Raw genomic sequence first — 83,200 nt, forward strand, 5'->3', positions numbered from 1 at the left:
GAGCCCGTTTAGGGGGAGAAAAAACCCTGGACCGGTTCCGCCAAGAAGTCTCCGTGGAGGCCCGCGGTGCCTGCCGTTCCCCCCCCCCCCCCCCCCCTTCGCCCCCCCCCCCCCCCCCCCCCGGCAGCGCTGGTGCTGCTGGGCGGCGGGCTGCCCGCGACCACGGCGGCCGAGGGCGGCGGGGAGCAGCCGGACCTGACCCTGTTCTACCGGCAGAAGGTCAGGTGGGCGGCGTGCAAGGACGTGGAACTGCCCAAGGACATGCAGTGTGCCAGGGTCACCGTCCCCCTCGACTACGCACGGCCGGCCGCGGGCACCCTCGATCTGGCGCTGGCCCGCTACCGGGCGACCGGGAGGTCGCGGGGCTCGGTGCTGCTGAACTTCGGCGGCCCGGGCGGCTCGGGTGTCAGCCAGCTCGGGCAGGACGGCAAGGAGTTCATGAGCCTGACCAACGGCTACGACGTGGTCGGCTTCGACCCGCGCGGGGTCGGCCGCTCCTCCCCCGTCAGCTGCGGCGAGGACACCGGCGGCCCCGCGGACGGCACGAGCGCCGACGAGCCCCCCGACGTCGCGCGCCCGCAGGCCCTGATGAAGGAGCTGAAGCAGCTCACGCTCCGGTGCACCAGGAACTCCGGGCCGGTGCTCTCCCACATAGGCACCGTGAACGCCTCCCGGGACCTGGACGTCATCCGCCAGGCGCTCGGCGACAAGAAGCTGAACTACCTGGGCTTCTCCTACGGCACCAGGCTCGGCGCGGTGTACGCGGCGCAGTTCCCCTACAACGTGGGCCGGGTGGCGCTGGACGGAGTGGACACGGTGACCGAGTCGCTGGCCGAGCAGGGGGTGGCCGGGGCCCGGGGGCAGCAGGCGGCGCTGGACGACTTCCTGGACTGGTGCGTCACCGACCGGGGGTGCCCGTTCGGGCAGGACCGGCGCAAGGCCGGTGAGGCGGTCGTGAAGCTGGTGCGCTCCCTCGACGAGGACCCGGTGCCCTCCGACTTCGGCGGCCCGTTCACCGGCCAGGACCTGGTGGACGCCATCGGGCAGGGGCTCTACGGCAAGGACCTGTGGCCGCTGATGGAGCGGGCACTGGTCTCGCTGATCGACGACGGAGACACCCGCGGGCTGCAGAACCTCGCCGCCGGCGGCTCCGCGCTGCCGCACGGACAAGGGCACGGATCCGGGCACGGGCACGGGGGCGGGCTCGTGGACAGCGCGGACATCCCCGTGGACAACCTCTCGGCCGCGCTGATGGCGGTCAACTGCGCCGACGACCCGGACCGGCCGGGCGCCCTGCGGCTCACCCGGGACGTCGCCCGGCTGAACCAGGAGTACCAGCAGGTGTCCCCGGTGTTCGGCCGGTTCCGGCTGACGCAGGTGCTGCTGTGCTACGGCCGGCCGCGCGGCACGGACTTCATCCGCAAGAAGGTGAAGGACGTGCCCTCCGCGCCGATGCTGCTGGTGGGCACCCGCGGTGACCCGGCGACGCCGTACAGCTGGACGGTCGAGACGGCGAAGCGGCTCGGTCCGTCGGCCGTGGTGCTGGACAACCGGGGCGACGGCCACACCGGGTACACGTCGTCCAGGTGCGTGCGCGGCAAGGTCGACGACTTCCTGCTCTACGGCACGCTGCCGCCCGACGGCAGCTCCTGTCCGGCGGACGGTGACGGCGGCTCCGTCACCGGCTCGCCGGGGTGAGGCCCGCTCAGGAGAGGGTGAGCTCCGGGTCGTACAGGTCGATCCAGTGGGCCAGGTCGAGGGTGCGTTCCAGACCACGCCGGTCGGCCTGGGTGCTCAGCTCGGTCCGGTGGGCCGCCCGGTCGGCCTTCTCCCGGTCGACGAGGTCGAACACCCGGTGGTCGGGCCGGGCGACCAGGTCCTTGACCTGCTCCTGGAGGGCGCGGCCGTACTCCGGGTCCTGGGTGGACGGGTAGGGGCTCTTGACCCGGTCGTACACGGACTGCGGGAGGACGTCCCGGGTGGCCTCCCGGAGGAGGGTCTTCTCGCGGCCGTCGAAGGACTTGAGGGCCCAGGGCGCGTTGTAGACGTACTCGACGAGCCGGTGGTCGCAGAACGGCACCCGGACCTCCAGGCCGACGGCCATGCTCGTCCGGTCCTTGCGGTCGAGCAGGATGCGCACGAAGCGGGTGAGGTGCAGGTAGCTCATGCGCCGCATCTGGAACTCGAAGTCGCTCTCGCCGTCCAGGCGTTCGACGCCGGTGACGGCGGAGTGGTGGGCGTCGGCGATGTAGTGCTCCAGGTCGAGGGACTTGGCGAGGTCCGCACGCAGGACGCCGGCGTCGTCGCCGAAGTGCCGGGCGAACTGGACGAGCCAGGGGAAGGTGTCGGCGGTGCGCGCCTTCTCGTCGAAGAACTGCAGGTAGCCGCCGAACACCTCGTCGGCGGACTCGCCGGACAGCGCGACGGTGGACTGGTCGCGGACGGCCCGGAACAGCAGCAGGAGCGAGGTGTCCATGTCGCCGAACCCGGCCGGCAGGTCGCGGGCCCGGATCACCCGCTCGCGGACCGCGGGGTCGGCGAGGCTGGCCACGTCGAGGACGATGTCCTGGTGGTCGGTGCGGGCCAGGCGGGCCACGTCGTGCACGAAGGGGGTGTCGGGGGTGGTGCGCAGTTCGTCGGCGACGAAGTTGTCGGTCCTGCCGACGAAGTCGACGGCGAAGCTGCGGACCTTCTCGCCCTGCACGGCGAGCTGTCGGGCGGCCAGCGCGGTCATGGCGGAGGAGTCGAGGCCGCCGGAGAGCAGGGTGCAGCGGGGCACGTCGGCGACCAGCTGGCGGCGCACGATGTCGTCGAGGAGTTCACGGACGGTGGCGACGGTGGTGGCACGGTCGTCGGTGTGCGGGCGGGTCTCCAGCCGCCAGTAGACGCGGGTGCGCAGTCCGTGGCGGTCCACGGTGACGACGGTGCCGGGTTCTACCTCGCGCATGCCCTCCCACACCGCGTGTCCGGGAGTCTTCACCATGGTGAACAGCTCGCGCAGGCCGTCCAGGCCGACCCGGGGGCGGACCAGCGGGTTGGCGAGGATCGCCTTGGGCTCGGAGCCGAACAGGACGCCGTCCGGGGTCGGGTACATGTAGAAGGGCTTGATGCCCATCCGGTCGCGGATCATCACGAGCTTGTCGTGGCGGCCGTCCCAGACGGCGAAGGCGTACATGCCGTTGAGCCGCTCGGCGATGGCGTCGCCCCACTCCACATAGCCGCGGAGCACGACCTCGGTGTCCGAGTCGGTGGTGAACTCGTGGCCGCGGGCGGCGAGTTCGCGGCGCAGCTCGGTGAAGTTGTAGGCCTCGCCCGAGTAGACCATCGCGACGGTGCCGGCCGGGGTGCGGACGGTCATCGGCTGACGGCCGCCGGGCAGGTCGATGATCGCGAGCCGGCGGTGCCCCAGGGCGGCGGGGCCCTCGCTCCAGGTGCCCCGGTCGTCGGGGCCGCGGCAGGCCATGGTCTCCGTCATTGCATCCAATGCGCGGTTCTCGGTGGTGAGGTCACGGTCGAAGGAGACCCAGCCGGTGATGCCACACATGCGCTACCTCCTGCTGCCGGTCAGCCGGGGAAATGCGCGCCACCTGCGGTTCCGCGGCGCAGGCAATTGCCCGAGCGAACCACTTGTATTCAGCACCTATATAGCGAGCGTGCGCCCGGGACCTCGGCCGGTCAACCTGGCCGTAACACGAACGGAGTACCTCACCCCCACTTTCGGACGCGCTTTGCCCGCGCGAGGCCCGCAAAGCCGCCTCACAGCGGGCCCCGAGTGCCGCGAACAGGCCAAGCGCAAAAAGTTTCCCAAACGGGTCGGCGCCGCGGCTTTCGCCGGGCGCCGGTCACCAGGTGCTGTCGGGAGCTCGCGCTACGCGGCCGGGGCCAGGAACCTGTCCAGCACCGCCGTCAGCTCGGCCGGCCGCTCCACCGGAAGCTCGTGGCCCGCGTCGATGATCCGGACCTCCGCGTCCGGGTAGGCCTTGGCCATCCGCAGCATCTGCCCCACCGGCAGCTGGATGTCGTGATAGCCGTGCACCATCAGGGTGGGCGCGGTGATCTCACCGGCCCGGTCGAGGACGTCGAAGGCCCGCATGGCGCCGTACAGCGTCATCACGACCTCGCGCGGGGTGCCGGCGGACGCGCGGACGTACTCCCGGATCTGTTCGCGCGGGTAACCGGGGGCGAAGGCGCGCTGGATGTTGGCGGCGACGAACAGCTTGAACGGCACGAGGGTCGAGGCCGCCATCAGCAGCCCGCGGCCGCGGCTGTACGTCATCCGCCCGATGGAGTTGACCAGGACCATCCGCTCGACCCGGTCGGGGTGGGCCAGGGCGAGGGTCTGGGAGATCATGCCGCCCATGGAGTGGCCGACGGGGACGAAACGGTCCACCTCCAGGTGGTCGAGGAGCGCGACCACGTCCTGGGCCAGCTCGGCGACCGTTTTCACCCCGGCCCCTGTGCTCTCGCCGTGGCCGCGCAGGTCGAGCCGGATCACCCGGCGGTCCGCGGCGAAGTGCGCCACCTGGTGGTCCCAGCGGTGCCGGTTCGCGGTCCAGCCGTGGATGAACACCAGCGGCGCGGCGCCACCGTCGCGGGGGCCCTCGTCGTCGTACGTCAGTGCCGCTCCGTCGACTTCGAGCTGCGGCATGCGGGCCTCCTGGGGCGTGATCCGGTTACTGCCGGGTACGGTAACCGGCCGTCCCGGCCGCCGTCACCGGCCGCCGGGACTCAACACGGTTACGGCGCGCCCCTGATCCGAAGGCGCCGGAGAATTACCCCAAATGCCGCAATGGCGAATCGGTCCTATGGTGCTGATATGGAGCACGCACTCAGTCCTTCGACCCTTGCCGAGCTGCGCCGCCCGCGCCCCTATCCGGCCGTGTCGGTGCTGACCCCGACGCACCGCCGTGAGCCCGACAACGCCCAGGACCCCGTCCGGCTGCGCAATGTCGTGGCCGAGGCGAAGAAGCAGCTGGAGGCGGATCCCGCGGTCACCAGGGACCGGCGCTCCGACGTGGTCGGCCAGCTCGAACAGGCGCTCGCCGAGGTCGACCTGACATACACCGAGGACGGCCTGGTGATCTTCGCGGCGCCGGGTGAGCACCAGGTGTGGTCGCTGGCCCGCAGCGTGCCCGAGCGCGTGGTGCTCTCGGACACCTTCCTGACCCGCAACCTGGTCTCGGCGCACGCCGCCGAGCGCCCGTTCTGGGTGCTGTCGATCTCGGCGGACCGCGTCACGCTGTGGAACGGCGGCACCGACCGCGTCACCGAGAGCAGGACCGGCGGGTTCCCGATGGACCGCCCGCAGCGGAACTTCGACGCCGAACGCCAGGAGCAGATCGGCGACACGCCCAGCACCTTCCGCGACGAGGGCACCAAGCACTTCCTGCGGGACGCGAACACCGCGATGGCGGCGCTGCTGCGCGACGAGCCGCGGCCGCTGTACGTCACCGGAGAGCAGGCCGCCCTCTCCCTGTGGGAGGAGCTCGGCAACGTCGCCAGACACAGCATCCCCGTGCGGCACGGCGGTCTCTCGCACGCCGGCCCCGAGGCCGTGTGGCAGGCGATCGCTCCGCTTCTTCAGGCGGAGAACCGCCGGAGCACCGCGTCGGTGACCCGGGAACTCGAGTCCGCGCGCGGTCACAAGACGTTCGCGGCCGGTGTCGACGAGCTCTGGCAGAGCGCCCGTGAGGGCCGGGTCCGGCTGCTCGCCGTCGAGGAGAACTACCGCGCCACGGTCCGCGACGACGGCGACCACCTGGTCCCGGCCGCCAGCGGTGACCTGGACGCCCGCGACGACATCGTGGACGAGATCGTCGAGCAGTGCCTGGAGACCGGCGCCGACGTCCGCTTCGTCCCGGACGGCACCCTGGGCGACGAGAACGGCATCGCCGGCGTGCTGCGCTACTGACGGGCCCCTCACCCGGCCGACGTAGGCTCTGGAGCGTGATCGTCGGCCGAGAGGGAGTGTGTGGGCGTGGCTGAGTTGCTGGGCGTCGCGGTGCTGGGTGCCGGACACATGGGAGCCGACCACATACGACGGCTGGACCAGGTGGTGAGCGGTGCGCGGGTGGCCGCGGTGGCCGACCCCGACCTCGACCGCGCCAAGGAAGCGGTGGCCGCCCTGGACGGCGTCACCGTGCACGCGGACCCGCTGGCCGCCCTGGCCGCGCCAGGCGTCGACGCCGTGCTGATCGCCTCTCCGGGCCCGGCGCACGAGGAACCGCTGCTCGCCTGCTTCGAGCGCGGGCTCCCGGTGCTGTGCGAGAAGCCCATGGTGCCGGACTCCACCGGTGCGCTGCGGGTGGTGGAGGCCGAGGCGGGGCTCGGGCGCAGGCTGGCGCAGATCGGGTTCATGCGCCGCTACGACGCCGAGTACGGGCGCCTGAAGTCGCTGCTGGACGGCGGCGGCCTGGGCCGGCCGCTGATGCTGCACTGCACCCACCGCAACGTGTCCTCGCCGCCCGGCTTCACCAGCGCCATGCTGATCAACAGCTCGGTGTCGCACGAGATCGACGCCGCCCGCTGGCTGCTCGGCCAGGAGCTGACCGCGGTGACCGTGCTGCGGCCGCGGCCCTCCGCGGGCGCCCCCGAGGGGCTGCTCGACCCGCAGCTGGTGCTCTTCGAGACCGACGGCGGCGCCGTCGTCGACGTCGAGGTCTTCGTGAACTGCGGCTTCGGCTACCAGGTGCGCTGCGAGGCCGTGTGCGAGCAGGGCAGCGCCCGGATCGGCGAGGACCACACCATGCTGGTCACCGCGGCCGGCGGCGCCCGCGAGGAGGTGGCCCAGGACTACCTGGTGCGGTTCGCCGACGCCTACGACCGCGAGGTGCAGGCCTGGGTGACCGCCACCCGGCAGGGCCGGGTCACCGGACCCAGCGCCTGGGACGGCTACGCCTCCTCCGTCGTCGCCGAGGCCGGGGTCCGGGCGCTGGAGAGCGGCGGCCGTACGGCCGTCGCTCTCGCCCCGCGCCCGGACCTGTACGCGGACGTCAGCCGCTGACGCTGGCGGCGCCCGTCTCCAGATGGCCGGTGAACCGGCGCGACCAGGTCGCGTCGGCGTCCACCGTGACCGTGAAGTCGTACCAGCCGCTCTGGTACGCGACGGCGTTGAAGTAGTCCTCGGTGGAGGCACCCGCCGCGACCGTGTACGTCCAGGGGCCGTCGGTGCGGTAGTTGTTCGAGGTGATGGTGAACTTGACGGACGCGGAGCCGGTGTTGGCCATCTTGAACCACACGGCGAGCTTGCCGGTGCCGGGCTCCACGGCGTAACGGGTGCTCACCTCGGCCGACTTGCCGGCCTTGGTGGCGTCGCCCTGGAAGCGGCGCAGGAAGCGGTTGGGGCCGACCATGGTGATGTCGTACTTGCCGGCGCCGTTCCCGGTGCCGATGTTGAAGTAGTCGGAGGCGGTGGAGCCGCCGTCCACCGTGTACTGCCAGGGCGTGGTGTCCCGGTAGGCGTTCGGGTGGAGGGAGAAGTGGGCCGGCCGGGTCGCCGGGGTGCCCTGGTTGGCCATGGTGAACCAGGCGCGGATCGTGCCGCCGGTCCCGAACTCCAGGTGGTCCAGGTAGCCGTTCGGCTGGTAGGGCAGCGCGCGGGCCGGGCGGCTGCCGGGCTCCTGGGCGGGCAGCGCGTTGCCGGTGGGCACCGGGTTGGGCAGCGGACCGCAGGTGGAGTAGCCGATGACGCCGGTCGCGGGCAGGGAGACGGCGCCGTGGACCGGGTTGGCGAAGTCGAAGACGCCGGTCAGGTCGCCGCTCACGGCGCGTCGCCAGGTGCTGATGTTGGGACAGTTCGCCGGTGTGCCGAGAGCCGCCGTCCAGGTCTCCAGGAAGCGCAGCACCGAGGTGTGCTCGAAGACCTCGGAGGAGACCCAGCCGCCGCGGGTCCAGGGCGAGATGACGATCATCGGGACCCGGAAGCCGAAGCCGTACGGCACGCCGTTCAGGAACTCGCCTGCCGTGCCGGCGGGCGGCGCCGGCGGCGGGACGTGGTCGAAGTAGCCGTCGTTCTCGTCGTAGTTGAGGAACAGGACGGTGGAGTCGAAGACGTCCGCGTCGGCGGCGAGGGCCTGGTAGACCAGGTTGACGAAGTGGGCGCCGTCGCCGGGCGGGGCGTAGGGGTGCTCGGAGAAGGCCTGGTTGGCGACCACCCAGGAGACCTGGGGGAGGGTGCCTGCGACGACGTCGGCCCTGATCGCGGCGGCGATGTCGTCGGGAGTGGAGCCGGTCACCGCGGGGACGGAGGACATGCCCCGGTCGTGGAGCGGGTTGCCGGCTCCGGCGTTCGCGAAGTTCTTGAAGTACGCGCAGCCGTTGTCCCCGTAGTTGTCCTGGGCGTTCTGGTAGACCTTCCAGGTCACACCGGCGCCCTGCAGGGCCTCGGCGTAGTTCTGCCAGGTCAGGCCCGACTCGTCGCCGCCGTCGTAGCTGGCGGAGTCTACCTTTCCGCTCCACAGGTAGGTGCGGTTGGGGCCGGTCGCGCTGAGGGTGGAGCAGAAGTAGGCGTCACAGATCGTGTAGTTGTCGGCGAGCGCGTAGTGGAAGGGGATGTCGGCGCGGTCCAGGTAGCCGAGGGACCGCACGTTGCCGACGCCCGCGACCCAGTTGTCGAGGCGGCCCTTGTTCCACGCGGAGTGCTGGGAGGACCAGGAGTGCGGGAGGTCACCGTTGCACTGGGCGAGGGTCTCGCCGTCCTTGCCGCCCGCGTCGGGGGTGGCGCTGAGCTTCCACGGGTACTGGCGGCCCGTACCGTTCGGCTGGTTGAAGACCGGATGGCCGCCGCTCAGGGTGATGCCGCTGCGGTCGGCGAAGCCGCGGACGCCCTTGAGGCGCCCGAAGTAGTGGTCGAAGCTGCGGTTCTCCTGCATGAGGATCACCACGTGCCCGACGTCCGAGATCGTGCCGGTCGCCGTGCTCTGTGCCGTGGCCGCGGTCCGCGGGCCGGCGGCGCCCACCGTCATGCCCGCCGCAACGGAAGCGCCCAGTCCCACGAAGCCTCTTCGGCTGATCGGTGTCATTCGCCCCGTCCTCGTCACCGGTGCGCCCGTGCGGCGCACCGCGCGCCAGGGTGCACGGGGCGGTCGGCAGGCTCCGGGCCGGATCGGTGAGGCGGGAGTGAACAGAAGTCAAAGTCCGGGTCGGTAGCGCCCCGTTCGCCTCACACGCCCCCGAAGAGCGTGCTCAGGCCCCGTTCCACCACGGCCTCGACGTCCTCCTGCCCCGGGGCCACCACCTCGTGGGTGCGCTGCAGGAACCGGAACAGCGCCTGGGTGTCGAACTGGAGCAGGGCGAGGCCGTGCGGCGAGTGGAACTCCACGGCCGTACGGCCCGGGCCGCAGGGCCAGATGTGGACGTCCCCGCGCCCGGCCGGGGCACTGAGCCCCTGGTCGAGGAGCGAGCGGGCGAAGGTCCAGGTGACCTCCTCGCCGCCGAGGGTGACCTCGGCCGGGAAGTCGACGAAGACGGCCAGCGGATCACCGGAGGTGTACCGGAGCGTGGCGGGCACCGGGACCTCCTCGTCCTCGGCGGTGATCAGCCGGGCGCGGGCGGCTTGCTCGAAAGAGATGTCCATGCCTGTAGGACTCCGGGAAGGCTCCTCGCATGACGCGAATTCCGGACAGAGTTGCCGCGGTTGGCCGAGACCGCGACACTGTGAACACAGAGGCGTCGAACAACCGCCCGAGCGCGACACGGAGAGCTCGCGGAGTCCGCCGAATCACGTAGTCCCACTACGACTCGTACCGCCACTCGCGTACACCTTTGACGGGCCTCGACCAGCCCATGAAGACTCTGGCATATGCCAGAAGCACCACCTCATCGTGTGTTGCCAAATCCCTTACGGGGCGTCGCAGGCTGTGCAACAGTCGTAACCGGTCCCCCCGTCCGCCTTGGCCGTTCAGTCCCCGCATCGGAGTGCTCATGCCGTCCCATGTCTCCGCGGACCGCCCCGCAGCGCAGCCGCCCGGGCGCGGCTCCGTCGAGGCGTTGATATCGCAGACGCGGCGGCTCAAGGGCGACGTGGACGCGGTGCGGCGGGACACCCGGAGTTCGGGTTCGGACTCCGAGGAGCGCTGGCAGCGGGCCCTGTACGACCTGGCACTCCATCAGCTCAACGACCTGGACGAGCACTTGGCCCAGTTGCGGGACGGGCCGGCGCCCCTGCCGGCCGGCGCGGAGACCGCACCCGCCGGCGGTGCCCCGCCCGCCGCGGGCTCGCTGCTCAGCCGGGTCGGCAGCGCGGAGTGGAACCTCCTGACGGACGAGGCGAGCTGGTCCGGCGAGCTCTTCCAGATCCTCGGCCGCGATCCGGCCGCGTCCGCGCTCACCCTCGACGAACTGCCCGCCCTGGTCCTGGACGAGGACCGGCCCCGGCTGACCGCGATGGTCACCGACTGCCTGGTCGACGCCAAACCGATCGACGGCGAGTTCCGCGTCCTGCGGCCCGACGGGAACGTGCGGACCGTCCACATGATGGGCGAACCGGTGCTCGACGGCGACGGCGCCACCGCCTCGATGTGGGCCGTGCTGCGCGACGTCAGCGAACTGCGGCTCAGCCAGCGGACGGTGCGCGAGACCCGCGACACGATGCAGCGGCACCGCCGCCGGGCCGAGACCGAACAGCGGCTCGCCGTCGCGTTCCAGGAGGCCGTGCTGCCGCCCGGACACGATGCCCTGCGGCTGCCGGGCCGGGGTCCCGGCACGCTCGACGTCGCCGCCCGCCACCTGCCCGCGGGGGCCGGAACCCTGCTGGGCGGCGACTGGTACGACGCGCTGGAGCTGTCCGACGGCGACACCCTGCTGAGCGTCGGCGACCTCACCGGCCACGGCGTCGCCGTCGCCTCGGGCATGACGATGCTGCTGGGCGCCGTACGCGGGATGGCGATGGCCGGCACCCGGCCGGGGCAGCTCATGTCCCTGCTGAACCAGTTGCTCGACGCCACCGTGCAACCGGCGCTGGGCAGCGCGGTCTGCTGCCGCTACCGGCCCGCCACCCGCACCCTGACCTGGGCGCAGGCAGGACACCCCGCCCCGCTGCTGTTCCGCGGCGGGACGGGGCGTGCGCTCAGCGCGCCGGACGGTGTGCTGCTCGGTGTCACCTCGGGAGCCGGTTACGGGCAGGCCGAAGTCACCCTGGAACCGGGCGACCTGCTCCTGCTGCACACCGACGGAGTGGTGCCCGGGCACAGCGGAGCGGACTCCCTGGACGTACTCCTCGGCCTGGCGCCCCGGTTCGGGGCGGCGCGCACCGCCCAGGACTGTGTCAGGGCCGTGGTCGAGGAGTTCGGCGAGGGCGGGCGCGCGGATGACGCCTGCGTGCTCGTCGCCAAGGTGAGTGAGTAGGCGGGCAGAGCGCAGCGCAGGGAGAGGCAGCGGGTGCCGTCCTGCTGCGATCAGCCGGCTCGTGTCGAGCGCACCGGCCCCTACGCCTGCGCGCTGTTGTGGTTCCCCTTGGTCCTGGCCCTGGGCAGGGCCAGCTTGATCTCCTCCCGCAGTTCCTGGATCCTCGGGTAGCTCGCGTACTCGGCGGTGAGCCGGTACATCTCGCGCAGCCGGTCCCAGGTGCGGTGGGAGGAGTTCGACCCCATCGACATCAGGGCCAGCCGGGCGTAACGGTCCGCCTGTTCGGGATCGTCCGCGATGAAGCAGGCGGAGGCCATGGACAGGAAGTCGAAGATCTTCGACCGCTGCCGGCCGTCCACCCGCAGGGCCAGTGCCTTCTCCGCGTAGTGCTGGGCGTGCACGGCCGCGGCCGGGTCGTGCTCGGCCAGTGTGCGGTAGGCGAGGGCCTGCATGCCGTACAGGTCCTCTTCCTTGAACATCTGCATCCAGCTCGGCGGCGGCACGTCGCCCCGGTCGGAGACGAACAGGTCCTCCGCCTGGCCGAGGGTGCGGCGCATCGCCTGGCCCTTGCCCATCGACGCCTGTGCCCAGGCCTCGATGGTGTGGAGCATCGCCCGGGTGCGCGGCAGCACCTCGTCGCCGGAGCCGGACTTGGCGAGCTTCATCAGGTCCAGTGCGTCGTCGGGCCGGCCGAGGTGCACCATCTGGCGAGCCGCTCTGGAGAGCGCCTCCCCGGCACGCGGCCGGTCGCCGCCCTCACGGGCCGCGTGGGCGGCGATGACGAAGTACTTCTGGGCCGTGGGCTCCAGGCCGACGTCGTGCGACATCCAGCCCGCGAGGACGGCGAGGTTGGCGGCGACGCCCCACAGGCGCCGCTGGAGGTGCTCGGGGTGGCGGTAGGCGAGCATGCCGCCCACCTCGTTGAGCTGTCCCACCACGGCCTTGCGCTGGAGGCCGCCGCCGCGGGCCGCGTCCCAGGCGCGGAACACCTCGACGGAGCGCTCCAGTTCCTCCATCTCCTCGGACCCGATGGGGGCGGCCTCGTAGCGGTCGAACCCGGCGGGGTCGGCGTGCAGAGGATCGTCGAGGACGGGGGCGTCGGCCTTGAGTGTGGGGTCGGTGTGCAGCCACTCGTACATGGCGCTGCTGAGTACGGATCCCGCGGTGAGCGCGGCACCCGCGCCCACCAAGCCGCGTCGGTTGAGCATGAGGTCCATTCCCGTGAATTCGGTGAGGACCGCGGCGGTTCGTTCGGGCGCCCACGGCATGCCGTCGGGATGTTCCACGTTCCCGTCGTCCGGCCGTTTTCCCGTACGCCCGTGCCGTACCAGACCGAGGTCCTCGATGGTCACGACACGGCCGAGACGCTCGGTGAACAGAGCCGCCAGCACCCGCGGCACCGGATCGCGCGGGATCTCGCCCGTGTCGATCCACCGCCGCACCCGGGAGGTGTCGGTCGCCAGCTGGGGGTGGCCCATGGCCGCCGCCTGCCGGTTGACCAGCCTCGCGAGTTCGCCCTTGGACCAGCCGGCCAGGCCGAACAGGTCCGAGAGGCGGGTGTTGGGTTCTCCGGTCACGTCAAGCCCCCAGGTTCTCGGCTGAGTTGACAGTAGCCCGGTGCCGGTTGCCGGGCGACTATTCGCCACGGTTCGCCAGGGTGCGCCAGATGGTGTGCCACTGGGCAACGGGTGTCAGGTAGGAACGCGCCACCCCGACCCGGTCGCCACTCGACGGGCACACTCCCCAGGGTGTGCCCGGGCGGCCGGGACGGGCTGGGCGCGAGAACCCCTCACAGGACTTCTCAGGCAGGCACCGCAGGCACACGAAGGGATCTGTATCTCCCATGTACGCAGCATCGTCCTCCGTGTCCGCTCCCCCCCGGTCGCTGCGCCCCCGCCCGGCGGGCGGCGGACCCTACCTCGACCCCGCGCGTCCGGGGGCCGCCGTACCGGTCGTGGGCCGGCCGCGGCGCCCGGCGGGTCCGGGCACCCAGCCCCTCAGCGGCAGACTCGACCTGTCCGGCCCCCAGGGCGCGCAACTGCGCACCGCGATCGCGTCGGTGCACCGGATCTGCCCGGAGTTCGCTCCGGTCCAGGTACTGCGCCGCACCGGCCGGTCGGTGATCCTCGTCGGCACGACGGGGCGCAGCACGGCCGTGGCGAAGTGCCTGCTGGACCACTCCCCCGCCTGGGCGGAGCGGACCCGCCACGAAATAGCCGCATACCGCTCGTTCGTCCGGCACCGGCCGCCGATCCGGGTGCCGAGGCTGATCGCGGCGGACCCGGACAACTGCACGCTGGTGATCGAGCGGATGCCCGGCCGGGTGGCGGCGGTCCAGCGCCACCCGGCGGAGGCCCCGCCCCGCGCGGACATCCGGGCCGCGCTGGGCGCGATCTGCCGGCTGAACGCGTGGCGGCCCCCGGCGGGCACCTTCGACGCCCCGGTGGACTACCCGGCCCGGATCGCCCGGTACCACGAGCTGGGTCTGCTCACCGACCGGGACATGGGCGACCTGCAGAAGCTGCTGCACGGCATCGCCGTCGCGGCGGGCCGCCAGGGGATGGGCCAGTTCTGCCACGGCGACGCCCTGCTCTCGAACATCCTGCTGTCCCCGGCCGGTCCAGTGCTGGTGGACTGGGAGCACGCGGGCTGGTACCTGCCGGGGTACGACCTGGCCACGCTCTGGTCGGTCCTCGGCGACGCCCCCGTGGCGCGCCGGCAGATCAGCCAGATCGCCCAGTCGGCGGGGCCGGCCTCCCGGGACGCCTTCCTGGTGAACCTGATGCTGGTCCTCACCCGGGAGATCCGGACCTACGAGACCGCCGTGCAGCGTTCGATGCACGACGCGACCCCGGCGGCACCGGGTACGGCCCACCCGGGCGCCGCGCCGACCGGCGAGGAACAGCGGCTGCTGCTCCGGCGGCTGCACGACGACTGCCAGCTGGCCCGACGGGCCGTGCGCGCGGCGGTCGGCACTCGCTGACGGGGACGAGGATCCGCGGTGCGCTCAGGGCAACTGCGCGCCGCGGATCCTCGCATGTCCGCGGGGGGTGTCACGGCCGTCCACTGGTGTACGCCACTGACGCCCCGCAGGCCTGCGGACCGCCACCACGAAACTCCCACGATCACCGCATGACATGGGAATTCGAGTCTCTCTGGGCATGATTGACGGATCGTCGGCAAGCCGGTACCACTGAGCCACGCTCAGCCCCGCACGCCCCGTCGCGCCCCATCGCCCCAGGAGGCTGCATTGCGAGGATCCGTCACCGAGCCCGCACCCCCGTGCAGCGGCAGACGCAGGCGCAGGACGGCCGGAGCCGTCGCCGCCGCGGCCCTGCTCCTGCCGCTGCTGGGCGCCGCACCCCCACCGGACACCGACGAGTCGTCCGCCGGACTGCTCCAGCAGGCGTTCGCGTCCGCCGCCGCCGAGTACCACGTGCCGCAGAGCGTGCTGCTCGCCGTCTCCTACCTCCAGTCCCGCTGGGACACCCACGGCGGAGCGCCCAGCGTGACCGGCGGCTACGGGCCGATGCACCTCACCGACGCGCACACGGCGCTCGCGACGGCCACCGAGCACTTCGCCGACGGCACCGAGGACGCCCGCGGCGACAGCGCCCGTCCCGCTCTCCACCCCAGCGTGCAGGTCCCGCCGGGCTCCGCGCTCCCGGCGCGTCTCAAGACCCTGACGAAGGCCGCCGGGCTGACCGGGCTCCCGGCCGAGCGGCTGCGCACCGACGCGGCGGCGAACGTGGCCGGCGGTGCCGCGCTGCTCGCCGCCGCCCAGCGGGACCTGCACCAGCCGCTCAGCGCCGATCCGGCGGACTGGTACGGCGCGATCGCCCGTTTCTCCGGCGCCGACGACACGGCGACCGCGGCGGCGTACGCCAACGACGTGTTCGACGTCCTCCACACGGGCGAACAGCGCACCACCGACGCGGGACAGGTCGTCGCCCTCGCCGCCCAGCCGGAACTGCGGGCCGACACCGCGCAGCTGGAGCTGACCGGGCTGCGCACGACGGCGGCGGACGACGGGACGGAGTGCCCGGCAACGGTGTCGTGCGAGTGGATCCCCGCGCCCTACGCGCAGTTCGGGGACAACGACTACGGCAACCACGACCTCGCCGACCGGCCGGCCTCGCAGAGCATCAAGTACATCGTCATCCACGACACCGAGGGCTCCTGGGACACCACGATCAAGCTGGTCCAGGACCCGACCTATGTGTCCTGGAACTACACCATCCGCTCCACCGACGGTCTGATCGCCCAGCACGTCAAGGCGAAGGACGTGGCCTGGCACGCGGGCAACTGGTACATCAACGCGAAGTCGATCGGCATCGAGCACGAGGGCTTCCTCGCCTCGCCGGACGCCTGGTACACGGAGGCGATGTACCGCTCCTCGGCCCGGCTGGTGAAGTACCTCTCCGAGCAGTACGGCATCCCGCTGGACCGGCAGCACATCCTCGGCCACGACACGGTGCCGGGCCCGACCACGTCGACGATCCCCGGGATGCACACCGATCCCGGCCCCTACTGGGACTGGCGGCACTACTTCGAACTGCTGGACCACCCCTTCAAGCACAAGGCGGGCAAGAAGCACCGGGTGGTGACGGGCGGTGTGGTCACGATCCTGCCGGACTACGCCACGAACCAGCCGGCGTACACCGGCTGCGTCACCAAGGGCCAGCCCTGTGCCGCGCACGGGTCCGGCGAGGTCCGGCTGTACTCCGACCACGACGTGAACTCGGCCCTGATCAAGGACATCGGCATGGGCACGACGCCGACGACCGACGTGAACGACCTCTCCTCGCGGGCCTCCACCGGCCAGCAGTACACGGTGGCGGACACCTGGGGGGACTGGACTGCGATCTGGTACCTCGGGCAGAAGGCCTGGTTCGAGAACCCGGCCGGCGCCCCGGCGGCGGTCGCCTCGACCGGCGTGGTGATCACGCCGAAGGCGGGCCGGACCGGCATCCCGGTGTACGGCCGCGCCTATCCGGAGGCGTCCGCGTACCCCTCCGGGGTACCGGCCCAGTCGGTCTCACCGCTGCCGTACACGATCCCGGCGGGTCAGAAGTACGTGGCCGGTGACGAGGTGCCCGGCGAGTACTACTACGCCGTCACCTTCAGCACGGACTCGCACAAGGTCGTGGTCGGCAAGGACCTGTACTACGAGATCCAGTACGGCCACCGGGTCGGGTTCGTCCGCGCGGCCGACGTCGACGTGGTGCCGGCCGCGAAGGCCGGACGGCACCACGGCCACGGGAGGTAGCCGGCCTCAGCCCTGCTGGAAAAGCTCCGCCGGGAGCGGCTTCAGCAGGGCGTACAGGTCGTCGGTGATCGGGCGGTCCCAGGCCGCGATGGTCACCAGGACGCCGTCGCTGCGGTCGAACTGGACGCAGGAGATCCGGCTCTCGGAGAGCTTGAGGCGGCGCACGATCAGCAGGTTGTCGCCCTGCAGGACCGGCATGTCCTCGGTGCCGACGACGGTGACGTCCTCGTCGTTCTCCAGGGCGAGGAGGAGCTGGCCGACCTCGAAGGGGATCTCGTCCTCCTCCACCTCGCGGGCCGGGGAGCCCTCGGGGAGGTTGCCGATGATCATCGCGGGGCCGCGGCCGCCGAAGAGGTCGTAGCGCAGGAAGACGCCCTGGCAGGTGCCGTCGGGCGCGGGCAGCAGCCCGGCACCGAGGTTGCCGGGCCAGTCACCCGGGTCCATGGCCAGAACGTCGAATTCGGGGCCGGCGGGCGTGGCGCTGCGGCGACGGAGGAACGACATGCGGTCCATGGTACGGGGCCGGGGTTGTGGGGCGGGGATCAGTTCCGGCTGCGGGTCGGCCGATGTCCTCCACCTGACAGGAGGCCGACGCCTTCGCCGTCACCGCGCCCTTTGCACAACCGTCCCTTCCCCCTCGGCCGGCACTCCCGCTCCGCCGCACTCTTGATCCGCCGCAGCGGTGATCAGCCACGACGGTGGTGCTCGGCGGTGCCGTCCCTGGCGGTGTTCACCGTGGTGATGGGCGGTGCTTCGGCAGGTGCGGCGCCGTCGTGGCTGGTCGCGCAGTTCCTCGCGCCCCTGGGTGTGCCGTCGCCAGCGCCCGTTACAAAGTCGCCGTCTCCGTCGCGGACAACTCGGTGCGCGCCGCTTCCGCCAAGCCGTCCGCCTCGCACTGCACGGCGGTGTCCAGACCCCTGCGCAGCAGTCCGGCGTCGCGGAGTTCCGTGCCCAGGCTCACCAGGGCGCAGGCCAGCTCGTAGGCCGCCGGGGAGCGCTCCAGGTGGGCCACCGACTCGCGCAGGTACGCCAGGCGGGCCTCGCCCGACGAGACGTCCGCCGCCGTCCGCAGGGCCTGGCCGATCGCGGAGGGGGCGCCGAAGCGGCGGGCGTGGGCCAGGGCGGCCAGGGCGGTGGTGAAGGCGCGTTCGGGGGCGTCGTGGGCCTCGGCGCGGGCCAGGTGGAGCTGCCAGGGGCACCAGGAGGGGTTGCGGATGCCGCGTGGCTCGAGGCGGCGCCCCGCCGCGGCGAGCTCGGCCGCCGCGTCCTTCGGGAGGCCGCGGGCGAGCAGCAGTTCGCCGTAGACCGTCTGGGCGTCGGGGAAGACCACGGCCGCCGGGAAGGGCTCCCGGAAGGCGTGGTCCTCGGCGAGGCGGGCGGCCTCGCCGGTGCGGCCGCGGGCCAGCAGGGTCTGGACGAGGATGCCGACGGCGTACCAGTGGGCCGGGGTGCCGGGTCCGACGCGCTCGGCGAGGCGCAGGCCGGAGCGGGCGTGCTCCTCGGCCTCGGCGAGGCGGCCGCGGCGGTAGCGGACGTAGCCGAGGAGGGTGTAGGCGAAGGAGAGGTGGGCGCCGCGCCAGCCCTGTTGTTCGAAGTCGGCGATCCCGGCGGCGAAGAGTTCCTCCGTGCGGTCGGGCCGGTCGGCGTACATGAAGGCCAGGGCGACGAGGACGGGCACCTCGAAGCCGCGGTCGGCCTCGGCCCAGCCGAGGCCGCCGGCCAGGGCGCGTTCGGCGTGGTGGAGGGCGACGTCGGCGGGTTCGCCGCGCTGGATGGCGTCCCAGGTGCGCAGCCCGATGACGTACCGCTCGGTGAGGTCGCGGCCGCGGAGGCGGTCGGCGAGCCGGGTCAGGCGCCGGGAGCGGGAGGGGTGGTCGGGTTCGTCGGCGCGGAAGGCGTCCCACATGAACTGTTCGGAGAGCATCCGAAGGCGTACGCGGGCGTCGCCGGTCACCTGGATCTCGCGGGCGAGGGTCTCCGAGGCCTCGGCGAGGTGGTCGCTGTGGGCGAGGACCTGGGAGAGGCGGTAGACGATGTGGTGGCGCAGGGCGGGCTCGGCGATGGGTTCCTGGAGGGCCGCGCGCAGGTGGTTGACGGTGGTGGCGGGCTCGGTGAGGAGGGAGGCGCTGCCCAGTTCGTGCAGGACCGCGGCGCGTTCCCTGGGCGGCGGGGGTTCGCGCAGGGCGCGGGCGAGGTAGGCGCGGGCCGTGTCGGGGGCGCCGGCCCGGAGGGTCTCGCCTGCGGCGGCGCGCAGCTGCCGGACGACCCAGGTGTCGCCTTCGGGGTGGGTCTCCAGGAGGTGGCGGGCGGCCGCGGTGGCGCCCTGGCCGTCGTCGGTCACGCACCAGGCGGCCTGGCCGTGCAGGGCGACCCGGGTGGCGGGCGGGATGGCCCGGTAGACGGCGGTGGCGATCAGGGGGTGGACGAACTCCAGGGTCTCGGCGCCGGTGAGGATCCGGGCGTCGCGCAGGGCGTCGGCGGCGTCCGCGGCCTCCTCGTGGCCGAGGCCGGCCACGGCGGCGGCGAGCGCGGGATGGATCTCGGTGCCGAGGACGGCGCAGGCCCAGGCGAACCGGACGGTGGAGGGGCCGAGGCGTTCGAGGCGGGCGATCAGCCCGCTGCCCTTGACGGCGGCGGCGAGGTCGCGCAGCAGGGGTGCGCCGGCCTCGGTGGGGTCCAGGCCCCGGTCGCAGACCTTCGCGGTCAGCTCGACGGCCTCGAAGGGGTTGCCGGCGGTGACGGCCCAGCACTCGTGGCAGAAGGCGTCGTCGGCGTGGTCGCCGAGGCTCTCGCGGACCAGGCCGGCGACGGCGTCGGCGCTGAGCGGTTCGAGGCCGTGCGGGCGGCCGCCTGCCCGGCCGGGCAGGCCGCGGAACGCGTCGGCGTGCTCGGGGAGTTCGTCGGGCCGGTACGCGACGACGACGAGCAGCGGGAGTTGCTCGGCGCGCGGTGCGAACGCGGCGAGCCAGCCGAGGGATTCGGGATCGGCCCAGTGGGCGTCGTCGAGCACGAGGACCATCGGCGCCTGGCGCACGGCGAGGTGGGTGAGCACCCAGTCGAGGCCGTCGCGCAGGCCCTGCTGGTCGGGCGGGGCGCCGTCGGTGGGGGCGCACAGGCCGAGGGCGGGACCGACGATGTCGTACCAACTGCCCAGCGAGGCGCGGAGTTCGGCCTCCGGTGCGCCGGCGAGGCGGGGTTGCAGGAGCTGGCGGGCGACGTGGAAGGCGACGCGCTGCTCCTGGTCGCCGCCGCGCGCGGAGAGCACGGTGCAGCCCTGGGCGGCGGCGCGGCGGCGCACCTCGGCGAGCAGGGTGGTCTTTCCGATGCCGGCCCGGCCGGCGAAGGCGAGCAGCGCGCCGCGCGGCCTCCCGCCCGGTGCCGCGCCGTCCGCGCGCAGGCCGGTGAGTTCGGCCAAAGCCTCGTCGACGGCCGCCAGTTCACTGTCGCGCTCGTAGAGCGTCCGCCGGTTCCGCAGGACCCGCTGTCCCATGACCACCCCCCGCCACGGTGGTACGCGAGCGCGGGGAGCGGCGCGCACCGTGGCTTGCAGGCAGCTCAGCGTACGCCCGACTTCGGTGATCCGCTCCCTACTGACGGTAACTGCGCGACGGGACTTGACATCACTCCTGCGGTGCCGGCGGGACGACCGCGATGGGCGCGGCCGCGTGCAGCAGCACGGCGTGGGTGACGGAGCCCATCATGCGGGCCGGGGCGAGCAGCCGCCGGCGGTGCCGGCCGACGACGACCAGGGCGGCGTCCTTCGAGGCGGACACCAGCAGGCCTGCCGCGTCGCCGGGCAGTGCGAGGACGTCGGCGCGCAGGTCTGGGCGGCCCTCGAGGTGCGGGGCGAGGAAGCCCTCGGCGAGGGTGCGGGTCTCCTGCTCGACCTCGTCCTGGCCGCCGGCCGGCGGGACGAGTTCCCCGGCCGCGAACCAGCTCTGCGCAGGCCACGGGTAGGCGGCGAGCACCTGGAGCCGGGCGCCGCGCCGGGCGGCCTCCGCGAGGGCGAAGGCGAGGGTGGCGTCGTCGGGGCTGTCCACGTCCAGGCCGACGACGACCCGCGGTCCGGGCTCTGCGGGCAGTTCCTCGTGCACCTCTCGCCCCGGCCGGGGGACGACCACCACCGGGCACGCGGCGTCGCGGGCGGCGGCCATGCCGCTGGAGCCGAGCAGCAGGCTCGCGAAGCCGCCGCGGCCCCGTGAGCCGAGCACCAACAGCTGTGCGTCGGCGCCCAGTTCGGGTAGCAGTGCACTCGGAGCGCCCTCCAGGGCGACGTACTCGACGGTCAGCCCGACGGCACCGGTGGACAGCCGGTCCCGGACCTCTTCGAGCACGGGGTCGCCGCCCTCGTCCGGTTCGCCGGCGACCAGGACGTCGGGCTGCCCCCAGGCGGCGTACTGACGGACGTGCACCACCCGCAGCGGTGCGTCCCGCTGGCGGGCCGCCTGTACGGCCCAGTCCAGGGCGCGCAGGCTGTCGTCCGACCCGTCCGCCGCGGCGATGACCGGCGCTGCGCTCATCGTTCCTCACCTCCGGATTACGACCTTCCCCGTCCGGGGCCAGCCTGTCGCAGGCGGCGGCCCCGGAAGGGCGCTGCTGGTCACGTGTCCGGAAATCCTTGCGGAACGCCCCCTGGTTCACCTCTCTGCCGCAGTGGCGGCACCGGGGGCGGGCGCTCAGGTCAGGTCGAACTCGCCCTCCCGGGCCCCCGACACGAAGGCACCCCACTCGGCGGGGGTGAAGATCAGGGAAGGGCTCTGGGGGCTGCCGCTGTTGCGCATCGCGATGAATCCCTCGACAAAGGCGATCTGGACATCCCCCAGGCCCCGGCTGCTGGACTGCCAATCGGCCCCGCTGAGGTCCAGCTCCGGCTTCTCCCAGCCCAGTGCCGGCTGCTGCTGGATGGTGCTCTCGGCCACGTCCGTGCTCCTCCCGAATTCGTCGTCCGCGGCCAGCCTAGCTTTCGCTTCCGGCACTCAACAGGCCACGTGAACGGGTCCTTTCAGTTGTCGGGTGCCGTGGCGCCGACGAGCCACATGGAGAAGAACTGGGAGCCGCCGCCGTAGGCGTGCCCGAGCACCTTCCGGGCACCGTCCACCTGGTGTTCTCCGGCCTGGCCGCGCACCTGGAGGGCGGCCTCGGCGAACCGGATCATCCCGGAGGCGCCGATCGGGTTGGTGGACAGGACGCCGCCCGACATGTTGACGGGGAGGTCACCGTCGAGTTCGGTGACCCCCGATTCGGTGAGTTTCCAGCCCTCGCCCTCGTCGGCGAAGCCGAGGTTCTCCAGCCACATGGGCTCGTACCAGGAGAACGGCACGTACATCTCGACGGCGTCGATGTCCCGGCGCGGGTCGGCGATCCCCGCCTGCCGGTAGACGTCGGCGGCGCAGTCCTTCCCGGCCTGCGGCGACACGGCGTCCTTGCCGGCGAACAGGGTCGGCTCGCTGCGCATGGCCCCGCCCAGCAGCCAGGCCGGCGGCTTCGTGGAACGGGCGGCTCCGGCTCGGTCGGTGAGGACCATGGCGCAGGCGCCGTCGGAGGAGGGGCAGGTCTCCGAGTAGCGGATGGGATCCCAGAGCATGGGGGACGCCTGGACCTTCTCCAGGGTGATGTCGTGCTCGTGGAGGTGGGCGTAGGGGTTCTTGAGCGCGTTGCGCCGGTCCTTGTAGGCGACCAGCGAGCCCACGGTGTCCGGGGCGCCGCTGCGCCGCATGTAGGCCCGCACGTGGGGTGCGAAGAATCCGCCCGCCCCCGCCAGCAGTGGTTGCTGGAAGGGGATCGGCAGGGACAGCCCCCACATGGCGTTGGACTCGGACTGCTTTTCGAAGGCGAGGGTCAGCACGGTGGAGTGGACCCGGGCGGCGACCAGGTTGGCCGCGACGAGTGCGGTCGACCCGCCCACCGAGCCCGCGGTGTGCACCCGCATCATGGGTTTGCCCACCGCTCCGAGCGCGTCCGCCAGGTAGAGCTCCGGCATCATCACGCCCTCGAAGAAGTCGGGCGCCTTGCCGATGACCACGGCGTCGATGTCGGCCCAGTCCAGTTCGGCGTCGTCGAGGGCACGTCGCGCGGCCTCGCGGACGAGCCCGGCGATGGACACGTCCCGGCGGGCCGCCACGTGCTTGGTCTGGCCGATCCCTGTGACGGCCACGGGCTCCTTGCTCATCGGGGATCCCCTTCGAGTACGGCGACCAGGTTCTGTTGCAGGCAGGGCCCGGAGGTGGCGTGGGCGAGGGCGCGGTCGGACTCGCCGCGGTGGATGCGGGCGGCGGCCTCGCCGACGCGGATCAGTCCGGCCGCCATGATCGGGTTGGCGGCGAGGGCCCCGCCGGACGGGTTGACGCGCACGTCGTCGCCGAGCCGCAGCGCCTTGCGCAGCACGATCTCCTGCGAGCTGAACGGTGCGTGCAGTTCGGCGGTGTCCACGGGCCGTTCGAAGGCGCCGGCCTTCTCGGCGGCGAGCCGCGCGGACGGCGAGTCGGTCAGGTCGCGGACGCCGAGGCCGTGCGCCTCGATGCGGTGGTCGATGCCCCGGATCCAGGCGGGCCGGTCGCACAGCTCCCGGGCCCGCTCCCCCGCCGCGAGGATGACCGCGGCGGCGCCGTCGCCGATGGGCGGGCAGTCGCCGGTGCGCAGCGGCCGTACGGTGTAGTCCCCCTGCGGAACCGAACCTCTCAGCTGTGCGTGGGGGTTGGCGGCCGCGTCCGCCCTGTTGCGGGCGCCGACGGCGGCCAGCGCGGGCTCGTCGGTCTCCCCCGCGTCGATGAGCGCCTGGGCCTGGAGGGCGGCGAGGGCGACGGAGTCCGGCCAGAGGGGGGCCAGGTAGTAGGGGTCGAGCTGGCGGGTCAGCACGTCGCGCACCGAGCCGGGTGAGGACTTGCCGTAGGAGTAGACGAGCGCGGTGTCCGCGTCCCCGGTGAACAGCTTGGTCCAGGCCTCGTACAGGGCCCAGGCGCCGTCCATCTCGACGTGCGACTCGGAGATGGGCGGCCAGGCGCCGACGCCGTCGAGGGCGAGGGTGAAGGAGAAGGCGCGGCCGGCCAGGTAGTCGCTGGAGCCGGAGCAGGTGAAGCCGATGTCGGCGGTCTTCAGGCCGGTCTGTCCGAGCACGTCGTGCAGGACCGGCATGAGCATCTCGACCTCGGAGAGGTCGTCGCTGGTGCGGCGGTGGTCGGTCTGCGCGAAGGCGACCAGTGCTATGTCACGCATCACAGCAGCTCCTTGTACGTCTCGTAGTCCGCGTCGGGCTCACCGGTGGGCCGGTAGTGGTCGGGGTAGCGGGCCCCCTCGGTCCACACGGGTTCGACCCTGAGCCCCATCCGCACCTGGTCGTAGGGGATCCCGCCGATCCGGCCGTGCAGGGCGAGGCCGGCGCCGTCGAGGGCGATGTGGGCGTAGACGTAGGGCACCTCGATGTCGAGGTTCTTCGCCTTGATGTTGACGATGCAGAAGGTGGTGACCGTGCCGCCGGGCCCCACCTCGACCTGTCCCGATGTGGCCACCCCACAGGTGGGGCACGCACCCCTCGGCGGGACGTACACCTTCCGGCAGGAGGGGCAGCGCTCGCCGAAGGTCCGCCGGGAGGAGAGCGCCTCGATGTAGGCGGACTGGGCACGGCCGGGCGAGTAGGTGTAGTCGAGGCGGGCGTGGGCGACGATCCCGTGCACCGGGTCCTCGAACTCGCCCGCATGGACGGTGACGAAGGTGTCCTCGCCGTCGTACGGCTCGAAGCAGGCGATGTCGGTGATGGCGCCGGAGCGCTCCTCGGCCCAGCGGATCCGGACCCGCATGCCGGTGTGCACGGTGTCCGGTCCGGGCGCGTCGAGGGCGTGCAGCAGGGCGGTGTCGGCGCCGTCGAGCCGGACCAGGACCCAGGCGAAGGGGGTGCCGAGGGGCTGGCCGCGGCGGGGTTCGTGGTTCCAGGCCCAGGTGGTGACCGTGCCGGTGGTGGCCACGGGCACGAGGTCGCGGATCTCCTCGGCGGTCACGGGGTCGTACTCGACGGGCGGCACGAGCGTGCGGCCGTCGCCGGTCCTCACCCCGAGTACGACGCGTTCACGCAGCCCGGTCAGAAACGCGCTCTGGACGGGGCCGAGGGACCGGGTGAAGGGGAACTCGACGACGAGGGGTGCTTTGAGGACTTCGGGCATGGGGGCTTGCCTCCTTGAGGTCGGTGCGGGTGTCGCCCCTTCTTTTGGGGGCGCGGGGAACTGCGCGACCAGCCACGTACGGCCCGCAGGGTCCGGCGCACCCCGGGTCTCACTCGCGCTGGTAGACAGGCGCCCGCTTCTCCGCGAACGCACGGGCACCTTCCTTCGCATCGGCCGTGTCGAAGACCGGCCACCCCCGCTTGAGTTCGGCGGCCAGCCCGTCCGCCTCCGTCATCTCGGCCGTCTCGTACACCGACGCCTTGACCGCCTCGACCGCCAGCGGCCCGCACGCGTTGATCTGCTCGGCGATCTCCAGCGCCTTGTCGAGCGCCGAGCCGTCCGGCACGACGTGCCCGACGAGCCCGATGTCCGCGGCCTCCCGGGCGCTGTACGGCCGCCCGGTGAGCAGCATCTCCAGCGCGTGCGTGCGCGGAATCTGCCGCTGGAGCCGTACCGTGGAACCGCCGATCGGGAACAGCCCCCGCCGGACCTCGAAGAGCCCGAACGTCGCGGACTCGGCCGCCACCCGGATGTCGGTCCCCTGAAGGATCTCCGTGCCGCCCGCGACGCAGTGGCCCTCGACCGCGGCGATCACCGGTTTGCGCGGGCGATGATGGCGGAGCATCGCCTTCCAGTGCAGGTCGGGGTCGGCCTTCAGCCGGTCGCGCAGGTGCTCGCCCGCCATGTCCTGCCCGGCCAGCGCCTTGAGGTCCATCCCGGCGCAGAAGGCACCCCCGGCCCCGGTGAGCACGACCGAGCGGACGCCGTCGTCCTCGTCGGCCTCGATCCAGCCGTCGTACAGGCCGACGAGCATGGAGATCGAGAGCGCGTTCTTCGCCTCGGGCCGGTTGAGCGTGAGCACGAGTGTGGCGCCCTCGCGCCGCACGGTGAGGTGTTCCGTCCCAGCCATGGACCCTCTCCCCTCCGGAGGGGATCGCCTCCCCTCCACCAGAACGAGAACAGGTTGCAGTAGCCGGGGAGGCACTTCAAGGGTTTTCTGACAGACAGTCAGATTTCTTCGCGCGAACCCTTCACACTTGCCGCGCCCTTTGCTCTGATGACCGGCGGACGGACGGGTGCGCCTTTCTTCGTCACGGTTGCCGGGGTCAGGAGGAGCGGTGGAGTACAACCTTGCCGATCTGTTCGAGTCGGTCGTCGACGTGGCCGCCGACCGCGAGGCGCTCGTGTACATCGACCACCCCGGTACGGGTGCGGAACGCCGGCTGACCTACGCGGAGCTGGACGCCGCCGCCAACCGCATCGGCCACCACCTCCTCGACAGCGGCATCAAGCCCGGCGAGCATCTCGGGCTGCACCTCTACAACGGGGTGGAGTACCTGCAGACGGTGCTCGGCTGCCTGAAGGCGCGAGTGGTGCCGGTCAACGTGAACTACCGTTACGTCGAGAAGGAGTTGGTCTACCTCTACCGGGACGCGGATCTCGTCGCGCTGGTCTTCGACGCGGAGTTCGACGACCGGGTGGCGGCGGCCCTGCCCCGGACGCCGGGGCTGCGGCATCTGGTGCGGGTGGGAGAGCCGGTGGACGCGGCGCTCAGGGCCCTCGCCTTCACGGAGGCGGAGGCCGGCGGGTCGCCCGGACGGGGGTTCCCCGCGCGCTCGGCGGACGACCAGTTCATCATCTACACCGGCGGCACGACCGGGATGCCCAAGGGAGTGATGTGGCGTCAGGAGGACCTGTTCTTCGCGGGGCTGGGCGGGGGCGCGCCGACCGGGGAGCCGGTGAAGCGGCCCGAGGAGCTGGCCGAACGGGTCGCGGCGGGCGGCAGCGGGATCACCTTCTTCCCCACTCCCCCGCTGATGCACGGCACGTCCACGCTCACCACCTTCATCGGGTTCAACTTCGGGCAGCGGGTGGTGATCCACCGCAAGTTCGTGCCCGAGGAGGTACTGCGGACCGTCGAGAGGGAGAAGGTCACCAGCATGTCGCTGGTCGGCGACGCGATGCTGCGCCCGCTGGTCGACGCCCTCAACGGGCCGCTGAAGGGAACCGACTGCTCCGCCCTGTTCAGCGTCTCCTCTTCCGGCGCGATCCTCTCCGAGACCGTGCGCCGGCAGTTCAGCGAACTCGTCCCGAACGCCATGCTGCTGAACAACTTCGGGTCCTCCGAGTCCGGTTTCAACGGCACCGCGACCGACGACTCCGGGGCCGGCAGCGGCTTCCGCGTCCGCGTCAACTCCCGCACCCTGGTGGTCGATCCGGCGACCCACGAACCGGTGGCGGTGGGCGAGATCGGACGGGTCGCGCAGACCGGGCACGTCCCGCTCGGCTACTACAACGACCCGGTGAAAACCGCCGAGACCTTCTTCGAGAAGGACGGCCGCAGGTGGGTGCTCCTCGGCGACATGGCGACGGTCGACGAGGAGGGTGTCGTCACCGTCCTGGGCCGGGGCTCGCAGTGCATCAACACGGGGGGCGAGAAGGTGTACCCGGAGGAGGTCGAACAGGCGCTGAAGTCGCACCCGGACGTGTACGACGCGCTCGTCGCCGGGGTGCCCGACGCCACCTGGGGCAATCACGTGGCGGCCGTGGTGCAGCTGCGCACGGGGGCCGAGCCGCCCTCCCTCACGGACATCCAGACGCACTGCCGCAGCCGGCTCGCCGGGTACAAGGTGCCCCGTCAGCTGGTGATCACCGAGACGATCCAGCGGTCGCCGAGCGGCAAGGCGGACTACCGGTGGGCGCGGGAGGTGGCGGTGGCCGCCGACCGGTAGCCCGGGCGGGGGCGCGACCGCCGCGGGGCGGTCCGCGCCGCCGGGGCGTGCCGGTCCGGGCGGCGGACCGGTTCCGCGACCGCCTCCTGACGGCCTTCGGGACACAGGACCCGGGGCCGCTCCTGCGTCCAGGAATCAGGCGTCCAGGAAGGCGACGGTACGGCGGACGAACCACTCGGGGTCGTCGAGCCAGGGGTAGTGGCCGGCGCCGGGCTGCACGGTGACCTCGGCGACCGGGAAGGCCTCGGCGGCGCGCCGGGCCAGGGCGGGGCTGGGGCCGCCGTCGAGTTCACCGGCGTACACCAGGACGGGGGCGGCGAGGGCGCGCAGGGCGGCCCGGGTGGCGTCCGGGGTGAAGGCGCCCTCGGCGAAGTAGCGGTCGCCCGCCTCGAAGTTGGTCTGCTTCTCGGTGGCCGCGACGTGGGCCCGGGCCGCATCGTCCCAGCGGCCGTGGAAGAACGGCATGAACACCTCGTCGAACTCCGCGGAGCCGGTCAGCCACGCCTCCAGCGCGGGGAACGCCTCCTCGAACCAGGGTTCCCCCGCCCGCAGCCGGGCCGCCGCCAGCCGGTCCTCAGGAGTGGCGCGCAGACCGAGGGCCGAGGGGTTGCCGGTGATCAGCGCGAGCCGCCGCACCCGCTGCGGATGCGCCGCCGCGTACAGGATCGCCAGGCTGGCGCCGGCCGAGTGCGCCAGTACGTCCATGTGGTCGAGCCCCAAGTGGGCGCGCAGCATCTCCACGTCGTCGACGAGCCGGTCGCAGCGGTACGACGCCGGGTCGGCGGGCACCGCGGAGTCGCCGGTCCCCCGCAGGTCGAGGAGGACAAGGCGGCGGTGGGCGGTCAGCCCGCCGAGGTCCCCGAGGTAGCCTGAGGCGCGCATGGGGCCGCCCGGCAGCACGACGAGCGGTTCGCCCTCCCCTCTGGCGTGGTAGGCGAGGCGGGTCCCGTCGGCTGCGGTGAAGGTGGGCATGGCGCCGATCTTCGGGGACGGCGGCGCGGTGCCGCAACGGGTTTCGGCGAACGCCCCCGGTGTCAGGCAGGCGGGGCCGCCGGCTTGCGCACCCGGAACGCGAACTGGCCGCAGAACGTGAGCTTGCGGAGGTTCACCAGGGCCGTCTCCCGCTCGGTCTTGCGGCCCCAGGCGTCGATCTCCGTGTTGAGCGGCGACTCCTTCCGCCAGAAGTGGCCGTACTCCTCCTTCCGTGAGCCGTGGTAGGTGCGCATGATCAGTGTCACGCCGTCGAGAGAGGGCCGGATCTCCTCCAGGGCGAGTCCGGCGTCCTCGACGAGCACCCGGAATCCGTACGGCGTGTAGTTCCACAGACTGAAGGAGTGGTAGGGCTCGAACTGGGAGGTACTGCCGATGAACAGGCCGCCCGGCCGCAGCACCCGGCTCACCTCCGCGAGCAGTTCCCTGGGCCTGGCCACGTGCTCGAAGACCTGGTGGGAGTAGACGAGCGGTACCGCGTCGGAGCGGAACGGCAGATTGACGCCGTCGAAGTACACCACGCTGTCGCGCCCGGCTGTGCGCTGGACGGCCTCCGGCGAATCGCGGATGTCGACTCCCACCCAGCGGACGCCGGAGTCGTGCTTGCGGAAGAGCTCGGCCGACGTGCCCCGGCCACAGCCGAGGTCGACCACCCGGTCCGGTGCCCGCGGCGAGCGCATCGCCTCGTCGAGGTAGTAGCGGGAGGTGACCTGACGGGCGTGGTCGTCAGGGATGCAGTCGTGCATGAGTTCCCACAGGGTCGACATGTGCCCACGCTAGTGAGGTGCCCTTCGTCAGGCCACGTCCGGGCGCGGGTTCGGGACCGCCGTCAGCCCTTGGGACGAACGGGACGGGGCGGACGGTGGCACGAGGCGGCCGATGCCGGACAGGTCGCGGGCGGCCACACTGTTGCGGTCGGCCACCGTACGGCCCAGTGCGTGGTACGGCCACAGTCCCCCGGCCTGCCGGCGGCTGCGCTCGTTCCACTCCAGGGCCTCGGCGGCGCGCGCCCGGAAGAAGTTGAGCGCGAAGCCGCCGCTGTGGATCCGCAGCAGGAAGAAACCGCCGGGGTATTCCTTGGCGGCACCGACCTCCTGAAGGGTCACCTGCGGGGCGTGGGGCACATGGGTGCGCTTGTTGCGGTGGGTGTGGCCCACATGGTGGAGGAACACCCCCGGGGCGGCGGCGTAGGCCCGGAGGATCGCGCGGGCCTGGCGGCGGCCGAGGCGCTGTGCCGGGCTCACCGGGAAGAGGGCCTCCCGCACGGTCAGCGGATGGTGGCCGAAGACCATGGTGGGCTGTTCCGGGTGGGTGCGCAGCCGGCGTCGGAGCCAGGAGAGCTGTTCGGCGCCGAGGCCGCCCGCGTCGCCGCCGTTGCCCTGCTTGTCGTAGGTGTCGAGGCCGATGATCCGCAGTCCGGCCACGTCGTGCTCGAACCAGCCGGGCCCGTCCGGTAGGCCGAACTCGCGCTGGAAGGCGTCGCCCTCGCCCGCGGCGCGGTCGTGGTTGCCCCGGACGACGAAGTAGTCCCGCCGGTGGGTGCCGAAGCCGTCGAGGATGTGCCTGGCCTCCGCCAGGTCGCGCGGTCCGCCGCCGGCGGAGATGTCGCCTGCGGCGAGCAGCAGCCGGGCGCCGCGGCGGCGGGCCTCGTCCACCACGGCGCGGCTCATGAGTTCGGGGTAGGGGGTCTGTCCCGTCCGTTGTGCCACTCCGCGCAGGAAGGGGACGCCGGCCACGAGTCCGGCGACGGTCTCGCCGATGTGCAGGTCGTTGCAGAGGGCGAGGGAGAGCAGGTGGCGGCCGGGCGGCGGCTGCGGGGTGGTGAAGGAGTAGGGGCCGCCGGGTGTGCCGAGGCCGTGGCGGGAGGTGCCGGCCGCGTTGCCGCGCACCAGGTGGAGCGCGGTGGGGGTGGCGGGCACGCCGTGGGAGCGGGCCTGGTAGTAGTACGTCTGTCCCGGTTCCAGGCCGGTGAGTTCGACGTGGTGGTGCGCGGTGGGCCGGTCCTCGCCCGCGGTGCGGTTGAGGCGGGCCGGGTGGGTGCCGTAGACGATCTCGCCCTCGGTGACGGCGGGCAGCATCCGGCCGGTGCCGTCGTCGGTGCCGGGCAGGGCGGTGTGCCAGGTGATGACGGCGCGGTCCTCGGTGAGGGTGACCAGCTCCAGGTGGAGGGCGGCGAGGGAGCGGGGGTGCCGTGGGCGGGGAGCGGTGGCGGAGCGGAGCAGGGCGGGTGCGAGGAGGAAGCCGGAGCGCAGCATCTCGCAGGGGCCGGGAATGCCCGCGAGTGCGCCGAGGGGGACGGGGAGGCAGCAGCGCATGTCTGCTGTGTGCGCACCCCCGGTGAACGGCGGACGTGGTGCCGGAAGCCGCGCAAGGTAGGGAACCAGACTTCTTGGGTCGGGCCGGGTGCGGCGTCCCTGGTCCTCAGGAGGCGTGGCCGAACCGGTCCCGCAGTTCCCGCTTCAGGATCTTTCCGCTGGCGTTGCGGGGCAGCGCGTCCACGAACAGGATCCGCTTGGGTGCCTTGAAGGCGGGCAGTTGCTCCTTCACGTGGGCGATCAGCCCGGCCTCGTCGATCTCGCCGCGCGGGACGACGACGGCGGTGACCGCCTCGATCCACCGCTCGTCGGGAAGTCCGATCACGGCGGCCTCGGCGACCGCCTCGTGGGTGTAGAGGGCGTCCTCGACCTGCCGTGAAGCGACCAGCACGCCACCGGAGTTGATGACGTCCTTCACGCGGTCGACGATCGTGTAGTAGCCGTCGGCGTCGCGCATCGCGAGGTCGCCGGAGTGGAACCAGCCGTCCCGGAACGCCGCTTCGGTCTCCTCGGGCTTGTCCCAGTAGCCCTCGCACAGCTGGGGTGAGCGGTAGACGATCTCACCGGGGGTGCCGTCGGGCACGTCCGCGCCGTCCTCGTCCACCACCCGGGCCTCGACGAACAGGACGGTGCGGCCGCAGGAGTCCAGCCGTCCCTTGTGCTCCTCGGGGGCGAGCACGGTGGCGAGCGGCCCGATCTCGCTCTGCCCGAAGCAGTTGAACAGGGCGAGTTCCGGCAGCCGTTCGCGCAGTCGCTCCAGGACGGGCACCGGCATGATCGACGCCCCGTAGTAGGCCTTGCGCAGTCCGCCGAGGTCGCGGGTGGCGAAGTCGGGCCGGTTGGTGAGTCCGATCCACACGGTGGGCGGCGCGAACAGGCTGTCCACGTCCCCTGCCTCGACGAGATCGAAGAGGGTGTCGCCGTCGGGCCCGTCGAGGATGACGTTGGTGGCGCCCACCGCGAGGTAGGGCAGCAGGAACACGTGCATCTGGGCGGAGTGGTAGAGCGGCAGCGCGTGTGCCGGCCGGTCCCCGGCGCTCAGGTCGAGGGCGGCGATCGCGCTCAGGTACTCGTGCACGAGCGCCCGGTGGGTCATCATCGCGCCCTTGGGCAACGCCGTGGTCCCCGAGGTGTACAGCAGCTGCACGAGGTCCTCGGTGCGCGGTTCGGGCCCCTCGTACGGCGCCGCGTCCGCGAGCCGGGCCAGCAGCGAGCGGTCGGCGTCCCGCAGCGGCAGCGCCGGTACGCCCTCGGGAAGGCGGCCGGCCAGATCCGGGTCGGCGAGCACCAGCGAGCTGCCCGACTGGCCGACGATGTAGGCGAGGTCGTCGCCGGTCAGGTTCTGGTTGACCGGGACGTGCACGAGGCCGGCGCGGGCGCAGGCGAGGAAGGCGATCAGGTAGGCGTCGGAGTTGTGTCCGTAGGTGCCGACCCGGTCACCGCGGTCGAGGCCCTGACCGAGCAGGACGCTCGCCGCGCGCGAGACCCCGTCGTCGAGTTCCTCGTACGTCCAGCGCCGTTCGCCGTACCGCACCGCCACCCGCGCGGGAGTGCGCCGGGCGCTGCGGCGCAGCACCCCGTCCACCGTGCTGCCCTGTCCCTGCGTCATGACTCATGATCCTCGGCCCGCGGCCGTGACAGGTCAAGCGACCGCGAAGGCGACGCCCAAAACCGGCGGGTCCGCTCGGCCGCCGCCGCTTTCCCGCCGGTCCCGGAGTGAAGTCGGCACGGGATGGAACCGCACGGGAGTGACAAAAGGAATCACAGTCGGTGCGTCATGCATCAAGAGGCAGCCATGCCATGAGCTTTCTGCTTCCACGTGCCCCTGTGCGCCCCTTTGGAGAAAGGATTCCGGAAACCCGGACATGATTGAACTGGGCAGGACTTGTCTCGGGCAGTCAGCCTCGAAGCAGGTTCGTTCATTTCGCATGTCGTACTGGGCAGGAGGTTTCCATGAACGGTGCCGTGTCCGAACAGAAACGAACGTGGACGACAGGTACTGCTCCCGGCATATTCCCACTCCTCGGCCACGGTATCGCCTTATACCGTCGCCCGCTGGCGTTTCTCAGTTCTTTGCCCGCGCACGGGGATCTGGTCGAGATACGGCTGGGCCCCCGGCGTGCCTGGATGGTGTGCCACCCGGAGCTGGCCCACGAGATGCTCATGGACCCGCACACCTTCGACAAGGGGGGCCCGCTGTACGACAGGCTGGGCCATCTGATGGGGGACGGACTGGTCACCTGCCGTCAGTCCGCGCACCGGGACAAACGCCGGCTGCTGCAGCCGGCGTTCCGCCCTTCCCACGCCGCCGCCTACACGGAACTCGTCGCCGAGGAGGCCGAGTCGGTGTGCGAGGGGTGGCAGGCGGGCGGGACGGTTCCCGTCACCGAGGCGATGACGACCCTCACGACCCGCGTGATCAGCCGGGTCCTGCTCTCCGACTCGCTGGACGACACGACCGCCGCCCAGGTGCGGGACTGTCTCGCCGACGTCGTCCGCGGCCTGTTCGTCCGCACGGTCGTTCCGGTCGATGCGCTGTTCCGGCTCCCGACCCCGGCCAACCGCCGCTACCGGCGGGCGCTCGCCCGCCTGCACGCGATCATCGACGCGGTGATCACGGAGCGCCGCCGGGGCGCCGCCCGCGACGACGTCCTGGGCACCCTGCTGGCGGCCCGCCACGGCGACGGCGAGATCCCCGCCCGCACCGACCAGGAGATCCACGACCACCTGATCACGCTGCTGCTCACCGGCGCCGAGACCTCGGCCCTGTCCCTGGCCGCGGCCTTCAGTCTGCTGGCCCGCCATCCCGAGGCCGAACAGCGCCTGCACGCCGAGCTCGACACCGTCCTGCCCGGCGGCCGCCGGCCCGGCCCGGACGATCTGCCGAACCTCGTCCAGACCCGGTGCGTGGTCTCCGAGACGCTGCGGCACTCCTCCCCCGGCTGGCTCTTCACCCGCGTCGCCACCCGGGAGACGGAACTCGCCGGCCGCCGGCTGCCCGCCGGAGCCACCGTGCTCTACAGCCCCTACCTGCTCCACCACGATCCGTCGTCGTTCCCGGACCCAGAGCGCTTCGACCCCGACCGCTGGCTGCCGGGCCGGCCCACCGCGGCACAGCGGCGCGCGATGATGCCGTTCTCCGCGGGCAACCGCAAATGCCTCGGCGACGAGTTCGCCATGGTGGAGGTCACCGTGGCGCTCGCGACCATCGCGGGCCGCGTGCGCCTGCGCCATCTGCCCGGGTACGCCCCCCGGGCACCGCGCCCCGCGATCACGCTGGGGCCGCGCTCGCTGGTCATGCTCCGCGAGACACGTCCGCACCGGCCGTCGGAGGCATCGTCGTCACGCCCTCCGCTCCCGCGCCGCGCGGTCTGCACCCGACAGGCTCCGGACTCCCGATCGGCAGGTGACCACGGTGTCGGCAACGCATGAGGAAGTCGCGGTGGGCGGACCGGAGGGACCGGTGGCGGCCAGCCTCAAGGACCTCATCGACACCCACCTGGACATGCCGTTCCCGTTCCGGTGCAACCCCCATGAACGGGAGGTCTCGGCCAGTGTGGACGTATGGCTGGGCACATGGGGGCTGACCGCCGATCCGGGAGTGGCCGCGATGATCGCCCTCACTCGCCCCGCCCGGCTCGCGTCCTTCACCAGCCCTGCCGTGGACCCCGGGATCCTACGCATCGTGGCCCACCAGATCGCCTACCAGTTCGTCTTCGACGACCGGGCGGAGGAGGTCGGCCGGCACTCCCCGGCCGACCTCGTGCCCATGCTGTGCGAGAGCGTCGCCGTTCTTCGGGACGGCCGTGCGCCCAGCACACCGCTCGGAGCGGCCCTGACCGACCTGTACCGGCAGGTACGGGAACGGTGCACACCCGATCAGGCGGCACGATGGGCCTCGCACAGCCGGGAATACGTGCACGGCCTGCTGTACGAAGCCGTGGCCCAGACAAACTCCGTGGCCCTGCGCACGGGAGACTGTGCCTCGATACGGTCACTGACCGCGGGTGTCGAGCCGTTCTACCCGCTGTACGAGGCCGCGGCATCCGCTGATCCGGCCCCCGCGGAGATCCACCACCCGGCCGTACGGCGGCTCAGCCGGCTCTCGGCCGACGCGGCCGTCTGGACGGCCGACCTGTTCTCCGCCGTGAAAGAGCAGCGCGCGGGCGAAATGATCAACCTCGCCCTGGCCTACCAGCGCGAGCACCACTGTTCCCTGCAGGCCGCCGTCGTCCTGGCCATCCGGCAGATCAACAGCACCATCCGCGAGTTCGAGCGGCTCCACGCGGAGATCGCACCGGAGCTGAGTCCCGCGGGCGCCGCATACGTGGAGGGCATGATCGGCTGGATCCGCGGCTGTTACGACTGGTCCCGAACCGTACCCCGGTACGCGGACGTGGCGTCGGTGCCCGCCGTGACACAGCTGTATTCGACACGCTCCCGCGAACGCACCTGAGGAAGGCGGCGGTCAGGGCCTCTTACCCAGAGAACGGACATTATCCCTTCTGCAGTTCATGATTCACCCGATAGTACTCAGTCCGGCCTGCCCCCACCGCAGCAAGGCGTACGCTCGGCTCTCCCCGGGCCGAACGAAAGAAAGCGGTACGGCATATGGCGATGGAGCCGCGGCAACCGATCACGGACCAAGAGACCCTGATCGAGCGCCGCCGGGAACTTCAGGCCCTCGATGCGGCGTTCCGGGAATTGCGGCGCACCACGGGCGGCGCGCCACGAGTACGGAGCAAAGGGCTGCTCGCCTTCTCCGGGGCGGCCGGACTCGGCAAGACCGCGCTCGTCACGGAAGCACGTGCCCGGTCCGTGGCACACAAGTTCACGGTGTTCTCGGGCAGGGGCAGCGAGACGGAACAGGGCTCGGCGTTCCGCGTGGTACGCCAGCTGATGCAGCCCTCGCTGGCGCGGATGGACGAGGCGGAACTCCGCGTCTTCCTGGGCAGCTGGTACGACACCGTCGCCGCCGTCCTCGGGCTCGAAGCGACCGGACCCGCCCCCGCGCCGGACCCGACCGGAGTCCGCGAGGGTCTCGACTGGGTCATGACGCGCCTCACGATGAAGAAGGCTCCCGTCGTCCTGATCCTGGACGACCTCCACTGGACCGACCCGGAGTCCCTGAGCTGGCTCACCTCCTTCGCACCACGGGTCGAGGATCTCCCCCTGCTGATCGTCGTCACCTACCGGCCCGACGAACTTCCCCCCGAGGCAGGCGAGTTCCGCACGCTCCTCGCAGACCACGGGAACCGCCCGCACAATCTGGCCCTGCTCACCCCGGAAGGCGTCGCGCAGATCGTCAGGCACGAGATCGGGGAGGCTGCCGGGGACCGGTTCTGCAAGGAGTGCTGGTCGGCCACCGGCGGCAGCCCCTTCGAGACGGTGGAACTGGCCATCGGACTCGGTGAGCGCGCTGTTGGCGGCGCCGACCACGACCTGCCCACGATGCGTGAGCTGGCCGCCGCGATCAAGGGCCCCGGGCTGATCGAACGCCTGGAACGGCTCGGCACCGCGACCGTGCGCTTCGCGCAGACCGCGGCCGTACTGGGTTCGCCGTTCGCGCCGGAGCTCGCCGCGGCCATCGCCGTGCTGGGTGACGAGGCCGCCGCCGAGGCGATCGAGAAGCTGCGTGCGGCGCGGATCCTGAAGGGCGGCCACGGTCACGAGGGTGAGCTCGAGTTCGTGCACCCGCTCATCGCCACGACGATCTACCGGTCCATCCGCACGGGCTTCCGGACCGGTCTGCACAACACCGCGGCGCAGGCCGTCCTCGCCGCGGGTTACGGACCCGTCAAGGCCGCCCGGCATCTGCTGGAAGTCCCCTGCGAGGAGCGCCCCGAGACCGTCACGTGTCTGCGCGAGGCCGCTCGCGCACACCTCCGTGCCGGAGCCACCGACGCGGCGCGGCGTCTGCTGACCCGCGCGCTGCAGGAACCGCCCCCGCCCGAGGACCGTGCCGCGGTCCTTCACGAACTCGCCTGCGCCACCTTCCTCATCGAACCCACGGCCACGGTGCGGCATCTGCGCCAGGCGCTGGCCCAGCCGCACGTCGACCCTGATCTGCGTGCCTCCATCGTCTACCGCCTCACCACGGCCATGGCCCACACCGACCAACTGGCCGAGGCCGTGAACGTGGCCGCCGAGGAGGCACGCAAGGCCACGAACCCACGCGTCAAACTCCGCATGCAGGCCGATCAGTTCGTCTGGAGCATGGTGCGCCCGGACGACCACGACTCGACCGCCCGCTCCCGGACGCTGGCGCGCCTGGCCGAGCAGCTGCCCGGCCGCAGTCTGGAGGAACGCTACATTTTGGGGCTGCGGGCCTGGGACGCCGCCCTGCGCGGCGAACCGAGGGAGACCTCCCTCGCGTACGCCGACAAGGCCCTGCACGGCGGCATGAGCTGGACCGACGAGAACCGGGGGTTCGAGGTACCCCTTTCCGTCGCCCTGGTGTACATGTACGGCGACCAGCCGCGGCGGGCCGAGGAACTATTCAGCAAGGGCATCGCCGAATGCGTGGCCAAGGGCTGGCACGGCTCCCACCTGGCGTTCGGTCAGACCATCGCGGGGTACGTCCACTACCGCCGCGGCAGTCTGGCCGAAGCCGAGGACGCCGTACGGGAGGGCCTGCGGATCGCCGACAAGGTGGACGGGGTGGTGGCCGCTCAGTGGTTCGGTGTGAGCATTCTCATCAAGACCCTGCTGGCCCGCGGGCGCATCGCCGAGGCGCGCGACTTCGCCGACGGACACCACTTCGGCGCGACCCCGGTCAACGCCGTCATCTACCCCGACCCCCGCACCGTCTACGCCGAACTCCTCCTCGCCGAGGGAAGGCACGCCGAGGCCGCACAGCTGCTGTCCGCCGTCGGGGAGTGGCTGGACGGGCGGGGCTGGCGGAACCCGGCCTGGTGCCCGTGGCAGCTGCGGCTCGCGACCGCGCTCGCCCCCACCGCGCCCGGGGAGGCGGTGGGTCATGCCGAGGAAGCGGTGCGCAGGGCTCGTGAGTTCGGTGCCGCCTCGGCTGTCGGGCAGGCCCTGCACACACTCGCCGAGGTGACCGGCGGGCCGTCGGCGGTCGACCTGTACGCGCAGGCCGTAGAGCAGCTGGAGCAGTCGCCGGCCGCCTACGAACTCGCCCGCGCCCAGATCGGCCACGGTGCCGCGCTGTCGCTGGCCGGCCGGCTGCAGGAGGCCGCCGAGCGGCTCTACCAGGGGCTGGAGGGAGCCGTCCACTGTGGCGCCGGGGCGCTCGCCGCCCGGGCCCGGGAGGAGCTGTCGGCGGCCGGGCTGCGGCCGTTGCCGTTGCGGTACGCGCAGGTGGAGACGCTCACCGCGGCGGAGCTGCAGACCGCCGAACTGACCGTCCAGGGGCACCCGGTGGGCGTGGTCGCCAAGGAACTGCACCTCACCGAGCAGGGTGTGCGGCAGCTGCTGTCCAGCGTCTACCGCAAGCTCGGCACCGATGCCGGCGGCCTCGCCGGGTTCCTGGAGACCCGGCACCGGGCACGCCCCTGACGCGCCGGCTCGCCGGGGCCCGGCCGCTCACACCGGCCTGCTGCGTCCTTCCCAGTACGGGTCCCGCAGCCGCCGCTTGTACAGCTTGCCGTTGGGGTCGCGGGGCATCTCGGTGATGAAGTCCACGGTCTTCGGGCACTTGTAGCCGGCGAGTTGTCCGGCGCAGTGGGCGAGCAGGTCGGCGGCGAGGTCCGGCCCTGGCTCGTGTCCGGGGGCGGGTTCGACGACGGCCTTGACCTCCTCGCCCCAGTCGTCGTGCGGGATGCCGAAGGCGGCGGCGTCGGCGACGGCGGGGTGGGAGAGCAGCGCGGACTCGATCTCGGCGGGGTAGATGTTGACCCCACCCGAGATGATCATGTCGATCTTGCGGTCGCGGAGGAACAGGTAGCCGTCCTCGTCCAGGTAGCCGAGGTCGCCGACGGTGAAGAAGTCGCCGATGCGGTTCTTCTCCGTCTTGGCCCGGTCCTTGTGGTAGGCGAAGCCGCCGGTGTTCATCTTCATGTAGACGGTGCCGAGTTCGCCGGGCGGCAGCCGGTTGCCGTCGTCGTCGAAGATCGCGAGCTCGCTGATGGGCCAGGCCTTGCCGACCGTGCCGGGCTTCTTCAGCCAGTCCTCGGCGGTGGCGAAGGCACCGCCGCCCTCGCTGGCCGCGTAGTACTCCTCGACGCTGGGTCCCCACCAGTCGAGCATGGCGCGCTTGACGTGGTCCGGGCAGGGGGCGGCGCCGTGGATGGCGTGCCGCATGGAGGAGACGTCATGGCGTGCGCGCACATCGTCGGGGAGGGCGAGCAGGCGGTGGAACTGGGTGGGGACCATATGGGTGTGGGTGCACTTGTGTGTGTCGATCAGGCGGAGCATCTCCTCGGGGGCCCACTTGTCCATGAGGACCAGGCGGTGGCCTATGTGGAGGGACGCTCCGGCGAACTGGAGGACGGCCGTGTGGTAGAGCGGCGAGCAGACCAGGTGGACGTCGTCGCCGAAGGGGCGGATGCCGAAGATGCCGAGGAAGCCGCCGAGGTAGGCCTCCTCGGGGAGTTTGCCGGGCAGCGGGCGGCGGATGCCGCGGGGGCGGCCCGTCGTACCCGAGGTGTAGTTCATGACCCAGCCGAGTTCGCGGTCCGCGGGCGCCGACTCGGGCTGCCCGTCGAGGAGCTCGGCGTACGGGCGGAAGCCCTCGATCTCGCCGACCGCGTACCGGTGGGTGGCCGGGAGGCCGGCCTCGTCGGCGGCGTGGCGGACCGGGCCGGCGAACCGTTCGTGGGCGATGAGCACCTTGGCGGCGGAGTCGGCGACGATCCAGCCGATCTCCGGGCCGACGAAGTGGTGGTTGACGGGGACGAGATAGAGGCCGGCCTGGGAGGCGGCGAGGTAGGCGGTGAAGAACTCGGGCCCGTTGGGCAGGACGACCGCGAAGGCGTCGCCGCGCTCCAGGCCGGCGGCCCGGAGTCCGTGGACGAGCTGGTTGACGGCCGCGTGCAGGCGGCCGGCGGTCCATTCCTCGCCGTCGGGTGCGACGAGCACCTTGCGGTCGGGATCACTCGTGGCCTGGGCCCAGAACCCGGCGGGGGGCGTGCTGGTCACGTGCCGCTCCTTCCGGCGATGCGGTTGATGCGGTCGACGGCCTGTTCGAAGCCCCGGGTGAGGTCGTCGAAGACGGCCTGGACGCTGCGTTCGCCGGTCATGCGGCCGACGATCTGGCCGACGGGGGTGCCGAGCAGGGGCTCGACCTCGTACTTCTGGATGCGGGTCAGGGCCTCGGCGACGAGCAGGCCCTGGAGGGGCATGGGGAGGGTGCCGGGGCCGTTCGCGTCGTCCCAGGCGTCGGTCCACTCGGTGCGCAGCTGGCGGGCCGGTTTGCCGGTCAGGGCGCGGGAGCGGACGGTGTCGCCGGAGCCGGCGGCGAGCAGTTTGCGGGTCACGGCGGGCGAGGAGAGGTCAGCTTCCGTGACGGTCAGCCACATGGAGCCCAGCCACACACCCTGAGCGCCGAGACTGAGCGCGGCGGCCACCTGGCGGCCGCTGCCGATGCCGCCGGCCGCCAGGACGGGCAGGGGTGCGACGGCGTCGACGACCTCCGGGGTGAGGACCATGGTGGCGATCTCGCCGGTGTGGCCGCCGGCCTCGTACCCCTGGGCGACGACGATGTCGATGCCCGCGTCCCGGTGCTTGACCGCGTGCCGGGCGCTGCCGGCGAGGGCGGCGACGAGGACGTCCCGGTCGTGGGCGCGGTCGACGACGTCGGCGGGCGGGGAGCCGAGGGCGTTGGCGAGCAGCCGGATGGGGTAGTCGAAGGCGACGTCGAGCTGGGTGCGGGCGACCTGTTCCATCCACCCGGTGATGCGCCAGCCGGACGCCTCCCCCTCGGCCAGCTCGGGCACGCCGTACTTGGCGAGGGTGTCCCGCACGAACTGCCGGTGCCCCTCCGGGATCATCGCCTCGACGTCGGCCTCGGTGACGCCCTCCACCTTCTTGGCGGGCATCACGACGTCGAGCCCGTACGGCTTCCCGTCGACGTGCGCCTCGATCCAGTCGAGGTCGCGTTTGAGGTCGTCGGGTGCGGTGTAGCGGACCGCGCCGAGCACTCCGACGCCGCCGGCCCGGCTGATGGCCGCGGCCACGGCGGGAAACGGCGTGAAGCCGAAGACGGCGTGCTCGACTCCCAGGGTCTTGCTCAGCTCCGTCTGCATGGGCGCAGGATGCCGCAGTCGTCCGGCCGACGGAAGACATTTTCTGATGCCTCGTCAGATTCTTTGACCGTGCTCCGGCCAGGGGTCAGTCGGCCCGCTGTTCCAGGACCGCCATCGCCGCGTTGTGCCCCGGCACCCCGCTCACCCCTCCCCCGCGCACCGCGCCCGCCCCGCACAGCAGGACGTTGGCGTGCCGGGTCTCCACGCCCCAGCGTCCGGTGCCGTCCTGGGCGTAGGGCCAGGAGAGGTCGCGGTGGAAGATGTTGCCGCCGGGCAGCCGCAGGTCGCGTTCGAGGTCGAGGGGGGTCTTCGCCTCGATGCAGGGGCGGCCGCCGGCGTCGAGGGCCAGGCAGTCGGCGATCGGCTCGGCGAGGTGGGCGTCGAGCTGGGCGAGGGTGGACTTGAGGAGTTCGTCGCGTACGGCGTCGTTGTCGGCGGCGAAGAGCCGGGCCGGGGTGTGCAGGCCGAAGAGGGTGAGCGTCTGGTAGCCGCGTTCGGCCAGGTCACGGCCGAGGATGGTGGGGTCGGTCAGGGAGTGGCAGTAGATCTCGGAGGGCGGGGCCGCGGGCAGCCGGCCGGCCGCCGCCTGGGCATGGGCGGTGGCCAGTTGCCCGTAGCCCTCGGCGATGTGGAAGGTCCCGGAGAACGCCTCGCGCGGGTCGACGGCGGTGTCGCGCAGCCTGGGCAGCCGCTTGAGGAGCATGTTCACCTTGAGCTGGGCGCCCTCGGCGGGCTCCGGGGCCGGGTCGCCGGTGAGGGCGGCGAGTTCCTGCGGGGAGGCGCCCACCAGCACGTGCCGGGCGGCCGCGACGCCCTCCCCGTCCGCGGTGCGGTAGGCGACCTCCGCGGTCCGGCCGTCCGTCTCGATCCGTACCGCCTCGTGCCCGGTGGCGAGCACCGCGCCCGCCGAGCGCGCGGCGGCGGCCAGTGCGTCGGTGAGGGCGCCCATGCCGCCGACCGGTACGTCCCAGGCACCGGTACCGCCGCCGATGACGTGGTAGAGGAAGCAGCGGTTCTGGCGCAGCGAGGCGTCGTGGGCGTCCGCGAAGGTACCGATCAGCGCGTCGGTGAGGACGACCCCGCGCACCAGGTCGTCCGTGAAGTTCTCCTCGATCGCGACCCCGATCGGCTCCTCGAACAGGGCCTGCCAGGCCGTCTCGTCGTCGATGCGGCGGCGGAGTTCCTCGCGCGTGGGCAGCGGTTCGGTGAGCGTCGGGAAGACGCGTTCGGCGACCCGGCCGGTCGTGCCGTAGAAGCGCTGCCAGGCCTGGTACTCCGCCTTGCCTCCGGTCAGCCGTTCGAAGGCCTCGCGGATCCGCCGCTCGCCGCCGCCGACCAGCAGGCCGGTCGGCCGCCCGTCGCGTTCCACGGGCGTGTACGAGGAGATGGTGCGGCCGCGGACGCGGAAGTTCAGGCCGAGGTCGCGGACGATCTTCCGCGGCAGGAGGCTGACCAGGTACGAGTAGCGGGACAGCCGCGCGTCGACGCCGGCGAAGGGGCGGGTGGAGACCGCGGCGCCGCCGGTGCGGCCGAGCCGCTCCAGGACCAGGACCGTGCGGCCGGCCCGGGCCAGGTAGGCCGCCGCGACGAGGCCGTTGTGGCCGCCGCCGACGATGATGGCGTCGTAGGTGCGGGAGGGTTCCGTGGCAGCGGGCATAGCTCTTCGTAACACACGATGATCTACGTAGGTAAGAGCCATGCCGGTTCGCTCCGCGGGGAGGGCCGGTTTTCACGTGCGGGCCGTGCGGGGCTGGTCGCGCAGTTCCTCCCCCAGCCTTCGGCCGGGGGTATCCTCAGCGCCCTTTCGGGGCGCGTTGTGGGGCGCGTCTCAGAGTCGGCCCCCGGACGCACGCTGTTGACGGCGGACCGCCACCCTCCGGTACAGCTCGACCGCCTCGGCCCCCCGCCCCAACTGCTCCAGGCAGTGCGCCTCGTCGTTGCGGCTGGCGAGGGTGTCCGGGTGGTCGGGGCCGAGGACCCGTTCCCGGGCGGCCGCCACCCTCCTGTACTCCGCCAGCGCGTCCGCCCAGCGTCCCAGCCACCCGAGGCTCACCCCCACCTCGCGGCGGCTCACCAGCGTGTCGGGGTGGTCCGGGCCGAGCACGCGTTCCCGGATCGCGCACACGTCGCGCGACTCCGCCAGGGCCTCCTCCCAGCGGCCCAGGCGACCGAGGTTGACGCCCAGGCCGTGGCGGGCGCGCAGCGTCTCGGGGTGGGCGGGGCCCTGGACGCGGGTGCGGTCGTCGATCAGCGCACGGTAGAGGGTGAGCGCCTCGGCGCTGCGGCCCAGACGGCCCAGGCTGATGCCGACCTCGTAGCGGGCGGCGAGGGTGTCGGGGTGGTCGGCGCCGAGGGCGCGGCCGCGGGCCTCGGCCACCTCGCGGTAGGTCTGCAGGGCCTCTTCCCAGCGGCCCAACTGACCCGACGCGTAGGCGACTTCGTACCGGGTGACCAGGGTGTCGGGGTGGAGCGGGCCGAGCACCCGGGCGCGGGCCGCGGCCACCTCGTGGGCCATGCGGTACGAGTCCTCCAGGCGGCCCAGCCTGCTGAGGTTGAAGGCGAGGTTGTGGCGGCAGCGCAGGGTGTCCGGATGGTCGGGGCCGGTCAGCCGCAGCCGGGTGGCGAGGACGGCCGTGTACACCTGGTGGGCGTCGAAATGGCGGCCCAACTGGCCGAGCACGTAGGCCGTTTCCTGGCGGGCGGCGAGGGTGTCGGGGTGGTCGGCGCCGAGGGCGCGCTCCCGGGCGGCGGCGACCTCGGTGTACTCGCGCAGCGCGTCGGCGGGACGGCCGGTGCGGCTGAGGGTGAAGGCCGTCTCGTAGCGGCTGGCGAGGGTGTCGGGGTGGTCGGGGCCGAGGAGACGGGTGCGTTCGGCGGCGACGGCGCGGTGCACGTCGCCCGCCTCGGCCCAGCGGCCGAGCCGTCCCAGGGTGAGCCCGGCGTTGTGCCGGCCGGCGAGGGCGGCGAGGATCTCCGGGGAGGGCGCGGGGACGGCCGGGAGCGGTTCCGTGACGCCGGTGGCCGGGTGGGTGGTCCACTCGCCGGTGAGGCCTGCTCCGGGGTCGGCCGGGGTGGTGCGCAGGGCGGCGCCGGTCGCCTTGTGGCCGGTGGTCATGCCACGGGTCCAGGACGGCAACCGGGGCTCGCGGGCGTTCGGTTGCGCGGTCCGGGGCCGGGGCCGCGCGGTGACGACGGTGGGGACGTAGGTGGGCGTCGTCCGCCCGGAGATGATCCGGCGGCCCAGTTCCCCGGCGTCGTACGGCCGTTGTTCGGGCCGCTTGGCCAGCAGGTCGAGGACGACCCGCTCGAACCAGCCGGGCAGCTCCGGGCGGTGGCTGCGCGGCGGGGCGGGCGGGGTGTCGCGGTGGCCGACGAGGATCGCCCAGGCGTCGTCGAGGTCGAACGGCGGTGCCCCGGTGGCGATCTCGTAGAGGACGCAGCCCAGCGAGTACAGGTCGCTGCGCTGGTCGACCTCGGTGCCGCCGATCTGCTCCGGGGACATGTAGTGCGGGGTGCCCATGGCGATGCCGGTGCCGGTGAGCCGGGAGGTGAAGCCGACGTCGTGGCCGAGGCGGGCGATGCCGAAGTCGCAGATCTTCACCGTGCCGTCGGTGAGCCGCATGATGTTGGCCGGCTTCAGGTCCCGGTGCACGATGCCCTGTTGATGGGTGTAGGCGAGGGCGGCGGCGGCCTGCTCGGCGATGTCGACGACGTCGCCGACCGGCAGCGGGTGGTGTTTGTCGTCCTCGAGGAGCTGGCTGAGGTTGCGGCCGTTCAGCAGCTCCATCACCAGGTAGAGGATGCCGTCGTACTCGCCGAAGTCGTGGACGACGGTGACCCCGCGGTGCGAGAGGGCGGCGGCGACTCTCGCCTCGCGCCGGAACCGCTCGCGCAGCACCCGGGTGAACGCCTGGTCGTGGTGCGGGCCCAGCGGTTTGAGGCACTTCACGGCGACCTGCCGGCCGAGTGACTCGTCGCGGGCTCGCCACACCTCGCCCATCCCGCCCCGCCCGATCAGGTCGAGCAGCCGGTACCGTCCCTGGACCAGCCTGCCGTCAGCCATCGCGCGCCGTCGCCCCCCGTCGCGGTCGTGACACCCCCCTGCCCGCCCAGTATGGCTGTCTATCGCCCGACTTTGTACGGTGCGGGGCGCGTGGCCGGGCCAAGCCTCGCCATGGCGCGCAGGATGTGTTTGGGCGGGAGTTGCCAGCGCAGACGTGCGGGAACGCAGCGCAACAGGGTGCCGGTGGCGCGCAGTCGGCGGGTGACGACGGCGGGTCGGGGGGCCGGTCTGCCGTACAGCTCGTGGGCGTACGGCGGCAGAGAGGCGTACGCGAGGCGGGCCACGCGCCGCCACAGTGCTGCGCGCGCCGGTATCAGGAGCGGATGCGTCGGGGGGCTGAGCAGGAAGTCGTCGACCGCGTGTGCGTCGGCGCCGGCGGCGAGCTGCGGTCGCACCTTCTCGAAGTAGGCGGTCATCTCCTCCTGGTCGCCCGGCACGGCGGCGGGGTCGAGGCCGACCAGGCGGCCGCTGACCCGGTGTTCGGCGATGTAGCGGTCGGCCTGTGCGTCGGTGAGCGGGAAGCCGGAGCGGCGGACGACGTGCAGATAGGAGTCGATCTCGGCGCAGTGCACCCACAACAGCAGGTCGGGTTCGTCCACGCCGTAGCGTTCGCCGGTGTCCGGGTCCGTCGCGCCCAGCATGCTGTGGATCTTCCGGATCCGCGCTCCGGCCCGCTCGGCGGTCTCGGTGGTGCCGTAGGTCGTCGTACCGACGAAGTTCGCGGTCCGCATCAGCCGGCCCCAGGCGTCGCGGCGGAAGTCGGAGTTCTCCATGACACCGCGCACCGCGCGGGGATGCAGGGCCTGGAGGTAGAGCGCCCGGATGCCGGCGACCCACATCATGGGGTCGCCGTGCATCTGCCAGGTCACGGAGCCGGGGGTGAAGAGCCCCGGGTCGCCGTCCGTACCGGCGGACGGGGCCGGCGCCGCTCGATGTCTCCGGAGCACGATGTCGACCTGCGTTTCTGCCAGGCGGTTCCAGCACCGGGTGGGACTGCCCGCCGGGGGGGGCCTGGGCATCGGCACGGATCCGCGGACCTGCCCGAACCGGCCCCACGGCGTCACCCGGAGTCCTTCCCCGAGTGCCCCTGGACCACTCTCAACACGGTCCGGAGTCTGCCGTACGGCCGTGCCGCCGGGCGCGGACGGGGGTCACCGGCTCAGTCGGCCGCCGCGACCGCGTCCCTGATGAGCCGGCGGGCGGCCGCGTCGGTGCGGGCGGCGTCATGGGTCACCAGGCGGTCCTGGCACAGACCGCGCAGTCCGGAGACGAGGAGCGTGGCCGCCGTCCGCGCCTCCTGAGGCGGGTGCCCCAGCCGGACGTAGGCCGCGGCGATGGGGCCGATCATGACCTCGACGGTCTCGGCCGCGACGGCGCCGTACTGCTGGGGATCGGTGGCGGCGAGGCTGAGCAGCTGCAGCAGCATGCGGACCGGCCCGGACTGCTCCCCGACCGTCATCGCGTCCCACAGGGTGTGAGCCGCCTTGCGCAGTCCCTCGCTGTCGCGAACGCCGTCGAACATGGCGTGGGCGTCGGGGCGGCTGGCGGCCAGCGCCTGGGCCAGCAGGTTCTCGCGGCTGCCGAAGTAGTACAGAAGCATGCGCTTGGTGGTGCCGATCGACTGGGCGAGCGGACTGAGTGACATCTGTGCGACGCCGTGGTGCTGGAGGCGGTGCACCACCTGTTTCAGCAGCTCGGCACGCTTCTCTGCATTGACGGGGCGCGACACCCTTTGACTGTACCGATCGGTACGCGTAAGGTCCAGCAGGGATAGATGTTCCGATCGGTACGTGAATCGAGTGGCGCCCTGACGATGCCTGGGCGCGGCACAGTCGGGAGAGGCGCCGTGAAACTGTTCGGACCGCGCATACCGCAGGCCCACCGGCACCGGGGAGACGCCCTCGGGACTGCCGGGCGTCCGGTGGCCCGCGTGCCCCGCGGCGGGCGAGCGGGGGTTCTGTGAAAGCCCGGATCGAGCGGCCCCGGGGCGTTTCCGGGGCCAGAGTCCTCGTCGAGACCCTCACGATCCCGGTGGCGCTCTTCCTGGGCCTGCTGTTCTGCTTCCCCCTCGCCTTTCACCAGCCTCAGCCCCACCATGCCAGGATCGCGGTCGCCCACCTCGCGGTGGAACGCAAGGTCGACACCGCGCTGCAGCGGGCGCATCGCGGCGGGTTCGACGTCACCGCCGTGGCGGACGCCCAGGAGGCCCGCCGGGCGGTGCTGGACCGGGACGCCGTGGCAGGCTTCGCCGCCGACGGCGGACACGCCGTGCTGTACGTGGCCAAGGCCAACGGCTCGGCCCTGGAGCAGGCGCTGGCCAAGGGCTTCACCCAGCTTGCGGCGCACAACCACCAGAAGCTCACCGTCACGGACGTGGCCCCCACGGTCGGCAAGGACGGGCCCGGCACGACCCTGGTCTACTTCGGGATCGCCTGGAACGTCCCCGGCTACATCCTCGCCACAACTCTGCTGCGGGCGGTGACCTTCACCCGGCGCCGGAAGCTGATCACGATCGCGGGCGCCGCCGGTCTCTTCAGCCTGGTGGGATTCCTCGTCGGCGTGGGACTGGACTTCTTCCCCGACGACCCCACGGCCCTGGCCATCGCCTTCCTGCTCACGACGGCCGTGGCCACGTTCTCCCTCGGCATGGCACCGTTCGTCAGGCACTTCTTCCCGCTCGCGGGTCTGGGCCTGTACGTGGTGCTGAGCGTTCCGTCCAGCGGCCTGGTCCCCGTCCAGCTGCTGCCGCGGTTCTTCCAGGGCCTGCACGCCGTCATGCCACTGGGCAATGCGGTCGACGCTTTGAGGGGCGTGATGTATTTCGACGGTGCGGGGGTGCTGAGGCCGGTCCTCGTGCTCTGCGCGTGGATCACCGCGGGGACGGCGCTGCTGGGCCTGGACGCGTGGCGGCAGCACCGCGCAGCCGCGGCGCTGGGAGCCGAGGACGGGCAGGAGGACGTTCCCGAGCCGCCGGTGGAGGACCCGTCCGTGGAGGCGCCCACCCCCACCGCACTGCCGGTCCGCCCGCACCACTTCGGCGAGCTGTTGCCGATGCTGGAGGGCACCGTCCGCGACACCGCACAGCAGCCCGTCCGCCATGCCGCGGTGACCGTCATGGACACCGGCGGCCGGCAGTTGGTGCGCACCACGACGAACGCGCAGGGCGAGTACGCCGTGACCGGCCTGCCCGAGGGGTACGTCAGCGTCGTCGCGTCGCACCCCGGACGAGACCCCCTGGTCCATCAGAAGCTGCTGCAGTCCGGTGTGGCGGTCCGGGCCGACTTCACCCTGAACGACGGGCACAGCCGGACACCGGTCGGCGCAGGCGCCGAACACTTCGGTCCCCGGCACGCGAGACACGGATCGTGAGACAGGGATCGCGGCCCGACTCGCCGACCACGGGGTCCCGCAACTCCTCGTCGGACGTAGTCCCGACCGCATGCCCGAACTGCCGGGCGCCCGGCGACGCGGTCCGGCCGCCTACGCCGACGCCGCGGGCATGCGCAGGGCGCTCGCGGGCGCCTCGGCCCTCGTCCTGGTCTCCGGACACCGTACGGGCCACCGCCTGGCGGCGGTGGTCACCGACGTGGTTCCCCGGCTCACCGGTTCGCCGGCGACCCCGGTCTCGGACGCAGCCTGGTGGCCGGCGCCTAACACCGCGCGTGGTACCGGTCAGTTCAGTCCCACGCGAGACTGAAGCGGTGCCCTGTGCGGTGAGGCGGTCGGTCCGGGTCGCGCGGACCGGGAGCGATGTCCCTCAGGGCGTACAGGCGGGCTGCAGCGCAAGACCAAGGATGACACCAAGGACGAGTCCGATCACTCCCAGGACGATCACTTTCGTCTGATCGCTCATCTGCGGCCGTTCATTCCCGGGCAGCCGACCCGGACAAGGAACTTTTCCATCTGGCCAGAGTGACACGGCACGGAATTGAAGCGCATCGCATGATCTGGTGATCGGTTCGGCCGTTCCCTACCCTGTGCGCCCCCGCACCGCTCCATCACCAGATTGCGTGACGCTCCCAGCTCTTTTCCGTCCCATAGTGATCCTGTCAGCGATCGCGAAAGCAAGGGGAAATGACCATGCCGAAGCTCGCACGTGGCGTCGCGATCGCGACTGCTTCTCTCACACTCGCCACAGGTGCTCTCTTCGCGGCCGGCGGTTCCGCGAGTGCGGCCGTTTTCCCCAAGGGGCACTGCGGCCTCTACGCCTACGACCGCCTCGACCGCTTCTACCCGTGGGCCTGGAACCGGCTCACGGAGCTCCGAAAGGTCGGCTGATCCGGCTGCGTCGGCGAGTTGCCCCCGGCCGTCGCCCGGTCCACGAAGAGTTCAGCGTCAGGAGTGTGTTGCACGATGAGCGCCAAGGACAGTATCCCGAGTTCCACGCCGGCCGAATCACGACCTTCCCCGTCCGGTCACCCGCACATCGCGGAGTGCGTCACTGCCGTCCCCCGCTCTCCCGAGGACGAGGCAGGCCGGACATGTGCAGAGGGACTGATGCCCTGGCTTTCGGCGTGGCTCGCAGTCGGCCGGCAGAATCACACGTCACCGAATGCGCGCCGCGCTTGAAAGGCGCAAGAACCTCGTTCTTGACCAGGCTCGGACCCCCATACGCCGCCCGGGCTGCGGCCTCCCTGGACTCCTGCATTTCTGCTGGTCCAGGCCGCACTCTGTGTCAGCCCTCTGAAGCGGTCAAGGAAGACATCGGCGCGGTCGGGCCACGGCGTTGACGTCGGCCCAGTGGACGGCGTGTCCGGGGTGGTCGTGCTCGCCGTGGGCGGCCATGATGCGGCGGCACGGGCGGTCCGGCCAGGGAACGTACCGGCGGTGCTCGGCCCCGGACCGGTGGGCTCTCCTTTTCGTCTGCCGCCGGGCAGTTCGAGGGGTGTCGCCGGACGGCCCTGTCCCGGCGACCCCCCGCTCAGGCGGTGAAACGATCGGGGTCGGCCGCCTTCCAGTCCGCGGCCCAGGACTCCGGCGGCTCGATCAGCAACTGCCCGGGAGCCAGCCATTCGTAGAGCTCCGCGTAGGAGCGGACCGTGACCGGATCCACGCGCCGGCGCAGCATGTCCGGGCGCAGCGCGGCCGGTCCGCTGACGCCCAGCGAGGCGATGATCCTCATGGAGCTGTGCACGGTGGCGGACTGGAAGCGCTGGACCCGGACCGACTTGTCGTCGACGTGCAACGCGCGGGCGCGGCGCGGGTCCTGTGTGGCGACTCCGGCGGGGCAGGTGTTGGTGTGGCAGCTCTGCGCCTGGATGCAGCCGATCGCGAACATCATGGCGCGAGCCGCATTGGTGAAGTCGGCGCCCTGCACCATGCGCTTGACGATGTCGGCTCCGGTCGCCACCTTCCCGCTGGCGCCGATCCTGATCCGGTCCCGCAGGCCGGCGCCGACCAGAGCGTTGTGGACCGTGATGAGGCCCTCGGTGAGGGGGCTGCCCAGATGGTCGGCGAACTCCAGCGGGGCGGCTCCGGTGCCGCCCTCCGCTCCGTCGACGATGATGAAATCGGGCGCGGTGCCCTCCTCGATCATGGCCTTGCACACCGCCAGGAACTCACGCCGGGAGCCCACACAGAGCTTGAAGCCGACCGGCTTGCCTCCGGAAAGCTCGCGCATCTCGGCGAGGAACCGGATCAGTTCCCGTGGAGTGCTGAAGACCTCGTGGTAAGGGGGCGAGATGACGGTCCGGCCTTCGGGGACTTCACGTACCCGGGCTATCTCGGCGGTGACCTTCTCCCCGGGCAGCACTCCTCCGATGCCGGGCTTGGCTCCCTGGGAGAGCTTCAGGGACACGCACTTCACGTTGTCGTGCGCGGCCTTGGCCGCGAACCGCGCCCGGTCGAAGCGGCCGTCCGCGGTGCGGCAGCCGAAGTATCCGGTGCCGATCTCCCACACCAGGTCGCCACCGTGACGCAGATGGTATTCCGACAGGCCGCCCTCACCGGTGTCGTGAGCGAATCCCCCGAGGGCGGCGCCCCGGTTCAGGGCGAGGACGGCATTGGCGGACAGCGAGCCGAAGCTCATCGCCGAGACGTTGAGCAATGCCATGTCGTAGGGCTTGGTGCAGTCCGGACCGCCGACGCGGACCCTCGGCTGCTCCGCCTGCACGGGGTGTGGCCTCATCGACGACTCGAAGTACTCGTAGCCCTCGGCGTAGACGTTCCGTTCGGTCCCGAACGCCTGCTCCGCCTCCAGGCCCTTGGCGCGCTGATAGACGAGACTGCGCACATCCCTGTCGTAGGGCCGGCCGTCGTAATTGCGCTCGATGAAATACTGCTGCAACTCCGGCCGGATCGACTCCAGCATGAAACGCACATGTCCCAGCACCGGATAATTGCGCAGCACCGAGTGGCGCTTTTGGAGGAGATCATGGGAACCCACGCCCGCCAATGCCGCGAAAAGCAGGGCGGCCGGCCACCACCAGGGGGACACGGACGTTGCGAAAGCTCCGAATGTGACTGCCACGACGCCGATGAATACGATTGCTGAAATTCTCATCACGGATGGAAGGTACAGCCGCCAACGTCCGCGTCACAATGGTGCATTGATGCGACATGCGGCACATTCGGCGGCGGGAAGTCCTGCCGGCCCGCTTGAGCGAATTCCCTGAAGCAGCCCAGAGCGAATGTCTCCGGCATTCGCCGGAGGAACGGTGCCGCACCGCGGGAATCCAGGGACCACGCCCGCCGCAGCAGGCGTCGTTCAGACCGGCCCGTCGGAGATGCCGCCGCGTTCGATCGCCAGCCGGGCCAGTTCGACTCGTGAGTTGATGCCGAGCTTGGTGAAGATGTGCTTCATATGCGTGTTGACGGTATGCACGGACACGTAGAGCCGGTCGGCGATGGCCCGGTTGGTCAGGCCCTCCACGACGAGCGGGACGAGCTTCCGCTCGGATTCGGTCAGGCTCTCCCATCCCGCTGCGCCGGTCGTGTGGTGCCGTGGGGCAGCTGTGCGCACGCCGAACTGTCTGAGGCGCCGCATGATCCGTTCGTGATCGCGCAGGGCTCCGCATGCCGCCGCCAGCTCACCCGCCTCTTCGAAATACGGGATCGCCGACGTGCTGTCGCCCGACGCGGCCACGCGGTCCCCGAGGTCCTCGCAGACCGCGGCCAGGGCCAGCCGCCTGCCGGTGCTCCGGTATCCGGTGACGGCGGACGCCAGTGCGGCCCGGTCGTGGTGGAGCAGGCCGTCCACGTGGGCACTGACGGTCCCGACGATCTGCTGGCCGCCGTCCTGTGCGGCCAGGGTGCGCAATGCGCCGGACACGGCCTGCGCGAGCGAGGGGTCCTCGCCGCGGAGCGCCATGCGCACGATCCCTGGCCAGTGGGAGGGCGGCACCGCAAGCAGGCGTGCCGGCTCGGCGTCCGTCAAGCTGCCGCCCATCGCCGCTGCCGCTGCGGTGTCCCGGCCCTCCGCCTCGGCCAGGCAGGCGCGTGCGAGCGACACCCACAGGCCGAACCGCTGGGTCCTCGTGCCGGATCCGGCCTCGGCGGCGCGGAGATGGTCCCTGGCTCTGGCGAGGTCACCGCGTCTGGTCTCCACCAGTGCCAGGACGGAGCGGGCCTGTGGATTCGGCTGGGTGATCTCGAGTTCGTCGGCCACCATCAGGCTGGCCTCCGCCTCCACGGCCGCGTCGTCCAGCGCCCCCTGCTCGAACAGCGCGCAGGCACGGCTCGCATGCCAGTGGGGAAGCGACCAGCCCAGGCCCAGCGTCTCCGCTTCGCGCTGCCCCTCCCGCAGCACCCGCTCGGTGTCCTCGAGCCGGTCGGTGGCGGTCAGCACCGTGGCCAGCCACAGCGCAGGAATCCGCGGAGGCCGCAGGTACAGTACGCCGGACTCCGTGCCGGCGGCGCGTGCCGTGGCCTCCTCGGCGAGCTCAAGGGCACGGGCCAGGCGCCCACGGTAGAAGAACGTCTGCGACTGGAACACCATGGCGCTGACGACGACGGCCGGGTCCTCGCTGCGGTAGGAGGCCTCGACCAGTCCGATGTCGGTCTGCTCGGCAGCGGTGACGTCCCCGAGGTACACGTGGCCCGTCGCCTTGGTCTTGAGCAGCCTGATGCGCAGGTCAGTCGGCAGCCCGGGAAGGACCAGAGCCTGCTGGAGGTGTGTCATCGCTGCGGCATCGTCTCCCGCGGCCTGGTGGATCTCGGCAGCCACCAGGCGCAGACGCGCCTCCTGCACCGGCTCCAGCCGGTCCGACAGGGTCGCGTCGACCAGGTCGAGCGCCTGGTGCACCCGGCGGGTCCGGCCGAGGTACTCCGCGGCGTCGGTCAGCAGGGCGATGCGCCGCCGGTCGTGCAGGGGCAGCAGTCCGCCGATCTGCTGAGCCAGGTCCGCAGCCGCGTCAGGGGCCGACGAGGACAGTTCCCGTACCGCGGTGGTCAATGTGGTCACGGCGTCGTCGTCGACCGGGCCGCCCGACAGGACGACGTGCCAGGCCACCTCGGCCGATCGTGCCCCCATGCCCCGCAGAACGTCGGCGGCCTCCCGGTGCAGAGCGGTCCGTACGGCCGGCGCCAGATGCTCGTGGACGGCCTGCCGCATGAGGTCGTGGCGGAACGCCAGTCGCGGCCCTTCGCCGGAGAGCAGACCGGCGTTCAGGGCCGCCTCGACGCCCGACAGCAGGCTGCCGACCTGCCTGCCGAGCAGGCGGGCAGCCGTACCGAGGTCGAACTCCCGGCCGAGGACGGAGCCGACCTGGAGGAGGCGCACGGCATCCTCCGGGAGCCGGTCCAGACGCGCGGCGACGCTCCGCCGGAAACCGACGGGGATGCCGTCGTGCAGCAGGCTCGCCACGCCCGCCTCCACTTTGACGGCGTCCGTGTCGACGAAGCCGCGCACCAGTTCGATCGCCAGGAACGGATTGCCCCCGACGCCGCGCAGGAGCCGGGCCAGACCGGGTGACGGTTTCGCCCCGAGGACGTCGGCCGCGATGTGCTGCAACTCCTGCTGCGGCAGGGGACCGAGGGTCAGCCACCGGGCTCCGAGGCGTTCGAGGTCCTCCCGCACCCTCGCAACGGTCGGCCGCTCGGTCTCCGACCGTACCGCCAGCACCCACAGGATCCGCGAAGCCGCGAGTCGCCGGGGCAGGGTGCGCAGCACCAGGAGCGTGGCCGGATCCGCCCACTGCGCATCGTCCACCAGCACGGCCACCGGGGCGCGCTGGGCACGCTCCTCGAGAGCGTCCGTGATGCTGTCCAGCAGCCACAGCCGCTGATCGTCGGTGGGCACGGCCGCTCGTTCGGAACCGTCGGAGAACTGCAGGGCGGGCTGCAGGGCGGCTCCGGCGGCGTACTGGTCGAGCTCGTCGGCCCGTACGGACACCACGTCGAACCCGGACCGCCGTGCCAGGTCGTCCAGCTCCGCCAGCAGCCGGCTCTTGCCGACGCCTGGTGCGCCTTCCACGACGACGCAGGCACCCCGCCCGCCGCGCACCGTGCCCAGGGCCTCACGGACAGCCGCCATCTCGCGGGCCCGTCCCCTCAGGCGCAGGCCGTTCACGGCCCGGTGCCCGCGCCCACCGGGCCGGTCACCCACGGGGTCTGTGCTGCGCATGGGGCCAGCATGCCGCACGGCCACATCGCCCTCAACGCCGGTTCATGTGGGCCCGGCGCTTTCACCCGGGTGATTACCCGTTCCGTGCCGTCCGCTCACCCCGCCACGACACATCCTTCGGGCGTCCAGATCTCTTGCCCCCGAGAGGAGCACGACGTGCGTACAGGCAAGGAATACCTCGCGGCACTGAGCGACGGCCGCACGGTGTGGGTGGGTGACGAACTCGTCGACGACGTGTCCACGCACCCCAAGACCAGGGCGTACGCCCGGAGCATCGCGGACTTCTACGACCTGCACCACCGTCCCGACCTCCAGGACGTCATGACGTTCCTGGACGAGGACGGTGTCCGGCGGTCCATGACATGGTTCCAGCACCGCTCCAAGGAGGACCTGCTGCGCAAGCGGCGCTACCTGGAGACGGTGCAGCGGGAACTGGGCGGCGGTGCGATCCCGCGCACGCCGGACGTCAACAACTACGTCCTGCTGACCTACGTCGACGACCCCGAGCCCTGGAGCAGCCAGTCCGTCGGGACCGACGGGCGGGACCTCACCGGTGGGATCCTCGACTTCTGGAACGTGATGCGGGACGGCGACCTCAACGCGACGCCGGCCTTCGTCGACCCGCAGGCGGACCGCTCGCGCGATTCCGCACAGGCCACCTCCCCCGCACTGCGGGTGGTCGCCACCTCGGACGAGGGCATCACCGTGCGGGGCGTGAAGTCGATCAGCACCGGCGCGGCCTTCGGGGACTGGATCCACATCGGCGTCTTCTACCGCCCCGGCATCGTGTCGGAGCAGATCGTCTACGGGGCGGTGAAGCCCAACACCCCCGGGGTCACCATCATCTGCCGCGAGAGCAACGTCCGCGACGGCGAGGAGGTGGAGCACCCGCTCGCCTCGCGGGGTGACGAGCTGGACAGCATCATCGTGTTCGAGGACGTGCTCATCCCCTGGAACCGGGTCTTCCACATCGGCAACCCCCAGCACGCCTCGCTGTACCCGCAGCGCGTCTTCGACTGGTTGCACTACCACTCGCTGGTGCGTGCCATGGTCAAGGCCGAGCTGATGCTCGGTCTGGCCCTGCTGATCACCGAGCACATCGGAACCTACCAACTGCCGCCCGTCCAGGCGCGGATCGCCCGGTTCGCCGGCTTCCTCCAGACGCTCAAGGCGCATGTGATCGCCTCGGAGGACGAAGGGTTCTTCACTCCCGGCGGCATCTACAAACCGAACGTCCTGATGTTCGACTTCGGGCGGGCGTACTACATCGAGCACATCACCGACCTGACCCACGAGCTCATCGACCTGTCCGGTCGTGCCGCGCTCATCTATCCCACCGAGGGGCAGTGGGAGCGGCCCGAACTGCGGCCGTGGCTGACGGCGCTGCAGACCGGACCGGTCGGCAGGCCGCACGACCGGCTGAAGATCAGCCGGGTGATCCGCGACATGTTCCTGTCCGACTGGGGCGACCGCATCAGCACCTTCGAGAACTTCAACGGCACGCCCCTGCTGGCCATCCGAAGCCTCACGATGAAACGTGCCGAGATGTCCCCCACCGGCAGCATGGCGGACCTCGCGCGCAAGGTCTGCGGCATCGAGAGCGTGAGCAGCGACGGGGAGCAGGAGACCGCGTACCTCGCCCAGGCGGACTACGCCCGACGCCAGGACGCCTCTCGTCAGAACGCCTCGTAGCAGAACGCCGGGGCCCGGGTCAGAGCATGCCGCACTCCCGGGCCCTGGCGACCGCTGCGCTCCGGTCGTGCGCACCGAGTTTACGGAAGACCGCCCGTACCTGTGTCTTGACGGTGTTGTGGGACACGTAGAACTCGGCGGCGATCTCACGCAGTGTCAGCGGACCGCACAGGGCGCGGAGCACCCGGCGCTCGCCGAGCGACAGCTCCTGGGCGCCGCACACGGCGAGCGGCACGACGGTGTCCTCCCCGACCCCCCCGAGCAGATCCGTGAGCACTCCTGGTGACTCGCACCGGGCCGCTGCCCGCTCGGCCGCCTCACGGGCTTCCCGCGCGGTGTCCGCGTCGCGTCGCGCAGTGGCAAGCCGTGCCCGCGTGCCGTGATACAAGGCGTGCATCTGGGGTTCGCTGCCTGTCCTGGACGAGTCCGCCAGCGCCGCTTCCGCATCGGCCAGGGTCCGTTCGGCCTCGTCGGCCCGTCCCTCGTCGAGGAGCAGGCCGGCCCTGCCGATGTAGGCGGGCGCCGCGACGAAGTGCCGCTCCAGCCCGGCCGTCCCGGCCGCGTCCAGGGCTTCGTCGCTCAGCATGCGCGCCGGCTCATGGCGTCCGGCCAGCAGGGCGCACAGCGCCCGCAGCCCCAGCGCGCGGACGAGCGTCAGGGCGTGCCCGGCCGCATGCGCGTCACGGGTCGCCTCGCCGAGCAGCGCCTCGGCCTCCTCGTAGCGGGAGGTCCACAGCAGAGCGGTACCGCGGGCCGTACAGGCCAGGGCACGCCAGGAAGTCAACGGGACGGTGCCGGCGAAGACGGTTTCGGCGAGACGGCCGCCGGTCAGGACCTCCCCCTCCAGCCAGCAGGCCACGGCCCGGGCGACGGCCGCCGCGTCGCACACCGTGCTGCCCTCGCCGACCTTCTTTGCTCCCGGCCCCCTGAGCCGGACCACGTCCAGCCAGCGCCTGGCCGTCCCCGGAGCACCCCCTGACAGGGCCGCCATCGCCGACACGACACACAGTCTTGCGTCGGCGGCGACCGTGCGGAGCGGCAGGAGCTCCAGCCATTGCCTGACCTCGTGACCGCGGCCTGCCGAGATCGCCTGTTCCCAGCCGTGGAGTATCGACGCGACGGCGGCGGCCTCGTCACCGCCGCGCACCCAGTGCCGTACGGCCGCGGTCGTCTCGCCCTGCCGTGAATACCACCGAGCCGCCGTCCTGTGCAACGACACGGCGGTCTCCCGCCCTTCGGATCCGAGAAGGTCGCACAGCAGCGCGGACAGTGCGCGGTGCCGCCGGTATGCCGAGGGATCGGCGGCCACGGGTACGAGCAGTTGGACGGTCCGTGCGAGCTCGCGCAGCAGTACGCCCGCCCGGTCCCCGGCGAGGGCTCGGCACGGCCCGGCACTCAACTCGTCGAGCACACTGGTACGGAGCAGGAACTCGCGCTGCTCGGTGGTGAGCCGCTGGAGCACCTCGGTGGCCAGGTACTCGGTGACCGCTCGCCTGCCGCGGGCCAGGTCGGCCGCCGTGTCGGCGTCGTCCGACGAGCGAGCGAGGGTACGGCCCATGATGCACAGCGCCGCCGGCCACCCCTCGGTGGTCTCGTACACCGCGCTCAACGTGTTCGGGGCCGGAGCGGACCCGAGCAGATCGGTGAGCACGGCCTGCGCCTCCTCGGGGGTGAAGGCCAGGTCGTGCCGGTCGAGTTCGGCGATCGCTCCCCGGGCGCGCAGGGTCGGTACGGGTCCGCCCGGAACGTGACGGGTCGACAGAACGACGCGAAAGCCCTGCGGAAGCCTGGTCAGGAGATCCGAAAGGCTGCGGACCGCATCGACGTCCGTGATCGATTCCACTCCGTCGAGTATCAGCGCGAGCGGTCCCTGTCCGTCCAGTCCGCTCACGAGGCTCGGCAGGATCTCCTCGAGCCACGCGTCGAGTGTCCACTCGCCGCCATGGGAGCGGACGGGCAGTTCCGGACGTACGTGCTGCAACGCCCGCAGGATGCCGGCCCAGAGCCGGCCCGGGGCGTTGTCGGACGCGTCCAGGCTGAGCCAGGCGCACGCGCCACGCGTTGCGAGGCTTCGCGACCACTCGGTCAGGAGCACCGTCTTTCCGGCACCGGCGGGCGCGGAGACCACCACCACGGGCTCGGTCGACGCGTCCAGCCGGCGCAGCAGCCGGGGGCGGGTCAGCCGGTGCGGGGGCTGGTCCCCAGGACGCAGCTTGAAGGTCGGCACGGAACTGGTCATGGCACCTTCGGTGGACTCGTCGGGACTGGTGGAGCCCCCGGCGTCCGTGGCTCGCCTGCAGGAGCCGGACGCCGGGGGCCGTGGTGGACCGGGGCAGGGATACGGCAGCCTTCGTCGGGCCGCCGGCACCCGCGCTAGCAGGGGGGCCTGAGCGTGCCGAAGTCTCCGCCGAAGTGGAGCAGCGGCCGGCCTTCCATCCGGTGTTCGAAGTGGCGGACGTCGCCCACGAATATGGTGTGATCGCCGCCGGGCAGCGCCGCGGCGACATCGCACACGACAGCCGCGATGGCGTCCTTCAGGACCGGCACGCCGTGGTCGTCGACGGTCTCCACACCCGCGAACTTGTCCGGCTTGGAAGCGGCGAAGTTCCGTGCGAGGTGCTCGCTGTCCTCGCCGAGGACGTTGACGGCGAAGCGACCGTGCTCCGCGATCGCGGTCCGGGTGTAGAGCTGGTTGCCGATGCACACGATCAGTTGGAGCGGCTCGAGGGACAGCGCGGAGACGGCGCTCGCCGTCATGCCGATGGGCGTGCTGCCCGAGCATGTGGTGATCACGCTGACACCCGTGGCGAGCCGGCTCATCGTGGCTCGGAACCCGAAGACGACATCAAGGGTTTCACTCATGTGAGGACCTCCGTGAATTCGGGGCTGAACCCCGCGGTGTGATGAAGTGTTCGACGTCGGCCGTCCTCGTGGACGACCGGCTCCCGTCGTGGTGGCGCCGTGGGGATCAGTCCGTGACGAGGGGTTCGAGGACGAAGGTGTGGCGCAGCAGGGTGTACGGCACGTCGGTCATGCCCCGGCAGGGACCGGCGTCGGCCGGGTAGGTGTCGTAGCGGTCGACCAGCGACTCCTTGACGCCGAACACCGGATCGGTGTCCAGGTGCGGGTCGTCCGAAGGGAAGAGCATGGTGGTCACGCGCTGGAATCCCGGCGCTTCGATCAGCAGGTGCACATGGGCGGGACGCATGAGCGACCTGCTGGTCGCGCTCATGAACTCGCCGACCGGGCCGTCACCGGGTATCGGGTAGCTGGACGGGCGGATGGAACGGAAAGCGAAGTGCCCCGTCTCGTCGGTACGGAACAGCGCACGCATGGCCGGCTCGTCCAGCCCGGGCACCTCCATGTCGTAGTGGCCGTCCGAGTCGCTGTGCCAGACGTCCACCGCCGCGTCGGCCACCGGCGCCCCCTCGTGGTCCACGACCCGTCCCTCGAAGAACAGCGGGGTACCGGACAGTCCCCCGGAGATGTCGGCGGCGTCGGCCTGCTGCGGCCTGTCCTCCCTGAAGTACGGGCCCAGCACGCTGTTCTGCGTGGCCTGGCTGGGGCGTCGGTTGGTCAGGGCGTCGACCAGCATGGTGACGCCGAGCACGTCGGACAGCAGGATGAACTCCTGACGCGCCGGGGTGCACGTCTGCCCGGTGCGCGTCAGGAAGTCGATTCCCCGGGCCCATTCGTCCTGCGTCAGTTCGACGTCGCGAACGAAGGCGTGCAGGTGCCGCACCAGTGATTCCAGGATCTCGGCGACGCGGGAGTCCTTGGTGTCCCGCATGGTCGAGATCACGGCCTCGGTGATGGTGTCGCTGGTCAGATCACGCATGACGCGCTCCCGTAGTGGTGGGGTGGTGGACCGCGGACGCGGTCCGGGGATGTCCGTCGCCGGGTGATGTGCACGGCGGCTGCCCGGCCCAGGCGCGGGTCAGGAGGGCGCGTACCGCCGTCTGTTCGACTGGTCGCGGGTTCCAGTAGCCGTCCCGCACGATGAGTTCGGCCGCCTGCTCGATGCCCGATTCCGGCATGCCGAGGTCCCGCAGTGCCCTGGGGGCGCCGAGCCGTCCCGCGAAGTCGAAGAGTCCCTTCGCGGCGTCGGCCGCCGACAGCGCCCTTGCGATGCGTGCCATGGCCTCGGGCGCCGCGGGTGCGTTGTAGGCGACCACGTGCGGCAGCACGACCGCGTGGGTTTCGGCGTGCGGAAGCCCGAACGTGCCGCCCAGGACATGGCACACCTTGTGGTGCAGGGCCATGCCCACCGTGCCGAGGCACGTGCCCGCCAGCCACGCCCCGTACAGAGCATCGGCCCGCGCCTCGCCGTCGTCCGGACGTGGTGCGACGACCGGGAGGGAGCGGATGAGGGATTCGAGCGCTTCACCGGCCATCAGGTGGGCGAGCGGGTCCCGGTCCTGTGCGTAGAGGGCCTCCACCGCGTGCGCCATCGCGTTGATGCCGCTGACCACCGATGCCGCCGCGGGAAACGTGAACGTCAGGTCGACGTCGTACACCACGGTCTTCGGCAGCACTTCCGGCAGCCGGCGGGTCGTCTTGCGGCGCCCTTCGGTCTCCCCGAGGATCGGCGTCATCTCCGAGCCGGCGTACGTGGTGGGCAACGCCAGCTGTGGCAGCCCGGTCCGCAGAGCGATCGCCTTGCCGAGGCCGATCGTCGAGCCACCGCCGATGGCGAGCACCGAGTCCGCTCCCACGGTTCTGGCATACGCGACCGCCTTCTCCGTGACCTCGACGGGGGTGTGCGGAGCCGCTTGTGTGAAAGTTCCCACCGCCGCCGTACCCAGTACGTCGTGTACCTCCACTGCCTGGCCCGCTTGGCCAGGTGCGCACAGGATGAGCACGCGACGGCATCCAAGGGCAGCAGCCTCTTCAGGGATACGGATGCGCGTACCGCTGCCGAAGACCACCTTGGTGATCTGTCCTCGATGCACGAATGTCTTCATGAGAATTCCCCAGTCCCGCCGTCCGCTTGGAGCCAAGACTTTCGATGCCTGAACGAGGGGGGTCAACGTAATCCGCGGGGGATAACGGGCACTGGCGTCGAAATACCTTGTTCGTGCGACAGGCTCCGCGCCCGGGGCCTGCCGCTCTCGACGGACATCACTCGTCTGCGCGATGCGGTGGGTGTCCACGGGCTGGACCGTGGATCCGGACCTCTGTCAGGCGGACATGCCGGTCGAGGTCACCGGAACGGCGTCCGGCAGGTCCGCATTCCCGAGCGACGAGGGTTCGGGCCAAGGGACGCCGAACCGGGAATACGGCCGCCGTCCGTGCGTCTCACGGACCGGATGCGGACCGGTCCGGCGCGCACCTGACCGACGGCTGAGAGCCGGCCGTCGTCCCCACCCCCACCCTGGCCATGGGGCCGCCCGGACCTTCGCCGGCCTCGACGTACTGGAGCTGAACGAGGCCTTCGCCGCCCAGGTCCTCGGCTGCCTCGCCGAGCGGCCTCCGCGCGGGGTCGGCGGGTGCGGACGTACGGTACTGATATGTGCGCCATGCGGGAAGGCGGCGCGGCGCAGCCCCACGGGCCCCGCTCCCCTTCACCCACCGCCGGGTCGCTGCGCCGGGCCGAGCTGGACCGTCTGCTGGAGTTCGCCGTGCGCGACACGGGCATGCACGCGGGAGCGGTCTTCCTGCCGGCGTCCGACGGGCAGACCCTGCGGCTGGAGGTGACCGCAGGCATCCCGGCGGAGTATCTCGCGCCCTGGTTCGGGGTCCCGCTGGCGAGCCGCTTTCCCGTGACCGATGCGGTGCGCGAGCGGCGGCTCGTCTGGCTCGGCGACCCGGAAGAACTCGCCCGTCGCTATCCGCGCACGGCGATCGCCCTGCCTTACCACCATGCGGTGGCCGCGGCACCGCTCCTCACCGGAACCACGGTCTGGGGCGCGCTGCTGCTGTTCTGGCCCGGCGCCGGCGCCACCAGTACCGACGGCCCGAGCCCTGAACGGGTCCGTGCCTCCGGTCGGCGTCTGGCGCGGTTCCTGCGCGACGCCGCCGGCACCGGCCACGCCGTCGGCCCGGGACCCACGCCCCGCACCCTGGTGCAGCCGCCCGCCGGCAAACGGGGGCCGGCCGAGGCGCTCGCCGCGGCCGACCTCGTCGAGCGGCTGCCCTGGGGCAGTTGCTCCCTCGACCTCGAGGGCAGGTTCACGTACGTCAGCGCCACCGCCGCCGCCCTCCTGGGCGCGAGCAGCCCCGACGATCTGATCGGCACGCGTCCCTGGCAGTCCTTGCCCTGGTGCACCGACCCGGCCTTCGAGGACCACTTCCGCGCCACCGTGGTCAGCCGGAAGCCCGGCTACTACACCGCCATGCACCCGCCGGACCAGTGGCTCGCGTTCGAGCTCTATCCCGACGGCTCGGGGGTGAGCGTCCGCATATCGCCGACCGGTCCGGGCGGGGACTCGCAGCCGGGGCCCACCACGACGGAGACGTTCCAGGGCGAGCCGATCCGCTTGGGCGAGATCTACCGGGTGCTGCACCTGGCCGCCGCCCTGTCGGAAACCGTGGGCGTCTCGGACGTGGTCGATCTGGTCACCGAGGAGATGCTGCCGGCGTTCGGAGCCCGGACCGTCGCCCTGCTCGCGGCCGAGGACGGCAGAATGCGGGTCATCGGCCGCAGCGGCTACAACCCCTCGCTGCTCGAACACTTCGACGGCGTGCCGCTGACCCACCCGGCACCCGCGGTCCGGGTCCTCGCCACCGGCGTGCCCAGCTTCTTCGCCTCCTTCGACGAGCTGTCCCGGGCCTACCCGCCCGCCCCGCATCAGAAGGGCTTGCATGCCTGGGCGTTTCTGCCGCTGATCGCCTCCGGGCGTCCGGTGGGCTCGTGCGTGTTCGCCTTCGACCGGCCCCACCCCTTTCCCGACCGGCAGCGGGTCGTCTTCATCGCGCTCGCGGGACTGATCGCGCAGGCGCTGGAACGGGCCCGCCTGTACGACACCAGCAACGAACTCGCCAAGACCCTGCAGGCGGCCCTGCTCCCCGACTCGCTGCCCGACCTTCCCGGGCTGGATGTGGCGGCCCGCTATCTGCCCAGCGTCCGCGGCATGGACATCGGCGGCGACTTCTACGACCTGGTCCGCATCGACGACACCACCGCAGCCGCGGTCATCGGCGACGTCCAGGGCCACAACGTGACCGCCGCCGCGCTCATGGGCCGGGTGCGCCCCGCCATGCGCTCCCACGCCGCCTCGGGGGCCACGCCGTCACAGGCCCTCGCGCAGGCCAACCGCCAGCTGGTCGCCATGGACCCGGGCCGCTTCGTCAGTTGCCTCTACGCCCACCTCGACCTCGCCCGCCGCCGGGCCGTCCTCGCCACCGCCGGTCATCCCCCGCCCGTTGTGCGGCACCCGGACGGCCACGCCGAGGTCCTTGCGCTCCGACCCGGGGTGCTGCTCGGCATCGACCCCGACGCGGACTATCCCCCCATCGAGATCCCGCTGACCCCCGGCACCGTCCTCGCCCTGTACACGGACGGCCTCGTCGAGACTCCCGGGGTCGACATGGACGACGCCTTGTCCGGGCTCGCCACCCAGCTCGGCCGGGCCTCGGCCCAGCCCATGGACCGGCTCGCCACGACCCTGATCGACCATGCACGGCAGACCGCGCCCCGGACGGACGACATCGCCCTGCTGCTCATCGGGCTCGCCACCGCCGGGTAGCGCCCCGGCCACCTCGCCGGCAGGCACTTGGGACGTACGGCATGCCTTGACAGCGAGAGAGACGGAGGACAACGATGGGAACTATGGAAACTAATCCAGTTTCTCGAGTTTCCCACAGTGACGAGCGGCGTGCGGACGTGATCGTGGAGGCGGCCGGCCGGCTGTTCTTCGGGGCGGGTTTCGCGCGGGCGAGCATGGACGATCTCGCTCGTGAGCTCGGGATGAGCAAGAAGACGATCTACCGTCACTTCCCTGACAAGCGCAGCCTGCTGGCCGCGGTGCTGGACCGCCAGTTCGCCGCGGTGGAGCGCACGCTGGTGGCGGCGACCGAGGACGCTGCAGGGCAGCCGTTCGCTGTGCGGGTGCAGCGGTTCCTGATCGCGGCGGGCAGCGAGCTCGGGCGGATCGGCGCGCCGCAGCTCGCGACCGGGCGGGGAGACACGATGCTGCGCCAGTACGTGGAGCAGCGGGTGGACGCGGTGGTCTACCAGCGGCTCGACGAGCTGTTCCGGGAGGGACACCAGCAGGGCTTGCTGCAGGCGCCGCCCGAGCTGCTGAGTGAGATCACCCGCGGCGCGTTGGAGCGGCTGCTCATGTCGGAACTGCCGCGCGAGCTGGACTGGACCGCGGCCGATCTGCTGCGGGCGACCGTCGACACCGTGCTGTACGGGGCGATCCGCCCGACAGGCCGGGGCATCGACGACGAACACCCCCGGGCGGTCGTACCGACGGCCCGCGACGACGATCAGGAGGCGGGCCCATGACCGGGACGACCAGCAGGGTGGCATTGGTGACGGGGGCCAGCAGCGGAATCGGCGCGGCCACGGCGCGACTTCTGGCCGCGCGAGGAATGCGCGTCGCGGTCAACTACCTCCGCAACACCAAGGCGGCCGAGGAGGTCGTGGCCGACATCGAGGCCGCGGGCGGCCAGGCCATGGCCATGCAGGCCGACGTGCGCGAGGAGGCGGCCGTCGAGAGCATGGTCGGCCAGGTCCAGGCGGCTTGGGGCGGCATCGACGTGCTCGTGCACAACGCGCTCATCCCGTATGCGGTCAAGCCGTTCCAGGACATGACGTGGGAAGAACTGGGCGGCAAGATCGACGCCGAGATGCACGCGGCGTTCGCGGTCACCAAAGCCGTACTGCCCAACATGACCGAACGAGGGTGGGGACGCCTCATCTACATGGGCACCGGACTCAGCCGCCTGCCTCGGGCGGGCATGATCGCGCTGGGCGTTTCCAAGGCCGCGGTCGAGCAGTTCGCCCGGTATCTCGCCCAGGAACTCGGCCCGCAGGGCATCACGGTCAACGTCGTCTCGCCCGGCCCGGTGGAGTCCCGCACCGCCGACGCCGTGCTCGACGACGCGACGAGGCAGCGGCAGGTGGCCGCCACCCCCTTGGGCCGCCTGGCCCACCCGGCCGATGTCGCCCAGGCAGTCGCCTTCTACGCCGCCGAGGACAACTCCTTCATGACCGGTACCACGGCCGCGGTCAACGGCGGCATGGCCATGTACTGACGCCTTCGCCGACCTCCGCACACGCGGCCGAGCCCTTAAACCATCGAGGAAAGACGTTCATGCACACCATCGACCTGGCCTACGTCGGACGAGGCCTGCACGAGGAGCTGGCCGCCTACATCGCCGACCAGCAGGACTACTACGCCGAGGAGGGTGTCCACGTCGCGCTGCGCGACGGCTGCACCTGGGACGTGGAACGGCTGCGCCGCTGCGCCACCATCGGGCTCGGCCGGGCACTGCTGTCACGACTGACCGACGGCACCCCGTGGGTCGCACTCAGTGTCAACACCCACCGCCCGCTGTTCTGGTTCCTCGCCCGCCCCGGCCTGACGTCCCTGGCCGACCTGGCCGGGCGACGGCTGGCGGTCCACGCCCCGCACACCCCGCCCGGCGCGTTCGCCCGGATCGTGCTGCGTAAGGCCGGCCTCGACCCGGACCGTGACGTGAAGACCATCGTCCGCTCGCCCGGCGACTACGGCATGGATCTGCGCCGGCTCAACGACGGCAGCATCGACGCCGCCTACGTCGGCAGCACCATGGCACCGGAGGCGGTGGCCGCCGAGCACGGCTGGCAGGTGCTGGCCTGGGTCGGCGACCACTTCCAGATCCCCACCGTGGGCGTGGCCGTCGACCCCACCTACATCTCACCGGACGACCCTGCGGTCCAGGCCGTCGTACGAGCCCACCGGCGCGCCCTTCAGGTGATCCACGACGACCCCGACACCACGGTGCGCCACATGCAGACGTTCCTCGGCGGACAGACCGCGGAAGAGGCCCGAGCCCACTACGACGCGTTCATCGCGCCGCACTTCACCGCGGACGGCCAGGCCGACCTCGCCGTCGGCGACACGGCGATCACCGCCGTCGCCGCCGAACTCGGCGTCCCTGCCACCGTCACCGCGGCCGAGTTCTACCGCATCGCGGCCACAGCCTAGGCACCAGGAGTCGAGTCGTGGGGGGAAGCCCTGGGCTCGCGGGCCGATGGTGCCGCTCCGGCGACCGCGACCGCGGCGTGGTTCTTCTCAGGTATGGGTTTCCTCCCTCCGGACTGCCGTCGACCGGGGCTCTCCCGCCTCGGACGTGCCTACGCCGGTCGTGCGGAAACAGGCCCGGAACGGGGCACGGAAGCGGACGCTGAACTGGGACGGGCCACCCGGCTGTTGCATGGAGACGACCATGTCCTCGGCGACCGCCCGAGCGAGCTCCGCGCCGTAGTGGTCTTCGACGAGCGCCGGCGACAGGCCGATACCGGCGCTGCCCCCGCCGATGGCATCATCCGCCCGTCCCGCAGGAAGATGGCGCCCCGCTCCACCGGCCCGAGGCGCCCGCGGCCGGCACGGCCGCCGGCTCGGCGGCGAGCGCGTCGAGAATGAGCCAGGGTCGGTCATCCGGCCGCAAGCCCGTGGCAGGCCGTCACCCGGCCGATGTCCCGATGTGAGGCCGTCGTGGCGCGCCCGGTCATCCGTCCGCGCACTCCCGGCGTCCTAGCGTCGTCAGTGCGACGCGGTCGAACGGGTCGGTCTCCGCAACGGGTGCGAAGTCCTCGAACACGTGACACGCAGGCGGACGACCGCCGTGGCCGCGTCCGCCATCCCAAGGCTTCGCAGAGGAAAGAAGGCGTTCGCGCCATGGCGTCGCAATCAGACACCGCTCGAGCAGCGTCTCACGGGCTGGACTTCGGGCTCAACGAATGGGTCGTGGACGAGCAGCGACGGCGCTACCTCCAGGACCCCGGCTCGGTCGACCAGACGTGGCGGGACTTCTTCGCCACCCTGGTGTCCCCGGCCGCCGCGGCCGCCCCGACCGCCTCAGCCCCACACCACGAGGGCACCGACGAGGCGGCACTCAAGGCGGTACGGGTCGCCGCGCTCATCCACGCCTATCGCGTGCGCGGGCACCTGATGGCAGGCACGGACCCGCTCATGGCGCGGCCCGCCTCCGCACATCCGGAACTCGACATCGCCGCGTTCGGACTCGACGAAGCGGACCGGGCCGAGGACTTCGCCGTGGACGGGTTCGCCGGGCACACCACGATGACACTCGACGAAGTGCTCGGGGCGTTGCGGGAGTTCTACTGCCGCACCGCCGGGTTCGAGTACATGCACATCCAGGAAGCCCGGGAACGCCGCTGGATCCAGCAACGCGTCGAGGGGCCGCAGCGCCGCCCGGACCGTGCCGGACAGCTGCGGATCCTCTACCGGTTGGGGGCCGCGGAGGCCTTCGAGACGTTCCTGCAGACCAAGTACGTGGGCCAGAAGCGGTACTCGCTCGAAGGCGGCGAGTCGGCCATCGTGCTGCTCGACGCCCTGTTGCTCCGCGCCATCGAAGGCGGTGTCCAGGAAGCCGTCATCGGGATGGCGCACCGCGGCCGGCTCAACGTCCTGGCCAACATCATCGGCAAGTCCTACGGCCAGATCTTCGACGAGTTCGAGGACGCGGTGGACATACGGTCGGTCCAGGGCTCGGGGGACGTGAAGTACCACCTCGGCGCGGAGGGCACCTACCGTGCCCTGGACGGCCGCACCATCGCCGTCTCGGTCGTGGCGAACCCCTCGCACCTGGAGATCGTGGGGCCGGTGACCCAGGGCGTGGTGCGCGCCAAGCAGGACCTGGCCGGGGACCAGGGCGAGCCCTTCCCCGTACTGCCGGTCGTCCTCCACGGCGACGCGGCCTTCGCCGGCCAGGGCGTGGTCGCCGAGACCCTGAACATGTCGCAACTGCCGGGCTACCGCACGGGCGGGACGGTCCACGTGGTCGTCAACAACCAGGTCGGCTTCACCACCCTGCCCCCCAACGGCCGTTCGAGCACGTACGCCACCCATGTGGCCCGGATGGTGGAGGCCCCGATCTTCCACGTCAACGGCGACGACCCGGAAGCCGTCGACCGGGTCGCACGGATGGCCTTCGACTACCGCCAGACGTTCCACAAGGACGTCGTGGTCGATCTCGTCTGCTACCGGCGCCACGGGCACAGCGAGGTCGACGATCCGTCCATCACGCAGCCGATGATGTACGAACGCATCGACGCCAAGGCTTCGGTGCGCACGCTGTACGCCGCGGACCTCATACGCCGCGGGGACATCGGCGAGCGGCAGGTGGACAGTGCCCGCCGCAACTACCAGGATCACCTCGAACGGGCCTTCGCCGAGACCCGGGCGCTGCCCGCTCCCACACCGGCCGAAGGCCTTCCTCGCGCCGACACCGGACAGGCGGCCACCCCGCGCGCGGCGACCGCGATCGACGAGGCGACGGCCCGTCAGGTCATCGCATCGCAGACCGACCTGCCGCAGGGCTTCACCGTGCACCCACGTGTCCTGCCGCAGCTCCACCGGCGCACGGCGACACTCGACACCGGTGCCGTCGACTGGGCCACCGCGGAGACACTGGCGATCGGTTCGCTGCTGCTGGACGGCGTCCCGGTACGACTGGCCGGACAGGACTCCCGGCGCGGCACCTTCGGCCAGCGCCACGCCGTGCTGACCGACCGGCGCACCGGCGCGGAGCACACGCCGCTGAACTCCCTCGGCCCGCAGGCCGCGAGCTTCGCACCGTACGACTCGATGCTGTCCGAACTGGCAGCGCTGGCCTTCGAGTACGGCTATGCGCAGGCCCGTCCGAAAGCCCTGGTGCTGTGGGAGGCCCAGTTCGGTGACTTCGCCAACGGCGCGCAGACGGTCGTCGACGAGTACATCGCCTCGTCCGAGCAGAAGTGGGGCCAGCGCTCCGCAGTGACCATGCTGCTGCCTCACGGCCTGGAGGGCCAGGGCCCCGACCACTCCTCCGCCCGGATCGAACGCTTCCTGCAATTGTGCGCGCAGGACAACATGACCGTGGCCATGCCGTCCCTGCCGGGCAACTACTTCCACCTGCTCAGGCAGCAAGCGCTGGACGGCCGCAGGCCACTGGTGGTGTTCACCCCGAAGTCGATGCTGCGGTCGAAGGCGGCCGTCTCCGCCCTGGCCGAGTTCACCCACGGCGGCTTCCGCCCGGTCCTGCCGGACGACACGACGGACCCGGCCCGTGTCTCACGCGTGCTGCTGTGCTCGGGCAAGGTCTTCTACGACCTCGACGCCCACCGGCACGCCGTGGGCTCGACCGACACGGCGATCGTCCGCGTGGAGCGCCTCTACCCGTTCCCCGACGAGGAACTCGCGGCGGAACTCGCCCACTTCCCCGCGGCCGCGGACGTGCGGTGGGTGCAGGAGGAGCCGCAGAACCAGGGTGCGTGGTCGTTCGTCGCGCCCCGTCTGTCCCGGCTGACCCGGCGCGCCGTGGAGTGCGTGAGCCGGCCCGAGGCGCCCGCGCCCGCGGCCGGCTCGGCCCGCCGGCACGGCGTGGAGCAGAAGGCTCTCGTGACATCGGCCTTCCAGTGATCACGGCGTGGGTGCGCAGGGCCGCCAGGTGCTGCACTACCTCGGGCCCGTGGGCGGTCACGACATCACCGCCCTGGAACCAGCCCTGGAACGGGCCGAGGCCCATGGTGCCCCGGACGTCGTCCACCGCATCACGCGCAGGGGGCTCGGATACGCGGCGGCCGAACAGAACGAGGAGGACCACATGCACGGCATCGGCATCACCGCGGCCATGCCCGGCGCCGTCGGTCTCGACGACTTCGCCGCACGCTGCCCGGCACGGTTCCCCGACCTCGGGATCGCCGAGCAGCGTGCGGTCGCCTCGGCCGCTGGGATGGCCATGGCGGGCCTGCATCCGACGATCGCCCTGTACGGCACGTTCCTGAACCGCGCGGCCGTCACCGCGGTACCTGCCGGTCCCCGCGCCATCCCCGCACCCAAAAGACAATGAATTTCGCATACCAGTAAAATGCTTCTACCGCGAGAGCGGCCGGAGGATGGATCATGGCCAGGATCGTCTGCCGCAGAGTCGACGAACAGCCGCCGGACGTGGACGGTGAGGCCGGCGAGCGCGTGCTGGTCGACCGGGCCTGGCCGGAAGGAATGCGCCAGCAGGTCGCACCGTTCGACGAGTGGCTGCGGGAGGTCGCACCCTCCGTCGAGCTGCAGCGCTGGTACGGCGACAACCCCCGGCAGTTCGGTGAGTTCCGCCGCCGCTATCGCGCCGAACTGGGCGACCAGCGGCACCGGTACGCGGCCGCCCGGCTCCGGGACCTGGCCGAACACCACAGCCTCACCCTGCTGACCGCCACCGGGGACGTGGACCACAGCCATACCTCGGTCCTGGCCGAGTGGCTCGCCGAACCCGGCCCTCACGACGAGCGGCGCCAGGCTGCCGCCCCTGCCCTGCCCGGCCGAACCGCTCCCGGTCCCCCACCGCCCGGGCACCGGGCCGCCCTGTCCGAGGCGGTGACCGGCCTCAACCCGGGCGCGCTCGCGTTCGTCATGGGCACCGGCATCGTCTCCACCGCTCTGTACGTCAACGGTGCCTTCACCTTCTCCGCCGTACTGCTGTGGGTGGCCCTGGCCGGCTTCGCGCTCCTCGTGCCCGCGTACGGCTGGCGGCTGCTGCGCCGGCGCGAGCGGTTCGTCGCCGATCTCCTCGGGCCGCGTGCCTTCGCGTTCGTCACCCTCGCGATCTCCGCGAACGTGCTGGCCGCACGCCTCGTGCCGGACGGCCACACCGCGGTCGCCGGGGCGTTCCTGGCCTTCGGGACGCTGGGGTGGGTGGTGCTGGACTACGGCGTCCCGCTCGCGCTCGTCACCTCCCTGAGACGGGGCCCCTCGCTCGACCAGGTGAACGGCACCTGGTTCCTGTGGGCGGTGGGATCGGAGTCGGTCGCGGTCGCGGCGGCCTCGCTGGCCCGGGTGACCCCGGGACACGTGCCGGCCGTCCTGGCGGTGGTGTGCTGGGCCGTCGGCCTGGTGCAGTACCTGCTGACCGCCGCGCTGGTCCTGGCCCGGCTGCTGGTGCGGCCGGTGCAGCCGGAAGGCCTCATGACGTCCGTGTGGATCTTCATGGGGGCGGCGGCGATCGCCGTGCTCGCCGGCGTCCGGCTGATCGCGCTGCCGCCCGGCAGCACCATGCTGTCGCGGCCGCTCGTCACCGGAACGTCCGTCGTCCTGTGGGCCTTCTCCAGCTGGCTGATCCCGCTTTTGCTGGCACTGGGCGTCTGGCGGCACGCGCTGCGCCGGGTCCCGCTGCGCTACGAGCTCGGCTGGTGGAACCTCGTCTTCCCGGTCGGCATGTACGCGGTCACCACGCACGAGCTGGGACGCGCCACCGGGACCCCGTGGCTGACGAGCGCGGGGCGCTGGGAGGTCTGGATCGCCGCGGTGTTCTGGGCCGTCGTGTTCGCCGCCATGGTCCTCGGCAGGCTCCGGGCCCGTCCCACGGCCACGCGCGGATCCGCGGGTACGGGCCGTACCGCACGCCCGCGGAGCACGTCCCCGGCGGCGCCCGGAGCGCCGCCGTAGGACGCCCGGAGCGCCGCCGTAGGGACGGGTTCGGGCTACGTCCGTGCCGTGCGGAAGGGGTGCACGGGCCCTGTCATCGGCGGGCGCGGCCGCGCTGCCCGACGGCATGGCGCAGGGAGTGCCAGGAGACCATCGCCCAGGCGGCGACGAGCAGGACGTAGAGGACGACGGCGACGCAGACGAACAGCTGCGAACCGGTGCGCGTGGCGAGAGCGCTGGTGCCGGTGACGCAGGCGCCGAGGGGGAAGATGAAGGACCACCAGGTGGGCGCGAAGGGCAGCCCTCTGCGGATCTCCCGTACGGTCAGCGCCGTGGCCAGCACCAGCCACAGCAGGGCGAAGCCCCAGATCCCGAGCCCGCCGAGCAGCGCTGCGACCGCGGTCCCGCGGGCGTACGGGGCGGGCAGTGCGCTCGGCGCCGCAGTGGCCAGCGACGACAGTGCCGTCACCGCCTGGTCCAGCGCGCCCACACCGATCCACACCGTGGGGACCACCGCGCCACCGGGCGCTTCGTGATGCACCAGGCGGCTGTAGACCATGGCCAGCACCAGCAGGACCGCGACCAGTCCGAGCCCGAGCATCGCGTAGCAGCCCAGCAGCAGGGCCAGCCGCACCTGGCCGGCCGGCGCCCGCGGGACGAGCAGCGCGCCCGTCGCGGCGGAGACCATCGGCGGCACCACCGGCAGCAGCCAGCCGCCGAAGGCCGCGTCCGGCGTGAACCGGTGCCGCGTGACCATCAGGTACGGAACCGTGCAGGCGGTGGCGAGGCCCAGCACCGTACCGGCCGACCACAGCACCCAGTCCGCGTCGACCGCCGCACGCTCCCCGACCAGGCGCCGGCCGAGCAGAAGCGTTCCGGCCCCGACGACGAGCAGCGCCATCGGCGGCGCCCCGAAGAACTGCGCCAGTGCCGGATCTCCGGCATGCGCCCGCAGCCTCCGCTGCCCGGCATAGACGCCGGCGAGCACGATCAGCAGCAACGCGGTCCCCGCCCAGACAGCCGTGGCGGCCGCATCGAGCCCGGGGAGACCCCGCGGCAGGGTGGCGGCCGCGACGGCGACGATCCCGCTGCCCATGACGGCCGCGAACCAGCCGGGGCCGATCCCGCCCCGCTTCCTGTCACCCGCCGCGTGCGGCTGGTCACGTACCTGCGCGGACGATCCCGGGGCCGGGCCGATCCGGGCGTGGACTGCTCGACTGGGACTGCGGTGCGGTGTCACGGCTCGGAACGCCTTCTCTTCTCGTGTCGGATGCGTCACCGCCCTCGATCAGCGGCGGTGACCGGCCGGACCGCAGCCGACAGCCCTCGGGCCGCCACGGAGCCCGGCGGCCTGTTGGCGCCCCGACGCTACGGACGAACGCGGCTCGGGCCACAGCACCGCATGCGCCACGAGGCCCTCACACCAGGACATCGGGCACCGGGCGGGCCCGTACCACCTGACGGCCGGATGTCCCGATGTCCTCATCCGAGGGTGTTGTGGCCACAGGTACGGCCATGACGCCACGGCGGGCGATCGCTGACTGCGGGTGAGGCACCGGAACCCGGCGCCTCGGCACACGACGGGACGCGGCATCGTCCCGCACGGACGACGGCGACGCCCGCCATGGGGGCGGGCCGGGCGGCTCCGGGCGGATGATGGTCTCCTCCGCTGTGGGTCCCAGTCCGTCCGGGAGGCACACGATGAAGGACAGGCCGTCAGGCAGGAAGCCGCTCCTGGTGACCGTGCTGGTCTTCCCCGGCGTACGGCTGCTCGACGTCACCGGCCCGATCGAGGTGTTCACGACGGCCAACGACTTCGGCGGCCGGTACCGCGTGCGCACGGTCTCCCCCGACGGCGCCGACGTGGTCACCGCGGCCGGCACCGGACTGCGCGTCGACCTGGCTGCCGCGCAGGTGCGGGAGGCCGGCGACGTGGTGGTCGTCCCCGGCGGCCCGGAGTGGCCCTCCCTCGTCAAGGACGACGCCCTGCTGGACGCCATCAGGGCGCTCGACGCACGCGGCTGCCGCACCGCGTCCATCTGCACCGGAGCCTTCCTCCTCGCCGCGGCGGGACTGCTCGACGGACGCAGGGCAACCACGCACTGGCGCTTCGCCGACCAACTGGCCCTGCGCTATCCACTGGTGACCGTGGAGGCGGACGCCCTGTTCGTGCGAGACGGCCGCATCATGACCTCGGCCGGCGTCAGCTCGGGCATCGACCTCTCGCTCGCCCTGGTCGAGGAGCACCTCGGCGCCGATGTCGCCCGCGCCGTGGCCAAGGACATGGTCGTGTTCATGCAGCGGCCCGGCGGCCAGTCCCAGTTCAGTGTCCGCACCCGCACTCCGCGTGCGAGGCAGGAGATGCTGCGCCGGGTCCTGGACACGGTCGCCGAGGACCCGTCGGCCCCGCACACCCTTGCCGCCATGGCCCGCCGGGCCGGTGTGAGCGCCCGCCACATGTCACGCCTGTTCCACGAGGAGATGAGCACGACCCCCGCCCGCTACGTCGAGCAGGTCCGCCTGGAAGCCGCCCGGGCGATGCTGGAGGACGGCGACGACCCCATGGCCACGGTGGCCCGGCGTACCGGCTTCGGGTCACCCGAGTCGCTGCGCCGCGCCTTCACGCGGAACCTGGGCGTCACGCCGGGGGCCTATCGGGCACGCTTCCGGACCACGCACACCGCGGACGACGGCACACGCACCTGACCCCCCGGGAGGTGCCCGGCGCGCTCGGGACACCGCCGAGGTCCGGCACGCCCGCCGTGCCGGACGAGGCAGGTCAGGCCAAGTCGACGGTCCGCCCCGGCATCCGCTCCCCGACCGGCCGGCCGGTGGCGCACGCGCGCTCCGTGACGCTCACCGCGTACGCAAGGCGGGGATGCGCCGCCCGGACGCCCGCCGCGTCGGGCCGTGACCGTCCGCGGCCGGCGTCTCCGGCGGCGTCCCGGGCGCCCGGTTCGCATGTCCGTATCCGAGTGTCCTGCGGCCGCTTCCACGGCCATGGAGCGAGGCGAGGACAGCGCTGGGGATTCCGGGGCGGCCGTATCCGGCCGCCCCGGAATCCCGACAGGAGGCAGCGGTTTGACGGAGTATGGGACGGTCCCGGGCACGGCCGGGACCGATCACGAGCAGCTGCGGGCGTTCGACGAACCGCAGGCCGCGCCGGCCGGCCGGTCGGCCCTGCCCGAGCGCTTCTTCGACCGGCCCGCCGTCGAGGTGGCTCCCGAACTGCTGGGGGCTCTGGTGATCTCGCGTTCGCAGCGCGGAGTGACGGCGGTGCGTGTCACCGAGGTGGAGGCGTACGAAGGCCCGGACGATCCGGCCTCCCACGCGTTCCGCGGCCCGAACCGGACCAATCGGGCGGAGTTCGGAGCGCCGGGAACCTTCTACGTGTACCGGACCCACGCGGTGCACCGGTGCCTGAACGTCGTCTGCGGACCCGGCGGGCGTCCCGCTTCGGTGCTGCTCCGCGCCGGCACCGTGGTGCAGGGCGCGGACCTCGCCCGGGAACGCCGTGGGCCCGGGCTGCGGGCACGCGACCTGGGCCGTGGCCCGGCCAACCTCGCCCGGGCGCTGGGCATCGCGGATCTGCGTCATGACGGGCGGCCGGCGTGCGACGGGACGGCGGAGCTGTTCCTCGCGGAGCCCACCGGCGGTGTTCCGTCCGCGCGGATCGGCCGTGGGCCGCGGACGGGGGTGGGCGGTCCTGCCGCCTGGTACCCCTGGCGCTTCTGGGTGCTGGGCGAGCCGAGCGTCAGCCCCTACCGGCCGCACCCCGGGTCCCGCAGCCGCAGACCTGCGACGTGCTGACCCCACCGCCCGCCCGGCGCCCGCGGGAACTGGGCGCACCCACCGGTACCGATCACATCGCACCCACAGACAGGACGACAGGCATGACCGCGAACGGCCGCCCCGACCACCTCGAACCACAACTCGTCGTCATTCCCTGCGGCAGCCGCAAACTGGGCCGGCCCGCGCGCGCGGCGGACATGTACACGGGCACCTACCACCGGGCATGCCGCAAGGCAGCGGACGCTCTCCGCCCCGGCCTGCTGCTCGTCCTCTCCGCACGCCACGGTCTCCTCGACCTCGATGACGTCATCGAGCCGTACGACACACCCCATGGCGCGGCCGACGCGGTGACCGCCCAGATCCTGCTGGAGCAGGCGACCGTGCGTGACATCGTGGGCCTCGGCCCCGTGGTGGCCCTGGGCGGTGCACGGCATACCGGCCTCGTGCGCTCCGTCTGGCCGCACGCCCGCACGCCGTTGGCCGGCGCGCGCGGCATGGGCGAGCAGATGGCCAGGCTCGCGGCCATACGCGAGGCACGGGGGCTGCCACCGGCATGACGGTTCGCGCGGAGGCGCATCGCGGCGGCCGGTCCCGGCCGCCCTCGGTGACGTGAGGACCGCCGTCAGCGGTCGCAGAGGCTAGCGCCGTACCCGTGGCATCCCCAGTCCGATCCAGGAGATGATCTCCCGCTGGATCTCGTTGTTGCCGCCGCCGAAGGTGAAGATGACCGCCGAGCGGTAGCCGCGTTCCAGGTCGCCGTGGAGGACCGCGCCCGCCGAGCCCTCCTTGAGCGGGCCGGCCGCGCCGGCCACCTCCATCAGCCAGGCGTAGGCGTCGCGCCGGGCCTCGGAGCCGTAGACCTTGACGGCGGAGGCGTCCTGCGGGGTGAGGGTGCCTTCCTGGACGGCGCTCACCATCTGCCAGTTGAGGAGCTTCATGGCGTCCAGGCGGGTGTGGGTACGGGCGAGGTTGCGCCGCACCCAGGGCAGGTCGACGACCCGGCGGCCGTCGGTGAGCTTGGTCTCCATGGCCCAACGCTGGACGTCGTGCAGGGCGCGGATGGCCATGGTGCCGTGGGCGGCGAGGGTGACGCGCTCGTGGTTGAGCTGGTTGGTGATCAGCCGCCAGCCTTGGTTCTCCTCGCCGACCCGGCGGGACACGGGGACGCGGATGTTCTCGTAGTAGCTGGCCGTGGTGTCGTGCGAGGCGAGCGTGTTGATGACGGTGCAGGAGTAGCCGGGGTCGGTGGTCGGCACCAGCAGCATGGTGATGCCCTTGTGCGGCGGGGCCCCTGGGTCGGTGCGGGTGGCCAGCCAGACCCAGTCGGCGGTGTCGCCGTTCGTCGTCCAGATCTTCTGCCCGTTGACGACGTACTCGTCGCCGTCGCGGACGGCCCGCGTCTTCAGGGCGGCCAGGTCGGTGCCGGCGTCGGGCTCGCTGTAGCCGATGGCGAAGTCGATCTCGCCGGAGAGGATGCGGGGCAGGAAGTACGACTTCTGCTCGTCGGTGCCGTACTGCATGATCGTCGGGCCGACGGTGTTCAGCGCCATCAGCGGGAGCGGTACGCCGGCCTGGGCGGCCTCGTCGAAGAAGATGAACTGTTCCATCGCGGTCAGGCCGCGGCCGCCGTACTCCTTCGGCCAGCCCACGCCGAGCCAGCCGTCGGTGCCCAGGCGGCGGACGGTCTCCCGGTAGAAGCGTTTCTGCGCGGCCGGGTCGGCGTAGCGGGCGTACGCGTTCTCCGGCACCAGGCCGGCGAAGTAGGCGCGCAGTTCGGTGCGCAGCCGCTGCTGCTCGGGTGTGTGGTCGAGGTGCACGGCGCCTCCAGGCTCCCCAAGGGCGGTCCTGACGGCGCACACCGTAGAACGTGTTACAGAAATTGGGAATGGCGGCGGCCCGTCGCGACCGGGGTCAGGACCGGCCGGGCGCCAGCGGGCTGCCGTGCAGGGAGTCGAGCACCTCGGGCCCCAGGACCTTCAGCAGCGGCTCGGTGAAGACGCCGTCCACGAGGACGAACGCCATCCGGGCCGCGGCGTCCGTGCGGTTCTCCCAGCGGTGGTCGGTGCCGCGCTGGATCACCACGTCCCCGGCGCGCAGCACCCGTTCGGAGTCGTCGAGGACGAGGACGACCTCGCCGGCCAGGACGATGCCGTAGTCCACGGTCTGCGTCCGGTGGACCGGGGAGACGCAGCCCGGCGGGAACTCGTTGACGCGGATCTTGGTGCCGCCGGGGGCCGGCGGCACGGTCAGGTCGCGCTCGGTGGGCTCGGGCTCGTCGGCCGCGACGGGTGCCGGTACCGAGTCGGTGTTCCACATCTCGTAGAAGGCGGCGCCGTCGGGCGCGGTGCGGACGACGGGCGGCTCGCCGTCGGAGAGGAACACGGACGTGCCCGTCTCGTCGTGACCGGTGACGATCCGGCGGGGCGGCTGGCTCATGACGGTGCTCCTCTTGTGGCACACGGGAGGCTGGGGACCAGGGCGCTGCTCAGGTCACGCTAGGCAGCCCGGCGGTACGGCGGAAACGCGTATCGGCGATGCCTGCCATCGGGTCGGCGGTTCCGTGGTCACGGCAGGGTCGGCGGCCCCGGCACGCCCCGCGCTCGGCGCGCCCCGCGTGCTCGCACCCTCGGGGACGAGCGGGGACCCCGTCAGCCGAGCGCCGCCATGAAGTCCGTGCAGGCCACGGCGCACGCCCGGCAGGCGGCCGCGCTGGACTCGGCGCCCGGACGGGTGTCGAAGGCCCGCGCGCAGTCGAGGCAGACCGTGCGGCACCACTCCAGCTGGACGCGCAGACCGTCCTCGTCCCTGCCGGTCTCCTCGGTCAGGGCCCGGCAGGTGGCGTCGCACACCTCGGCGCACATGATGCCGGTGCGGCGCAACCGGTCCGCCTCGGCGTCGGCGGCCCCGCCGGGATTCAGTACCCCCGCACGCAGCGCGCACATCCGGGCGCACTCCGTGCAGGCCTGCGCGCACGCGAACCGGTCTTCCAGGAACCGGTACAGGTCCTGTTGAGAAGACGTCCAAGTCATGCGGCCCGGGTAACCAGCACACGGCGCGGGCAAACGCCACGCGGCGCCGGCAGCGGCTCAGTTCTGTTCGGCGCGGACGATCACGACCGGGCAGGTGGCGTGCTGGGACACCTGCTGGCTGACGGAACCGAGCAGCGCGCGGGCGAACCCGCCCCGGCCGCGGCTTCCGACGACGAGGGCCTCGGCGCCCTCCGCGGCCCGCAGCAGGACGTCGGTGGTGTTGCCGTGCACCAGGTGGGAGCGGACCGAGCCCGCCGCGTCGGCGCCGAGCACGTCGGTCAGCTCCTGCCGCATCCGGTCCCGGGCCTCCTCCGCGTCGACGTCCATGTCCACGGCCGGCCCCGACCACCCGTACAGTCCCGGCAGCTCCCACACGGCGACCGCCTCGACGACACCGCCGACGAACCCGGCGTACCGCAGCGCCCAGCGCAGGGCCGTGTACGAGGACGGCGACCCGTCGACGCCGACCACGACCCGCCGCTCGGTGACATCCCCGTCCATGCGCTCCACCTCTCCTCGGGCTCCCCTCGGGCGTCCGGCAGGCCCCTCCTCCACGCTGCGCGACGGACGGCCGCACCGCCAGAGAAGTGCGGCCGGCGGCATGACACGGTCCGTTCGCCGCCGTGCGGGAGCGGGACGGTGAATTGCGGACCGGTCAGCCCTGGTGGCGTGGGCGTTCCCGTGGTGTGCTGGAGGTGACGGGAAGGACCCCCAGTGACGCGGGGAAGCGGTCGGCCACGGCCGCGCACCGCGCAATCAGGATCCGCGAGAAGCGGATGGCGTCCTTCCCGCCCTCTCGTGGTCGGCGGGATCCCAGGAGGCGACCATGCACGACAGCCCGCACACCGTCGGCGACGTGATGACCCGCGACCCCGTGGCCGTGGACCGCGACGCCCCCTTCAAGGACGTCGTCACGCTGATGGACCGGTGGAAGGTGAGCACCCTGCCGGTGCTGGAGGGCGGGGGCCGGGTGGTCGGCGTCGTGTCCGAGGCCGACCTGGCCAGGGCCCGCGCGGTGACCGCCGGCGACCTGATGAACGCGCCCGCGGTGACCGTGCACGCCGAGGCCACCGTGGCGGAGGCGGCTCGCGTCATGGCCCGGCGCGGGGTCAAGCGGCTGCCCGTCGTCGACGGTACGGGCGTCCTCACGGGCATCGTCAGCCGTGCGGACCTGCTGAAGGTGTTCCTGCGTGCGGACGAGGAACTGACCGAGGAGGTGCGCCGGGAGGTCGTCGACCGTCTGTTCCCGCTCTCCGCCGACCACATCAGGGTCGAGGTCGCCGAGGGTGTGGTCACCCTGACCGGCTGGATCGACGGCCCGGAACCGGCACCGGTCGCCGAACGCCTGACCCGCGCCGTGGAAGGCGTGGTCGACGTCCGCTGCCGCCTCTGCCCGGTCTCGGTACGCGACGATCCGCACTGACGCGAGGCAGGCTCCTACCTGCCCCCTTTGGGTTCGTTCCGCCCCATTTTGGTCCGCTCTGGTACGTTCCGGCCCCCTCGCCCCCTCGCCCCCTCGCGGCGTCGCGCCGTTGCCCGCTGTGTACGATTGGCTACCGATTGCGTGCGGTTCATGCCGTTCTGGGCTGGGTATCCCTTTGCTATGAGTACGGAACCGATGCAGCTGGCCGCTCCCAGCGGCCTACTGAGTCTCGCGCTCTTCGTGGTGGCCGTGGCCGTGCTGGCGATGCTCGCCGGGGGCTTCTGGCTGGGCAACCGGGTCAAGTACCGCGAGTCGCCCCGGCCGCGTCCCGAGGAGCAGCCGAAGCTGCCACCGGAGGGTGCTGTGCACGAGATCCGGGAGAACCGCGAGTCGGAGGAGATCCCGCTGATGCCCAAGGGCGGCCGCCCGCTCACCCCGTACGAACTCAGCAACCAGCAGACCAGGCCGAGCACGTCCAAGGACCGGCCACGCTGGAGCAAGGGCTCCAGCGGCTCGTTCGGCGGCGGCGGGCTCGGCGCCCACTGACACCTGACAGTGCCCTGGACAGACCCTAGACAGTCCCGCGGCCCGCGTCGAGGCGACCGACGTGGGCCACGTTCCCGAGGTCCTCGGCGTCCTCGCTCGGCGTGGCCGCGAACCAGGCGTCGAGGATCTCCTTGAGCACCGGCTGCGAGGTCAGCCGGAGTCCGATGGCGAGGACGTTGGCGTCGTTCCAGCGGCGGGCGCCGTCCGCGGTGTAGGCGTCGGCGCACAGCGCCGCGCGGACACCGGGCACCTTGTTGGCGGCGATCGAGGCGCCGGTGCCGGTCCAGCAGCACACCACGGCCTGGTCGGCGGCGCCGGCGGCGACGTCGCGGGCGGCCGCCTCCGAGCAGACGGCCCACTGCGGGTCGGCCCCGGGTGCCAGCGCGCCGTACGCGCGCACGTCGTGACCGCGGCGACGCAGCTCTTCGACGAGGAGACGGGCGACGGGTTCGTCCATGTCGGAGGAGACGGAGATCCGCATGGTCCGGAGCCTAGTCGGTCACCGGCCGCGGCGCGGTGTCCGTGCGGGCCTCGATCGCGGTGAGGACCGAGGACATGTCGAGGCGGGCGTTGCCCAGCCGCACGCTCTCGCCGTAGAGCTCGCTGCTGAGGTCGAGCATGGGGGTGGCGATCCCGGCCGCGCGGGCCGCGTCGGCGATGAGCCGGGTGTTGGCGTAGGCGTCGGCGGTGGCGGCCTGGACGGTGAAGTCGTGGGCCGCGAGCATCGGGACCTTGACCCGGGTGACGCCGCTGCCCAGCTGGCCGGAGTCGACGACGGCACGGAAGGTCTCCAGGTCCAGGCCCTGCCGCTGGGCGAAGTGGACGGCCTCGGCCAGTGCCGCGAGGGTGGTGTCCAGGTAGAGGTTGACGGCCAGTTTCATGAGGACACCGGATCCGGCCGGGCCGCAGTGGACGGCCTCCCGGCACATCGGGGCGAGCAGCGGCCGCACCTCCGCCACCGTGTCCGGGTCGCCGCCGAGCATCGCGACCAGTTCGCCCGCCTCGGCCGGCTTGCGCGACCCGGAGACGGGCGCCTCGACGAAGCGGCCGCCGGCGGCCTCGATGTCGGCGGCGAGTCCGCGCGCGTACTCGGGTGACGTCGAGCCCGTCGACACGACGACCCGGCCGGCGACCCGTTTGGCGAAATCCGGTCCGCCCCGGCCCAGGACGGCGTCCGTCACCGTCTCGTCGACGAGCATGACGAACACGACACGGGCGTGGGCGAAGACCTCCTCGGCGCTCGCCGCCACCCGCGCCCCGGCCGCCCGCAACGGCTCCGCCCGCTCCGGCGTCCGGTTCCACACGACGAGCGGGGTGCCGGCCCGGGCGAGGTTGAGCGCCATGGGCTGCCCCATCACCCCGAGTCCGACGAAGCCGCACACCGGAGCACCGGTGCTGCCTGTCGCTTGTGTCATCGTCACAACTCCCGGCCGTCGTGCGGTGGGTGCGGATCACCGGCACCGGACGGTGCCTGGTGCGGGTGCCGTCAGCGGCCGACGGCGGGTTCGGAGACGTTCGCGGTGAGCAGGCGCAGCAACTGTTTGGCCGTGGCGTCCTGTTCGGGCGTCAGGCCCATCGCGTCGCCGATGGCCACCGGGACGGAGCGGGCGCGGTCCCGGAGCCCGGCACCGTCCGCGGTCAGCCGGATGGCGACGGACCGCTCGTCGTCGGGGCGCCGTTCCCGGGTGACCAGGCCGCTCGCCTCCAGGCGCTTCAGCAGCGGGGAGAGCGTGCTCGACTCCAGTTGCAGCGCGGCGCCGAGTTCGCGCACGGACACCGAGTCCTGGTCCCACAGGACGAGCATCACCAGGTACTGCGGATAGGTCAGCCCCAGCTCGTCCAGGAGCGGGCGGTAGCGCGCGGTCACCGCGCGGGAGGCGGCGTACAGCGCGAAGCAGAGTTGGTCGTCGAGGAGCAGCGAGCCCTCGGCCGGCTCGGCGGCGGTGCGGTCCACGGGGCGGCTCCTGGTTCCTGCGGCGTTCTGGCCGGTCACCACCTTAGCTTCCGGTCCCCTCGACCCCATGGAGCCCAAGCTCTTCGCATCCGATGACATCGGGCACCAACAGATCGACCCACGATAAGTAGCGCGCGACTTAATCGCGCGCTACTCTCTTTCTCGTGCCGCCGCCCCGGTGAACATCGCCGGGCACCCTTGCGTGCGGCACCCGATACCGAGGAGGCCGTCATGACCGACGCCACGCCCGTCACTCCGGTTCTCGAACCCGCCGCCCAGGCCTTCGTCGAGGCCACCGCCAACCCGCCCTACCTCTTCGACCTCGCTCCCGCCGAGGGCCGCAAGGCCGTCGACGAGGTCCAGTCCGGCGACGTCGCCAAGCCCGCTGTCGACGAGGAGTGGATCACCGTCGAGGGCGGCCCCACCGGCACCGTCCGCGCCCGCATCGTCAAGCCCGCCGGTACCACCGCCACCCTGCCCGTCATCCTCTACATCCACGGCGCCGGCTGGGTCTTCGGCAACGCCCACACCCACGACCGCCTCGTCCGCGAACTCGC

Annotated in this window: 64 protein-coding genes; 27 read left to right on the plus strand and 37 right to left on the minus strand. The window is 72.1% G+C overall.

The window, feature by feature from the left end; translation table 11 throughout:
• Positions 1-132: 132 nt before the first annotated feature.
• Complete coding sequence (locus tag ACZ63F_RS36590; protein ID WP_469717837.1) at positions 133-1,698, plus strand: alpha/beta hydrolase; 1,566 nt, start codon at positions 133-135, stop codon at positions 1,696-1,698.
• Positions 1,699-1,705: 7 nt separating this feature from the next.
• On the opposite strand, the gene asnB is transcribed toward ACZ63F_RS36590, so the two are convergent.
• Entirely contained in the window at positions 1,706-3,544 is a 1,839-nt protein-coding gene (gene asnB, locus ACZ63F_RS36595) for an asparagine synthase (glutamine-hydrolyzing) (protein WP_469717839.1), read from the minus strand.
• A gap of 324 nt (positions 3,545-3,868) precedes the next feature.
• Positions 3,869-4,648 carry an alpha/beta fold hydrolase gene (locus ACZ63F_RS36600; RefSeq protein ID WP_469717841.1) on the minus strand — a complete coding sequence of 260 codons (780 nt, stop codon included), beginning with the start codon at positions 4,646-4,648 and terminating at the stop codon, positions 3,869-3,871.
• 168 nt (positions 4,649-4,816) lie between these two features.
• Between ACZ63F_RS36600 and ACZ63F_RS36605 the strand changes: the two genes are divergently transcribed.
• Both ACZ63F_RS36605 and ACZ63F_RS36610 read left to right on the plus strand, forming a co-directional pair.
• Entirely contained in the window at positions 4,817-5,911 is a 1,095-nt protein-coding gene (locus ACZ63F_RS36605) for a baeRF3 domain-containing protein (protein WP_469717843.1), read from the plus strand.
• 66 nt (positions 5,912-5,977) lie between these two features.
• Positions 5,978-7,003: a Gfo/Idh/MocA family protein gene (locus tag ACZ63F_RS36610; RefSeq protein ID WP_469717844.1), complete on the plus strand. Its 1,026-nt coding sequence runs from the start codon at positions 5,978-5,980 to the stop codon at positions 7,001-7,003.
• Here the strand turns inward: ACZ63F_RS36610 and ACZ63F_RS36615 are convergent.
• Positions 6,993-9,020 carry a phosphocholine-specific phospholipase C gene (locus ACZ63F_RS36615; protein ID WP_469717846.1) on the minus strand — a complete coding sequence of 676 codons (2,028 nt, stop codon included), beginning with the start codon at positions 9,018-9,020 and terminating at the stop codon, positions 6,993-6,995. The two genes, ACZ63F_RS36610 and ACZ63F_RS36615, sit on opposite strands and share 11 nt — an antisense overlap.
• 140 nt (positions 9,021-9,160) lie before the next feature.
• Entirely contained in the window at positions 9,161-9,574 is a 414-nt protein-coding gene (locus tag ACZ63F_RS36620) for an SsgA family sporulation/cell division regulator (protein WP_351960993.1), read from the minus strand.
• A 347-nt stretch (positions 9,575-9,921) separates the two neighbouring features.
• Between ACZ63F_RS36620 and ACZ63F_RS36625 the strand changes: the two genes are divergently transcribed.
• Complete coding sequence (locus ACZ63F_RS36625) at positions 9,922-11,343, plus strand: PP2C family protein-serine/threonine phosphatase (RefSeq protein ID WP_469717848.1); 1,422 nt, start codon at positions 9,922-9,924, stop codon at positions 11,341-11,343.
• Positions 11,344-11,423: 80 nt separating this feature from the next.
• On the opposite strand, the gene ACZ63F_RS36630 is transcribed toward ACZ63F_RS36625, so the two are convergent.
• Positions 11,424-12,920: a DNA-binding protein NsdB gene (locus ACZ63F_RS36630; RefSeq protein ID WP_351960991.1), complete on the minus strand. Its 1,497-nt coding sequence runs from the start codon at positions 12,918-12,920 to the stop codon at positions 11,424-11,426.
• 266 nt (positions 12,921-13,186) lie between these two features.
• On the opposite strand from ACZ63F_RS36630, the gene ACZ63F_RS36635 reads away from it, so the two are divergent.
• Both ACZ63F_RS36635 and ACZ63F_RS36640 read left to right on the plus strand, forming a co-directional pair.
• The gene (locus tag ACZ63F_RS36635) at positions 13,187-14,326 is read left to right on the plus strand and encodes an aminoglycoside phosphotransferase family protein (RefSeq protein WP_469717849.1); all 1,140 of its coding nucleotides are present in this window, start codon (positions 13,187-13,189) and stop codon (positions 14,324-14,326) included.
• A 267-nt stretch (positions 14,327-14,593) separates the two neighbouring features.
• Positions 14,594-16,612, plus strand: coding sequence for an N-acetylmuramoyl-L-alanine amidase (locus tag ACZ63F_RS36640; protein ID WP_469717851.1), 2,019 nt, complete (start codon positions 14,594-14,596; stop codon positions 16,610-16,612).
• Between the two features lie 6 nt (positions 16,613-16,618).
• Here ACZ63F_RS36640 and ACZ63F_RS36645 read toward each other — a convergent pair whose 3' ends face one another.
• From ACZ63F_RS36645 to ACZ63F_RS36680, 8 genes are all read right to left on the minus strand, one after another.
• Positions 16,619-17,116 carry a glycosyltransferase family protein gene (locus ACZ63F_RS36645; protein ID WP_351960988.1) on the minus strand — a complete coding sequence of 166 codons (498 nt, stop codon included), beginning with the start codon at positions 17,114-17,116 and terminating at the stop codon, positions 16,619-16,621.
• Between the two features lie 322 nt (positions 17,117-17,438).
• Positions 17,439-20,102, minus strand: a complete 2,664-nt coding sequence (locus ACZ63F_RS36650) for an ATP-binding protein (protein WP_469717853.1) — start codon at positions 20,100-20,102, stop codon at positions 17,439-17,441.
• Between the two features lie 130 nt (positions 20,103-20,232).
• On the minus strand, positions 20,233-21,132 hold the full coding sequence (locus tag ACZ63F_RS36655) for a universal stress protein (protein WP_469717854.1): 900 nt from the start codon (positions 21,130-21,132) through the stop codon (positions 20,233-20,235).
• A gap of 156 nt (positions 21,133-21,288) precedes the next feature.
• Positions 21,289-21,531, minus strand: a complete 243-nt coding sequence (locus ACZ63F_RS36660; RefSeq protein WP_352358273.1) for a DUF397 domain-containing protein — start codon at positions 21,529-21,531, stop codon at positions 21,289-21,291.
• Between the two features lie 83 nt (positions 21,532-21,614).
• Entirely contained in the window at positions 21,615-22,781 is a 1,167-nt protein-coding gene (locus tag ACZ63F_RS36665) for a thiolase domain-containing protein (RefSeq protein ID WP_469717856.1), read from the minus strand.
• Positions 22,778-23,824 carry a thiolase domain-containing protein gene (locus ACZ63F_RS36670; RefSeq protein WP_469717857.1) on the minus strand — a complete coding sequence of 349 codons (1,047 nt, stop codon included), beginning with the start codon at positions 23,822-23,824 and terminating at the stop codon, positions 22,778-22,780. The genes ACZ63F_RS36665 and ACZ63F_RS36670 overlap by 4 nt, the downstream gene beginning before the upstream one ends.
• Entirely contained in the window at positions 23,824-24,765 is a 942-nt protein-coding gene (locus ACZ63F_RS36675) for a Zn-ribbon domain-containing OB-fold protein (protein WP_469717860.1), read from the minus strand. The genes ACZ63F_RS36670 and ACZ63F_RS36675 overlap by 1 nt, the downstream gene beginning before the upstream one ends.
• A 109-nt stretch (positions 24,766-24,874) precedes the next feature.
• The gene (locus ACZ63F_RS36680; RefSeq protein ID WP_469717861.1) at positions 24,875-25,675 is read right to left on the minus strand and encodes a crotonase/enoyl-CoA hydratase family protein; all 801 of its coding nucleotides are present in this window, start codon (positions 25,673-25,675) and stop codon (positions 24,875-24,877) included.
• Between the two features lie 208 nt (positions 25,676-25,883).
• Here ACZ63F_RS36680 and ACZ63F_RS36685 point away from each other — a divergent pair, with 208 nt between their 5' ends.
• Entirely contained in the window at positions 25,884-27,497 is a 1,614-nt protein-coding gene (locus ACZ63F_RS36685) for an acyl-CoA synthetase (protein WP_469717863.1), read from the plus strand.
• Positions 27,498-27,632: 135 nt separating this feature from the next.
• Here ACZ63F_RS36685 and ACZ63F_RS36690 read toward each other — a convergent pair whose 3' ends face one another.
• The 4 genes from ACZ63F_RS36690 to ACZ63F_RS36705 all read right to left on the minus strand — a co-directional run bounded on the left by ACZ63F_RS36690 (position 27,633) and on the right by ACZ63F_RS36705 (position 32,411).
• Positions 27,633-28,469 (minus strand): alpha/beta fold hydrolase, encoded by an 837-nt coding sequence (locus ACZ63F_RS36690; RefSeq protein ID WP_469717864.1) that lies wholly within the window; start codon positions 28,467-28,469, stop codon positions 27,633-27,635.
• Between the two features lie 62 nt (positions 28,470-28,531).
• Complete coding sequence (locus tag ACZ63F_RS36695; protein WP_469717865.1) at positions 28,532-29,254, minus strand: class I SAM-dependent methyltransferase; 723 nt, start codon at positions 29,252-29,254, stop codon at positions 28,532-28,534.
• Between the two features lie 27 nt (positions 29,255-29,281).
• Positions 29,282-30,802, minus strand: a complete 1,521-nt coding sequence (locus ACZ63F_RS36700; RefSeq protein WP_469717867.1) for a purple acid phosphatase family protein — start codon at positions 30,800-30,802, stop codon at positions 29,282-29,284.
• A 106-nt stretch (positions 30,803-30,908) separates the two neighbouring features.
• Entirely contained in the window at positions 30,909-32,411 is a 1,503-nt protein-coding gene (locus ACZ63F_RS36705) for an acyl-CoA synthetase (protein ID WP_469717869.1), read from the minus strand.
• Between the two features lie 344 nt (positions 32,412-32,755).
• On the opposite strand from ACZ63F_RS36705, the gene ACZ63F_RS36710 reads away from it, so the two are divergent.
• The 3 genes from ACZ63F_RS36710 to ACZ63F_RS36720 all read left to right on the plus strand — a co-directional run bounded on the left by ACZ63F_RS36710 (position 32,756) and on the right by ACZ63F_RS36720 (position 38,323).
• A complete protein-coding gene (locus ACZ63F_RS36710; protein ID WP_469717870.1) occupies positions 32,756-34,234 on the plus strand; it encodes a cytochrome P450 in 1,479 nt (492 codons plus the stop codon).
• Positions 34,218-35,258, plus strand: a complete 1,041-nt coding sequence (locus tag ACZ63F_RS36715; protein WP_469717872.1) for a (-)-alpha-amorphene synthase — start codon at positions 34,218-34,220, stop codon at positions 35,256-35,258. The genes ACZ63F_RS36710 and ACZ63F_RS36715 overlap by 17 nt, the downstream gene beginning before the upstream one ends.
• A 155-nt stretch (positions 35,259-35,413) precedes the next feature.
• Positions 35,414-38,323, plus strand: coding sequence for an ATP-binding protein (locus tag ACZ63F_RS36720; protein WP_469717874.1), 2,910 nt, complete (start codon positions 35,414-35,416; stop codon positions 38,321-38,323).
• Positions 38,324-38,350: 27 nt separating this feature from the next.
• Here ACZ63F_RS36720 and ACZ63F_RS36725 read toward each other — a convergent pair whose 3' ends face one another.
• The 6 genes from ACZ63F_RS36725 to ACZ63F_RS36750 all read right to left on the minus strand — a co-directional run bounded on the left by ACZ63F_RS36725 (position 38,351) and on the right by ACZ63F_RS36750 (position 46,802).
• On the minus strand, positions 38,351-39,904 hold the full coding sequence (locus tag ACZ63F_RS36725) for an acyl-CoA synthetase (protein ID WP_469717875.1): 1,554 nt from the start codon (positions 39,902-39,904) through the stop codon (positions 38,351-38,353).
• Positions 39,901-41,010, minus strand: a complete 1,110-nt coding sequence (locus tag ACZ63F_RS36730; RefSeq protein ID WP_469717877.1) for a nitronate monooxygenase — start codon at positions 41,008-41,010, stop codon at positions 39,901-39,903. Before ACZ63F_RS36730 ends, ACZ63F_RS36725 begins: the two co-directional genes overlap by 4 nt.
• Positions 41,011-41,095: 85 nt before the next feature.
• On the minus strand, positions 41,096-42,667 hold the full coding sequence (locus ACZ63F_RS36735; RefSeq protein ID WP_469717878.1) for a phytoene desaturase family protein: 1,572 nt from the start codon (positions 42,665-42,667) through the stop codon (positions 41,096-41,098).
• A 171-nt stretch (positions 42,668-42,838) separates the two neighbouring features.
• Positions 42,839-45,073, minus strand: a complete 2,235-nt coding sequence (locus tag ACZ63F_RS36740) for a serine/threonine-protein kinase (RefSeq protein ID WP_469717880.1) — start codon at positions 45,071-45,073, stop codon at positions 42,839-42,841.
• Positions 45,074-45,132: 59 nt separating this feature from the next.
• Positions 45,133-45,930 (minus strand): oxygenase MpaB family protein, encoded by a 798-nt coding sequence (locus ACZ63F_RS36745; protein ID WP_469717939.1) that lies wholly within the window; start codon positions 45,928-45,930, stop codon positions 45,133-45,135.
• A 302-nt stretch (positions 45,931-46,232) separates the two neighbouring features.
• A complete protein-coding gene (locus ACZ63F_RS36750; RefSeq protein WP_469717882.1) occupies positions 46,233-46,802 on the minus strand; it encodes a TetR/AcrR family transcriptional regulator in 570 nt (189 codons plus the stop codon).
• Positions 46,803-47,032: 230 nt separating this feature from the next.
• On the opposite strand from ACZ63F_RS36750, the gene ACZ63F_RS36755 reads away from it, so the two are divergent.
• The 3 genes from ACZ63F_RS36755 (at position 47,033) to ACZ63F_RS36765 (ending at position 49,351) form a co-directional block, all read left to right on the plus strand.
• Entirely contained in the window at positions 47,033-48,442 is a 1,410-nt protein-coding gene (locus ACZ63F_RS36755; RefSeq protein ID WP_469717883.1) for a carboxypeptidase regulatory-like domain-containing protein, read from the plus strand.
• A 70-nt stretch (positions 48,443-48,512) separates the two neighbouring features.
• Positions 48,513-48,770 (plus strand): hypothetical protein, encoded by a 258-nt coding sequence (locus ACZ63F_RS36760; RefSeq protein ID WP_469717885.1) that lies wholly within the window; start codon positions 48,513-48,515, stop codon positions 48,768-48,770.
• 383 nt (positions 48,771-49,153) lie between these two features.
• A complete protein-coding gene (locus ACZ63F_RS36765) occupies positions 49,154-49,351 on the plus strand; it encodes a hypothetical protein (protein ID WP_469717887.1) in 198 nt (65 codons plus the stop codon).
• 643 nt (positions 49,352-49,994) lie between these two features.
• On the opposite strand, the gene ACZ63F_RS36770 is transcribed toward ACZ63F_RS36765, so the two are convergent.
• Positions 49,995-51,575 carry an FMN-binding glutamate synthase family protein gene (locus ACZ63F_RS36770; protein WP_469717889.1) on the minus strand — a complete coding sequence of 527 codons (1,581 nt, stop codon included), beginning with the start codon at positions 51,573-51,575 and terminating at the stop codon, positions 49,995-49,997.
• Between the two features lie 204 nt (positions 51,576-51,779).
• Positions 51,780-54,635 carry a helix-turn-helix transcriptional regulator gene (locus ACZ63F_RS36775; protein WP_469717890.1) on the minus strand — a complete coding sequence of 952 codons (2,856 nt, stop codon included), beginning with the start codon at positions 54,633-54,635 and terminating at the stop codon, positions 51,780-51,782.
• A gap of 156 nt (positions 54,636-54,791) precedes the next feature.
• Between ACZ63F_RS36775 and ACZ63F_RS36780 the strand changes: the two genes are divergently transcribed.
• Positions 54,792-56,327 carry a 4-hydroxyphenylacetate 3-hydroxylase family protein gene (locus ACZ63F_RS36780; RefSeq protein ID WP_469717893.1) on the plus strand — a complete coding sequence of 512 codons (1,536 nt, stop codon included), beginning with the start codon at positions 54,792-54,794 and terminating at the stop codon, positions 56,325-56,327.
• Positions 56,328-56,346: 19 nt separating this feature from the next.
• Here the strand turns inward: ACZ63F_RS36780 and ACZ63F_RS36785 are convergent, their stop codons facing one another.
• The 4 genes from ACZ63F_RS36785 to ACZ63F_RS36800 all read right to left on the minus strand — a co-directional run bounded on the left by ACZ63F_RS36785 (position 56,347) and on the right by ACZ63F_RS36800 (position 61,291).
• Positions 56,347-58,566: a helix-turn-helix transcriptional regulator gene (locus ACZ63F_RS36785; RefSeq protein WP_469717894.1), complete on the minus strand. Its 2,220-nt coding sequence runs from the start codon at positions 58,564-58,566 to the stop codon at positions 56,347-56,349.
• A gap of 134 nt (positions 58,567-58,700) precedes the next feature.
• Positions 58,701-59,189, minus strand: a complete 489-nt coding sequence (locus ACZ63F_RS36790; RefSeq protein WP_469717895.1) for a flavin reductase family protein — start codon at positions 59,187-59,189, stop codon at positions 58,701-58,703.
• A 106-nt stretch (positions 59,190-59,295) separates the two neighbouring features.
• A complete protein-coding gene (locus ACZ63F_RS36795) occupies positions 59,296-60,165 on the minus strand; it encodes a dioxygenase family protein (RefSeq protein ID WP_469717897.1) in 870 nt (289 codons plus the stop codon).
• Positions 60,158-61,291, minus strand: coding sequence for a maleylacetate reductase (locus ACZ63F_RS36800; RefSeq protein ID WP_469717898.1), 1,134 nt, complete (start codon positions 61,289-61,291; stop codon positions 60,158-60,160). Before ACZ63F_RS36800 ends, ACZ63F_RS36795 begins: the two co-directional genes overlap by 8 nt.
• Before the next feature lie 546 nt (positions 61,292-61,837).
• On the opposite strand from ACZ63F_RS36800, the gene ACZ63F_RS36805 reads away from it, so the two are divergent.
• The 7 genes from ACZ63F_RS36805 to ACZ63F_RS36835 all read left to right on the plus strand — a co-directional run bounded on the left by ACZ63F_RS36805 (position 61,838) and on the right by ACZ63F_RS36835 (position 71,920).
• Positions 61,838-64,015 carry a SpoIIE family protein phosphatase gene (locus ACZ63F_RS36805; protein ID WP_469717899.1) on the plus strand — a complete coding sequence of 726 codons (2,178 nt, stop codon included), beginning with the start codon at positions 61,838-61,840 and terminating at the stop codon, positions 64,013-64,015.
• Positions 64,016-64,089: 74 nt separating this feature from the next.
• Positions 64,090-64,779, plus strand: a complete 690-nt coding sequence (locus ACZ63F_RS36810; protein ID WP_469717901.1) for a TetR/AcrR family transcriptional regulator — start codon at positions 64,090-64,092, stop codon at positions 64,777-64,779.
• Positions 64,776-65,531, plus strand: coding sequence for an SDR family NAD(P)-dependent oxidoreductase (locus tag ACZ63F_RS36815; RefSeq protein WP_469717902.1), 756 nt, complete (start codon positions 64,776-64,778; stop codon positions 65,529-65,531). The genes ACZ63F_RS36810 and ACZ63F_RS36815 overlap by 4 nt, the downstream gene beginning before the upstream one ends.
• Positions 65,532-65,590: 59 nt before the next feature.
• Entirely contained in the window at positions 65,591-66,466 is an 876-nt protein-coding gene (locus tag ACZ63F_RS36820; protein ID WP_469717904.1) for an ABC transporter substrate-binding protein, read from the plus strand.
• Positions 66,467-67,159: 693 nt separating this feature from the next.
• Positions 67,160-69,904, plus strand: a complete 2,745-nt coding sequence (locus tag ACZ63F_RS36825; RefSeq protein ID WP_469717905.1) for a multifunctional oxoglutarate decarboxylase/oxoglutarate dehydrogenase thiamine pyrophosphate-binding subunit/dihydrolipoyllysine-residue succinyltransferase subunit — start codon at positions 67,160-67,162, stop codon at positions 69,902-69,904.
• A gap of 7 nt (positions 69,905-69,911) precedes the next feature.
• Positions 69,912-70,334 carry a 1-deoxy-D-xylulose-5-phosphate synthase N-terminal domain-containing protein gene (locus tag ACZ63F_RS36830; RefSeq protein WP_469717907.1) on the plus strand — a complete coding sequence of 141 codons (423 nt, stop codon included), beginning with the start codon at positions 69,912-69,914 and terminating at the stop codon, positions 70,332-70,334.
• Between the two features lie 53 nt (positions 70,335-70,387).
• A complete protein-coding gene (locus ACZ63F_RS36835; protein ID WP_469717908.1) occupies positions 70,388-71,920 on the plus strand; it encodes an SLAC1 family transporter in 1,533 nt (510 codons plus the stop codon).
• Positions 71,921-71,993: 73 nt separating this feature from the next.
• Here ACZ63F_RS36835 and ACZ63F_RS36840 read toward each other — a convergent pair whose 3' ends face one another.
• Positions 71,994-73,139, minus strand: a complete 1,146-nt coding sequence (locus tag ACZ63F_RS36840; RefSeq protein WP_469717910.1) for a TDT family transporter — start codon at positions 73,137-73,139, stop codon at positions 71,994-71,996.
• Between the two features lie 461 nt (positions 73,140-73,600).
• Between ACZ63F_RS36840 and ACZ63F_RS36845 the strand changes: the two genes are divergently transcribed.
• The 3 genes from ACZ63F_RS36845 to ACZ63F_RS36855 all read left to right on the plus strand — a co-directional run bounded on the left by ACZ63F_RS36845 (position 73,601) and on the right by ACZ63F_RS36855 (position 76,248).
• A complete protein-coding gene (locus ACZ63F_RS36845; RefSeq protein ID WP_469717911.1) occupies positions 73,601-74,605 on the plus strand; it encodes a GlxA family transcriptional regulator in 1,005 nt (334 codons plus the stop codon).
• A 375-nt stretch (positions 74,606-74,980) separates the two neighbouring features.
• The gene (locus ACZ63F_RS36850) at positions 74,981-75,709 is read left to right on the plus strand and encodes a DNA-3-methyladenine glycosylase (protein ID WP_469717914.1); all 729 of its coding nucleotides are present in this window, start codon (positions 74,981-74,983) and stop codon (positions 75,707-75,709) included.
• 83 nt (positions 75,710-75,792) lie between these two features.
• Positions 75,793-76,248, plus strand: coding sequence for a DUF6884 domain-containing protein (locus ACZ63F_RS36855; protein WP_469717916.1), 456 nt, complete (start codon positions 75,793-75,795; stop codon positions 76,246-76,248).
• A gap of 81 nt (positions 76,249-76,329) precedes the next feature.
• Here ACZ63F_RS36855 and ACZ63F_RS36860 read toward each other — a convergent pair whose 3' ends face one another.
• From ACZ63F_RS36860 to ACZ63F_RS36875, 4 genes are all read right to left on the minus strand, one after another.
• Positions 76,330-77,508 (minus strand): acyl-CoA dehydrogenase family protein, encoded by a 1,179-nt coding sequence (locus ACZ63F_RS36860; protein ID WP_469717919.1) that lies wholly within the window; start codon positions 77,506-77,508, stop codon positions 76,330-76,332.
• A gap of 94 nt (positions 77,509-77,602) precedes the next feature.
• Positions 77,603-78,127, minus strand: coding sequence for a cupin domain-containing protein (locus ACZ63F_RS36865; protein WP_469717921.1), 525 nt, complete (start codon positions 78,125-78,127; stop codon positions 77,603-77,605).
• 212 nt (positions 78,128-78,339) lie between these two features.
• The gene (locus tag ACZ63F_RS36870; RefSeq protein ID WP_469717923.1) at positions 78,340-78,720 is read right to left on the minus strand and encodes a four-helix bundle copper-binding protein; all 381 of its coding nucleotides are present in this window, start codon (positions 78,718-78,720) and stop codon (positions 78,340-78,342) included.
• Positions 78,721-78,777: 57 nt separating this feature from the next.
• On the minus strand, positions 78,778-79,221 hold the full coding sequence (locus ACZ63F_RS36875; protein ID WP_469717925.1) for a universal stress protein: 444 nt from the start codon (positions 79,219-79,221) through the stop codon (positions 78,778-78,780).
• Between the two features lie 325 nt (positions 79,222-79,546).
• Between ACZ63F_RS36875 and ACZ63F_RS36880 the strand changes: the two genes are divergently transcribed.
• A complete protein-coding gene (locus ACZ63F_RS36880; RefSeq protein ID WP_469717927.1) occupies positions 79,547-80,143 on the plus strand; it encodes a CBS domain-containing protein in 597 nt (198 codons plus the stop codon).
• 180 nt (positions 80,144-80,323) lie between these two features.
• Complete coding sequence (locus ACZ63F_RS36885; protein ID WP_351956391.1) at positions 80,324-80,689, plus strand: DUF6479 family protein; 366 nt, start codon at positions 80,324-80,326, stop codon at positions 80,687-80,689.
• A 25-nt stretch (positions 80,690-80,714) separates the two neighbouring features.
• Here the strand turns inward: ACZ63F_RS36885 and ACZ63F_RS36890 are convergent, their stop codons facing one another.
• The 3 genes from ACZ63F_RS36890 to ACZ63F_RS36900 all read right to left on the minus strand — a co-directional run bounded on the left by ACZ63F_RS36890 (position 80,715) and on the right by ACZ63F_RS36900 (position 82,607).
• Positions 80,715-81,170 (minus strand): RpiB/LacA/LacB family sugar-phosphate isomerase, encoded by a 456-nt coding sequence (locus ACZ63F_RS36890; protein WP_469717928.1) that lies wholly within the window; start codon positions 81,168-81,170, stop codon positions 80,715-80,717.
• 10 nt (positions 81,171-81,180) lie between these two features.
• Positions 81,181-82,104, minus strand: coding sequence for an NAD(P)-dependent oxidoreductase (locus ACZ63F_RS36895; RefSeq protein ID WP_469717930.1), 924 nt, complete (start codon positions 82,102-82,104; stop codon positions 81,181-81,183).
• A 71-nt stretch (positions 82,105-82,175) separates the two neighbouring features.
• On the minus strand, positions 82,176-82,607 hold the full coding sequence (locus ACZ63F_RS36900; RefSeq protein WP_469717940.1) for a MarR family winged helix-turn-helix transcriptional regulator: 432 nt from the start codon (positions 82,605-82,607) through the stop codon (positions 82,176-82,178).
• Positions 82,608-82,874: 267 nt separating this feature from the next.
• On the opposite strand from ACZ63F_RS36900, the gene ACZ63F_RS36905 reads away from it, so the two are divergent.
• On the plus strand, positions 82,875-83,200 hold a 326-nt coding region (locus ACZ63F_RS36905), incomplete at its 3' end, for an alpha/beta hydrolase (protein ID WP_469717932.1).

Source organism: Streptomyces sp. NPDC104761 (assembly GCF_055583445.1).

What these genes read in the sequence shown, in the direction of transcription:
- ACZ63F_RS36785 (WP_469717894.1), bottom strand. Translation starts at nt 58,566, where the DNA reads ATGACCAGTTCCGTGCCGACCTTCAAGCTGCGTCCTGGGGACCAGCCC.
- ACZ63F_RS36880 (WP_469717927.1), top strand. Translation starts at nt 79,547, where the DNA reads ATGCACGACAGCCCGCACACCGTCGGCGACGTGATGACCCGCGACCCC.
- ACZ63F_RS36635 (WP_469717849.1), top strand. Translation starts at nt 13,187, where the DNA reads ATGTACGCAGCATCGTCCTCCGTGTCCGCTCCCCCCCGGTCGCTGCGC.
- ACZ63F_RS36895 (WP_469717930.1), bottom strand. Translation starts at nt 82,104, where the DNA reads ATGACACAAGCGACAGGCAGCACCGGTGCTCCGGTGTGCGGCTTCGTC.
- ACZ63F_RS36645 (WP_351960988.1), bottom strand. Translation starts at nt 17,116, where the DNA reads ATGTCGTTCCTCCGTCGCCGCAGCGCCACGCCCGCCGGCCCCGAATTC.
- ACZ63F_RS36710 (WP_469717870.1), top strand. Translation starts at nt 32,756, where the DNA reads ATGAACGGTGCCGTGTCCGAACAGAAACGAACGTGGACGACAGGTACT.
- ACZ63F_RS36705 (WP_469717869.1), bottom strand. Translation starts at nt 32,411, where the DNA reads ATGACGCAGGGACAGGGCAGCACGGTGGACGGGGTGCTGCGCCGCAGC.
- ACZ63F_RS36825 (WP_469717905.1), top strand. Translation starts at nt 67,160, where the DNA reads ATGGCGTCGCAATCAGACACCGCTCGAGCAGCGTCTCACGGGCTGGAC.
- ACZ63F_RS36790 (WP_469717895.1), bottom strand. Translation starts at nt 59,189, where the DNA reads ATGAGTGAAACCCTTGATGTCGTCTTCGGGTTCCGAGCCACGATGAGC.
- ACZ63F_RS36775 (WP_469717890.1), bottom strand. Translation starts at nt 54,635, where the DNA reads ATGCGCAGCACAGACCCCGTGGGTGACCGGCCCGGTGGGCGCGGGCAC.
- ACZ63F_RS36600 (WP_469717841.1), bottom strand. Translation starts at nt 4,648, where the DNA reads ATGCCGCAGCTCGAAGTCGACGGAGCGGCACTGACGTACGACGACGAG.
- ACZ63F_RS36760 (WP_469717885.1), top strand. Translation starts at nt 48,513, where the DNA reads ATGCCCGAACTGCCGGGCGCCCGGCGACGCGGTCCGGCCGCCTACGCC.
- ACZ63F_RS36815 (WP_469717902.1), top strand. Translation starts at nt 64,776, where the DNA reads ATGACCGGGACGACCAGCAGGGTGGCATTGGTGACGGGGGCCAGCAGC.
- ACZ63F_RS36720 (WP_469717874.1), top strand. Translation starts at nt 35,414, where the DNA reads ATGGCGATGGAGCCGCGGCAACCGATCACGGACCAAGAGACCCTGATC.
- ACZ63F_RS36770 (WP_469717889.1), bottom strand. Translation starts at nt 51,575, where the DNA reads ATGAGAATTTCAGCAATCGTATTCATCGGCGTCGTGGCAGTCACATTC.
- ACZ63F_RS36620 (WP_351960993.1), bottom strand. Translation starts at nt 9,574, where the DNA reads ATGGACATCTCTTTCGAGCAAGCCGCCCGCGCCCGGCTGATCACCGCC.
- ACZ63F_RS36680 (WP_469717861.1), bottom strand. Translation starts at nt 25,675, where the DNA reads ATGGCTGGGACGGAACACCTCACCGTGCGGCGCGAGGGCGCCACACTC.
- ACZ63F_RS36605 (WP_469717843.1), top strand. Translation starts at nt 4,817, where the DNA reads ATGGAGCACGCACTCAGTCCTTCGACCCTTGCCGAGCTGCGCCGCCCG.
- ACZ63F_RS36835 (WP_469717908.1), top strand. Translation starts at nt 70,388, where the DNA reads ATGGCCAGGATCGTCTGCCGCAGAGTCGACGAACAGCCGCCGGACGTG.
- ACZ63F_RS36810 (WP_469717901.1), top strand. Translation starts at nt 64,090, where the DNA reads ATGGGAACTATGGAAACTAATCCAGTTTCTCGAGTTTCCCACAGTGAC.
- ACZ63F_RS36870 (WP_469717923.1), bottom strand. Translation starts at nt 78,720, where the DNA reads ATGACTTGGACGTCTTCTCAACAGGACCTGTACCGGTTCCTGGAAGAC.
- ACZ63F_RS36745 (WP_469717939.1), bottom strand. Translation starts at nt 45,930, where the DNA reads ATGCACGGCGACCCCATGATGTGGGTCGCCGGCATCCGGGCGCTCTAC.
- ACZ63F_RS36675 (WP_469717860.1), bottom strand. Translation starts at nt 24,765, where the DNA reads ATGCCCGAAGTCCTCAAAGCACCCCTCGTCGTCGAGTTCCCCTTCACC.
- ACZ63F_RS36805 (WP_469717899.1), top strand. Translation starts at nt 61,838, where the DNA reads ATGTGCGCCATGCGGGAAGGCGGCGCGGCGCAGCCCCACGGGCCCCGC.
- ACZ63F_RS36650 (WP_469717853.1), bottom strand. Translation starts at nt 20,102, where the DNA reads ATGGGACAGCGGGTCCTGCGGAACCGGCGGACGCTCTACGAGCGCGAC.
- ACZ63F_RS36665 (WP_469717856.1), bottom strand. Translation starts at nt 22,781, where the DNA reads ATGAGCAAGGAGCCCGTGGCCGTCACAGGGATCGGCCAGACCAAGCAC.
- ACZ63F_RS36865 (WP_469717921.1), bottom strand. Translation starts at nt 78,127, where the DNA reads ATGAGCCAGCCGCCCCGCCGGATCGTCACCGGTCACGACGAGACGGGC.
- ACZ63F_RS36800 (WP_469717898.1), bottom strand. Translation starts at nt 61,291, where the DNA reads ATGAAGACATTCGTGCATCGAGGACAGATCACCAAGGTGGTCTTCGGC.
- ACZ63F_RS36845 (WP_469717911.1), top strand. Translation starts at nt 73,601, where the DNA reads ATGAAGGACAGGCCGTCAGGCAGGAAGCCGCTCCTGGTGACCGTGCTG.
- ACZ63F_RS36765 (WP_469717887.1), top strand. Translation starts at nt 49,154, where the DNA reads ATGCCGAAGCTCGCACGTGGCGTCGCGATCGCGACTGCTTCTCTCACA.
- ACZ63F_RS36695 (WP_469717865.1), bottom strand. Translation starts at nt 29,254, where the DNA reads ATGTCGACCCTGTGGGAACTCATGCACGACTGCATCCCTGACGACCAC.
- ACZ63F_RS36625 (WP_469717848.1), top strand. Translation starts at nt 9,922, where the DNA reads ATGCCGTCCCATGTCTCCGCGGACCGCCCCGCAGCGCAGCCGCCCGGG.
- ACZ63F_RS36670 (WP_469717857.1), bottom strand. Translation starts at nt 23,824, where the DNA reads ATGCGTGACATAGCACTGGTCGCCTTCGCGCAGACCGACCACCGCCGC.
- ACZ63F_RS36890 (WP_469717928.1), bottom strand. Translation starts at nt 81,170, where the DNA reads ATGCGGATCTCCGTCTCCTCCGACATGGACGAACCCGTCGCCCGTCTC.
- ACZ63F_RS36740 (WP_469717880.1), bottom strand. Translation starts at nt 45,073, where the DNA reads ATGGCTGACGGCAGGCTGGTCCAGGGACGGTACCGGCTGCTCGACCTG.
- ACZ63F_RS36655 (WP_469717854.1), bottom strand. Translation starts at nt 21,132, where the DNA reads ATGAGCGCAGCGCCGGTCATCGCCGCGGCGGACGGGTCGGACGACAGC.
- ACZ63F_RS36885 (WP_351956391.1), top strand. Translation starts at nt 80,324, where the DNA reads ATGAGTACGGAACCGATGCAGCTGGCCGCTCCCAGCGGCCTACTGAGT.
- ACZ63F_RS36855 (WP_469717916.1), top strand. Translation starts at nt 75,793, where the DNA reads ATGACCGCGAACGGCCGCCCCGACCACCTCGAACCACAACTCGTCGTC.
- ACZ63F_RS36795 (WP_469717897.1), bottom strand. Translation starts at nt 60,165, where the DNA reads ATGCGTGATCTGACCAGCGACACCATCACCGAGGCCGTGATCTCGACC.
- ACZ63F_RS36615 (WP_469717846.1), bottom strand. Translation starts at nt 9,020, where the DNA reads ATGACACCGATCAGCCGAAGAGGCTTCGTGGGACTGGGCGCTTCCGTT.
- ACZ63F_RS36730 (WP_469717877.1), bottom strand. Translation starts at nt 41,010, where the DNA reads ATGCAGACGGAGCTGAGCAAGACCCTGGGAGTCGAGCACGCCGTCTTC.
- ACZ63F_RS36700 (WP_469717867.1), bottom strand. Translation starts at nt 30,802, where the DNA reads ATGCGCTGCTGCCTCCCCGTCCCCCTCGGCGCACTCGCGGGCATTCCC.
- ACZ63F_RS36820 (WP_469717904.1), top strand. Translation starts at nt 65,591, where the DNA reads ATGCACACCATCGACCTGGCCTACGTCGGACGAGGCCTGCACGAGGAG.
- ACZ63F_RS36735 (WP_469717878.1), bottom strand. Translation starts at nt 42,667, where the DNA reads ATGCCCGCTGCCACGGAACCCTCCCGCACCTACGACGCCATCATCGTC.
- ACZ63F_RS36690 (WP_469717864.1), bottom strand. Translation starts at nt 28,469, where the DNA reads ATGCCCACCTTCACCGCAGCCGACGGGACCCGCCTCGCCTACCACGCC.
- asnB (WP_469717839.1), bottom strand. Translation starts at nt 3,544, where the DNA reads ATGTGTGGCATCACCGGCTGGGTCTCCTTCGACCGTGACCTCACCACC.
- ACZ63F_RS36875 (WP_469717925.1), bottom strand. Translation starts at nt 79,221, where the DNA reads ATGGACGGGGATGTCACCGAGCGGCGGGTCGTGGTCGGCGTCGACGGG.